At 72.5% G+C, this 112,308-nt stretch carries 101 protein-coding genes, 3 tRNA genes, 1 other RNA gene and 4 pseudogenes (2 of these 109 running past the window's edge); 57 read left to right on the forward strand and 52 right to left on the reverse strand.

Going from position 1 to position 112,308, the window contains the following annotated elements; translation table 11 throughout:
* From ACIBEC_RS12710 to ACIBEC_RS12735, 6 genes are all read left to right on the forward strand, one after another.
* Positions 1–950: the final stretch of a SulP family inorganic anion transporter gene (locus tag ACIBEC_RS12710; RefSeq protein WP_360496226.1), read on the forward strand. The gene continues 1,450 nt to the left of window position 1, outside the view; only the last 950 of its 2,400 coding nucleotides appear in the window; the start codon falls outside the window, past its left edge; the stop codon is at positions 948–950.
* 241 nt (positions 951–1,191) lie between these two features.
* Positions 1,192–3,150: an acetate--CoA ligase gene (acs, locus tag ACIBEC_RS12715; RefSeq protein WP_360496229.1), complete on the forward strand. Its 1,959-nt coding sequence runs from the start codon at positions 1,192–1,194 to the stop codon at positions 3,148–3,150.
* A gap of 279 nt (positions 3,151–3,429) precedes the next feature.
* Positions 3,430–4,872, forward strand: coding sequence for a Na+/H+ antiporter NhaA (gene nhaA / locus ACIBEC_RS12720; protein ID WP_360496232.1), 1,443 nt, complete (start codon positions 3,430–3,432; stop codon positions 4,870–4,872).
* A gap of 247 nt (positions 4,873–5,119) precedes the next feature.
* Entirely contained in the window at positions 5,120–5,596 is a 477-nt protein-coding gene (locus ACIBEC_RS12725; protein ID WP_360496235.1) for a phage holin family protein, read from the forward strand.
* Between the two features lie 175 nt (positions 5,597–5,771).
* Positions 5,772–6,824 (forward strand): alpha/beta hydrolase, encoded by a 1,053-nt coding sequence (locus ACIBEC_RS12730; RefSeq protein ID WP_360496238.1) that lies wholly within the window; start codon positions 5,772–5,774, stop codon positions 6,822–6,824.
* Positions 6,825–7,031: 207 nt separating this feature from the next.
* Complete coding sequence (locus ACIBEC_RS12735) at positions 7,032–7,241, forward strand: hypothetical protein (RefSeq protein WP_360496241.1); 210 nt, start codon at positions 7,032–7,034, stop codon at positions 7,239–7,241.
* Positions 7,242–7,374: 133 nt separating this feature from the next.
* Here the strand turns inward: ACIBEC_RS12735 and ACIBEC_RS12740 are convergent, their stop codons facing one another.
* From ACIBEC_RS12740 to nth, 4 genes are all read right to left on the reverse strand, one after another.
* Positions 7,375–8,073 (reverse strand): metal-dependent hydrolase, encoded by a 699-nt coding sequence (locus tag ACIBEC_RS12740; protein ID WP_360496244.1) that lies wholly within the window; start codon positions 8,071–8,073, stop codon positions 7,375–7,377.
* A 220-nt stretch (positions 8,074–8,293) separates the two neighbouring features.
* Positions 8,294–9,478: a MarP family serine protease gene (locus tag ACIBEC_RS12745; protein ID WP_360496247.1), complete on the reverse strand. Its 1,185-nt coding sequence runs from the start codon at positions 9,476–9,478 to the stop codon at positions 8,294–8,296.
* A gap of 46 nt (positions 9,479–9,524) precedes the next feature.
* Complete coding sequence (locus ACIBEC_RS12750) at positions 9,525–10,259, reverse strand: CoA pyrophosphatase (RefSeq protein ID WP_360496250.1); 735 nt, start codon at positions 10,257–10,259, stop codon at positions 9,525–9,527.
* On the reverse strand, positions 10,256–11,164 hold the full coding sequence (nth, locus tag ACIBEC_RS12755) for an endonuclease III (protein ID WP_360496253.1): 909 nt from the start codon (positions 11,162–11,164) through the stop codon (positions 10,256–10,258). The genes ACIBEC_RS12750 and nth overlap by 4 nt, the downstream gene beginning before the upstream one ends.
* A 196-nt stretch (positions 11,165–11,360) precedes the next feature.
* Between nth and ACIBEC_RS12760 the strand changes: the two genes are divergently transcribed.
* Positions 11,361–12,149 carry an alpha/beta fold hydrolase gene (locus ACIBEC_RS12760; RefSeq protein ID WP_360496256.1) on the forward strand — a complete coding sequence of 263 codons (789 nt, stop codon included), beginning with the start codon at positions 11,361–11,363 and terminating at the stop codon, positions 12,147–12,149.
* 123 nt (positions 12,150–12,272) lie between these two features.
* Entirely contained in the window at positions 12,273–12,890 is a 618-nt protein-coding gene (locus tag ACIBEC_RS12765) for an RraA family protein (protein ID WP_360496259.1), read from the forward strand.
* Positions 12,891–12,957: 67 nt separating this feature from the next.
* Here ACIBEC_RS12765 and ACIBEC_RS12770 read toward each other — a convergent pair whose 3' ends face one another.
* Positions 12,958–13,782: an isocitrate lyase/phosphoenolpyruvate mutase family protein gene (locus tag ACIBEC_RS12770; RefSeq protein WP_360496262.1), complete on the reverse strand. Its 825-nt coding sequence runs from the start codon at positions 13,780–13,782 to the stop codon at positions 12,958–12,960.
* Positions 13,783–13,893: 111 nt separating this feature from the next.
* On the opposite strand from ACIBEC_RS12770, the gene ACIBEC_RS12775 reads away from it, so the two are divergent.
* Together ACIBEC_RS12775 and ACIBEC_RS12780 are read left to right on the forward strand one after the other, a co-directional pair.
* Positions 13,894–14,901 (forward strand): helix-turn-helix domain-containing protein, encoded by a 1,008-nt coding sequence (locus ACIBEC_RS12775; protein WP_360496265.1) that lies wholly within the window; start codon positions 13,894–13,896, stop codon positions 14,899–14,901.
* A 192-nt stretch (positions 14,902–15,093) separates the two neighbouring features.
* Positions 15,094–15,768 carry a Crp/Fnr family transcriptional regulator gene (locus tag ACIBEC_RS12780; protein ID WP_030288117.1) on the forward strand — a complete coding sequence of 225 codons (675 nt, stop codon included), beginning with the start codon at positions 15,094–15,096 and terminating at the stop codon, positions 15,766–15,768.
* 111 nt (positions 15,769–15,879) lie between these two features.
* Here the strand turns inward: ACIBEC_RS12780 and ACIBEC_RS12785 are convergent, their stop codons facing one another.
* From ACIBEC_RS12785 to ACIBEC_RS12805, 5 genes are all read right to left on the reverse strand, one after another.
* A complete protein-coding gene (locus tag ACIBEC_RS12785; protein WP_360496268.1) occupies positions 15,880–16,713 on the reverse strand; it encodes an MBL fold metallo-hydrolase in 834 nt (277 codons plus the stop codon).
* Positions 16,714–16,863: 150 nt separating this feature from the next.
* Complete coding sequence (locus tag ACIBEC_RS12790; protein WP_360496271.1) at positions 16,864–17,037, reverse strand: hypothetical protein; 174 nt, start codon at positions 17,035–17,037, stop codon at positions 16,864–16,866.
* A 94-nt stretch (positions 17,038–17,131) separates the two neighbouring features.
* Entirely contained in the window at positions 17,132–17,998 is an 867-nt protein-coding gene (locus ACIBEC_RS12795; RefSeq protein ID WP_360496274.1) for an NUDIX hydrolase, read from the reverse strand.
* A 63-nt stretch (positions 17,999–18,061) separates the two neighbouring features.
* On the reverse strand, positions 18,062–18,529 hold the full coding sequence (locus ACIBEC_RS12800) for a RidA family protein (RefSeq protein WP_360496277.1): 468 nt from the start codon (positions 18,527–18,529) through the stop codon (positions 18,062–18,064).
* Positions 18,526–18,684, reverse strand: coding sequence for a DUF4177 domain-containing protein (locus ACIBEC_RS12805; RefSeq protein ID WP_360496280.1), 159 nt, complete (start codon positions 18,682–18,684; stop codon positions 18,526–18,528). The genes ACIBEC_RS12800 and ACIBEC_RS12805 overlap by 4 nt, the downstream gene beginning before the upstream one ends.
* A 213-nt stretch (positions 18,685–18,897) precedes the next feature.
* Between ACIBEC_RS12805 and ACIBEC_RS12810 the strand changes: the two genes are divergently transcribed.
* Both ACIBEC_RS12810 and ACIBEC_RS12815 read left to right on the forward strand, forming a co-directional pair.
* Positions 18,898–19,986: an ArsA-related P-loop ATPase gene (locus ACIBEC_RS12810; RefSeq protein ID WP_360496283.1), complete on the forward strand. Its 1,089-nt coding sequence runs from the start codon at positions 18,898–18,900 to the stop codon at positions 19,984–19,986.
* Positions 19,983–21,167, forward strand: coding sequence for an ArsA family ATPase (locus ACIBEC_RS12815; protein ID WP_360496286.1), 1,185 nt, complete (start codon positions 19,983–19,985; stop codon positions 21,165–21,167). Before ACIBEC_RS12810 ends, ACIBEC_RS12815 begins: the two co-directional genes overlap by 4 nt.
* A 144-nt stretch (positions 21,168–21,311) precedes the next feature.
* Here the strand turns inward: ACIBEC_RS12815 and ACIBEC_RS12820 are convergent, their stop codons facing one another.
* Complete coding sequence (locus ACIBEC_RS12820) at positions 21,312–21,635, reverse strand: WhiB family transcriptional regulator (protein WP_030240986.1); 324 nt, start codon at positions 21,633–21,635, stop codon at positions 21,312–21,314.
* A gap of 423 nt (positions 21,636–22,058) precedes the next feature.
* On the opposite strand from ACIBEC_RS12820, the gene ACIBEC_RS12825 reads away from it, so the two are divergent.
* A complete protein-coding gene (locus ACIBEC_RS12825) occupies positions 22,059–24,419 on the forward strand; it encodes a transglycosylase domain-containing protein (protein WP_396287913.1) in 2,361 nt (786 codons plus the stop codon).
* A 185-nt stretch (positions 24,420–24,604) separates the two neighbouring features.
* Here ACIBEC_RS12825 and ACIBEC_RS12830 read toward each other — a convergent pair whose 3' ends face one another.
* The gene (locus ACIBEC_RS12830) at positions 24,605–25,057 is read right to left on the reverse strand and encodes a GatB/YqeY domain-containing protein (RefSeq protein ID WP_360496292.1); all 453 of its coding nucleotides are present in this window, start codon (positions 25,055–25,057) and stop codon (positions 24,605–24,607) included.
* Positions 25,058–25,761: 704 nt separating this feature from the next.
* Here ACIBEC_RS12830 and ACIBEC_RS12835 point away from each other — a divergent pair.
* From ACIBEC_RS12835 to ACIBEC_RS12855, 5 genes and pseudogenes are all read left to right on the forward strand, one after another.
* Positions 25,762–26,061 (forward strand): hypothetical protein, encoded by a 300-nt coding sequence (locus ACIBEC_RS12835; RefSeq protein ID WP_360496295.1) that lies wholly within the window; start codon positions 25,762–25,764, stop codon positions 26,059–26,061.
* Positions 26,055–26,198 (forward strand): annotated as a pseudogene (locus ACIBEC_RS12840) (condensation domain-containing protein); the annotation flags it as partial. The gene ACIBEC_RS12835 and the pseudogene ACIBEC_RS12840, both read left to right, overlap by 7 nt.
* A 364-nt stretch (positions 26,199–26,562) precedes the next feature.
* Positions 26,563–27,300, forward strand: coding sequence for a CGNR zinc finger domain-containing protein (locus tag ACIBEC_RS12845; protein WP_360496298.1), 738 nt, complete (start codon positions 26,563–26,565; stop codon positions 27,298–27,300).
* Positions 27,300–28,244, forward strand: coding sequence for a metallophosphoesterase (locus ACIBEC_RS12850; RefSeq protein WP_360496301.1), 945 nt, complete (start codon positions 27,300–27,302; stop codon positions 28,242–28,244). The genes ACIBEC_RS12845 and ACIBEC_RS12850 overlap by 1 nt, the downstream gene beginning before the upstream one ends.
* 100 nt (positions 28,245–28,344) lie before the next feature.
* A tRNA-Pro gene (locus ACIBEC_RS12855) sits at positions 28,345–28,418 on the forward strand.
* A 314-nt stretch (positions 28,419–28,732) separates the two neighbouring features.
* Here ACIBEC_RS12855 and ACIBEC_RS12860 read toward each other — a convergent pair.
* Positions 28,733–31,525 (reverse strand): AAA family ATPase, encoded by a 2,793-nt coding sequence (locus tag ACIBEC_RS12860; RefSeq protein WP_360496304.1) that lies wholly within the window; start codon positions 31,523–31,525, stop codon positions 28,733–28,735.
* A gap of 195 nt (positions 31,526–31,720) precedes the next feature.
* Here ACIBEC_RS12860 and ACIBEC_RS12865 point away from each other — a divergent pair, with 195 nt between their 5' ends.
* From ACIBEC_RS12865 to ACIBEC_RS12880, 4 genes are all read left to right on the forward strand, one after another.
* Positions 31,721–32,098 (forward strand): nuclear transport factor 2 family protein, encoded by a 378-nt coding sequence (locus ACIBEC_RS12865; RefSeq protein WP_360496307.1) that lies wholly within the window; start codon positions 31,721–31,723, stop codon positions 32,096–32,098.
* Between the two features lie 158 nt (positions 32,099–32,256).
* Positions 32,257–33,750, forward strand: coding sequence for an MFS transporter (locus ACIBEC_RS12870; RefSeq protein ID WP_360496310.1), 1,494 nt, complete (start codon positions 32,257–32,259; stop codon positions 33,748–33,750).
* Between the two features lie 253 nt (positions 33,751–34,003).
* Entirely contained in the window at positions 34,004–35,917 is a 1,914-nt protein-coding gene (locus ACIBEC_RS12875) for a prolyl oligopeptidase family serine peptidase (protein ID WP_360496313.1), read from the forward strand.
* Positions 35,914–36,513 carry a hypothetical protein gene (locus ACIBEC_RS12880; protein ID WP_360496316.1) on the forward strand — a complete coding sequence of 200 codons (600 nt, stop codon included), beginning with the start codon at positions 35,914–35,916 and terminating at the stop codon, positions 36,511–36,513. The genes ACIBEC_RS12875 and ACIBEC_RS12880 overlap by 4 nt, the downstream gene beginning before the upstream one ends.
* A gap of 78 nt (positions 36,514–36,591) precedes the next feature.
* Here ACIBEC_RS12880 and ACIBEC_RS12885 read toward each other — a convergent pair whose 3' ends face one another.
* From ACIBEC_RS12885 to ffs, 10 genes are all read right to left on the reverse strand, one after another.
* The gene (locus ACIBEC_RS12885; RefSeq protein WP_360496319.1) at positions 36,592–37,392 is read right to left on the reverse strand and encodes an SURF1 family protein; all 801 of its coding nucleotides are present in this window, start codon (positions 37,390–37,392) and stop codon (positions 36,592–36,594) included.
* Between the two features lie 130 nt (positions 37,393–37,522).
* Positions 37,523–38,833, reverse strand: a complete 1,311-nt coding sequence (locus ACIBEC_RS12890) for a hypothetical protein (protein ID WP_360496322.1) — start codon at positions 38,831–38,833, stop codon at positions 37,523–37,525.
* Complete coding sequence (locus tag ACIBEC_RS12895; protein WP_360496325.1) at positions 38,826–39,371, reverse strand: SigE family RNA polymerase sigma factor; 546 nt, start codon at positions 39,369–39,371, stop codon at positions 38,826–38,828. Before ACIBEC_RS12895 ends, ACIBEC_RS12890 begins: the two co-directional genes overlap by 8 nt.
* A gap of 308 nt (positions 39,372–39,679) precedes the next feature.
* Positions 39,680–40,741 carry an aspartate-semialdehyde dehydrogenase gene (locus tag ACIBEC_RS12900; RefSeq protein WP_360496328.1) on the reverse strand — a complete coding sequence of 354 codons (1,062 nt, stop codon included), beginning with the start codon at positions 40,739–40,741 and terminating at the stop codon, positions 39,680–39,682.
* Positions 40,742–40,769: 28 nt separating this feature from the next.
* The gene (locus ACIBEC_RS12905) at positions 40,770–42,050 is read right to left on the reverse strand and encodes an aspartate kinase (protein ID WP_360496331.1); all 1,281 of its coding nucleotides are present in this window, start codon (positions 42,048–42,050) and stop codon (positions 40,770–40,772) included.
* Between the two features lie 382 nt (positions 42,051–42,432).
* Positions 42,433–43,089, reverse strand: coding sequence for a DUF5063 domain-containing protein (locus ACIBEC_RS12910; RefSeq protein WP_360496334.1), 657 nt, complete (start codon positions 43,087–43,089; stop codon positions 42,433–42,435).
* Positions 43,082–43,681 (reverse strand): recombination mediator RecR, encoded by a 600-nt coding sequence (gene recR, locus ACIBEC_RS12915; protein ID WP_360496337.1) that lies wholly within the window; start codon positions 43,679–43,681, stop codon positions 43,082–43,084. The genes ACIBEC_RS12910 and recR overlap by 8 nt, the downstream gene beginning before the upstream one ends.
* Before the next feature lie 187 nt (positions 43,682–43,868).
* The gene (locus ACIBEC_RS12920; protein ID WP_360496340.1) at positions 43,869–44,207 is read right to left on the reverse strand and encodes a YbaB/EbfC family nucleoid-associated protein; all 339 of its coding nucleotides are present in this window, start codon (positions 44,205–44,207) and stop codon (positions 43,869–43,871) included.
* A gap of 140 nt (positions 44,208–44,347) precedes the next feature.
* Complete coding sequence (locus tag ACIBEC_RS12925) at positions 44,348–46,537, reverse strand: DNA polymerase III subunit gamma and tau (protein ID WP_360496343.1); 2,190 nt, start codon at positions 46,535–46,537, stop codon at positions 44,348–44,350.
* Positions 46,538–46,619: 82 nt separating this feature from the next.
* Positions 46,620–46,710, reverse strand: an RNA gene (ffs, locus tag ACIBEC_RS12930) — signal recognition particle sRNA small type.
* A gap of 110 nt (positions 46,711–46,820) precedes the next feature.
* Between ffs and ACIBEC_RS12935 the strand changes: the two genes are divergently transcribed.
* Positions 46,821–46,905 (forward strand) — tRNA-Ser (locus ACIBEC_RS12935).
* Positions 46,906–47,042: 137 nt separating this feature from the next.
* On the opposite strand, the pseudogene ACIBEC_RS12940 reads toward ACIBEC_RS12935, so the two are convergent.
* The 4 genes and pseudogenes from ACIBEC_RS12940 to ACIBEC_RS12955 form a co-directional block, all read right to left on the reverse strand.
* Positions 47,043–48,493, reverse strand: a pseudogene (locus ACIBEC_RS12940) (MMPL family transporter).
* Between the two features lie 11 nt (positions 48,494–48,504).
* The gene (locus tag ACIBEC_RS12945) at positions 48,505–48,639 is read right to left on the reverse strand and encodes a hypothetical protein (protein ID WP_360496346.1); all 135 of its coding nucleotides are present in this window, start codon (positions 48,637–48,639) and stop codon (positions 48,505–48,507) included.
* Entirely contained in the window at positions 48,636–49,259 is a 624-nt protein-coding gene (locus ACIBEC_RS12950) for an MMPL family transporter (RefSeq protein WP_360496349.1), read from the reverse strand. Before ACIBEC_RS12950 ends, ACIBEC_RS12945 begins: the two co-directional genes overlap by 4 nt.
* Positions 49,252–49,671 carry a DUF6223 family protein gene (locus ACIBEC_RS12955; protein ID WP_360496352.1) on the reverse strand — a complete coding sequence of 140 codons (420 nt, stop codon included), beginning with the start codon at positions 49,669–49,671 and terminating at the stop codon, positions 49,252–49,254. The genes ACIBEC_RS12950 and ACIBEC_RS12955 overlap by 8 nt, the downstream gene beginning before the upstream one ends.
* 221 nt (positions 49,672–49,892) lie before the next feature.
* Between ACIBEC_RS12955 and ACIBEC_RS12960 the strand changes: the two genes are divergently transcribed.
* Together ACIBEC_RS12960 and ACIBEC_RS12965 are read left to right on the forward strand one after the other, a co-directional pair.
* Positions 49,893–51,020 carry a sensor histidine kinase gene (locus ACIBEC_RS12960; protein WP_360496355.1) on the forward strand — a complete coding sequence of 376 codons (1,128 nt, stop codon included), beginning with the start codon at positions 49,893–49,895 and terminating at the stop codon, positions 51,018–51,020.
* A complete protein-coding gene (locus ACIBEC_RS12965; RefSeq protein ID WP_360496358.1) occupies positions 51,017–51,679 on the forward strand; it encodes a response regulator transcription factor in 663 nt (220 codons plus the stop codon). Before ACIBEC_RS12960 ends, ACIBEC_RS12965 begins: the two co-directional genes overlap by 4 nt.
* Before the next feature lie 1,004 nt (positions 51,680–52,683).
* Here ACIBEC_RS12965 and ACIBEC_RS12970 read toward each other — a convergent pair.
* The gene (locus tag ACIBEC_RS12970; protein WP_360496361.1) at positions 52,684–54,216 is read right to left on the reverse strand and encodes a ricin-type beta-trefoil lectin domain protein; all 1,533 of its coding nucleotides are present in this window, start codon (positions 54,214–54,216) and stop codon (positions 52,684–52,686) included.
* 473 nt (positions 54,217–54,689) lie between these two features.
* Here ACIBEC_RS12970 and ACIBEC_RS12975 point away from each other — a divergent pair, with 473 nt between their 5' ends.
* A complete protein-coding gene (locus ACIBEC_RS12975) occupies positions 54,690–55,538 on the forward strand; it encodes a hypothetical protein (protein WP_360496364.1) in 849 nt (282 codons plus the stop codon).
* Positions 55,539–55,698: 160 nt separating this feature from the next.
* Here ACIBEC_RS12975 and ACIBEC_RS12980 read toward each other — a convergent pair whose 3' ends face one another.
* Complete coding sequence (locus tag ACIBEC_RS12980) at positions 55,699–56,808, reverse strand: helix-turn-helix domain-containing protein (protein ID WP_360496367.1); 1,110 nt, start codon at positions 56,806–56,808, stop codon at positions 55,699–55,701.
* Positions 56,809–56,928: 120 nt separating this feature from the next.
* Between ACIBEC_RS12980 and ACIBEC_RS12985 the strand changes: the two genes are divergently transcribed.
* A complete protein-coding gene (locus ACIBEC_RS12985; protein WP_360496370.1) occupies positions 56,929–57,858 on the forward strand; it encodes an NAD-dependent epimerase/dehydratase family protein in 930 nt (309 codons plus the stop codon).
* Between the two features lie 99 nt (positions 57,859–57,957).
* On the opposite strand, the gene ACIBEC_RS12990 is transcribed toward ACIBEC_RS12985, so the two are convergent.
* Positions 57,958–58,626, reverse strand: a complete 669-nt coding sequence (locus tag ACIBEC_RS12990; protein WP_360496373.1) for a hypothetical protein — start codon at positions 58,624–58,626, stop codon at positions 57,958–57,960.
* Between the two features lie 110 nt (positions 58,627–58,736).
* Here ACIBEC_RS12990 and ACIBEC_RS12995 point away from each other — a divergent pair, with 110 nt between their 5' ends.
* From ACIBEC_RS12995 to ACIBEC_RS13010, 4 genes are all read left to right on the forward strand, one after another.
* Complete coding sequence (locus ACIBEC_RS12995; RefSeq protein WP_360496376.1) at positions 58,737–59,363, forward strand: TetR/AcrR family transcriptional regulator; 627 nt, start codon at positions 58,737–58,739, stop codon at positions 59,361–59,363.
* A gap of 199 nt (positions 59,364–59,562) precedes the next feature.
* Positions 59,563–61,092 carry a serine hydrolase domain-containing protein gene (locus ACIBEC_RS13000; RefSeq protein WP_360496379.1) on the forward strand — a complete coding sequence of 510 codons (1,530 nt, stop codon included), beginning with the start codon at positions 59,563–59,565 and terminating at the stop codon, positions 61,090–61,092.
* Between the two features lie 363 nt (positions 61,093–61,455).
* Positions 61,456–63,774 (forward strand): helicase C-terminal domain-containing protein, encoded by a 2,319-nt coding sequence (locus ACIBEC_RS13005; RefSeq protein ID WP_360496382.1) that lies wholly within the window; start codon positions 61,456–61,458, stop codon positions 63,772–63,774.
* Between the two features lie 120 nt (positions 63,775–63,894).
* Positions 63,895–64,299 (forward strand): VOC family protein, encoded by a 405-nt coding sequence (locus tag ACIBEC_RS13010; protein ID WP_360496385.1) that lies wholly within the window; start codon positions 63,895–63,897, stop codon positions 64,297–64,299.
* Positions 64,300–64,388: 89 nt separating this feature from the next.
* Here the strand turns inward: ACIBEC_RS13010 and ACIBEC_RS13015 are convergent, their stop codons facing one another.
* Both ACIBEC_RS13015 and ACIBEC_RS13020 read right to left on the reverse strand, forming a co-directional pair.
* Positions 64,389–65,111 carry a helix-turn-helix transcriptional regulator gene (locus ACIBEC_RS13015; protein ID WP_360496388.1) on the reverse strand — a complete coding sequence of 241 codons (723 nt, stop codon included), beginning with the start codon at positions 65,109–65,111 and terminating at the stop codon, positions 64,389–64,391.
* A 153-nt stretch (positions 65,112–65,264) separates the two neighbouring features.
* Positions 65,265–66,830: an MFS transporter gene (locus tag ACIBEC_RS13020; protein WP_360496391.1), complete on the reverse strand. Its 1,566-nt coding sequence runs from the start codon at positions 66,828–66,830 to the stop codon at positions 65,265–65,267.
* A gap of 240 nt (positions 66,831–67,070) precedes the next feature.
* On the opposite strand from ACIBEC_RS13020, the gene ACIBEC_RS13025 reads away from it, so the two are divergent.
* Positions 67,071–67,847 (forward strand): TetR/AcrR family transcriptional regulator, encoded by a 777-nt coding sequence (locus ACIBEC_RS13025; protein ID WP_360496394.1) that lies wholly within the window; start codon positions 67,071–67,073, stop codon positions 67,845–67,847.
* 12 nt (positions 67,848–67,859) lie between these two features.
* Here ACIBEC_RS13025 and ACIBEC_RS13030 read toward each other — a convergent pair whose 3' ends face one another.
* Positions 67,860–68,744 (reverse strand): isocitrate lyase/phosphoenolpyruvate mutase family protein, encoded by an 885-nt coding sequence (locus tag ACIBEC_RS13030; protein ID WP_360496397.1) that lies wholly within the window; start codon positions 68,742–68,744, stop codon positions 67,860–67,862.
* A gap of 59 nt (positions 68,745–68,803) precedes the next feature.
* Positions 68,804–70,099 (reverse strand): isocitrate lyase/phosphoenolpyruvate mutase family protein, encoded by a 1,296-nt coding sequence (locus ACIBEC_RS13035; protein WP_360496400.1) that lies wholly within the window; start codon positions 70,097–70,099, stop codon positions 68,804–68,806.
* 116 nt (positions 70,100–70,215) lie between these two features.
* Here ACIBEC_RS13035 and ACIBEC_RS13040 point away from each other — a divergent pair, with 116 nt between their 5' ends.
* Positions 70,216–70,989 carry a winged helix-turn-helix domain-containing protein gene (locus ACIBEC_RS13040; protein WP_360496403.1) on the forward strand — a complete coding sequence of 258 codons (774 nt, stop codon included), beginning with the start codon at positions 70,216–70,218 and terminating at the stop codon, positions 70,987–70,989.
* 37 nt (positions 70,990–71,026) lie between these two features.
* On the opposite strand, the gene ACIBEC_RS13045 is transcribed toward ACIBEC_RS13040, so the two are convergent.
* The 8 genes from ACIBEC_RS13045 to ACIBEC_RS13080 all read right to left on the reverse strand — a co-directional run bounded on the left by ACIBEC_RS13045 (position 71,027) and on the right by ACIBEC_RS13080 (position 81,319).
* The gene (locus ACIBEC_RS13045; RefSeq protein ID WP_360496406.1) at positions 71,027–71,539 is read right to left on the reverse strand and encodes a DinB family protein; all 513 of its coding nucleotides are present in this window, start codon (positions 71,537–71,539) and stop codon (positions 71,027–71,029) included.
* Positions 71,540–71,642: 103 nt separating this feature from the next.
* Positions 71,643–72,440 (reverse strand): VOC family protein, encoded by a 798-nt coding sequence (locus ACIBEC_RS13050; protein WP_360496409.1) that lies wholly within the window; start codon positions 72,438–72,440, stop codon positions 71,643–71,645.
* A 142-nt stretch (positions 72,441–72,582) separates the two neighbouring features.
* A complete protein-coding gene (locus ACIBEC_RS13055; protein WP_360496412.1) occupies positions 72,583–75,078 on the reverse strand; it encodes a terpene synthase family protein in 2,496 nt (831 codons plus the stop codon).
* A gap of 330 nt (positions 75,079–75,408) precedes the next feature.
* The gene (locus tag ACIBEC_RS13060) at positions 75,409–76,575 is read right to left on the reverse strand and encodes a hypothetical protein (protein ID WP_360496415.1); all 1,167 of its coding nucleotides are present in this window, start codon (positions 76,573–76,575) and stop codon (positions 75,409–75,411) included.
* A gap of 14 nt (positions 76,576–76,589) precedes the next feature.
* Entirely contained in the window at positions 76,590–78,536 is a 1,947-nt protein-coding gene (locus ACIBEC_RS13065) for a hypothetical protein (protein ID WP_360496418.1), read from the reverse strand.
* The gene (locus tag ACIBEC_RS13070; RefSeq protein ID WP_360496421.1) at positions 78,533–79,315 is read right to left on the reverse strand and encodes a toll/interleukin-1 receptor domain-containing protein; all 783 of its coding nucleotides are present in this window, start codon (positions 79,313–79,315) and stop codon (positions 78,533–78,535) included. Before ACIBEC_RS13070 ends, ACIBEC_RS13065 begins: the two co-directional genes overlap by 4 nt.
* A 71-nt stretch (positions 79,316–79,386) precedes the next feature.
* Positions 79,387–80,688, reverse strand: coding sequence for a helix-turn-helix transcriptional regulator (locus tag ACIBEC_RS13075; protein ID WP_360496424.1), 1,302 nt, complete (start codon positions 80,686–80,688; stop codon positions 79,387–79,389).
* Between the two features lie 184 nt (positions 80,689–80,872).
* Positions 80,873–81,319, reverse strand: a complete 447-nt coding sequence (locus tag ACIBEC_RS13080; RefSeq protein WP_360496427.1) for a DoxX family protein — start codon at positions 81,317–81,319, stop codon at positions 80,873–80,875.
* A gap of 260 nt (positions 81,320–81,579) precedes the next feature.
* On the opposite strand from ACIBEC_RS13080, the gene ACIBEC_RS13085 reads away from it, so the two are divergent.
* Together ACIBEC_RS13085 and ACIBEC_RS13090 are read left to right on the forward strand one after the other, a co-directional pair.
* Positions 81,580–82,224, forward strand: coding sequence for an HhH-GPD-type base excision DNA repair protein (locus ACIBEC_RS13085; RefSeq protein WP_360496430.1), 645 nt, complete (start codon positions 81,580–81,582; stop codon positions 82,222–82,224).
* A gap of 43 nt (positions 82,225–82,267) precedes the next feature.
* Positions 82,268–82,551, forward strand: a pseudogene (locus ACIBEC_RS13090) (DUF2087 domain-containing protein).
* On the opposite strand, the gene ACIBEC_RS13095 reads toward ACIBEC_RS13090, so the two are convergent.
* The 3 genes from ACIBEC_RS13095 to ACIBEC_RS13105 form a co-directional block, all read right to left on the reverse strand.
* A complete protein-coding gene (locus tag ACIBEC_RS13095) occupies positions 82,524–82,745 on the reverse strand; it encodes a KTSC domain-containing protein (protein ID WP_360496433.1) in 222 nt (73 codons plus the stop codon). The pseudogene ACIBEC_RS13090 and the gene ACIBEC_RS13095 overlap by 28 nt on opposite strands.
* 75 nt (positions 82,746–82,820) lie before the next feature.
* Positions 82,821–84,296, reverse strand: coding sequence for an MFS transporter (locus tag ACIBEC_RS13100; RefSeq protein WP_360496436.1), 1,476 nt, complete (start codon positions 84,294–84,296; stop codon positions 82,821–82,823).
* Positions 84,297–84,325: 29 nt separating this feature from the next.
* Positions 84,326–84,448 carry a hypothetical protein gene (locus ACIBEC_RS13105; protein WP_396287916.1) on the reverse strand — a complete coding sequence of 41 codons (123 nt, stop codon included), beginning with the start codon at positions 84,446–84,448 and terminating at the stop codon, positions 84,326–84,328.
* On the opposite strand from ACIBEC_RS13105, the gene ACIBEC_RS13110 reads away from it, so the two are divergent.
* Complete coding sequence (locus tag ACIBEC_RS13110) at positions 84,447–85,415, forward strand: YafY family protein (protein WP_360496439.1); 969 nt, start codon at positions 84,447–84,449, stop codon at positions 85,413–85,415. The two genes, ACIBEC_RS13105 and ACIBEC_RS13110, sit on opposite strands and share 2 nt — an antisense overlap.
* 163 nt (positions 85,416–85,578) lie before the next feature.
* Here the strand turns inward: ACIBEC_RS13110 and ACIBEC_RS13115 are convergent, their stop codons facing one another.
* On the reverse strand, positions 85,579–86,097 hold the full coding sequence (locus tag ACIBEC_RS13115; protein WP_360496442.1) for a YbhB/YbcL family Raf kinase inhibitor-like protein: 519 nt from the start codon (positions 86,095–86,097) through the stop codon (positions 85,579–85,581).
* An 84-nt stretch (positions 86,098–86,181) separates the two neighbouring features.
* Between ACIBEC_RS13115 and ACIBEC_RS13120 the strand changes: the two genes are divergently transcribed.
* Positions 86,182–86,847, forward strand: a complete 666-nt coding sequence (locus tag ACIBEC_RS13120; protein ID WP_360496445.1) for a rhomboid family intramembrane serine protease — start codon at positions 86,182–86,184, stop codon at positions 86,845–86,847.
* 107 nt (positions 86,848–86,954) lie between these two features.
* A complete protein-coding gene (locus ACIBEC_RS13125) occupies positions 86,955–88,121 on the forward strand; it encodes a hypothetical protein (protein ID WP_360496448.1) in 1,167 nt (388 codons plus the stop codon).
* A gap of 80 nt (positions 88,122–88,201) precedes the next feature.
* Here the strand turns inward: ACIBEC_RS13125 and ACIBEC_RS13130 are convergent, their stop codons facing one another.
* Positions 88,202–89,788 (reverse strand): helicase HerA-like domain-containing protein, encoded by a 1,587-nt coding sequence (locus ACIBEC_RS13130; protein WP_360496451.1) that lies wholly within the window; start codon positions 89,786–89,788, stop codon positions 88,202–88,204.
* Positions 89,789–90,021: 233 nt separating this feature from the next.
* Here ACIBEC_RS13130 and ACIBEC_RS13135 point away from each other — a divergent pair, with 233 nt between their 5' ends.
* Together ACIBEC_RS13135 and ACIBEC_RS13140 are read left to right on the forward strand one after the other, a co-directional pair.
* Complete coding sequence (locus tag ACIBEC_RS13135; protein ID WP_030061387.1) at positions 90,022–90,318, forward strand: type II toxin-antitoxin system VapB family antitoxin; 297 nt, start codon at positions 90,022–90,024, stop codon at positions 90,316–90,318.
* A 266-nt stretch (positions 90,319–90,584) separates the two neighbouring features.
* Positions 90,585–91,274, forward strand: coding sequence for a LytR C-terminal domain-containing protein (locus tag ACIBEC_RS13140; protein WP_360496454.1), 690 nt, complete (start codon positions 90,585–90,587; stop codon positions 91,272–91,274).
* Between the two features lie 88 nt (positions 91,275–91,362).
* Here ACIBEC_RS13140 and upp read toward each other — a convergent pair whose 3' ends face one another.
* The gene (gene upp / locus ACIBEC_RS13145; RefSeq protein WP_360496457.1) at positions 91,363–91,998 is read right to left on the reverse strand and encodes a uracil phosphoribosyltransferase; all 636 of its coding nucleotides are present in this window, start codon (positions 91,996–91,998) and stop codon (positions 91,363–91,365) included.
* A 187-nt stretch (positions 91,999–92,185) separates the two neighbouring features.
* Between upp and ACIBEC_RS13150 the strand changes: the two genes are divergently transcribed.
* From ACIBEC_RS13150 to ACIBEC_RS13185, 8 genes are all read left to right on the forward strand, one after another.
* Positions 92,186–92,422, forward strand: coding sequence for a hypothetical protein (locus ACIBEC_RS13150; protein WP_360496460.1), 237 nt, complete (start codon positions 92,186–92,188; stop codon positions 92,420–92,422).
* A 307-nt stretch (positions 92,423–92,729) separates the two neighbouring features.
* Positions 92,730–93,287 carry a tRNA adenosine deaminase-associated protein gene (locus ACIBEC_RS13155; RefSeq protein WP_360496463.1) on the forward strand — a complete coding sequence of 186 codons (558 nt, stop codon included), beginning with the start codon at positions 92,730–92,732 and terminating at the stop codon, positions 93,285–93,287.
* Between the two features lie 26 nt (positions 93,288–93,313).
* Complete coding sequence (gene tadA, locus ACIBEC_RS13160; RefSeq protein WP_396287917.1) at positions 93,314–93,841, forward strand: tRNA adenosine(34) deaminase TadA; 528 nt, start codon at positions 93,314–93,316, stop codon at positions 93,839–93,841.
* 93 nt (positions 93,842–93,934) lie between these two features.
* Positions 93,935–94,024 (forward strand) — tRNA-Ser (locus ACIBEC_RS13165).
* Between the two features lie 480 nt (positions 94,025–94,504).
* Positions 94,505–94,669 carry a hypothetical protein gene (locus ACIBEC_RS13170; RefSeq protein ID WP_350519723.1) on the forward strand — a complete coding sequence of 55 codons (165 nt, stop codon included), beginning with the start codon at positions 94,505–94,507 and terminating at the stop codon, positions 94,667–94,669.
* Positions 94,670–94,857: 188 nt separating this feature from the next.
* Positions 94,858–95,151 (forward strand): Dabb family protein, encoded by a 294-nt coding sequence (locus ACIBEC_RS13175; protein WP_360496466.1) that lies wholly within the window; start codon positions 94,858–94,860, stop codon positions 95,149–95,151.
* Positions 95,152–95,535: 384 nt separating this feature from the next.
* Positions 95,536–96,336, forward strand: coding sequence for a SigB/SigF/SigG family RNA polymerase sigma factor (locus ACIBEC_RS13180; protein ID WP_360496682.1), 801 nt, complete (start codon positions 95,536–95,538; stop codon positions 96,334–96,336).
* A 144-nt stretch (positions 96,337–96,480) separates the two neighbouring features.
* Complete coding sequence (locus ACIBEC_RS13185; RefSeq protein ID WP_360496469.1) at positions 96,481–97,416, forward strand: RNA polymerase sigma factor SigF; 936 nt, start codon at positions 96,481–96,483, stop codon at positions 97,414–97,416.
* A gap of 59 nt (positions 97,417–97,475) precedes the next feature.
* On the opposite strand, the gene ACIBEC_RS13190 is transcribed toward ACIBEC_RS13185, so the two are convergent.
* Positions 97,476–98,357 carry a tyrosine-protein phosphatase gene (locus ACIBEC_RS13190; protein ID WP_360496472.1) on the reverse strand — a complete coding sequence of 294 codons (882 nt, stop codon included), beginning with the start codon at positions 98,355–98,357 and terminating at the stop codon, positions 97,476–97,478.
* Between the two features lie 416 nt (positions 98,358–98,773).
* Here ACIBEC_RS13190 and ACIBEC_RS13195 point away from each other — a divergent pair, with 416 nt between their 5' ends.
* The 8 genes and pseudogenes from ACIBEC_RS13195 to ACIBEC_RS13230 all read left to right on the forward strand — a co-directional run bounded on the left by ACIBEC_RS13195 (position 98,774) and on the right by ACIBEC_RS13230 (position 109,082).
* The gene (locus tag ACIBEC_RS13195; protein WP_360496475.1) at positions 98,774–101,146 is read left to right on the forward strand and encodes a hypothetical protein; all 2,373 of its coding nucleotides are present in this window, start codon (positions 98,774–98,776) and stop codon (positions 101,144–101,146) included.
* 112 nt (positions 101,147–101,258) lie between these two features.
* Complete coding sequence (pelF, locus tag ACIBEC_RS13200) at positions 101,259–102,773, forward strand: GT4 family glycosyltransferase PelF (RefSeq protein ID WP_360496478.1); 1,515 nt, start codon at positions 101,259–101,261, stop codon at positions 102,771–102,773.
* 73 nt (positions 102,774–102,846) lie between these two features.
* Positions 102,847–104,373, forward strand: a complete 1,527-nt coding sequence (locus ACIBEC_RS13205; RefSeq protein ID WP_360496481.1) for a hypothetical protein — start codon at positions 102,847–102,849, stop codon at positions 104,371–104,373.
* 176 nt (positions 104,374–104,549) lie between these two features.
* Positions 104,550–105,542, forward strand: a complete 993-nt coding sequence (locus tag ACIBEC_RS13210) for an SDR family NAD(P)-dependent oxidoreductase (RefSeq protein WP_360496484.1) — start codon at positions 104,550–104,552, stop codon at positions 105,540–105,542.
* Positions 105,543–105,615: 73 nt separating this feature from the next.
* Positions 105,616–106,317, forward strand: a pseudogene (locus ACIBEC_RS13215) (NDP-sugar synthase); the annotation flags it as partial.
* 125 nt (positions 106,318–106,442) lie between these two features.
* Complete coding sequence (locus ACIBEC_RS13220; RefSeq protein WP_360496487.1) at positions 106,443–107,360, forward strand: NAD(P)-dependent oxidoreductase; 918 nt, start codon at positions 106,443–106,445, stop codon at positions 107,358–107,360.
* On the forward strand, positions 107,357–108,052 hold the full coding sequence (locus ACIBEC_RS13225) for a spherulation-specific family 4 protein (protein WP_360496490.1): 696 nt from the start codon (positions 107,357–107,359) through the stop codon (positions 108,050–108,052). The genes ACIBEC_RS13220 and ACIBEC_RS13225 overlap by 4 nt, the downstream gene beginning before the upstream one ends.
* Before the next feature lie 22 nt (positions 108,053–108,074).
* Positions 108,075–109,082: an endo alpha-1,4 polygalactosaminidase gene (locus ACIBEC_RS13230; protein ID WP_360496493.1), complete on the forward strand. Its 1,008-nt coding sequence runs from the start codon at positions 108,075–108,077 to the stop codon at positions 109,080–109,082.
* Between the two features lie 54 nt (positions 109,083–109,136).
* On the opposite strand, the gene ACIBEC_RS13235 is transcribed toward ACIBEC_RS13230, so the two are convergent.
* Positions 109,137–109,343 carry a hypothetical protein gene (locus ACIBEC_RS13235; protein ID WP_360496496.1) on the reverse strand — a complete coding sequence of 69 codons (207 nt, stop codon included), beginning with the start codon at positions 109,341–109,343 and terminating at the stop codon, positions 109,137–109,139.
* Between the two features lie 154 nt (positions 109,344–109,497).
* On the opposite strand from ACIBEC_RS13235, the gene ACIBEC_RS13240 reads away from it, so the two are divergent.
* A complete protein-coding gene (locus tag ACIBEC_RS13240; RefSeq protein ID WP_360496499.1) occupies positions 109,498–110,454 on the forward strand; it encodes an aldo/keto reductase in 957 nt (318 codons plus the stop codon).
* A gap of 72 nt (positions 110,455–110,526) precedes the next feature.
* Here ACIBEC_RS13240 and ACIBEC_RS13245 read toward each other — a convergent pair whose 3' ends face one another.
* The gene (locus tag ACIBEC_RS13245) at positions 110,527–111,558 is read right to left on the reverse strand and encodes a C40 family peptidase (RefSeq protein ID WP_360496502.1); all 1,032 of its coding nucleotides are present in this window, start codon (positions 111,556–111,558) and stop codon (positions 110,527–110,529) included.
* Positions 111,555–112,308, reverse strand: partial view of an SPFH domain-containing protein gene (locus ACIBEC_RS13250; RefSeq protein ID WP_360496505.1) — the 3' portion only. Its footprint extends 524 nt past the window's final position; only the last 754 of its 1,278 coding nucleotides appear in the window; the start codon falls outside the window, past its right edge; the stop codon is at positions 111,555–111,557. Before ACIBEC_RS13250 ends, ACIBEC_RS13245 begins: the two co-directional genes overlap by 4 nt.

Below are 112,308 nucleotides of genomic sequence, written 5' to 3' on the forward strand. Positions count from 1 at the left end.
ACAGCTGGCGCGCCGGGCACCAGGACGCGGGCGGCCGGGTCTCGATGGTGACGAGGCGCCAGGACGACGAGGTGCTCGACCCCGACGGCGCGGTGCGCGCCGGCAGTTCACCGGGGCCGCACCGCTGCCGGGCCTGGACGCCCTGGGTCGGCCACCACTGCATCGAGCAGCAGGAGGACCCGCACGGCCGGCTGCTGGACGGGGTCCGGGTGTTCCAGCTGCACACCGCCCCACTGATCAGGCCCGAACTCGCCCGGCTGGCGCGGGAGGGGCAGACGCCCTCCCAGCTCTTCCTGACCTGCGCGGACTCTCGGATGGTCACCAGCATGATCACCAACAGCGGCCCGGGCGACCTCTTCACCGTCCGCAATGTGGGCAACCTGGTGCCGGCCCCGTTCGAGCCCGGCGCGGCCGACGACTCGGTGGCCGCCGCGGTGCAGTACGCCGTCGAGGTGCTGGAAGTGCGCTCGATCACGGTCTGCGGCCACTCCGGCTGCGGCGCGATGAAGGCCCTGCTGGACGGTGTGCACGAGCACCCCGGTCCGCCCACCCCCCTGGCCCGCTGGCTGCGCAACGGCCGCGGCTCGCTGGACCGGCTCCGGCGGGCGCCCGCCGAGTTCGCCACCCGGCCGGTGGTGGACCCGGTGGAGCAGCTCTGCCTCACCAACGTGGTCCAGCAGTTGGACCAGCTGATGGCGAACCCGGCGGTGGAGCGCCGGGTCGAGGAGGGCACCCTGCGGCTGGTCGGGATGTACTTCGACTTCGCGACCGCCCAGGCCTACGTCCTGGACCGCGCCGCCGGGACGTTCAGCGCGGTCGAGGCCCGTACCGCAGCCGACGCCGCGGCCCACGCCGGGGCTCGGCCCGGCGTGGCATCGGCCGAACGGGTGAATGAGGACGGCCGGGTGCCGTCCGGCGGCGGCGAGGAAGGCCCCCGGCTGGCCGCCTGAGAGCCGGGCCCGTGTCCCCGCCGGGCGGGCCGGGGCACGGGCCCACCAGCCCCGGCACGGTCCTCCGCTCCCGCGCGGCGGACCGTACCGGTCGTGGCCCGATATTCGGTCAAAGGTCTACACCAATTATCAGCAGCCTCTTGTCAACTGCCCCGTTCTCCTGGTGAGCTGTGCGCTGGGACACACGGGACAATCCCCACGCACGGGATCGTCTCTGATCATGACTCGATGAGGAGTGCGTGTGAGCAACGAGAGCCTGGCCAACCTGCTCAAGGAGGAGCGGCGCTTCGCTCCGCCCGCAGAGCTCGCCGCAGCCGCCAACGTCACCGCGGCCGCGTACGCGCAGGCCTCCGAGGACCGTCTGGGCTTCTGGGCCGAGCAGGCCCGTCGCCTCAGCTGGGCCGTCGAGCCGACCGAGACCCTCGACTGGTCCAACCCGCCGTTCGCCAAGTGGTTCGCCGACGGCAAGCTCAACGTCGCGTACAACTGCGTCGACCGCCACGTCGAGAACGGCCTGGGCGACCGGGTCGCCATCCACTTCGAGGGCGAGCCCGGCGACAGCCGCTCGATCACCTACGCCCAGCTCAAGGACGAGGTCTCGCAGGCCGCCAACGCGCTGCTGGAGCTCGGTGTCCGCAAGGGCGACCGGGTCGCGGTCTACCTGCCGATGATCGCCGAGGCGGTCGTCGCGATCCTCGCCTGCGCCCGGATCGGCGCCACCCACTCGGTGGTCTTCGGCGGCTTCTCCGCCGACGCCGTGGCCTCCCGCATCCAGGACGCCCAGGCCAAGCTCGTCATCACCGCCGACGGCGGCTACCGGCGCGGCAAGGCGTCCGCGCTCAAGCCGGCCATCGACGAGGCGCTCACCAAGGTCGACGGCGTCGAGCACGTCCTGGTGATCCGCCGCACCGAGCAGGACGTTGCCTGGACCGAGGGCCGCGACGTCTGGTGGCACGAGATCACCGCGCGCCAGTCCACCGAGCACATCCCCGAGGCGCACGACGCCGAGCACCCGCTCTTCATCCTCTACACCTCGGGCACCACCGGTAAGCCCAAGGGCATCCTGCACACCTCGGGCGGCTACCTCACCCAGGCCAGCTACACCCACCACGCGGTCTTCGACCTCAAGCCGGAGACCGACGTCTACTGGTGCACCGCCGACATCGGCTGGGTCACCGGCCACTCGTACATCGTCTACGGCCCGCTCTCCAACGGCGCCACCCAGGTCATCTACGAGGGCACCCCGGACACCCCGCACCAGGGCCGGTTCTGGGAGATCGTCCAGAAGTACGGCGTGACCATCCTCTACACCGCGCCGACCGCGATCCGCACCTTCATGAAGTGGGGCGACGACATCCCCGCGAAGTTCGACCTGTCCTCGCTGCGGGTGCTGGGCAGTGTCGGCGAGCCGATCAACCCCGAGGCGTGGATCTGGTACCGCGAGCACATCGGTGCCGGCAAGACCCCGATCGTGGACACCTGGTGGCAGACCGAGACCGGCGCCATGATGATCAGCCCGCTGCCGGGCGTCACCGAGACCAAGCCGGGCTCGGCCCAGCGCGCCCTGCCGGGCATCGCGGCCACCGTGGTGGACGACGAGGCCAACGAGGTGCCCAACGGCTCCGGCGGCTACCTGGTGCTCACCGAGCCGTGGCCGTCCATGCTCCGCACCATCTGGGGCGACGACCAGCGCTACATCGACACCTACTGGTCGCGCTTCCAGGGCCGCTACTTCGCCGGTGACGGCGCCAAGAAGGACGAGGACGGCGACATCTGGCTGCTCGGCCGGGTGGACGACGTCATGCTCGTCTCGGGCCACAACATCTCCACCACCGAGGTCGAGTCGGCCCTGGTCGGCCACCCGTCCGTCGCCGAGTCCGCGGTGGTCGGCGCCGCCGACGCCACCACCGGGCAGGCCATCGTCGCCTTCGTGATCCTGCGTGGCGGCGTGACCGAGAGCCCGGAGCTGGTCGACGAGCTGCGGGCGCACGTCGGCCGCACGCTGGGCCCCATCGCCAAGCCGAAGCAGATCAAGGTGGTCGGCGAGCTGCCGAAGACCCGCTCCGGCAAGATCATGCGCCGTCTGCTGCGCGACATCGCCGAGGGCCGCGAGGTCGGCGACACCACCACCCTCGCCGACAGCTCGGTGATGAGCCAGATCCAGGCCCAGCTGCCGCCCATGGGCAACGGCAACGGCTGAGCCGACTGAGACAGCGACTGTGCCCCGGGCGGTGGTCATCGCCCGGGGCACAGCCGTTCCTCCGGGCCGCCCCCGTTCCTCCGGGTGCGGAACCCATCCGTAGGGCTTAAGTCCTTGAATAGGACAATCCGGACGTCACCCGAACATCCCGTTAGACTGTTAACGACGCATCAAGATCCCCCCGGCGGGATCCGGGCGTCACAGGGCGCGCCGGGAAGTCTGGTCGGCAACTGCACCACCCGTGCATCCGTTGCCGCTCCCAGCCCCAGGAGGTCCCGCGTGACCGACCAGCCGCCCGTCCTCGAGCCGACGACCCGCCGCCGGCAGTTCCTCGGCCGGCTGTCACTGCCCGAGCGCACCTTCATCACCGACGCCCTGCGGACCGAGACGGTCGGCGGCATGTTGCTGCTGGGCGCCGCCGTCATCGCACTGATCTGGGCCAACGTCTGGCCGCAGGCGTACCAGAGCATGCTCGACTACACCGTCGGCCCCTCCGCCCCGCTGCACCTCGACCTCTCCCTGGCCACCTGGGCCAAGGACGGACTGCTGACGATCTTCTTCTTCGTCGCCGGAGTCGAGCTCAAGCGCGAGTTCGTCGCGGGCGAGCTGCGCACGCCCAGTGCCGCGGTGCTGCCCGTCATCGCCGCCGTCTGCGGCGTGGCGATGCCCGCGATCCTGTTCGCCCTGGTGAACTCCGGCAGTGGCGGACACCCCGGCGGCTGGGCGATCCCGACCGCCACCGACATCGCCTTCGCCCTCGGCGTTCTGGCCGTGGTCGGCAGCCACCTGCCCTCGGCGCTGCGAGCCTTCCTGCTCACCCTGGCCGTCGTCGACGACCTGATCGCGATCCTGATCATCGCGATCTTCTACAGCTCCGGCATCAAGTTCTGGGCGCTCGGACTGGCCCTCGCCGGGCTGGTGCTGTTCTGGTTCCTGCACCGGCGCGGGGTGCACGGCTGGTACCTGTTCGTGCCGCTGGCCCTGGTGACCTGGGCGCTGATGCACGAGAGCGGCATCCACGCCACGGTGGCGGGCGTCGCGATGGGCCTGATGCTGCGCTGCCACCGGGAGGGCGACGAGCAGCACTCCCCCGGCGAGCACATCGAGCACCTGGTCCGCCCCCTCTCGGCCGGTTTTGCCGTCCCGGTGTTCGCGCTGTTCTCGGCCGGGGTGACGATCTCCGGCCCGGCGCTGCGCGAGGTGTTCACCCAGGCCGTCCCGCTCGGCATCGTGGTCGGCCTGCTGGTCGGCAAGTCGGTGGGCATCTTCGGCGGCACCTGGCTTGCCGCCCGGTTCACCAGGGCCGAGCTGAACCCGCAGCTCAAGTGGGCCGACATGGTCGCCGTCTCGGTGCTCGCGGGCATCGGCTTCACCGTCTCGCTGCTCATCAGCGAGCTGGCCTTCCCGGACGACCCGGCGCTCGCCGCCCTGGCCAAGACGGCCGTCCTGGTCGGCTCGCTGCTCTGCGCGATGGTCGCCACCGTGCTGCTGAAGCTGCGCAACCGGCACTACCGCGCGCTGTGCGAGGAGGAGGACCGGGACACGGACGGGGACGGCATCCCGGACGTCTACCAGGAGGACGACCCGGCCTGGCGGGCCCGGGTCTCCGGGGGCTCCGCCGACTCCGGGAATGCCGGGAACGCCGACAACTCCGGGAACGCCGGCAACTCCGGCAACTCCGGCAACTCCGGCAACTCCGGGGCCGCTGGAACGGGCCGCTGACGGTCCCTCCGGGAGGCTCCGCGCACGGACCCCGGAGCCTCCCGGGAACCCCGTCCGGGAGCCCCTGGAGGCCGTCCGCAACGGAGACACGTCCCTCCGGCGGGGGCCCGGAGTGGTGTCCGACTGACCGGTAGGGGCATGATTCTGAGCTGTCGACAATCCACTGACGCCTCCGGACCCCCCAGCGGCCCCGGAACCGCAGACCCGCGGCGGCGTCACGCCGCACAGCCGCAGAGGAGAACCGCTGATGCCCGCAGGAGCCGCAGACCCGTCCAGCAACGGCCGGGCGCCCTACGAGGGCGAGCGTTCGGTGGGGCAGCTGTTCGCGGCGGCCACCGCCGACCTGTCCGCGCTGGTCCACGACGAGATCGCGCTCGCCAAGGCCGAGATCCGGGCGGACGTCAAGCGCGGCGTCTCCGGCGGCGTCTCGCTGACGGTTGCCGGCGTGGTGGCGCTGTTCTCGATCCCGATGCTGAGCGCCGCCGCGGCCTTCGGCATCCACGCGCTGGGCATTTCGCTGGGCTGGTCCTTCCTCATCGTGGCCGGCGCCTACCTGCTGCTCGCGTTGCTGCTCGGGGCGCTGGCGTACCGCTCGTTCAAGAAGATCGAGCCGCCGCGCCGCACCATCGAGGGCGCCCAGAAGACCGCCGACGTGCTGAAGAACGCCCGGCCGCGCCCGGCCACCAAGGAGGAGATCGACCGCGCCCTGGGCCGCATCCCGTAAAGCGGTCCTGTCGGGCGGTTCCGTCAACCGTCCCGTCAGACGGTCCCGTCACGTGGTGCCGTCACGTGGTGCCGTCAACCGTCCCGTCAACTGCCCCGCCGACGGTCCCTTGCCGGAGGGGCCGACAGTGAGTGCCGGGCACGTGTCCGACGCGCGGATGTGACACGCTCTCGGTATGCCGCTTGACCAGAAGCCCGTGCCCGCGCAGCCGTCCGCCGACTCCGGCCCCGGCCTCGTCCCCGAGGGCCCCGGCCCGGCCCCCGAACGGGAGCCCGTCGAGGCGGATGTCAAGGCGCCCGCCGGGGCCGCTGCGGCGGCGCAGGCCGAGGCGTGGAGCATCCGGCAGGCCGGCCCGTGGACGCACCGCGACCTCGCGGCCAACGGCGCCCGCTTCCACATCGCCGAGCTGGGCTCGGGCCCGCTCGTGCTGCTGGTGCACGGCTGGCCCGAGTACTGGTGGGCCTGGCGCCACCAGCTGACCGCGCTCGCCGAGGCCGGCTACCGGGCGGTGGCGCTCGACCTGCGGGGCGTCGGCGGCAGCGACCGCACCCCGCGCGGGTACGACCCCGGCAACCTCGCCCTGGACATCACCGGGGTGATCCGCTCGCTCGGCGAGCGCCGGGCGCACCTGGTCGGACATGCCTCCGGCGGCACCCTCGCCTGGGTGGCGGCCGTGATGCGCCCGTCCGTCATCCAGAGCCTGACCGTGGTCTCGGCCGCGCACCCGAGGGACCTGCGCCGGGCCCTGCTGACCGACCGCCGCCAGTTCGCCGCGTTCGAGCACGTGCTGGGCTTCCAGCGGCCGTGGATACCGGAACGCCGCCTGGTGGCCGACGACGCCGAGCTGGTCGGCCGCTACCTGACCTCCTGGACCGGCCCGAACGGCCTGGACGAGGCCGAGGTGCACGCGTACCGGCAGGCGATCCAGATCCCCAGCACCGCGCACTGCTCGATCGAGCCGTACCGCTGGCTGATGCGGTCGATGGCCCGGCCGGACGGCATCCAGTTCGCCCGGCGGATGAAGAAGCCGATCACCGCGCCGACCCTGCACGTCCAGGGCGCGGCGGACCCGGTGCTGCTGTCGCACACCGCGCTCGGCGGGGGCGAGTACGTGGCGGCGCCCTACCGCTGGCGGCTGCTGCCGGGGGTCGGGCACTTCCCGCACGAGGAGGCGCCGGAGGAGTTCACCGCCGAGCTGCTGGACTGGGTCGGGCGTCACAAGGAGTGACCCGCGCCGGAGACGGCCGGAGACGGTCGGGGAGGCCGGGGAGGCCGGGCGGCGAGGCGGCCAGGCGGCCAGGCGGCAGGGGAAGGCGCCTGGCCCAGTGACTCGAGTGCAACTCCCTTGATGCTGTGTTCATATGACAAGCACATAGGCCAATCTCGACACGACCCCGGCGGTTACCTCGACCGGCCCAGGGGCATCCATACCGGTATGAGTTGGATGCCCGATCGCGGCGCCGCCCCGCGCGGCCGACGCCAGAACAGCCCCCAGCGTTCCGCCCACCGCCCCGACCGGGCGGACGACCTCGGCTTCGACGGCCTCGACCCCCGTCAGCGCGCCGAACGGCGGCAACTCGGCATCCCACACATCCTCGGTCGGCGCGCCCGCTGGGTGGGCGCACGACTGCGGCGCGAGACCTGAGGCCTCGCGCCGCGTGAGTCCGACGGTGACGGACGGCCGGTGGTGACGGACGGCCCGTGGTGACGGACGGCCGGTGGTGACGGGCCGCCCGTGGTGACGGGCGGCCGGTCGACGGCCGCCCGGCGCGCACCGCTCAGTTCGTGATCGGCGACAGCGCGGTGAACCAGAGCAGGACGAAGGTCGCCACCGACATGATCGGCACCAGCACCTTGGTCTCGACGTCGTTGCCGCTGCGCTTGATCAGCACGATCTCGTAGCGCTCCTTGTGCGGCCAGAGCAGCGGCGCGCCCTTCTTGGTCAGGCAGTCGCCCAGCAGGTGCGCCAGCGTGCCCAGCGCCACCGCGTACGGCAGCCAGCCGGGCGCGTTGGGCATCCAGGTGTTCATCCCGAAGGTGCCCAGCGCGGACAGCCCGATGATGGTGATCCAGCTCTGCGGACCGTCACCCGGCGGGCAGAGCCGCAGCGCCCGGATCGCGAGCGCCAGCAGGAAGAACGTCAGCACGAGCGTGAAGTTGCGGCCCAGGAAGGTGACGCCGGCCCAGGTGCCGGCGCCCATCAGCCCGACGAACAGCAGCGAGTGGGTGGCGTGCCGGTGGCCGCCGGAGGCCCACGCCACGAAGCGGCAGAGCGCCTTGGAGATCGGACCGAGGAAGTTGGCGATCGAGCCGTCGTGGTGGTCGAGGTCCGGCAGCAGGGCCGCACCCGCGCACAGCACCGTGCCCATCAGTATGTCCGCCGGCTGCAGCGTGGTGTGCAGCAGCAGCGGGGGCAGGAAGGGGGCCGATGCCGCGTACAGCATCGCCCCGCTCACCGCGTGCGAATGACCCATCATCGGACTGCCACGACCTCCCGTCGGGCCCACTCCGGGACGACGCCAGATTGAGCCGAACGGGTGAGCGCGGCCGAGGCTACCAGGGCGGACTGACGGTGCGACGGATATCGGACGGCCCGGCCCCCGGCGTGCCCCGCCCACAAGAGGCCCGGACCGGGGCTTCCGGGCCACCCGGACCGGGGCTTCCGGGCCGCCCGGGCCCGGACCGGGGCGCCCGACGTCAGAGCGCGCAGCCCTGGGTCTCCACCCGGGCGGTCGCGGCACTGCCCTGCTGGACGTCCTCGCGGACCTCCGCCGCGGTCAGCACGTACCCGGTGTCGGCGCTGTCCAGGGACTTGGCGAACACCACGCCGTACACCTGGCCGTCCGGGGTGAGCAGCGGGCCGCCGCTGTTGCCCTGGCGGACCACCGAACGCACCGAGTAGACGTCGCGCACCACCTGGCCGCGGTGGTAGATGTCCGGGCCGTTGGCCTGGATCCGGCCGCGGATGCGGGCCGGCTGGACGTTGAAGGCGCCGTTCTCCGGGAAGCCGGCCACGATCGCGCTGTCGTTGGTCTTCGCCTCGCCCGCGAAGGTCAGCGCGGGCGCGTTCAGCTTCGGCACGTCCAGGACCGCGATGTCGCGCTGCCAGTCGTAGCGGACCACCGTCGCGTCGTACAGCTGGCCGAGGCCGCCGATCTGCACCGTCGGCTCGTTGACCCCGCCGACCACGTGGGCGTTGGTCATCACCCGGTGCGGGGCGAAGACGAAGCCGCTGCCCTCCAGGGTCTTGCCGCAGGAGGTCGCCGTGCCGACCACCTTGACCAGGCTCTGCTTGGCCCGCGCCACCGCCGGGCTGGCGGCCAACGCCGGGTCCGGGGTGTCGACCTGGGTGATCGGCTCGTGCTCGAAGGGGTTGAAGACCTGCGGGAAGCCGTTGCGGGCGAGCACCTTGGAGAAGTCCGAGAACCAGTTCGGCGCGTCGGAGGGCAGCGCGTTCTGCACCCCGCCGAGGATCGCCGAGGAACGGACCTGCTTGGAGACCGTCGGCAGCGAGGCCCCGGCCAGCGCCGAACCGATCAGCCAGGCCACCAGCAGCATCGAGACCACGTTCACCACCGCGCCACCGGCCGCGTCCAGGACCCGGGCCGGGCGGCGGCCGATGTGGCCGCGCAGCTTCCAGCCGAAGTGCGCGGTGACCGCCTGGCCGATCGCGGCGAAGACGATCACCACCACGACGGCCACCACCGAGGCCGTGGTGCCGGGGCTCAGGTGGTCCAGCAGCAGCGGCAGCAGCTCGACGGCCAGCAGACCGCCGCCGAGGAAACCGACCAGCGACAGGACACCGACCACGAAGCCCTGCCGGTAGCCCGACACGGCGAATCCCACGGCAGCGGCGATCAGCAGCACATCCAGGACGTTCACTCCGACACCCTCCCACGGTCCGCAGGCCGGACCGGCCGACAGCCGGTCACGATCCTCCGGCGTCGCCGCCCGGCAGCGCGCGGGAATGCTCGAGGTCACCCTGGACCAGGGCCAGCGCGTCGTCCGAGAGGTTGACGACCCGGGACGGATCCCAGGGCAGCTCCAGCCCGCTGTGGTGCAGCACCCGGTCGATCACCCCGGCGGTGAAGCCCCAGACCAGCCGTCCGGCGACCGCGAAGGCCGGACCGATGTGCCCCGAGGGGTGGCGCAGCCGCACCCGGTTCGCCGGATCGGCCAGGTCGGCGATCGACACCCGGAACACCGCGCCGGTCTCGCCCTGGTCCACCGGACGCACCGGCGACTCCTCGCGCCACCAGCCGAGTACCGGGGTCACCACGAAACGGCTCACCGGGATGTACAGCCGCGGCAGCGCCGCGAACACCTGCACCCCGTCCGGGTCCAGGCCGGTCTCCTCCCAGGCCTCCCGCAGCGCCGCGGCGATCGGCCCCGGGCCGTCCGGGTCGCCGTCCTCCGGGTCCAGCGCGCCGCCCGGGAAGGACGGCTGACCGGCGTGCGAACGCAGCGACCGGGCCCGCTCGATCAGCAGCAGGTCCGGCCCCTCCGGGCCCTCGCCGAACAGCATCAGCACGGCTGCCGCCCGGCCGCCCCCGACCGGCGGCAGGAAGCGGCTCAGCTGCTCCGGCAGCACCCGCTCGGCCGCCTCCCGGACCGGCTCCAGCCAGGTCGGCAGGTCCTCCCGCTCGATCCCCCGCGCGATCATGCGCCCACCGCCAGGTCCGCGACCTGCCCCTGGTGGGCGGCGGCGTCCGCACGGGCGGCCGCCTCACCGGGGAAGTCCGCCGGGGGCCTCAGCCGCTGCCCGGGTTGGCCGCCCATCTCGTACTTCAGCAACTTCCGTGCCTTCTCCGGGTCGGTCACGCCCTCGCCGTACGCGGGGCAGAGCGGCGCGATCGGGCAGGCGCCGCAGGCGGGCTTCTGGGAGTGGCAGATCCGGCGGCCGTGGAAGACCACCCGGTGCGAGAGCATCGTCCACTCCGACTTCGGGAAGATCTCGGCGACGGCCGCCTCGACCTTCACCGGGTCCTCCTCGGACGTCCAGCCGAACCGCCGGGCCAGGCGGCCGAAATGGGTGTCGACGGTGATCCCCGGCACTCCGAAAGCATTGCCCAACACGACGTTCGCGGTCTTGCGGCCGACACCCGGCAGAGTCACCAGGTCGGCCAGGCGCCCCGGGACCTCACCGCCGAACTCGTCGCGCAGCGCGATCGAAAGACCGATCAGCGACTTCGCCTTGTTCCGGAAGAACCCGGTCGGGCGGATGATCTCCTCCAGCTCCTCGGGGTTCGCCGCCGCCATGTCCTCCGGCGTCGGGTACTTCGCGAACAGTGCCGGAGTGGTCTGGTTCACCCGCAGGTCGGTGGTCTGCGCCGACAGCACGGTGGCCACCAGCAGTTGGAAGGGGTTCTCGAAGTCCAGCTCCGGATGCGCGTACGGGTAGAGCTCCGCCAACTCACGGTTGATCTTCCGGGCCCGCCGCACCATCGCCAGATGCGACTCGGGCTTCCTCGGCTTCACGGCGGGCCTCTTCGCCGCCTTCGCCACCGCCGACTTCACCGCCGGCTCGGCCTTCGGCGCCGCCACGTTCCGGACCTTGCTCTCTGCCATGCACGAAGGCTACGCCGACCGAACCACCGCTTGTGGGCGATCAAGCACGGAAGCCGGGCCCGGCCAGGGCGTGTTGTCCGACTCCTCGGCACGAAGTCGGACCACCCGGAAAAATCTTCGGTGGGAGCGATGAGTTCCGGGACGTGCTCCGGTCTATCTCCGTGACCGGCTCGTACGACGACAGAAGGAACAGCTCATGAGCACCGTGATCTCCGCTGATGGCACCACCATCGCCTGCACCGTCACCGGCTCCGGCCCGGCGGTCGTCCTGGTGGACGGGGCGACCACCCACCGGGCGTTCGATCCGGGTGCCGCGGTTGCCGAGCAACTCTCGGCGCACCACACCGTGTGGGTGTACGACCGGCGTGGCCGTGGCGGGAGCGGGGACACCGCGCCGTTCGCGGTGGAGCGTGAGATCGAGGACCTGGCCGCCGTGATCGCGGCGGCCGGCGGCTCGGCCGGTGTCTTCGGTATCTCCTCGGGCGCCGCGCTCGCGCTGCGGGCCGCCGCCGCCGGCGTCGGCATGTCCCGGCTCGCGGTCTACGAGCCGCCGTTCAGCACCGAGCAGGGGCAGAGCGCCCGCTTCGTCGGGTACGTCGACGAGTTGGAGGCGGCGCTCGCCGAGGGGCGGCGCGGGGACGCCGTCGCGGCCTTCATGACCTTCGTCGGGATGCCCGCGGAGATGGTGGACGGGATGCGCGCCGCCCCCGTGTGGCCGCTGTTCGAGGCGATCGCGCCGACCCTGGCGTACGACGCGGCGGCGCTCGGCGCGCGGACCGGCGCGACCGTCCCGGTCGACGTCCTGGCCCGGATCACCGTGCCGACCCTGGTGCTGGACGGCGGCGCCAGCCCGGAGCTGCTGCGGGCCCCGTCTGCGGCGGTGGCCGCGGCCGTGCCCGGCGCCGAGTACCGGACGCTGGCCGAGCAGACGCACGACGTGGCGGCCGAGGTGCTGGTGCCGGAGCTGGTGAAGTACTTCGCCTGAGCCCGGGATGGACCCCGGAGTCCGTGAGCACCCGTCCACGTCCGCGTCCTAGTCTTCCGGTGGCCTGACGGCCGGAGGAACGCAGAGCCGACGCAACGCAGCGGAAGCAGAGGAAGAGGAAGCATGGACGCGGATTTCAAGGACATCCCCACCACGACCCTGGCCGACGTCCTGGGCCGCGCCCGGGTCATGGACATCGGCCTGCGCCCGCTCTGGGACGGGATGCCCCGGGTGGCGGGCCCGGCGTTCACCGTGCGGTGCCCGCCCGGGGACAACCTGATGCTGCACGCCGCGATCCACCGGGCCGAGCCCGGCTCGGTGATCGTGGTCGAGTCGGGGGACCTGGACTACGCGCTGGCGGGCGGCAACGTGTGTGCCGTGGCGCAGCGGCGGGGCGTGGTGGCCTTCGTGGCCGACGGGCTGATCCGGGACCTCGGTGAGGTGCGGGAGCTCGGCTTCCCGGTGTTCGCCCGCGGGGTGATCCCGATCCCCGGGGCGAAGAAGGCGCTGGGTGCGCACGGCACGCCGGTGCGCTGCGGCGGCGTGCTGGTGGCGGCCGGCGACATCGTGGTGGCCGACGAGGAGGGTGTCGTGGTGGTGCCCGCCACCGAGCGGAACCGGGTCCTGGACGCGGCCCGGGCGAAGCTGGCCAAGGAGGCCGCCGAGACCCTGGACGAGTGGGCGGCGGAGCACCGCGACCGGATCGAGCGGGCCCTCGCCGGGCTGGGTTTCCAGGGCTGAGCCCGGCCGCGGCAGTCAGCCCCGCAAGCCGAGCCCGGCTGCGGCAATCCTGGAAACCCGGCCCGGATCAGCCCTGGTACAGCCCGTTCAGTTCCCCGAAGCCGAGCGCCCCGTCGAGCTGCGTCAGTGTCCCGGCGCCGAGCAGTTCGACGGCGGCGCGGCGGGCCGCGGTGTACGCGAGCTGGGCGAGGCCGGTACCGAGGCTGATTCGCCGCACCCCGGTAGCGGCGAGTTCGGCGACGGCCGGCCCGCCGGGGACGGCCATCGCGTTCACCGGCAGCGGCGCGCGCTTGACCAGCTCGGTGAGGGCGTCGAGGTCGAGCAGCCCGGGGACGAACAGGCCGTCGGCGCCCGCCTCCGCGTAGGCCTCGGCCCGGACCAGCACGTCGTCGAGCCCGCCGAGCCCGAACAGGAAGACGTCGGTACGGGCGTTGACCACCAGCTCGGGCAGCCCGGCCGCGGCCGCCGCCGTACGGGCCGCGCGCAGCCGCTCGGCCTGCTCGGCCACCGGGAAGAGCGGGCCGCCGACGGCCGTCGAGTCCTCCAGGTTGACGCCGACCGCGCCCACGTCGACCAGGGCGGTCACGGTCTCGGCGACATCGGCGGGCAGCGGCCCGTACCCGCCCTCGGCGTCGATGGTGACCGGCAGGTCCACCGCCGCGACGATCCGACGGGCCGCCTCGACCGCCGCCGCCCGGTCGAGCCGCTCGCCGTCGCCGTGCCCGAGCGACCAGGAGACGCCGCCGCTGGTGGTGGCGATGGCCTGGGCGCCAGCCGAGGCGATCACGGCGGCGCTGCCCGCGTCCCAGGCGTTGGGCAGGACGAGCACGCCGTCGGCGACCAGTCCGCGCAGTCGCAGCGCCCGCTCACGGGACTCGGGGGTGGTGGACATGGGTGTCACCGGCTTTCGTACGGATCGGTGGGGACGCAGGCATCCTGCGCCCGGCTCCCCGGCCGGTACCAGTGATTAAGCTGGGACTGAATCTTCGCGGAGGGGGCCCGCATGCGTACCGAACTGCACTTCTCCGCGCAGGACCTGGCGCTGACCCGGTTCGCCGTCTCGCCGATGCAGGAGGTGGTGACCAGCCTGCGCGCCCTCGCCCACTCCCCCGTTCCGGCGCTGCACCGGCGCTGGGCCGGGGAGGTCCGCGAGCGGCTGGCCGCCGCCGGGCCGGCCCTGGAACGGCTGGCCGCCCTGGTGCCGCCCACCGGCCACCTGCCGGACTTCCTCAACCCCGCCCCGGTGGGCTTCTCCCCCACGCTCGCCGAGGAACTGGCCGCGATCACCGCCACCGGCGCCGAGCAGGTCCGGGCCGACCTGGACATCCTGGCCGCCGAGGCCGACGGCCGGCTGCCGGCCGTCCTGGCGCCGCTGCACCGCGACCCGGCCGGGCAGCTGCCCCGGCTGGCCGCCGACCTCGCGGCGTACTGGGAGCTGGCGCTCGCCCCGTACTGGGCCCGGATCCGGGCCCTGCTCGCGGCGGACGTCTTCCACCGCTCCCGGCAGGCCGCCGAGCACGGCACCGCGCGGATGCTGGGCGAACTGCACGACACGGTCCGCTGGGACGGCTCGGCGCTGCTGCTGGAGCGGCGGCACTGCGCGGTCACCCGGCTGACCGCCGGGTCCGGGCTGCTGCTCCTGCCCTCGGCCTTCGCCTGGCCGCGGGTGCTCACCCGGGTGCTGCCGCCCGACCCGCCGCAGCTGGTCTACCCGGCGCGCGGCACGGCCACCCTGTGGGAGCGCCACCCGGGCCCGGCGGCCCGCACCGACGCGCTGGCCGGCGTCCTCGGCCGCTCCCGCGCCCGGCTGCTGGCCGAGCTGGACTCCCCGGCCTCGACCAGCGAGCTGGCGCGCCGCACCGAACTCTCCGCGGCCGGCGTCTCGCAGCACCTCACCGCGCTGCGCACGGCGGGCCTGACCAGCGCCCACCGCGCGGGCCACGCCGTCCTGCACGCCCGTACGGCGGTCGGCGATTCCCTGTTCGATCAGGACGGACAGGCATTCGATTAGGGCCGGTCCGGGAACTGCCCCCGTCCGTCCCGCCCGATGACCCGCCGGTACGAATGGCCCCGCACGGCACACCTCGGCAGACCCCCTCCTCATATGATCGGAGCGACATGCGCCATGCTTGGTGATGCAGAACACTGAACGGAACTTGCGCCGGACGGCCCACCCGCCGCCCGGCCGAGAAGGAGGAAGCACGTGGACGACGTTCTGCGGCGCGCCGCACTCTTCGCGGCACTCGACGACGAACAGGCCGGCGAGCTGCGCGCTTCCATGACCGAGGTCACCCTCGCCCGTGGGGAGTCGCTGTTCCACGAGGGCGACCCGGGCGACCGGCTGTACGTCGTCGCGGAGGGCAAGGTCAAGCTGCACCGCGCCTCGCCGGACGGCCGCGAGAACATGCTCGCCGTCCTCGGCCCCAGCGAGATGATCGGCGAGCTGTCGCTGTTCGACCCGGGCCCGCGCACCGCGACCGCCAGCGCGCTGACCGAGGTCAAGCTGCTCGGCCTGGGCCACGGCGACCTGCAGCCCTGGCTGCACGCCCGCCCCGAGGTCTCCATCGCGCTGCTGCGGGCCATCGCCCGCCGACTGCGCCGGACCAACGACGTGATGTCCGACCTGGTCTTCTCCGACGTGCCCGGCCGCGTCGCCAAGGCCCTGCTGGACCTCTCCCGCCGCTTCGGCGTGCAGTCCGAGGAGGGCATCCACGTCGCCCACGACCTCACTCAGGAGGAGCTGGCCCAGCTGGTCGGCGCCTCCCGCGAGACGGTCAACAAGGCGCTCGCCGACTTCGCCGGCCGCGGCTGGCTGAAGCTGGAGGCCCGCGCGGTGGTCCTGCTGGACGTCGAGCGGCTGTCCCGCCGCTCGCGCTGACGCTCCGCGCGCCCGCACCGCACCCGCACCACGCCGAAGGGCCCGTCCGCACGGACGGGCCCTTCGGCGTTCGCGGTCGGCCCCGGTCGGCCGGTCGGCCCCGGTCGCGGGTCAGTCGAGGTCCGCGATCAGCCCGTGCTCCTCCAGGTAGTCCAGCTGGGCCCGGACGGACAGCTCCGCGGCCGGCCACAGCGCCCGGTCCACGTCGGCGTAGACCCGCGACACCACCTCGGGAGCGGTCCGGCAGCCCGCCTCGACCGCGGTCTCCACCTGCGCGAGCCGGTTGGCCCGGTGGGCCAGGTAGTAGTCGACGGCGCCCAGCGCGTCCGCGAGCACCGGGCCGTGGCCGGGCAGCACGGTCCGCACGCCGTGATGGGAGGCCATCGTGTGCAGCCGGCGCAGCGAGTCCAGGTAGTCCCCGAGCCGGCCGTCGGGGTGGGCGACCATCGTGGTGCCGCGGCCGAGCACGGTGTCCCCGGTGAGGATCGCGCCGTCGTCCGGCAGGTGGAAGGTCAGCGAGTCCGAGGTGTGGCCGGGGGTGCCCACCACCCGCAGGTCCAGGCCGCCGATGTCCAGGCGCTGGCCGCCCACCAGGCCCTCGGAGCCCAGCCGGTGCGCCGGGTCCAGGGCCCGCACCTCGGTGCCGGTGAGCTCGGCGAAGCGGGCCGCGCCCTCGGAGTGGTCGGCGTGGCCGTGGGTGAGCAGGGTCAACGCGATCCGCTTGCCCCGCTCCTCGGCGAGGGCGACCACCCGGCGCAGGTGCTCCTCGTGCAGCGGGCCGGGGTCGATCACCACGGCGAGGTCCGAGCCGGGCTCGGAGAGCAGCCAGGTGTTGGTGCCGTCCAGCGTCATCGGCGACGGGTTCGGCGCCAGCACGCACAGCGCCCGGGGGGTGGCCTCGCCGCCGACGACGGCGGCGGGGTCACCCGGCAGGAGTCCGCTCATGCGCCCACCTCGCTGCGCTCGGCAGGCGCTTCGCGCAACGCACACCTCTCGACGATTCGCTCACTTCGCTCGCTCATGCGCCCACCTCGCTGCGCTCGGCAGGCGCTTCGCGCAACGCACACCTCTCGACAGTTCGCTCACTTCGCTCCCTCACCGGCCACCCTCGCCGTCGCGATGGAGGGCCCGCAGCGGCAGCGCCCGGACGAGGGCGCGCTGCGCCACCTCGACGAACGGGACCGGGCTCTCACAGGCCGGGGTACGGGGGATCAGGCGGCGGGCGGGCATCTCGGGTGCCGTCCGGGGAGCCACGTCGTTGTGGGTCATCGGGCGTCGGTCCTTTCTCTGCGGTGTGACTGCGGTGTGACTGCGGGGTGGGTGATCGATCGGTCGGTACGGATGATCCGGCGGTGCGGGTGGGTCAGGAGTCCTCGGGGAAATCCCCGTCGATGGTCAGTTCGTCGTACCCGGGCCAGCGGACCGTCATGCGGTCCCCGCGGACCTCGGCCCGGCCCAGGACCGGCTCCAGCGGACGGTCGGCGGCCGCGGCCAGCGCCTCGGCGGCGGTGCGGACCGGCGACAGCTCGCGCAGCACCGTCACGGTCGGCGGCAGCATGCCGAACCGGCCCTCCTGGTAGCCCCGGACCGCCTCGGCGGGGCTCAGCCACGCGACCCGGTCGGCCTCGCCGACCTCCAGGGCGGCGCGCTGGCCGGCCGGCAGGGCCGCCACGAAGAACCAGGTGTCGTAGCGGCGCTCCTCGAACTCCGGGGTGATCCAGCGGGCCCAGCCGCCCAGCAGGTCGCTGCGCAGCACCAGGCCGTGGTCGCGGAGGAACTCGGCGAAGGACAGCTCGTGCGCCTCCAGCGCGGCGCGCTCGGCGGACCAGTCGCGCGGCGCGGCGACGCTGTGCGCGTCCGGGCCGGCCAGCAGGACGCCGGCTTCCTCGAAGGTCTCGCGGACAGCCGCGCAGACCACCGCCCGGGCCGTCCGGGCGTCCACTCCGAGCCGGCCCGCCCACTCCTCGGGCGAAGGACCGGCCCAGCCCGGTTCGACCTCGGCGTCCCGCGGGTCCACCCCGCCGCCCGGGTAGGCGTACATCCCGGCCGCGAAGGCCATCGAGGTGCGACGGCGCAGCAGGTAGGCCTCCGGCCCGGCGGCGGCGTCGCGCAGCAGCACGACGGTGGCGGCGGGCCTGGGCACCGGCGGGGTCAGCACGCCGGATTCGACCGCCCGGATCCGGGCAGGCCAGCCGGGCGGCATCGGGAGCGTCGTTGCTCGATGGTCCATGCCCGGATGCTAAGCGCACGAAGGCGGGGTTGGACAGGCCCGACCCCGCCTTCGCGATCACACTCAGGCCTGCTTGACGCGCACCTGCAGCTCGATCTCGACCGGGGCGTCCAGCGGCAGCACCGCGACACCGACGGCGCTGCGGGCGTGCACGCCCGCGACACCGAGCACCTTGGAGAGCAGCTCACTGCAGCCGTTGATGACGCCCGGCTGGCCGGTGAAGTCGGGGGCGGAGGCGACGAAGCCGACGACCTTGACGACCCGCTCGATCCGGTCGAGGTCGCCGATCACGGATTTCACGGCGGCCAGGGCGTTCAGCGCGCAGGTCTGCGCGAGCTCCTTGGCCTCCTCCGGGGACACCTCGGCGCCGACCTTGCCGGTGCTCGGCAGCTTGCCGCCGACGACCGGGAGCTGGCCGGAGGTGAACACGAACTCGCCGGACTGCAGGGCCGGCACGTACGCGGCGACCGGGGCGGCCACCGGCGGCAGGGTCAGGCCCAGCTCGGCGAGCTTCGACTCGACGACGCTCATGCGTTCTTCTCCCGCTTGAAGTAGGCCACCAGGTTCTCCGGGTTCAGGCCGGGCACGACCTGGACGAGCTCCCAGCCGTCCTCGCCGAAGTTGTCCAGGATCTGCTTGGTGGCGTGCACGAGCAGGGGCGCCGTCATGTATTCCCACTTGGTCATGGCCAGACTCTAGACGAGCCGCCGCGGCGATCGGCGCCGCGCGGCGGGCGACGTGTGAGGTGGGCCACAAAGAGGGCATGATCAGGCCTGGCAACCCCGGGTGCTCCGGGCATCCGGCGCGGTCCCTGGTTACCCTCGCGAGAGGGCACCCTGGTGAGGGCCACCCTCGTCAGGAGGGGACGCCCGCAGGACGGAGACGGACGGAGACGGAGCGTGGCACGCACCCCCGGCCAGGCGGACCGGCGCGACCCCGACTGGGAGGGCGTCCGGCTGCACGTGGTCAGCGGCAAGGGCGGCACCGGGAAGACCACGCTGGCCGCCGCACTGGCCCTGGCGCTCGCCGCCGACGGCGGCCGGGTCCTGCTGATCGAGGTCGAGGGCCGGCAGGGCATCGCCGAGCTGTTCGGGATCGCCGCACTGCCGTACGAGGAGCGCCGGATCGCCTCGGTCTCCCGCCGGCAGCTGGGGCTCCCGGCCGGGGAGGCGCCCGCGGGCGGCACACCGGCCGGCGAGGTCTTCGCACTGGCGATCGACACCGAGCAGGCGCTGCTCGAGTACCTGGAGATGTTCTACAAGCTCGGCCGGGCCGGCAAGGCTCTGCAGAAGGTCGGCTTCGTGGACTTCGCCACCACCATCGCGCCCGGTGTCCGGGACGTCCTGCTGACCGGCAAGGCCTGCGAGGCGACCCGGCGCAAGGACCCGGACGGCCGGCGCCGCTACGACGCGGTGGTGATGGACGCCCCGCCGACCGGGCGGCTGACCCGGTTCCTCAACGTCAACGCCGAGGTCGCCGGGCTGGCCCGGATCGGCCCGATACACACCCAGGCACAGGCCGTGATGCGGGTGCTGAAGTCACCGGAGACCGCGGTGCACCTGGTCACCCTGCTGGAGGAGATGCCGGTGCAGGAGACGGTCGACGGCATCGCGGAGCTGCGCGAGGCGAAGCTCCCGGTGGGCGGCGTGATGGTCAACATGGTCCGGCCACCGGTGCTGGACGCGGCGGCGGTGGCCGCAGTCGACGGGAACCACCGCGAGGAGGTCGCCCTGGCGCTCGGGGAGGCCGGGCTCGGGGGCCGCTCACGCAAGCCGGAGACGGTCCGGGCGGCGGTGGAGCCGCTGATCGACCCGCTGCTGGAGCAGGCCAGGGAGCACGCCGAGCGGGTCGAGCTGGAGCGCGAGCAGCGCGCCGACCTGCAGCAGCTGCGGCTCCCGACGTACGAACTTCCGCTGCTGGGCGAGGGCGTGGACCTCGGCGGGCTGTACCGGCTGGCGGGCGACCTGAAGCGGCAGGGGGCGGCATGACCTCGAACGGGGTGCGGAGCACCGGGAAGCGGCTCGCGGTGGACGAGCTGATCGACGACCCGAAGACCAGGATCATCGTCTGCTGCGGGTCCGGCGGCGTCGGCAAGACCACCACCGCCGCGGCGATCGGCCTGCGGGCCGCCGAACGCGGCCGCAAGGTGGTGGTGCTGACCATCGACCCGGCCCGCCGGCTCGCCCAGTCGATGGGCCTGACCGAGCTCGACAACACCCCCCGGGTGGTCAAGGGGGTCACCGGGACCGGGGAGCTCCAGGCCATGATGCTGGACATGAAGCGGACCTTCGACGAGGTCGTGCTGGCCCACGCGGACCCCGAACGGGCCCGGGCGATCCTGGAGAACCCGTTCTACCAGTCCCTGTCGGCCGGCTTCGCGGGCACGCAGGAGTACATGGCGATGGAGAAGCTCGGGCAGCTGCGCGCCGCCGAGGAGTGGGACCTGATCGTCGTGGACACCCCGCCGTCCCGCTCGGCGCTGGACTTCCTGGACGCGCCGAACCGGCTCGGGTCCTTCCTGGACGGCCGGGTGATCCGGATCCTGACCGCCCCGGCCAAGGTCGGCGGGCGCAGCGCGATGCGGTTCCTGAACGCCGGGATGGGCCTGCTCACCGGCACCCTCGGCAAGATCTTCGGCGCCCAGCTGCTCACCGACGTGCAGACCTTCGTCAGCGCGACGGACTCGATGTTCGGCGGCTTCCGCGAGCGCGCCGACCGCACGTACCAGCTGCTCAAGGCGCCGGGCACGGCGTTCCTGGTGGTGGCCGCGCCGGAGCGGGACGCGCTGCGCGAGGCGGCGTACTTCGTGGATCGGCTCGCCGCGGACCGGATGCCGCTGGCCGGACTGGTGCTCAACCGGGTGCACGGCACGGGCGCACCGCAGCTCACCGCGGAGCGGGCGCGGGCGGCGGCGGAGGCGCTGGAGGAAAACGGCTCGGAGCACACCTCGCCGGAGGCGGAGCTGCTCGCGGCCGGGCTGCTGCGGCTGCACGCCGAGCGGATGCAGATCATGGGACGGGAGCGCCGCACCCGCGACCGCTTCGTCTCGGTCTACCCGGACGTGCCGATCGTGGAGGTCCCGGCGCTGCCGGGCGACGTGCACGACCTGGAGGGTCTGCGGGCCATCGGGGACCGGCTCAGCGGCACGGCGTCGGACGGCCCGGCGTAGGGCTGCGCGGCACAGGGCTGCGCAGCATCGGACTTCGCGACGTCGGACGGCTCGGGGCGGTGCGGCGTGGGCGCCCGCCCTGGGCCGACCGGCCCGGACCCCCCGGTACGGCCGGTGCGGCCTGTGCGGCCTGTGCGGTCGGACTCAGCCCGCCTGGGCGTAGTCCGTCAATATCACACCGGTCGCGAGGGACTCCTCGTACTCGGTGCGGGCCGTCTCCAGCAGCCTGCGCCACGAGATGACCGTCGGGCGGCGGCGCAGCAGCGCCCGGCGCTCGCGCTCCGTCATCCCGCCCCAGACCCCGAACTCCACCCGGTTGTCCAGGGCGTCCGCGAGGCACTCCGTCCGCACGGGGCAGCCGCTGCACACCGCCTTGGCGCGGTTCTGCGCCGCCCCCTGGACGAACAGTTCGTCCGGATCACTCGTGCGGCAGGCGGCCTGCGCACTCCAGTCGTCAACCCAGCCCATCCCGGCGCCGTCCTCTCCCGTATCGAGGCTCCCCCACGGCGGCAACGGCATATTCACCGTTGCCAGTTGAGGACGTTACGGAAGAACGACAGCTTGCAACAGCCCCTTCGGGCTCAATCTCGCATGACCCGATTGGACTATGGGTACCGGTCAGCTCACTCGTTGGAGTGATCGCAGGTCACATGCCTTGCCAATGCAAAGTCCCCCACTCTCGCCACAGGAGCCATCACGGAGAGCGACCGTTCACGCGAATGCCACAGCCCCCAGCCGCCACAGAACCCGGTCATCCACGGGCAATTCGGGCAACTCTCGCCACCCACACGAGTGAATGATGTTGACGCACCGAAGCTGTACCAAGCTTGTGACAAGCCTAGGCGAACACCTGCCCCGATGTACGGGAATCCGCGACGTAGGGTTCTCCCCATGGCACCGAAGCGCCCCCAGGCATCCCAGCCCCCAGGCAACACCGGAGCTCCGCGCGGCAGGTCCGGCGGATCACCGTTGGAGCACGTCGGCAACGGCGTGAAGTTCCTGGGCGTCAGCGTGCTCTCCGGAGTCCTGCTGGCAGGCCTCGCCCTGCCCGCCGTCGGCGCCATGGGGCTGACCGCCAAGGACACGGCGGAGAGCTTCGACAACATCCCCGACGACTTCAAGACGCCGCCGCTCACCCAGGCAACCCAGATCTTCGACGCCAAGGGCGGCCTGATCGCCAAGGTCTACGAGCGCGACCGCACCGTCCTCACGGTCGACCAGATGTCGCCGTTCATGCGGCAGGCCCAGGTGGACATCGAGGACGCCCGCTTCTACGAGCACGGCGCCATCGACCTCAAGGGCATCCTCCGCGCGGCCAGCAAGAACGCCGAGAGCGGCACCGCCTCCCAGGGTGCGTCGACGCTGACCCAGCAGTACGTGAAGAACGTCAACGTGGAGAAGGCCGGCGACGACCAGGCGGCCGTCCTGGAGGCCCAGCGCAAGACCCTGGGCCGCAAGATCCAGGAGCTCAAGGTCGCGATCAAGCTGGAGGAGGACCTGACCAAGGATCAGATCCTCACCAACTACCTCAACATCACCTTCTACGGCCACCAGGCCTACGGCGTCGAGGCGGCCTCCCAGCGCTACTTCAGCAAGAGCAACAAGGACCTGACCGTCGCCGAGGCCGCCACCCTGGCCGGCATGGTGCAGAACCCGTCGTCCTACGACCCGGTGCGCTACCCCGAGAACACGGTCAAGCGCCGCAACGTCGTGATCGACAAGATGCTCGAGAACAAGCACATCACCGCGGACCAGGCGAAGGAGGCGAAGGCCGCCCCGCTGGGTCTGAAGTACAAGGACCCGCAGAACGGCTGCATCACCGCCCAGGCCGGGATGGGCTTCTTCTGCGACTTCGTCCGCCACGTGGTCAAGCAGGACCCCGCGTTCGGCAAGAGCGCCGACGAGCGCAAGAAGCTCTGGGACACCGGCGGCCTGAACATCTACACCACGCTGGACCCGGACAAGCAGGCCGCGGCCCAGAACGCCGTCACCAAGCTGGTGTACGTCACCGACCCGGTGTCGGCCGCCGCGACCATGATGGAGCCGGGCACCGGCAAGATCCTGGCGATGGCCCAGACCCGCCCGTACGGCCTGGACGCCAACAAGAACCAGACCGTCGTCAACCTCAACGTCGACGCGGCGATGGGCGGCGGCAACGGCTTCCAGCCGGGGTCGACCTTCAAGCCGATCGTGGCCGCCGCCGCCCTCGAGTCCGGCATCCAGCCCACCCAGCAGTACAAGTCGGAGAACCGCATCGAGTGGCCGACGATGAAGACCTGCGAGGGCACCTGGAAGAACACGGAGAAGGGCAAGGCCCGGACCGTGCCCAACGAGTCCGAGAGCGAGAAGGGCCCCTACGACCTCAAGACGGCCATGGCCATGTCGGTCAACACCTACTTCGTCGAGATGGAGGCCGACATGGGCCTCTGCCCGGTGAAGCAGATGGCCAACAAGCTCGGCATCACCACCAAGGCGAGCGGCAAGCCCCTCGAGGAGGTCCCCTCGATGGGCCTCGGCGTGCAGGAGATGTCCCCGCTGACCATGGCGAACGTCTACGCGACCTTCGCCGCGCACGGCAAGTACTGCACCCCGATCGCCATCAACAAGATCACCACGGTGGACGGCAAGGACATGGCGGTCCCGCAGTCGGCGTGCAGCCAGGCCTTCTCGGAGTCCACGGCCGATGCCATGAACACCGTGCTGAGCGGCGTGACCGAGAAGGGCACCGGTAAGGACCTCGGTCTCGACGACGGCCGCCCGATCGCCGGCAAGACCGGCACCTCGGACGAGAAGCGCGCCGCCTGGTTCAGCGGCTACACCCCGCAGCTGGCCACCTCGGTCTGGCTCGGCGGCCCGGCCGGCGGCGTCCCGATGAAGAACATCAAGATCGGCCCGACCCCCTTCACCGAGGTGTTCGGTGCCACCGGCCCCGGCCCGATCTGGCGCATGGCGATGAACCAGGCCCTGAAGGGCGCCCCGGTGGAGCAGCTGCCCACCGCGAACATCCCGGACATGCCCAAGCCGGACCCGGCGGCCGGGGCCACCCCGCCGGCCGACCCGAACACCCCGCCGGCCGGCGCCAACCCCCCGCCGCAGCAGGGCGGCGGCACCCCCGGCGGCGGGAACAACGGCGGCGGGAACAACGGCGGCGGCACCCCCGGCGGAATGATCGGCGGCGGGTTCACCTTCCCGCCGGGCATGATCGGCGGCGGCGGGAACAACGGCGGCAAGCACGGCGGCGGCAACGGCTGACCGAGCCGCCCGGGCCGAGCCCGCGGAACAGTAGCGAAGGGGCGTCCTCCGGTTCGGAGGACGCCCCTTCGGCGTGTTGCCGGGGTGACGGGCCGTCGGGCCCTGGAGAGCCCCTTACGGGCCCTCCAGGGCCGCTCGATTCCGGCCAGAGCCGGCTTGACCCGACGACCCCGGGCCGCCCGCGGTCAGGACAGCGCGGCCTTCACGGCGGCGGCGACCCGGCCACCCTCGGCCAGGCCCTCCACCTGAGGCTTCACCAGCTTCATCACGGCGCCCATCGCCTGCGGGCCGCTAGCCCCGGTCTCGGCCACGGCGGCCGCCACGATCGCGGCGAGCTCCTCGTCGGAGAGCTGCTTGGGCAGGTAGGTCGCCAGCACCTCGCCCTCGGCCCGTTCCCGGGCGGCCTGGTCGGTGCGACCGGCGCCGTCGAAGGCCTCGGCGGCCTCCCTGCGCTTCTTCGCCTCGCGGCCGATCACCTTCAGCACGTCGGCGTCGGACAGCTCGCGCTTCTGCTTTCCCGCCACCTCTTCGCTGGTGACGGCGGACAGCGTGAGCCGGATGGTGGACGCGCGCAGCTCGTCCCGGACCCTGATGGCAGCCGTGAGGTCCTCCTGCAGCTGCTCCTTGAGCGTTGTCATTTCCTCTTCTTATCCTTCGGCTGTGGGTGGTCTCAACCGGTTTCCACCGGGTATCCCCTGCGGATTGTGCAGGTGAACGAGTATGCCGTGCCGAGGCCGGCCGGGGTCATGTGACGACGCGTCGGACCGGTGTCCGATCGCGACCGGGAAGGGGCAGTGGATTCCAGTCGACATGGCCGAGCATTCCGATGTCAGCGTGCGGACCATTCGCAATCTGGAAACCGGCGCCATCAAGAATCCGCGGCGCAGTTCCGTGGACCTCCCGGTCGGCGCCCTGCTGTCCGCGGCGACCAGCCAGGACACCCTGATATCCCACGTTGCCAATGCGGGCAATCCGACCGGGATGCTGTCCTCCCGGCTGGAACCCGGCCTGCTGACCATGGACCTCACCCGGACGGTCGGCTGGCTCACCACCCTGCACCCCGTCCTGCTCACCCCGAGCACCCCTGCACTGGACGACGGCGCAGTTGCCCGCGCCCTCAAGCTCGTCAAGGAGCAGCTGCGCGGCGTGCCCGACCACGGCCTCGGCTACGGCTACGGCCTGCTGCGCTGCCTGGACGAGCAGGGCCGCGCCGCCCTCGGCGCCCTCCCCCACCCGCAGCTCGCCTTCAACTACCTCGGCCGGTTCACCGCCGGCGGCCCCGAAGCGGACTGGCGCCCGGCCGGCGAGAGCGCCGCCCCGCCCGTCCACCCCGACCAGCCCGATGGCCCACCCGCTGGAGGTCAACGCGGTGGCCGAGGACGGCGGCAACGGCCTGCGGCTGACCGCCACCTGGACCTGGGCCCCCGGCCTGCTCGCCGAGCACGAGGTCCGGGCCCTCGCCGAGGAGTGGACGGCCGCGCTGCGCGCCCTGGCGCGAACTCGACCTGCGCCGCGCCGACGAGGCCCGGCAGCGCGAGGCGCTCGCCGACGAACGGCGCGAACCGTTCGACGCGGCCCGCTCCCCGCTGGTCCGCGGCCTGCTGGTGCGCCCTCGGCGAGCGCCGCCACCTGCTGGTGCTGACGCTGCACCACATCCTGGTCGACGGCCGGTCCAGCGCGATCCTGCTCCGCGACCTGGCCCACCTGTACCGCCACCGCGGCGACGACGCGGGCCTGCCCGACACCGTCCCGTACCGCCGGCACTTCGACTGGCTGCAACGGCAGGACGGCGACGCCTCCCGCGCCGCCTGGCAGAAGGCCCTGTCCGGGGCCGAACCCGACCCTGCTGGCACCCGACGGCGACACCGCGCGGGTCCACGCCCAGCCGCCGCGGCGCACCGCCGAACTGCCCGAGGAGACCACCGAGGCGCTCCGCCGGGCCAACCGCGACCACGGCGTCACCCTCAACACCCTCGTCCAGGCGGCCTGGGCGCTCACCCTGCACCGACTCACCGGGGCCCGCCGGCCCCCCGGTGCCCGCCGCCTTGTGCGCGGCGGGCACCCCCCGTTCGCCCCTCCAGGGCTCCTTCAAGACCCCTTTCGGGCCGTAACCCCTCAACCCGGTTACACCTATCCTGGCCCCATGAACGACGGGAACGACGGGAACGACCGGAACCCCACCCCACCCGGGCTGGTCCTCACCACCCCCACAGGCAGCCGCTTCCGCTTCGACCCCGGCGCGCTCTGCCTCGAACTCCTCACCACCGGCGGCCCCGGCCCGTACGCCCGCTACGAGGTCCTGCACCAGCCGGCCGACCTCGCCGCCTGGCTCCCCCAGTCCCGCCTGCGGCTGCCCGCCGACGCCGTCCGGATCACCGCCCCCGAGCTCGCCGGCGCCCGCACCCTGCGCGACGCGCTCTGGCGCCTCACCGCCGCCCGCGCCCACGACGAGCCGGGCCCGGCCGCGGACTACGCCGCGCTCAACCGGGCTGCCGAGCACCCCCCGCTGGTCCCCCGGATAGCCCCCGACGGCACCGCCGCCGCCCCACTGCCCGCCGACGGCGCCCAGCTGGTCTCCACCCTCGCCCGGGACGCCATCACCCTGCTCACCGGCCCGCACGCGGACCGGATCCGCGAGTGCGGCGCGCACAACTGCCGACTGATCTTCGTCGACACCTCACGGCCCGGCCGGCGCCGCTGGTGCTCGATGGAACGCTGCGGCAACCGCCACAAGGTCCGCGCCCTGCGCGCCCGCCGCGATACTGGGGCACCGCCCCCGCAGTTCCCCGCCCCGTCCCCCGCCTTGGCCGCCGCCTCCTCCTTCCCCTCCCCCGCCGCCGGGCGTTCACCAGCTGATCGACCGTCTGAGAGCATGGGCTGATGCGACCGCTGTACTCCGTCCCCCTCGGCTTCGCCGCCGCCGGCGCCGCCTGCCTCGCCTACTCCGCCGGCTACGAGGTCCGGGCCTTCCGCCTCCGCCGGGTCGAGGTCCCCGTCCTCCCCCGCGGTGCCCGGCCCATCCGGATCCTCCAGGTGTCCGACATCCACATGGTGAGCGGCCAGGGCAAGAAGCAGCGCTGGCTGCAGAGCCTGGCCGGCCTGCGCCCCGACCTCGTGGTCAACACCGGCGACAACCTCTCCGACCCGCTCGGCGTCCCCGCCGCCCTCGACGCGCTCGGGCCGCTCATGGAGTTCCCCGGCGTCTACGTCTTCGGCTCCAACGACTACTACGGCCCGGCCCGCAAGAACCCGGCGCGCTACCTCCAGGCCATGCGCAGCGGCGTCCACGGCATGAACAACCCGGACGGCACCGCCAGCCGCGGTATCAGCGGCGCCGTCCACAACCCGTGGGAGAAGCTCCGCGACGGCTTCGACGCGGCCGGCTGGCTCAACCTCACCAACACCCGCGGCCGCCTCGCCGTGAACGGCCTCGACATCGAGTTCACCGGCCTCGACGACCCGCACATCCGCCGCGACCGCTACAGCGAGGTGACCGGCGGCCCCTCCGCCGACGCCGACCTCTCCCTCGCCGTCGTCCACGCGCCCTACCTGCGCGTCCTCGACGCCTTCACCGCCGACCGCTACCCGCTGATCCTGGCCGGCCACACCCACGGCGGCCAGCTCTGCATCCCCTTCTACGGCGCCCTCGTCACCAACTGCGACATCGACACCCGCCGCGTGAAGGGCCTCTCCACCCACACCGCCGGCGGCCACCGCTCCCACCTCCACGTCTCCGCCGGCTGCGGCACCAACCGCTACACCCCCGTCCGCTTCGCCTGCCCCCCCGAAGCCACCCTCCTCACCCTCACCCCGACCCCCCGCTGACCCCCACCGGACGCCCGCCCGAAACCGGATTTCGTGTCTCGGCGAGCGTCCGGTAGAGTTCTACTCGTTGCGACGGAGACAGAGCAACAAACCGCAGGACCGGGGTGTGGCGCAGCTTGGTAGCGCGCTTCGTTCGGGACGAAGAGGCCGTGGGTTCAAATCCCGCCACCCCGACCCAGTGCAGAGGGCTCATCGGAGAAATCCGATGGGCCCTCTGACGTTGTGTACGCCGCCTTCCCGACGGGCGAGCCGTCAGGCCTCCAGGCCGGGCGCCCGATGCCGCCTCCCGGATTTCGCGCCTGCTCCACCGCGCGGCGAGCGGCCACCCCGCATCACCCCGCCTTCCGTCCGGCGGTGCGCGCACCCGCCGGCACTGCAGGTCTCTCCTCGTGACGGCCGTGACCGGGCCCACCCTGCACGCCGAGCCCTCGGCCGAGGCCGGGGCCGGGGCGGGGCCGGGGCCGGGGCGGGCCGGGGCGGGGCCGGCCTCAGAGGGCTGTGGGGAGTTCGGTGCGGGAGGTGATGTTGAGCTTCGGGTAGGCCTTGTAGAGGTGGTGGGCGACGGTGCGGGGGCTGAGGAAGAGCTGGGCGGCGATATCGCGGTTGGTGAGGCCTTGGGCGGCGAGGCGGGCGATCTGGAGTTCCTGGGGGGTGAGGGGGGACTGCGGGGTGCCTGAGGGGGTGGGGGCGGGGGTGCCGGTGGCGGAGAGTTCGGTGCGGGCTCGGGCGGCCCAGGGGTGGGCGGCGAGGCGGTCGAAGGTTTCCAGGGCGGTGCGCAGGTGGGGGCGGGCGTCGGTGCGGCGGCGGGTGCGGCGCAGCCACTCGCCGTAGAGGAGGGCGGTGCGGGCCTGTTCGAACGGGCGGTGGCCGGGTTCGTGGAGGTCGAGGGCGGCGCGGTAGGCGGATTCGGCGAGTTCGTCGGGGCCGAGGAGGGCTTGGCAGCGTAGCCGCAGGGCGTGGGCCCACGGGCGGTCGGCGGTGGTGGCCCAGCGGGCGAAGCGCTCGTACGGTGCGGCGGCGCGTTCGGGGGTGCCGAGGCGGACGGCGGCTTCGACCAGGTCGGGGACGGCCCGGGTGGCGCTGACGTGGTGCCGGTGGGGGCCGGTGGTGAGGGTGTGCAGGCGGTCGGCGGCGTCGCCGGCGCGGCCTTGGCCGAGGTCGAGGAGGGCGAGCGCCCACTGGGCCCAGGGGAGGCCGGCCGCGGGGGCTGCGGTCTGCGGGCCGGTGGTGGCGAGGGCGGTGGCGGCGAGTTCGGTGCAGTGGTCGGTGCGGCCGTCGAGTGCGGCCAGGTAGGCGAGCAGCGCGGTGAGTTGGCTGACCCACTGGTGTTGGCCGGTGTCGCGGGCGAGGCCGAGGGCCTCGGTGGCGGTGAGTTCGGCGTCGCGGTGGCGGCCGTGGAAGAGTTCGGCTTCGGCGAGGAAGAACTGCAGGGTGGGCATCACGCCGATGGTGCCCTTGGCGCGGGCTTCGGCGATGAGTTCGCCGCCGAGTTCGGCGGTCTCCTCGTCGCGGCCGAGGATCAGGGTGGCGCCGCACAGCTGGACGAGGTCGACGGGGCTTTCGGCGCCGGCCCGGCGGGCGGCTTCGGCGGCTTCCCGGACGGGCGGCGGCGGTGTGGCGGGCCGGCCGAGGGCGGGGAGGACGGCGGCGGGCAGGTGGCGGGCGAGCGGGGCGAGGGGGTCGCCGTCGGCCAGGGGGAGGGCGGCGAGCCGGTCGAGGACGGCGATCACCGGTTCCTCGCCCGCGTACCAGGCGGTGTGGAAGGCCTGGAAGAGCATCCGGGCGGCGTACGACGGGTCGATGCGGGTGCCGGCGGCGTCGAGGAGCAGCCGGTAGGCGGTCGGGTACGAGCCGCGCCAGAAGTGCGCGGTGGCCCGGACCTGGTCGAGCAGGGCGTGCGCCAGGACGCTGTCGGTCCGGGCGGCGGCCTCGTCGGCGAGCGCCTCGGCCCGGACCAACTCGCCTTCTTCGGTGGCTGCTTCGGCGGCCAGGACGAGTCGGCGGGTGGCGGCGTCGCGGTCCGGGGTGAGCCGGGCGGCGCGCTCGTACGCGGCGGCTCCGCCGTGGCCGCCGCGGCGTTCGGCGCGGACGGCGGCGCGTTCCAGGGCGTCGGCAAGGTCGGCGTCGGGGGCGGTGGCAGCCAGGGCGAGGTGCCAGGTGCGGCGGTCGCCGTCCGGCAGCGCGTCGGCAATGGCCCGGTGGATCGTCAACTTCTGGTGGTGTGGCGCGCGTTGGAGGATGGCTGAGCGCAGCAGCGGGTGCCTGAAGGCGATCCGGCGGTCGGCAGTGACCGTCACCAGGCCGGATTCCTCGGCGGGGGTGAGGTGTTCGGCGGTGACGCCGAGCGGGGCTGCGGCGGCCAGGACGACGTCGAGTTCGCCGCGTTCCTCGGTGGCGGCGGCCAGGAGCAGCGTCTGGGTGACCGCGGGCAGGCCGGTGACCTGGCCGTGGAAGGCGATCAGGAGCCTGCTGGTGAGCGGCAGGCCGCCCGGTGCGTGCGCCTGCGGCCCGGCGGCGACGGGGAGTTCGGTGAGGGCGAGCGGGTTGCCGGCGGCTTCGGCGAGCAGCCGGTCGCGGACGCCGGCGGGCAGGTCGGGGCCGGCCCGTCGGGTCAGTAGCCGGGTGGCGTCGGTCTCGGCCAGGGCGGTCACTTCCAGCTCGGGGAGGCCGAGTCGGTGTTCCGCTGAAACACCGCTGCCGGTGAGGCTGCCGGCGCCGGTGAGGCTGCCGGCGCCGGCGCTGGTTCCGGTGCCGCCGGCGGTGCGGGAGGCGAGCAGCAGGGCCACTCCCTCGGCCTGGAACCGCCGGGCGGCCAGCAGCAGTGCGTCCAGCGAGGCCCGGTCCAGCCACTGCGCGTCGTCCAGGACGCACAACAGCGGCTGTTCGGCGGCTAGTTCGGCGAGCAGTGCGAGCGTGGCGAGCCCGACCAGCAGCCGGTCGGTCGGCCTGTCAGCCGGCCGATCGGGGGAATCCCCGTCGTCGGCGAGCCCGAACGCCGCCTCCAGGGCCCGCCGCTGCGGCCCGGGCAGGGCGTCCAGCCGGTCGAGGCCGGGTGCGAGCAGCAGGCTCAGCCCGGCGTACGGCAGCTCGGCCTCGTACTCGACGCCCGCCGCCCGGATCACCCGGAACGCCGCCCCCGCCCGCGCGACGGCGTCGTCCAGCAGGGCGGTCTTGCCGATGCCGGCCTCGCCGCGAAGCAGCAGGACGCCGCTGCGGCCGGCCCGTGCCGCGTCCAACAGTCCGTCCACGGCGGCCTGTTCGTTTTCCCTCCCGTACAACATGCCCCCGACCCTACCCATCCGGCCTGCGCCGCCCCAGCGCAGAAGCCCGACGGCCGGGGCCCGTCGGTACCCCCCGCACGAACCTACGTACCCCCCTACCTATACGTGACGGATTCGCCGTCGCCCGCCCGTCCCTACCTTTGTGAGCACCGGGAACGACCCGGCCAACCGCCCACCGGAACACGGGAGATGACGATGACCGACATCACCACCGCCGCCCTCCAGCAGCTCGCCGAGCGCTACCTCGCGGTGTGGAACGAGACCGACCCGGCGGCCCGCCGCAAGCTGGTCGACGAGGTGTGGGCCGAGGACGGCCGCTACACCGACCCGCTGGCCGCGGTCGCCGGCCGGGACGCGATCGACGCGCTGATCAGCGCGGCCCAGGCCCAGTTCCCGGGGCTGGAGTTCACCCTCGGCCCGGTGGACGCGCACCACGACATCGCCCGCTTCACCTGGAACCTCGGCCCGGCCGGCGCGGAGCCGGTGGTGATCGGCTTCGACGTGCTGGCGGCCACCCCGGACGGCCGGATCGGCGCGGTGTACGGATTCCTCGACCGCGTGCCGGGCGCCTGAGGCCACCGGGCCGCAGCCGTCACCTTCCCGCAGGAGGGGCGGGCCGCTTCCCCTGGCCCGCCCCTTCCTTCGCCGCGCCGAACCGCCGAACCGCCGGATCCCTGGACCGCCGAACCACCGGACCCCCGTACCGCCAACCCCCTTGAGGAGACCCCGAGATGAGCACCGCCCTGCACACCCGGCGGCCCGCCCCGGCGCCGCCTGCCACAACGATGGCGGCACCGGCCCCCAAGGGCCTGCTGCCGGTCGTCCTGACGGCCACCTTCATGACCGCCCTCGACATCTTCGTCGTCAACGTCGCCCTCCCCTCCCTCCAGGCCGACCTCGGCGCCGGCCCGGCCGCCGTCCAGTGGGTGATGGCGGGCTTCAGCCTGGCCCTCGCGGCCGGCCTGGTCACCGCCGGCCGTCTCGGCGACCGCTTCGGTCGCCGCCGGGTGTTCGGCCTCGGTCTGGCCCTGTTCGTCCTCGCCTCGGCAGGCTGCGGCCTCGCCCCCACGGCCGCCACCCTGGTCGGCGCCCGGGTGGTGCAGGGCCTGGCGGCGGCACTGATGGGCCCGCAGGTGCTGGCGATCCTGCGGACCGCGTTCAGCGGCGCGGCGCAGGCTCGGGCCTTCGCCCGGTACGGGCTGACCATGGGTGTCGGCGCGGTGTTCGGCCAGCTGATCGGCGGCTTGCTGATCCGGGCGGACCTCTTCGGTCTCGGCTGGCGCAGTTGCTTCCTGATCAACCTGCCGATCGGCCTGGTCGCCCTGGTGATGGTCCGGCGCTGCCTGCCGGAGTCCCGCGCCCCGCAGCGGCCCGGCCTGGACCCGGTCGGTGTGCTGCTGGTCACCACGGCGCTGACCGCCCTGGTGCTGCCGCTGATCCAGGGCCCCCAGCTGGGCTGGCCGCTGTGGACGGTGCTCTGCCTGGTCGCCTCGCTCGCCCTGCTCGCCGCCTTCGCCGTGCATCAGCACCGCACCACCCCGAGCGACACGACCTCGCGCGACACCACCGCGACCGCCACTGCCACCGCCACGGCGAGTGACACCACTGCCACCGCCACCCCGCTGGTCGACACCCGTCTCTTCCGCAGCCGCACCTTCAGCGCCGGTGTGCTCGCCCAACTCGCCTTCTGGCTCGGCCAGGGCTCCTTCTTCCTGGTGCTCGCCCTGCACCTGCAGTTCGGCCGCGGCCTGGACGCGCTCGGTGCCGGGCTGGTCTTCACCGCGATCGGCCTCGGCTACCTGATCACCTCCACCACCACCCACCGGTTCACCGCCCGTCTCGGCGGCCCCCGCACGATCTCCGTCGGCGGGCTGCTGATGGCCGCCGGGCTGGGCCTGCTCGCCCTCGCCGTGTACGACTTCGCGGACGGCAGCGTCTGGTGGCTGGCACCCGGCCTGTTCGTGGACGGCCTCGGCATGGGCCTGGTGATCGCCCCGGTCACCGCCGTCGTCCTGGAGGGCGTCGAGCCGCGGCTGGCCGGCTCCGCCGCCGGGGTGGTGGCCACCGTGCAGCAGGTCGGCGGGGCGGTCGGGATCGCGCTGATCGGCCTCGTCTACTACGGCGCCGGGGACGCGACCGCCGCCTTCGGCCACAGCGTCCTGGCGCTGGCGGTGCTGGAGCTGGTGCTCGTGGGCCTGGTCCGCCTGCTGCCGCGCGAGAGCTGACCGGCCTACGCAAGGCCTGGCCCGCCCACGAGCTGACCGGCCCGCGCAAGGCCCGGCCCGCCGACGCAAAGGCCGCCCCGCCGCACCAGCGCCGAGCGGGCACCGCGGCCGGGCCGAGCGGGCGCCGCACCAGCGCCGAGCGGGCACGAACCGGCGCGACCCCCCTTCGTGAACACCCCCGAACCACCGGGCGGGTGGCCTCAGGCCCACCCGCCCGTTCCATTCCCTCCCCCTGATCGGGTTGGATGGTCGGATGAGCGAGGAGAAGAGCGCCGTACCGGCGTGGGAGCAGCGGTTCAGGGCGGCCCGGGTGTCGCTGCCCGACTGGGCCGAGGACGCCCCGGACCGGGCGCTGTACGTGTCCAACGCGACCGGCACCTACGAGGTCTACGCCTGGGACCGCGCCACCGGCGCCCACCGCCAGGTCACCGACCGCCCGAACGGCACCACCGACGCCGAGCTGTCCCCGGACGGCGCCTGGGTCTGGTGGTTCGACGACCGGGACGGCGACGAGTTCGGCGTCTGGCGCCGCCAGCCGTTCGCGGGCGGCCCGGACGAGGAGGCCGTGCCCGGCCTCGCCCCCTCCTACTCGGCCGGCCTGGCCCTCGGCCGCGACGGCACCGTCGTCGTCGGCCGCTCCACCGACGAGGACGGCACCACCCTGCACCTGCGCCGCCCCGGCGACGCCGAGCCGGTCGAGATCTACCGGCACGCCGAGTACGGCGGCGTCGGCGACCTCAGCCACGACGGCACCCTGCTCGCCATCGACCACACCGAGCACGGCGACGCGATGCACTCCGCGATCCGGGTCGTCCGCATCACCGGAACCGGCACCGTCAAGACCGGCACCGGCACCCGCGCCGTCGAGACCTCCGTCGAAACCGCCATCGAGACCGTCGCCGAACTGGACGAGGTCACCGGCCGGGACGAGCCGCGCGGCGTCGCCTGCCTCGGCTTCGCCCCGGTCGAGGGCGACACCCGCCTGCTGGTCGCCCACCAGCGCACCGGCCGCTGGGAGCCGATGATCTGGGACGTCGCCACCGGCGCCGAGACCGCGCTGCCGCTGCGCGACGAGCAGGGCCGCGAACTGCCCGGCGACGTCTCCGCGCAGTGGCGCCCCGGCGCCGAGGAACTGCTGGTGGAGCACGAGTACGAGGCGCGCAGCGAGCTGTTCTCGTACGCGCTCGCCGACGGCCGGCTCACCCGTCTCGACACCCCGCGCGGCACCGTCGGCGGTGCCACGGCCCGTCCGGACGGCACCGTCGAGTACCTGTGGTCCTCCGCCGCCGAGCCCTCCGCCGTCCGTTCCACCGCCGGGACGGTCGTGCTGCGGGCGCCCGGTACGGTGCCGCCGGGCTCGGTCCCGGTCGAGGACGTCTGGGTGGACGGGCCCGGCGGGCGGGTGCACGCCCTCGTGCAGCGGCCGGCCGGGACGACCCCCGAGGACGGCCCCCTGCCGACCGTGTTCGAGATCCACGGCGGCCCGACCCACCACGACAGCGACTCCTTCGCCGCCGGCCCGGCCGCCTGGCTGGACCACGGTTTCGCGGTGGTCCGGGTCAACTACCGCGGCTCGACCGGATACGGCCAGGCCTGGACCGACGCCCTGCACGAGCGGGTCGGCCTGATCGAGCTGGAGGACATCGCGGCGGTCCGGGAGTGGGCGGTCGACAGCGGCCTCGCCGACCCGCGCAGGCTGGTGCTCACCGGCGGCAGCTGGGGCGGCTACCTGACCCTGCTCGGCCTCGGTGTCCAGCCCGACGCCTGGGCCCTCGGCGTCGCCGCCGTGCCGGTCGCGGACTACCACGCCGCGTACGCCGACGAGATGGAGGCGCTCAAGTCGCTGGACCGCACGCTCTTCGGCGGCACCCCGGAGGAGGTGCCGGACCGCTTCACCGCCTCCTCACCGCTGACCTACGTCGAACAGGTGCGGGTCCCGGTGTACATCAGCGCAGGGGTCAACGACCCGCGCTGCCCGATCCGGCAGATCGAGAACTACGTCGAGCGGCTGGAACAGCTCGGCAGGACGCACGAGGTGTACCGGTACGACGCCGGGCACGGGTCGCTGGTCGTGGAGGAGCGGATCAAGCAGCTGCGGCTGGAGATCGACTTCGTCCGGCGGCACCTGGGCGCGGCCGAGCGCGACGGCGACGGGGAGTCGGTGTGAGACGGGCGCTGATCCTCGCGGGGGCGGTGGCGGCCGGGGCCCTGGTGCTCACCGGCTGCTCCGGATCGCACAGCGACGACGCCTCCTGCCCGCCCCCGGCCGTGCCGGCCATGCCCACCACCGCACCCGCCGCACCCGCTGTCCCGGCCGTCCCCGCCACGCCGCTCGCCACGGCCACCCGGGCGAGCGCGGTCGGGGCGGGGGCCCCGGTCGTGCCAGCGGCCTACGCCGCGTACGAGCCGGCCGACGGGGACGGCACGGTCCAGCTCGCCAAGGGCTCGAAGGGGTCAAGCGGTTCCAAGGGCTCATCGGGCTCGTCGGGCTCGTCGGGCTCGTCGGGCTCGTCGGGCTCGAAGGGGTCGAGCGGCTCCAAGGGCTCGAAGACCGGGCGCACCGTGCACCACCACATCGACCACTACGACTCGAACGACACCACCGGCAGCGTCCACAACCACTGCTTCGGCAACCCGACGCCGGTGCCCGTCGGCTCGACCACACCGGCCCAGCCGCTGATCCCGGCACCGACCCCGACGCTGGCCCCGACGCTGCCGCCGGTCAAGCCGCCGGCGGTACCGCCGGCACCGACCAAGCGCTGAGGCCGACCAAGCGCTGAGGCCAACCAAGCGCCGACCGAGCGCTGAGGCCGAGGACCGGCCAGGCGGTCGGTCCCTCGGTCAGTCCAGGACCGGGTCCAGTCCCAGGGCCCGGTCCTGCTCCGCCTCCGCCTCGCGGCGCACCAGGCGGAACCACATGAAAACGACGAAGCCCGCGAAGACGAACCACTCCAGCGTGTAGCCGAGGTTCTGGAACGCGCGCAGGGTGAGCCCGTCCCCGCCCTCCGGCTGCACGGTCGGTACGGAGGTCAGGCCGGCGGGCGCCTCGTCGGCGGCCACCCAGCCGTCGTACCAGCCGTCGTACTCGAGCACGTTCAGCAGCGCGGCCCGGTTGATCATGCCGAGCTGCCCGGCCGGCAGACCGCCGGCCACCGCACCGTTGCTGCCGACGGCCTCGTTGGCCTGCAGCCGCCCGGTCACCGTCACCGACCCGCCCGGCGGCAGCGCGGCGGCCGATCCCGCGGTCGTCCCCGCGGCCGGCGCCCCGGGCGCCCACCCGCGCACCACGGCCACGGCGTGCCCGTCGGCGGTGCGCAGCGGGGTGAGTACGTAGTAGCCCTGTTTGCCGTCCACCACCCGGTTGGGGACGAGGAGCTGGTGCTCGGTGTCGTAGCTGCCGGTCACCGTGACGGGCTTGCCGACGGTCTCCGTGGTCACCTGCGGGGTCGCCTGGTTGAGCAGCGCGTCGATCGGCCCGGCGTCACTCGAAGCGGTGATCGCCTGCTTGGTCTCGTTGTGCGTGGACACCCGGTCCTCGAACCGGCCGAGCTGCCAGGAGCCCAGCCACACGCACACCGCCACGGCCGCCACGGCCAAAGCGGTGCCGCCCAGCCATCGCGGAGTCAGGAGGAACCGGTACACACCCCCCACGGTAACCACTCCTCACACCCACCCCGCCCCCAGGGCCCGGTCCTGGCCCTCCTCACCCCGCCGGTCTCATCACCCCGCCGACGGCCTCACCCTCATCGACGTCCTCACCCGACCGACGTCCTCACCCGACCGAGGGCGAACCCGTCGGCTGCGGCGCCGAACCGCCCACCGACTGCACTCCGCCCCGGTACAGCGTCCCGCTGCAGGCCAGGGGCAGGGTCGCGGTGGCGGCGGTGGGGCTGCCCGGGGCCGGGGTGTGGGCGATGGTGGCGGTGGGGGCCGGGGTGGTGGGGTCGGTGGTCGGGGTGGCGGTGGGGCTGGAGGCCGTGGTGGGGCCCGCCGAGGGGGAGGTGGTGGCCCGGGGGTTGGCGCTGGGGGCGCTGGTGGCGCCGACGGCCGGGACGCCCGAGGCTGCCGCAGGGGCCTGGGAGGTCAGGGATGCCTGGTTGGTGCCGGTCGGGGCGCTGGTGGCGACGCCGGGGCCGGTGGTGCAGGTCTGGTCGGGGATCCAGGCGAACGGCACCCGGTATCCGCTCTGCGGGGCGAGTACCGGCGGTTCCGTGTCCATGGCGGTCAGGCCGCCGGCCGGGTCGCCCGGGGAGTGGTCGGCGGTGCGGATGCGGTTGCGGTCGCCGCCGCTGACGCCGGTGACGGCGACCGCGCCGGGCCCGCCGAGGCGGCAGCTGTGCCCGGAGACGTTGTAGACGGTGAACGAGCCGTAGATCCGTCCCGTCGCGTCGGCCGAGCCGACCTGTGCGGCGCCGTCGCCGAGGTCGGTGCGGGTGCAGAGCGGGATGATGTCGCTGTCGCCGGTCCCGGCGGTTCCGGTGGGTGAGACGGGGCCGTCGATGTGCGTGGCCCCGGTGCCGGGGGTGTGGGAGGTGGCGGGCGTGCCGGCGGCCGGCGGGGTGGCTCCGGTGCCGCTCGGGCCTGGGGGCGGGGCGCCGCCGGTGCCGCTGGTGCCGATGGCGGTGCCGCTGGGGGCGGTGGCGGCGAGGCTGTTGGCGTCGGCGGTGCCGGGGCCGCCGGAGAGCCCGAGGTGTTCTCCTTCGTGCAGGACCGGGAGGGCGATCGCGACGGCGAAGGCGAGGGCGGCGGCTCCGGTCCAGGCTCCGCGCCGGGCGGCTCGCCGGCGGGGTACGGCTCGCCGGATCCGGGGTAGTCCGCCGGCGGAGGGCTGGATCCCGGCGACGGCGTGGTGCAGGAGTTCCCGTACGGCTCGTTCGTCGGACGACAGCCCGGACACCCCGGAGAGCTCCGAAACACCCGCAACACCCGCAACACCCGCAACACCCGAGGACCCCGGGGGCACCGGCGACCCCGAGGGTTCGGCGGCCACCCCGTCCACCCCGTCCACCCCGTCGACGCCGTCCACCGCCCGCCGCCCGGTGCCGTCCGCCCCAGCCCCGGCCGCAGCCCCAGCCTCAGCCATGACCGGCCTCCATCTGCGTGCGCAGGGCGGCGATTCCGCGCGATCCGTAGGCCTTCACCGAGCCGAGCGAGATGCCCAGGGTGTCGGCGACCTGCGCCTCCGTCATGTCCACGAAGTAACGCAGCACCAGAACCTCCCGCTGACGGCGTTGCAGACCACGCAGCGCGGCCTTCAACTGGTCGCGCTCCAGGGCATCGTAGGCACCTTCTTCTGCACTGGCCATGTCAGGCATGGGCTTCTGCAGGAGTCTCAGGCCGAGGATCCGGCGCCGCAGCGTGGAGCGGGACAGGTTGACGACCGTCTGTCGCAGGTAGGCCAGGGTCTTCTCGGGCTCGCGGACCCGGCGCCGGGCGGCGTGCACCCGGATGAACGCCTCCTGGACGACGTCCTCGCAGGTCGAGAGGTCGTCGAGGAGCAGCGCGGCGAGCCGCAGCAGCGAGCGGTAGTGCGCCTGGTAGGTCTCGGTGAGCAGGTCCTCGCTGGTACCCGCGTCGGTACCGGCGCCGGAGTCCGCCGCACCCCGTGCGGCCGCCGTCATCAGGTCGTCTTCCGGCCTACTCGCAGGCCACGGGGCGCGCGAGGGGAACGACACCGCGGCTCTCGCCGGAATGCCCGCCCTTGCCCCCACCATCACGTTCGCCACGCCCGTTGGACACTCGATCCCCTGTCATGGTTGCCCAGCCCGGGGCCCATTCTTCCGCATGGGCGGAAGCAGCCTCCAGGGGATTCCCTCGGGATTCCGGACAGATTGTGTCGAGGAGCGGACACAGGTATGGACACAGGTGTGGACACAATCGGGCACATCGGAACGAATGTCAGGCCTCACGGACCCGGTCCACCGCCGGCTCAGCCTTGGTCCACCGTCAGCTCGCCGGCCACCAGTTCGGCGATCTGGAGCAGGTTGAGCGCCGCCCCCTTGCGCAGGTTGTCCCCGCACAGGAACAGGTCCAGTGCCTCCGGCTCGTCCAGGGCCCGGCGTACTCGCCCGACCCAGACCGGGTCGGTTCCGACCACGTCGTTCGGCGTCGGGAACTCGCCGGCCGCCGGGTCGTCGTAGAGGACCACGCCGGGTGCGTCGCGCAGGATGTCCTGCGCGTGTTCCTGGGTGACTTCCCGTTCGAACCGGGCGTGTACGGCCAGCGCGTGGGTGCGGACGACCGGGATGTGGACGCAGGTCGCGGAGACCTTCAGGGCGGGCAGGCCGAGGATCTTGCGGGACTCGTCGCGGATGCCCAGCTCCTCGGCGGCCCAGCCGCCCTCGCGCAGTCCGCCGGTCCAGGGCACGGCGTTGTACGCGAGGGGGGCGGCGAACGGCCCGTGGTCGGCGATGACCGCGCGCAGGTCGCCGGTCTGCCGGCCGACCTCGGTGCCCGCCACGAGCGCGGTCTGCTCGCGCAGGGCCGCCTCGCCGTCGCGGCCCTCGCCGCCGGCGGCCTGGTAGGAGGCGACGACGAGTTGGGTCAGCCCGTATTCGGCGTGCAGCGCACCGACCGCCGCGATCATCGCAAGGGTGGTGCTGGCCGGGCTGGCGACGATGCCGCGCGGGCGGATCCGCAGCGCGGCCGCGTTGATCTCGGGGACGACCAGCGGCACGTCCCCGGTGGTGCGGAAGGCGGCGGAGTCGTCGACCACCACGACGCCCTTGGCCGCCGCGACCGGCGCCCACTGGGCGGAGACCTCGTCGGGGACGGCGAACACGGCGATGTCGATCCCGGCGAAGGCCTCCTCGGCCAGCGGGACGACTTCGACGGCCTCGCCGCGCACGACCGGCTTGCGGCCGGCCGAGCGCGGGGAGGCGACGAGTCGGACCTCGCCCCACACATCCTGACGGAGTGAGAGCAGGCCGAGCAGCACCTCGCCGACCGCGCCGGTGGCGCCGACGACGGCGAGGTTCGGCCGCCGGGTCATCGCCCGCTGCCTCCGCTGCGCTCCCGGGTCATCGCCCGGTGCCTCCGTAGACGACGGCCTCGTCCGTCTCGCTGTCCAGGCCGAAGGCGCTGTGCACGGCGCGGACGGCCTCCGGCACGTCCTCGGCGCGGGTGACGACCGAGATGCGGATCTCCGAGGTGGAGATCAGCTCGATGTTGACGCCCGCGGCGGACAGCGCCTCGAAGAAGGTCGCGGTGACGCCCGGGTTGGAGCGCATTCCTGCGCCGACGAGCGAGATCTTGCCGATCGCGTCGTCGTAGCGCAGCGACTCGTAGCCGATGCCTTCCTTGACCCGGCCGAGCGCGTCGATGGCCTTCTGGCCCTCGGTCTTGGGCAGGGTGAAGGAGATGTCGGTCAGGCCGGTCGACGCGGCGGAGACGTTCTGCACCACCATGTCGATGTTGACCTCGGCGTCGGCGATGGCACGGAAGATACGGGCCGCCTCGCCCGGCTTGTCGGGCACGCCGACGACCGTGACCTTGGCCTCGGAGGTGTCGTGGGCGACTCCGGAGATGATGGCCTGCTCCATCTCGCCCCCTTCGGGCTTGTTCGGGTTGTCGTTGCTGACGATCGTCCCGGGGAGACCCGAGAAGGACGAGCGTACGTGAATCGGGATGTTGTAGCGCCGGGCGTACTCCACACAGCGGTCGAGCAGCACCTTGGAGCCGGAGGACGCCAGCTCGAGCATGTCCTCGTAGGCGATCCAGTCGATCTTGCGGGCCTTCTTCACCACGCGCGGGTCGGCGGTGAACACGCCGTCCACGTCGGTGTAGATCTCGCAGACCTCCGCCTTGAGGGCGGCGGCGAGGGCGACGGCGGTGGTGTCCGAGCCGCCCCGGCCCAGCGTGGTGATGTCCTTGCCGGTCTGGGACACGCCCTGGAAGCCGGCCACGATCGCGATGTTGCCCTCGTCCAGGGCGGTGCGGATGCGACCCGGCGTCACGTCGATGATGCGCGCCCGGTTGTGGACGGAGTCGGTGATGACACCGGCCTGGCTGCCCGTGAAGGACTGGGCCTCGTGACCCAGGGATTTGATCGCCATGGCCAGCAGCGCCATGGAGATGCGCTCTCCAGCGGTCAGCAGCATGTCGAACTCACGGCCGGCAGGCAGCGGTGACACCTGCTCGGCGAGTTCGATGAGCTCGTCCGTCGTGTCGCCCATCGCGGACACCACGACGACGACCTCATGGCCGGCCTTCTTGGCGTCAACGATTCGGCGGGCTACGCGCTTGATGCCCTCGGCATCCGCAACGGATGAGCCGCCGTACTTCTGCACGACAAGGCCCACGTGCGCTCCTCGACTTGTGTCGTTTTCCGGGGGCACCAGGCCCCCGTACCCCCCGGGGGGAGGGGGGTGTGCGGTCCGCGCCAGTCTACCGAGCAGGGGTGCCCCGACCGGCGCTTTCCATATGATGAGACGCCTGTTTCAGCAGGTGATCGGCGAAACGGGTGGCTCCACCGGCAGGTCTGCGGGCGATTCGGTGCGACCCCGAAGAATCGGCGGGTCCACGGACGGCGACCCGGCCGGATTTCCTCTCCGGGCGGATCGCTGAGGCATCTGTCACAGTCGACATCCGTCACCCTCGGCGCCGCGACCGCGATCCCCGCTTCACCGGTTACCACTTGCCGCTTACCACTCACCGCTTACCGCTGCGGCCCTGGCCTTACCGCTACATCCCCAGCTCGGCTGCCATCAGGTCGCCCGCCTGCTGCTCCAGCTGCTCGTCGGTGAGCCCGTCGTCGTCGGTGTCCGCCCCGTCCGGCGCCGCGCCGATCGGGCTGTCCAGCCGGACGTGCGCGATCAGCGACTGCAGGGCCCGCAGCACCGCGGTGCAGGTCGTACCCCAGTTGGAGAGGTAGGAGAACTGCCACCACCACAGCGCCTCGCTGACCCGGCCCTCGCGGTAGTGCGTCAGGCCGTGCTGGAGCTCGCTGACCACGCCGGCCAGGTCGTCCGAGATCCGGAAGGCGTTGGGCTTCTCCGCCGGGCCGTACGGGTCGAAGACCTCGTGGTAGACGTCGATCGGCGCGAGCAGCTCGGCCAGCCGCTCGCGCAGTTGCTCGCCGTCCGGCTCCGGACCGGTGTCGGGCTCGAAGCGGTCCTCCGGGACGACGTCCTCGATGGCACCCAGCCGGCCACCGGCCAGCAGCAGCTGCGAGACCTCCAGGAGCAGCAGGGACACCGCGCTGCCCGGCTCGTCGCCCTTGGCGACCTCGGTGACGGCGAGTACGAAGCTCTCCACCGAGTCGGCGATCTGCACGGCGAAGTCGTCCGGCTCCGAGCCGTGCGCGTGGGTGTGCTGCTGGTTGATCGTCCGGTCAGACATCGAGCAGTCGTCTCCCTTCGAAGGCGCGGCCGAGGGTGACCTCGTCCGCGTACTCCAGATCCCCGCCGACGGGCAGGCCGCTCGCCAGACGGGTCACCTTCAGGCCCATCGGCTTGCAGAGCCGGGCCAGGTAGGTGGCGGTCGCCTCCCCCTCCAGGTTGGGGTCGGTGGCCAGGATCAGCTCGGTGACCGTGCCGTCCGCGAGGCGCGACAGCAGCTCGCGGATACGCAGGTCGTCCGGGCCGACGCCCTCGATGGGGCTGATCGCGCCGCCCAGCACGTGGTAGCGGCCGCGGAACTCACGGGTGCGCTCGATGGCGACGACGTCCTTGGACTCCTCGACCACGCAGATGACGGCGAGGTCGCGGCGGGGGTCCAGGCAGACCCGGCACTGCTCGGCCTCCGCGACGTTGCCGCAGACCACGCAGAAGCGGACCTTGTCCTTGACCTCCAGCAGTGTGTGCGCGAGCCGACGCACGTCGATCGGGTCGGCTTGCAGCACGTGGAAGGCGATCCGCTGGGCGCTCTTGGGCCCGACGCCGGGCAGCCTGCCCAGTTCGTCGATCAGGTCCTGAACCACGCCCTCGTACAACGTCGCGCCTTCCTTCGGATGGTCGGTGGTGCTCCGGTGCCATCATCCAACGAATCGGGCGTCGGACACAGCGCCCGACGCCCGACTCCCACATAAATCACATGGGTCTGTCGTCTGAACTTCAGATCCGTTCGGCCTACTCGGCTCGGAACGGCAGGCTCAGGACGGCAGGCTCAGATCAGCCGGGTCAGAACGGCAGGCCGGGGATGCCGCCGCCCAGGCCCTGGGTCAGCGGGCCCATCCGCTCGGCCTGCATCTTCTGCGCGGTCTGGTTCGCGTCGCGGACCGCCGCCAGGATCAGGTCGCCCAGGGTCTCGGAGTCCTCCGGGTCGACCGCGGCCGGGGCGATGGTCAGCGCCACCAGCTCACCGGCGCCGGTCACCGTCGCCTCGACCAGGCCGCCGCCCGCCGTACCGGTCACCTTCGCCTCGGCCAGCTCCTGCTGGGCCTTCGCGAGATCCTGCTGCATCTTCTGCGCCTGCTTCATCAGCTGCTGCATGTTGGGCTGGCCACCACCGGGGAACACGGCTCTCTCCTTGCTGTCAGGCTGTCTGCGGTGAGTCGTTCGTCACCGCCGAGCCTACGTGCTGCGTCCTGCTCAGGGGCCCCGGTAACTCAGCTGCCCCGGCGGCTCGGATGCCCGGGCGGCCCAGCTGCCCTCGTGGCTCAGCTGCCCCGGTGGTGGATCTCCTCCAGCACCGTCGCACCCAGCTCGCGGATGATCAGCTCCTGACCGGAGAACGCGTCCTCCTTGAGGTCCGGGTCGTCCTCCTCCGGGATGTCGTCCTCCGGCGCCACCGACTGCACCGGACGGGCCTGCGGCGCGGCGGCGGGCGGCGGGGCCTGCACCGGCGCGGACTGCACGGGCGGGGCCTGCAGCGGCGGAGGTGCCACCACGGGCGCGGGCGCCGGAGCGGACGCGGGCGCCATGGTCGGCGGGGCGGCCGGACGGGCCGGGGCTCCCCAGCCCCCACCGCCCTGGGCGCCACCGCCCTGAGCGCCACCGGGAGCACCGCTCGGGGCGGCGCCGACACCGCCGGACGGATCGACGATGCACTCGATCCGCCAGTCCACGCCCAGCGCGTCGGTCAGCGCGGCACGCAGCACGTCGTCGCTGTTGCTGCCGACGAAGCTGTCCCGGGCGCCGGCATTGATGAACGACACCTGGAGCACACTGCCGTCGAACCCGGCCACCTGGCCGTTCTGGCTGAGCAGGATCCAGGTGAAGCGGCGGCGGTTCTTCACCGCCTCCAGGATCTGCGGCCACAGCTGCCGGACCTGCGCGGCACCCTGCTGCGCGGCCGCCGACGGCTGCCCGCCGGGAACGGCCGATGCGGGGGCCGCGGCGGGAGCCGGAGCAGGCGCGGGCACCGGGGCGGCCGCCGGGGCCGGAGCGGCCTGCGGCTGCGGCGCGGCAGGCGCCGCGGCGGCCGGGGCGGGGGCGCCCCCACCGGCGGGCGGGAAGCTGCGCGGGATCGGCCAGGCACCCGGCGCGGGCCCGGCGGGCGCGGCCGGAGGCGGCGGAGCCTGCACGGGCGCGGGCGGCGCCATGGGCGCGGGCGGCACGGGAGCCGCAGCCGGCACCTCCATCGCGGGCACGGCAGCGGGCTCGGCCACCGGCGCAGCCGCCGGTACGCCCAGCGGAGCCGCTCCCGGAGCCGCTCCCGGCACCGCCATCGGCGCGGCGAACCCACCCGCCGCCGCCCGCCGCTCCAGCTTGTCCAGGCGCGCCTGCAGCGACAGCTCGTCGCTGTACGCGCCGGGCAGCATCACCCGCGCGCAGATCAGCTCCAGCTGCAGCCGGGGCGCCGCGTTGCCGCGCATCTCGGTCAGTCCGGTGTTGACGATGTCCGCGGCCCGGCTCAGCTCGGCCGAGCCGAACGCGTCGGCCTGCGCCTGCATCACCGCGACCCGGTCCGCCGGGGCGTCGATCAGCCCCTTCTCCCCGGCGTCCGGCACCGTGGCCAGGATCACCAGGTCGCGCAGCCGCTCCAGCAGGTCGGTGACGAAGCGGCGCGGGTCGTGCCCGCCCTCGACCACCCGGTCGATCACCTGGAACACCGTCGCCCCGTCGTGCGCGGCGAAGGCGTCCACCACCTCGTCCAGCAGCGCGGAGTCGGTGTACCCGAGCAGCGAGGTCGCCATCTGGTACGTGACGCCGCCCTCGGCGGCGCCGGCCAGCAGCTGGTCCATGACGGACATCGAGTCACGCACCGAGCCCGCCCCGGCCCGGACCACCAGCGGGAACACCGTGTCCTCGACCTGGATGCCCTCGCGGCCGCAGACGTCCGTCAGGTAGTCGCGCAGGGTGCCGGGCGGGACCAGCCGGAACGGGTAGTGGTGCGTCCGGGACCGGATCGTCCCGATCACCTTCTCCGGCTCGGTGGTCGCGAAGATGAACTTGAGGTGCTCCGGCGGCTCCTCGACCACCTTGAGCAGCGCGTTGAAGCCGGCCGAGGTCACCATGTGCGCCTCGTCGAGGATGAAGATCTTGTACCGGCTGTGCACCGGTGCGAAGAACGCCCGCTCGCGCAGCTCGCGCGCGTCGTCCACACCACCGTGCGAGGCGGCGTCGATCTCGATCACGTCGATCGAGCCGGGCCCGCCGGTCGCGAGGTCCTGGCAGGACTGGCACTCCCCGCAGGGCGTGGGCGTCGGCCCCTGCTCACAGTTCAGACAGCGGGCCAGGATGCGCGCACTCGTCGTCTTTCCACAGCCGCGCGGCCCGCTGAACAGGTACGCGTGATTGACCCGGTTGTTACGCAGGGCCTGCTGGAGCGGAGCGGTCACGTGCTCCTGCCCGATGACCTCCGCGAAGGTCTCGGGGCGGTAGCGGCGGTACAGGGCTAGGGACACACCCCCGACGATATCGGGACGGACCGACAAACGCGTCGCCCCTCACTGCCCGGCCCCCGCAACCCCGGCTCCCCGGGAACGCAAAGACCCCTCGTGCACCCGCCAGAGCCCTCCTACCCTTGCTGCCTTCCGGCCCTGGGGGGGTTCAGAGAGATAACGCCACACGAGGGGCTGACCCCCACACTACCGGATCCCGGCCCCGACGATCCACAGGCCACCCCCACCCCCGGCCTGCGGGATAGGTGGTCGCGACCACCCCGAAACATGTACTAAGCTCTCCCACGGAGGATTCGCCTAGAGGCCTAGGGCGCACGCTTGGAAAGCGTGTTGGGAGCAATCCCTCACGAGTTCGAATCTCGTATCCTCCGCTGGCAGAAGGCCCGGACCGTGTCACACGGTCCGGGCCTTCGTCGTCAGGCCCGCGTGCGGGCCGCTCCGCGTGCCCCGGACGGCCCCTCGCCAGCGAAGCCGCCGGAGTTCCGCACACTGCCGACCCGAGGAGGGGTCAGACTTCGACTCCTTCCCGGACTCGGGCCGGTGCGGTCGAGGTCGTCTTCGGCGCCCGGCGTCCGGGCATCCACCAGTTGGCCTTGCCGCACAGTTCCATCACCGCGGGGACGAAGACCATCCGGACGACGGTGGCGTCGACGAGCACGGCGACGGCCATGCCCAGGCCTCCCTGCTTGACCGCGACATCGGTGTCGAGCAGGGAGGTGGTGAAGACGGCGATCATGATGGCGGCCGCGGCCGTGATCACCTTGGCGGTTCGCGCCAGCCCGGTGGCGACGGCCTGCGGGTGTCGCCAGTGCGCTCGTACTCCTCACGGACCCGCGAGATCAGGAACACCTGGTAGTCCATCGACAGGCCGAACAAGGTCGGGAACATCATCATCGGCACCCAGGTCGACACCGGCATGGCGCCAGGGAACCCAAGGGCCGGGCCGAGCCATCCCCACTGCACGACCGCCACCAGCACACCGTAGGAGGCGCCGATCGACAGCAGGTTCATCACGGCGGCCTGCAGGGCGATGGTGACCGAACGGACCAGCGTGATCAGCAGCACCATCGACATCGCGACGACGGCCCCGATCATCAGCGGCAGGCGCGCACCGGACTCCTCGGCGGTGTCGATGGTGGCGGCGTTGGGTCCGCCGACGAGGACCGTTCCGCCGCCGGCGGTCCGGGGCAGCACGTGGTCGCGGAGCTGGTGCACCAGGTTCGCGGTCGCCTCGTCCTGGTATCCGGTGGTGGGGAAGGCGACGAAGGTGACGGCCTGCCCGTCCGCACTGACCCGGAGCGGCGTGGCGGAGGCGATGCCCTCGGTCCTGCCGACCGCCTCGACGACGGGACGCAGATCGGCACCCCGGGAGTCGACCCCGGCGACGAAGACCAAGGGTGCTCCGTAGCCCGGACCGAAGCCCTCGGCGAGGATCTCGTACGAGCGGTAGCTGCTACGGTCGTGGGGCTGGACGATGGCGTCGGGCTGGCCCAGCCGCATCGACAGCGTCGGGGCGGCCAGCACCAGCAGGATCCCGCCGGACAGCAGGGCGGCGACCAGCGGCCTGCGCTGCACCACGGCGGCCCAACGCTCGACGAGCGTACGACGCTTCTGGTCCCGGCCGGGCGAACTGCTGGGCGAACGGCTGGGCGCGCGCAGCGAGTTGATCCGGTGTCCGGTGAAGCCGAGGAGCGCGGGCAGCAGGGTCACCGCGGCGATCATCGTGACCAGCACCGTGATGGACGTGGTGACGGCCAAGCCGGTCATCAGCCGCTGTCCCATGACGAGCAGGCCCATCAGGGCGATCACTACGGTCGTGTCGGCGAACAGCACCGCATGGCACGCGGTGCTGGTGGCCTTGACCGTGGCGCTCTCGGGGGCGTCGCCGTCCCGAAGGCTGTCCTTGTAGCGGGTCACGATGAACAGTGCGTAGTCGATGCCGACGCCGAGCCCGATCATCGCGCCGAAGGTCAGAGCGAAATTCGGCGCGGGACCAGGTGCCCGACCAGCTTCATCAGGGCGAGGCCGGCCACGATCGCCAGGAGGGCGGTCAGCATCGGCAGGCCCATGGCCACCAGTGATCCGAAGGCGATGAACAGGATCACTGCTGCGGCCAGGAGGCCCACGCTTTCGGCCGGACCCTGCGGGGCGTCTCGGCCTTCTCGGCCATGTATCCGCCCAGCGCAAACGTGAGGGTGCCGTCAGAGGCGTTCTTGACCGCGTCCACCATGGGCTTGACCTCGCTCTTCACCACATCCTTGTCGCTCAGCGGGACGGTCACCCGGGCGATCCGACGATCCTGGGTCACCAGGTTCTTGTCCTGGTACGGCGAGGTCACCGGTCCGGTGACGGGTGAGTCCGCGAGCTCGGCGATGACCTGCTCGATCCGCTTCTTCACGGCAGGATCGTCGATCCCCTTGTCGGCCTTGATCGCGAGGGTCAGCCGGTCGCCTTGCTCCGCAGGGAGGTGCTTTTCCATCAGCTGCTGCGCCTTGGCCGACTGCGAGTCTCCGCCGGAGAAGTCATTGTCGAGAGCGGCACCATAGCCGAAGCCGACGAACGCCACGGCGATCACACCGACGATCCAGCTCAGCGGGACCAGGCGGCGGCGCCGGAAACAGAAGCGGCCCAGTCCCGCCAGCGTGCCGCCCGTGGGGGCGGTTTCGGTTGCCGTCTTCGTCTCCTCAAGTCCCTTTCCTTCTAGATCACTTGGCCGCTCATACATGGCCCCGGCCGCCGTCGGCCGGTCCTCCGGTGCGGCGGGAACGGGAACGGGCCAGCGCCAGTCGGCCGAGGACCGCGCCGATCAGCCCCAGCACCAGTCCCACCGCACCGCCGAGCACTCCGTTGCCGGTGCCGGGACCGCCGTCGGCGACCGCCAGGGTGAACCCGCCGACGGCCATGCCGAGCAGGCCCGCCACCTGGGCCACAACGGCTCCCCGCGTGCCGCTGCCGGTGCCGATTCGGCCTGCGGCACGGGCCAGGGCCAGGGCGCCGACCGCCACGCCGACCAGCGACACCACTGCGGCCGTGGCGCCCACGAGCCGCCCGGCGGTCAGGTCATGGGCGCCGGTGGCGAAAGGCTGGACCGAGGCGTACGCGGCCGCCGGTGCGGCCAGCACATAACGGACGGACATGAGGTGCTCCTCCTCTGACGACTTCTGCTGGATGTCGCCGATCCTGTCCGCCGGACCCACCACCGGTCGTCCCACAGCCGGACGCACTTTGCGCTGCCACCGGTGGCGCACGCGGCTACCGCGGACGCGGCAGGAGTCGGGCCCGTACCGCAGGCGCGGTAGCCGGTCCGTCATCCACCGGCCGGACTCGCCCACCAGCGGCATCGAGCTAGGGTGCGCGCATGAGCAGACGACGGTTCGGTGTCCCGGCCGGCGCCGGGAACTTGGCGATCGCCGCGGGCGTGACGGCACTCATGCTGGGCACCGGGTGGTCCGGGAGGCACACCGGTCCGTGGCCCGACCGGGCCGGCTACGCGCTGCTGGCGGCCGGCGGCCTGGCGCTGGCCGCGCGCCGCAGGGCGCCGGTGATCGTGCTGGCCGTCACCGGGCTGTGCGCGGTGGGCTACCAGGCGGCCGGGTTCGACGTGCTCACCGTCGCGTACCTGGTCGCGGTGTACGGCGTGGTGCGGGCCGGCCACCGTACCCTCGCGGTGACGGCGTCCGTGGCCCTGCTGATGGCTCTTCAACTCACCGCGCTGGCCGTCCGTGACGGGCCCGTCGGCGAAGTGCTGGTGCAGGCGCGTGGCACCCTGGAGCTCGCCTGGCTCGTCGCCGCCTTCGCCGCGGGGGAGGCGGTGCGGCAGGCCGAGCGTCGGGCGGACGAGGCCGAGCGCACCCGCGAGGAGACCGCGCGGCGCCGCGCTGACGAGGAACGGCTGCACATCGCCCGGGAGTTGCACGACTCGCTCACCCACCAGATCTCCATCATCAAGCTGCAGTCCGAGGTCGCCGTCCATGTGGTCCGCAGACGCGGCGAGCAGGTGCCGGAGGCCCTGCTGGCGATCCAGGAGGCCGGACGTGAGGCGAGCCGGGAACTGCGCGCGACCCTGGAGGCACTGCGCGACGACGACACCACTCCGCCGCGAGGGCTCGGCCAGATCCCGGAGCTGGTGCAGCGGGCCGAAAGTGCCGGTCTGGCAGCGACGTTGACGATCGAGGGGCAGCGATCCGACGTGTCGGCGGCGGTGGGCCGGACCGCCTACCGGATCGTCCAGGAGTCGCTGACCAACATCGTCCGGCACGCCGCCGCGACGACGGCCTCGGTCCGGATCGACTACCGGCCCGACGCCCTCGGGCTGCGCATCGACGACGACGGGAAGGCCACTCCGGACACCGCCCCGGTGCCCGGGGTCGGGCTGCTCGGCATGCGCGAGCGCGTCACCGCCCTCGGCGGTCTGCTGCGTGCCGAACCGCGCGACGGGGGCGGTTTCACCGTCCAGGCCGAACTCCCCGTGGACCGGACCTCGTGATCCGCGTCCTGCTGGTCGACGACCAGCCCCTCATCCGCAGCGGATTCCGCGCGCTCCTCGACCTCGAGGAGGACATCGAGGTGGTGGCCGAGGCCGCCGACGGCCAGCAGGCCCTGGAGCTCTCCAGGCAACACCGGCCCGACATCGCGCTCGTCGACATCCAGATGCCCGTCGTCGACGGCATCGAGACGACCCGGCGGATCGCCGCCGACCCGGAACTCGCCGCGGTGCACGTCGTCATCCTGACCAACTACGGCCTGGACGAGTACGTCTTCGAGGCGCTGCGCGCCGGCGCCGCCGGGTTCCTGGTCAAGGACATCGTCCCGGACGACTTCCTGCACGCCGTTCGGGTGGCCGCGCGCGGCGACGCGCTGCTCGCGCCCTCGATCACCCGCAAGCTGATCGACCGGTACGTCTCCCAGCCGCTCAACACCGGTGCCGCGACAGGGCTGGAGGAGCTGACCAGCCGCGAACGCGAGGCCGTCGCCCTCGTCGCGCAGGGCCTGTCCAACGACCAGATCGCCGCCCGCATGGTGATCAGTCCGATGACCGCGAAAACCCACATCAACCGGGCAATGACCAAGCTCCACGCCCGCGACCGGGCCCAGCTCGTTTGCTTGGCCTACGAATCCGGACTGGTCACCCCACGCAACTCCTGACACCTGATGAGGATCCGCGATCGAAGGCCCTGACCGCTCAGCGGTCGGGACCGTCGCCGTCCCCCTGGTTACGGCGGAATCCGAGCGGGCACCAACTCCAGCCGTTTCCGAGAGTGGTACAGGAGCAGGGGAGGGTGCGATCAGGCGCCCTGTCCCAGCAGCAGGACGCCGAGTGCTGTGTGCCGGTGTCGAACGGCCTCCCCCGGCACGGGTGTTCCCGATCACCCTCCCCAGCGTCCGCGGGCCGGCGGAGCCGTCGGACCGCGACAGGAGGAGGCCAGGACCGGCCGAACAGGCGACCACGACCGGACGGCCAGGGAGATCGGATAGCACCGGCCCACCGGACAGTGGAAGGTCGGGAGGAAAAGGAGTCCGCGCCCGCCGAGGTGGACGTCTCTCGGCACGCCCGGGAGTTCCCGGACACTGCCGTGCAGGCAGGCACCGGGCACTGCCCAGCTTCAAGCGGCAGATTGCTGACGGCACAGAGGCGGAATGCGCTGATCGGAACCGTCGACCCGACCGTCGCGATCCCAAGGATCCGCCGCATCGTCCGCGGGTTCTTGCACGGCACCTGGCCGTCCGCTGATCGGGAAGGAGCCACCGCAGACGCCTCGCCTCGGCACCCCGAAGACACCGACAGCCAACCAAAGCCCAGAACCGTCGGTCGCCCGAGCGCCGGGCCGTCGGTCTCAGTTCTGGTCTCATTCACCCCCGTCCGGCCGAGTTCAGTCGCCGCCACGCGGCCCGCTCCATCGCAGGTCAGGACGGTTGTGAACCCCGGCGGACGGCGATCGTGAGAATTGGAAAGCGTGTTGGGAGCAATCCCTCACGAGTTCGAATCTCGTATCCTCCGCCTCTGCCCATCAGGGCAAACGAGGGCCCCGACCGCTCAGCGGTCGGGGCCTTCCTCGTTCACAGTCACATCCGCCTTTCCAGGGGCTCCGGCCGTGCACTGCGCCCGCCCTGACAATGGCCCCGTGCGGACGCACGGGGCCATTACTCGGTCAGGCCGGCAGGTACCACGTCTGGCTGGGGCTGGTGGTGCAGCCCGCGAGTTGGAGTTGTACGCCTTCGGCTACGGAGCTCTGGGGATCGTCCAGGCAGAGGCCGTCGGACGGGTGGCTCAGGTAGCCGCTCGGGTGGACGACCCAGTGCTGGCCTGCGCTGCCGTCGCAGGTCGCCAGGGTGGCTGCTGTGCCGGTGGCCGGCTGCAGGCAGAGGCCGAGGGCACGGAGGCTGCCGTCGTTGCCGAGTGTCCAGATCTGCGAGCCGCTGTAGGTGCAGGACGAGAGCACCGCAGGCGCACCGGCCGAACCGTCGGTGAGGCACTTCTGGGCGGCCGCGTTGGTGAGTCCACCGGAGATCTGCACGCCGTTGTAGGGCAGCCGCCACTGCTGGGCGGGGGTGCCGTTGCAGGTGTAGAGCTGCAGCTGCACTCCCCAGGTGGTGGAGGCGCCGGGGTCGTCCAGGCAGAGACCGGTTCCGATGTTCACCAGCGAGTGCGAGGCCCCGGGGCGCCACTTCGCGGCGGCGTCGGTACAGGAGCCGAGCACGATCAGGCTCCCGGACGTTGTGCCGGTCGGCTCCAGGCACTTGCCCAGCACCTGCAGGGTCCCGTCATTGGCGAAGGTCCAGCTCTGCGCATTGGTGCCGTTGCAGCCCCAAAGAACGACCGGGTTGCCGTCGGTCGTCGCAGCGCGGAAGTCGTCCAGGCAGCGGCCCGGGATGCCCGAGGAGACTGTACCGGTGGGCAGGCCTGCCACGGGCTCGAAGGAGAAGGACTTGGTGGCCAGGCCGGTGCCGTTCTCCCAGATTTCGAAGCCGGCGGAGACTCCGCACAGGTACTGCGCCTGGGGCAGGTAGCCCCGGCTGATCGCGTCGATGGCGAACAGCCGGAGGTCGAGGTGGTCGACTGCGCTCGTCGCGGTCGGCAGCTGATAGTTGATCAGGTGATGGGTCGGCGAGATGGTCGCCGCGTTCACCTGGTAGCCCGTACCGCCGATGTCGACCGCGCCGACGGTGGTCGGCCCGTAGGGCTTGGCCTGCGGCCCTTGTCCGTTGAGCCAGATCATCAGCTCGTCGCTGGTGGTCGGGTCACAGCTGGTCGCGTTACTGCTGAACCAGAGGTCGTACGCGGCATCGTAGGTACCCGCGGCGCCCTGGGTCGTGTGCCAGGTGCTCGTCGCGTCACCGAGCGAGGCGACCGGGATCGGCAGGCCCTGGGTGGGCTTGATGTACGCGTAGGCCCCCGGCCCCTGGTTGGGGTTGGTGATGCTGCCGGCCGTCAACTGGCTGGTGGAGAGCGTGAAATCCGCGCCGCCGTCGGTGGTGACGCACTGGCTCACCGTCGTCGGGTCGGCGTTCCACTCACCGGGGCCGAGCTCGTAACTACCTGACACGGTGAGCGTGTTCTGCCCGCACACCGTGCCGGCCGCCGCGACCGCCTCCCCGCTCAACGGGCCGAATCCGCTGGCCGCGCACAGAAGTGCGGCGCCCGACAGTGCCACTCGGCGTCGCGCCGAGTCGAAGCCTCGCATGAGGCCCCCCCTAGTCATCGTGTCGATGATCTTAGAGTCGCCCGCGCCGACAACGGCGCTGCCCCAACCGGCGAGGACGCAGTCGATTCGATGCCGGCGAGAAAGGAGGTTCGGAGCCCACCTCGCTACCTGCGCGCCGCCGCCTGAGCCCCCTCCTGGTCTCAGTTCTGGTCTCGTTCACCCCCGTCCGGCCGGGTTCAGCCGCTGTCCGGTCAGACACTCCGGCGCGGAGAGCATCTTCAACTCGGCCTGCTCAGCCTGCCGTCCGGTCCGACGCAGTGAAGCGCGCGGCTCCGCCGGATCGGCCGGCCTGGCCGGCGCCGCCCACGACCGGCACCGGCGTTCCCAGCCAGGCCGAACGGCGGGCAGTCTGCGATCCCGGGCACCGCCCGTCGGCCTTTCCGCTCCCGCGTCAGCCGAATGGCGCTCCGTTTCTCTCCGACAACGTGCGACCCGATCGTTACGCTCGGCTCGTGCGAAGGGCTGAGCAGCACGTGGAAGGCGCCGGACCGTTCGTTACCCGGCGCACCTGGGTTCTCCCTGAGGGGGGCACGACGGTGTGGGAGTCCAGGTTGGCACGCAGATGCGGTGTGATCACCGTACGTGCCGGGCAAGGGCCGGCAAGCACGACGACGAGCGCCGGCGTCGATGCTGCCGGCCTCGGCCGGTTGCGCAGAGTCAACATCATCGCCTCGGTCGCCTTCATCATCGGTGGCGCCCTGTTCGCTGCCGGGGCCGCTGTCGCCCAGTTCGGATCCGGAGATCCGACGGTGAGCGCCTGTATCTACTTCGCGGGGGGCCTCTTCTTCAACACGGGCGGCTACGCCGCGTTGCTGCAGGTCGTCAACGCCCCCCGCCGCTCAGGGCCAACAGATCCAGTGAGCACACCCCGCTGGAGATGGTGGAGTTACGAGCCGATGGACGTCGGCTGGCTCAGCACAGCGGTGCTCTTCGCAGGAACGCTGGTGTTCGCGGTCAATCTGCTGGACTCATTCCTTCAAGGGCTCACCGTTCAGCAGGTCAACCGGCTGATCTGGGCGCCCGATGTCGTCGGCTGCATGCTGTTCCTGGTGTCCGGGCATCTCGCCTTCGTCGAGATCTGTCATCGCTCGCGCCCCTGCGTCCGATCACGGAGCCTCGGCTGGTGGATCATCGCGGTGAACCAGCTCGGTTCCGTACTCTTCATGGTCTCGGCACTGGCCGCCTTCACCCGCCCGAGCACCGGAAGCCTGATCAACGCCACGATCGCCAACTGGGGAACCTTCACCGGCGCGCTGTGCTTCTCCGTCGGCGGAGCGCTCCAGGTCTTTGAACGCCCCTGAGGAGGGTGATCCACCACGGTTGCCGAGGGAGCCTCTGCGGGCGGCCGAGGGCGGAGACAGTCCATTGCTCAGGCATGACCCGGCATGGTTGCAGTTCTGGTTGCATTCACCCCCGTCCAGCGCCGTTCGGAGCCCGGCCGACAGGTCATTCCGCCGCAGGTCAGGACCCCTGCGAACATGCCCGGACAGCCGGACGAACATTTGGAAAGCGTGTTGGGAGCAATCCCTCACGAGTTCGAATCTCGTAGCCTTCGGCGTTGTCCGGCCCCGTTGTCGGCCGCGGTTGGGATCGGGGCTCAGCCCGGGGGCGCGGGGCACCTCCTCGGCCGGGGCGGTGGGTGAAGGCGATTCGGTAGGCGGTGGGGGTCAGGCCGGTGCGTCGGGACAGGTGGTGACGCAGGGAGTCGGGGGTGGCGAGGCCGCTGAGCCGGGCGACCTGGTCCATCGGCAGGTCGGTCGTCTCCAGGAGCTCCTGGGCCTGGATCACGCGCTGGTGGAGGAGCCACTGCAGCGGGCTCAGTCCGGTCTCCTCGTGGAACCTGCGGGTCAGGGTCCGGACGCTGGTTGCCGCGTGGGCGGCGAGGTCGGTGCGGGTGAGCGGTTCGTGCAGGCGGTCGAGCGCCCAGGCCCGCGTCGGGGCCAGGGAGGTGCCCGTCTCGGGTGGCAGCGGTGTCGCGATGAACTGTGTCTGCCCGCCGGGCCGGACCGGCGCCGCTACCACCAGCCTGGCGACCGCGTTGGCCGTCGCGGCGCCGTAGTCGGTACGCACCAGGTGCAGGCACAGGTCGATGCCGGCGGACAGCCCGGCGGAGGTCAGCACGTTGCCGTCCTCGACGTACAGGACGTCGGGCCGCAGCCGGACCGATGGGAAGCGCGCGGAGAACTCCTCGGACTTGGCCCAGTAGGTGGTGGCGCTGCGCCCGTCGAGCAGTCCGGCCTGCGCGAGGACGAATGCTCCGGTGCAGATGGAGGCGACGCGTTTGCCCGCGGCCGACGCGCGGCGCAGTGCTGCGAGGACGTGCGGTTCGACGTCCTCGCGGGCCCCGGTCCCGGTCACGATGACGGTGTCGGCGGCGTCGACGGCCTCCAGCCCGTGGGGAACGGTGACCTCCAGACTGCCGCTGGTGGCGACGAAACCGGGGCGTGCGGCGCAGACGCGGACCTGGTAGCCGGGGCGGCCGTCGACGACCGTCTCGCCGAGGACCAACTCGGGGATGGACAGGTCGAAAGTGGTGGCCGGGGGGACGGCGACGACGGCAACGCGGTGCATGGCCCGAACCTCCGGATGTTTGGCATTCGGGCCACTACTTTACGAATCGCCCGCGGCGGAGGGTGGAGCGGTCGGGGCGGCCTGCCCCTTCTCGTAGACCATCGACCAGGGAGTGCGAGCGTGTCCTTGTACGTCATCGTGGGAGCCGGAGCCACCGGAGCGGCCGTAGCGCGGCTGTTGGCGGACGCCGGTGAGCGGGTCCGGCTCGTCACCCGTCGGGGCGGCGGCCCGCTGCACGAGCGGATCGAGCGAGTGGCCGCGGATGCCACCGACACCGGCCGGCTGGTCGAGCTGACCCGCGGGGCGGCGGTCCTGTTCAACTGCGCCATGCCGTCCTACGACCGCTGGCCGTCCGAATTCCCGCCGCTGGCCGCCTCGTTGCTGGCGGCCGCGGAACGCAGCGGGTCGGACTACGTGATGCTCGGCAACACCTACGGCTACGGGCCGGTCGACGGACCCGTCACGGAGGACCTTCCGATGGCGCCCAGCAGCGTCAAGGGCCGCGTCCGGGCGCAGATGTGGCACGACGCGCTCGCCGCGTACGAGGCCGGCCGGGTGCGGGTGACCGAGGTCCGGGCAAGCGACTACCTCGGTGCGGGCGCCTACTCGCCGTTCACGCTCATGGTGGCGGCGCAGGTGTTGAGCGGCGCGCCCGTCGCCTACCCGGGGGATCTCGATGCCCCGCACAGCTGGACCTACACCGGTGACGCCGCGCGCACGCTGATCGCGGCGGCCCGAAGCGAGGAGTCGTGGGGCCGGGCCTGGCACACGCCGTCCACCTCTCAGGCCCCGGTCCGTGAGCTGGCCGCATCCCTGGCACTGGCGGCCGGTGTGCCCGCTCCCGATCTGACCCACATGACCGGGGCCGAACTGGAGGAGATCGGCCGGACTGATTCCGTCATGGCCGAGTTCCCGGAGATGCTGTACCTGTACGACCGCCCCAACCTTCTCGACGCAGCGGACACGTCGGCGGTCCTGAACCTGACTCCCGCACCGATCCGCGCGGTCCTGGACGAGATGGCCGCGGAGCACCTACGCACTGCCTGCTGAGGGCCAGAGCCCACCGCCTCTGGCAGCCATGGCAGCACGAAGGCCCGGACCGCGTGGTGCGGTCCGGGCCTGGAGGCCGTGGGTGAGGCCGTCGAGCCGTCAGGCCGTCTGGCTGGATGCCGGGCGGACCAGTCGGCTGCGGACCGCCCACACGGCCGCCGCGAGGACGAACCCGTAGACGGACACCAGTCCGTGGCCGTTGTCCTGGGCGAACCACATCGCGAGGCCGAGGACCGGAACGCCGGCGGCCAGGGCGATCTCCTTGGGGAGGCGGGTGCGGGTGAGGAAGGCGAGGGCGAGGGTGGCGCCGAGGAAGTAGGTGGCGCCGGAGCTGCCGGCGAAGTTGCGGGGGTCGGTGCTGGGTCCGTCGCCGAAGCCGAGCAGGCTGTCGATGCGGCCGGGCAGCACGATGCCGGCGAAGAAGAAGACGAGGGTGAGCGTGCCGCCCCAGTACCACTGGGCGAGGGCGGCGACGGCGGCGAGGGTGACGAGGTTCCACAGGCCGCCGAAGAGGCCGCCGTTCTGCATGAACACCGAGGTGAACTCGCGCCACCAGCCGGACTTCGACGGGTCTCCGTCGAGCGCGTCCATGGCGCCGGACCACGCCAGCTGGAGCAGGACGCCGCCGACGGCGAGCACGGTCAGGGCGATCGCCGCCCAGGGGAGCGGCCGTCCGCGCAGGGTGTCGCGACCGACCACGCCGAGCCCGCTGTTGACCATCATGACCATCAGTGCGGCCGTGGTCACGTTGAAGACGATCGCCTCCATTGCCTGCCCCTCCCCCGGTTTCGGCGCTTCCCAACGCCGTTCGAAAACCTGATGGCGCAAAGCTAGCACAGTTTTCGAACAGTGTTGGAAAACGTTGTACGGTGGGATGCATGAAGCTCACCAAGGAGCGCATCGTCAACGCGGGCATGGCCGTCTTCGCCGAGGTCGGCTACCAGAACCTGTCCATGCGCCAGGTCGCCGACCGTTTGGACGCCCACGCCGGCAGTCTCTACTACCACGTGCGCGGCAAGGACGAGTTGCTCGCCCTCATGGCCGACCGGGTCTGCCGCCAGGCGTACGACGCCGGCACCGCAACCCTGGCCGCCCTCCCGCCCGCCGCCACCTGGCAGGACCGCATCGAGGCCCAGGCCACCACCCTGCGCCTGAGCATCAAACAGCACCCCGGCGGCGCCCAACTCCTCGCCGAGAGCCCCGGCATCCTCAGCCCGGGCTCCCTCTCCCTGATGGAACGTCTGCTGCGCACCCTCCTCGACGCCGGCCTGCCCGCCGACCACTGCGGCATCGCCGCCGACACCCTGCTCAGCCACGTCACCGGCTTCGTCCTCCAGGAGCAGAACCAGCCGACGACGGCACCGGCCGTCACCGGCGAGCGCTACGCCGAACTGTGCGAGCAGTTCCCCCTGCTCATGGGGCCGCTGATCCCACGCCTGAGCCAGGACGAGAAGTTCACGCGGAGCATCCGCCTGCTCTGTGCGGGCTTCGCGGCGCTCTCCTGACCACCGACAGCCGCCGACACAACCACCGACAGCCGCCGACAGCCGCCGACAGCCACCGTCGCCTCGCCGACCGGTGTCCGCTTCGGAACGCGCTTGACTCCCCGAGCACCGGGAACCAGGATCGCATCGAGATCGTTTCAAACGATGTTCGAAAGAGGTGGAGCGCCCTCGCGCCACCTGTCACCCGGGGAGGGAAACCGTGTCGAAGGACATGTACAAGGAGTTCTCGGACAACGTCGACCGCGAGGTCGCCAAGCTCGTGGACCGGACCAACCGGGAGGCTGCCCAGGCCGTCGACCGGGCACTGGGCCGGGCGGGCACCGCAGGGGCGTTCGACACCGCCCACTGGCAGCGCCGGCTCGACGAACTGCTCACCGCCCACCACATCCCCGGCGCCGTACTGGCCGTCCTCGCCGACGGGGAGATCCACGAACTGGCGAGCGGCATCCTGCACACCGGCACCGGTGTCGAGACCACCACCGACTCGGTGTTCCAGATCGGCTCGGTCAGCAAGGGCTACACCGCCGCCCTCGTGCTGAGCCTCGCCGACGCCGGCAAGCTCGACCTGGACCAGCCGGTCGTGACGATCCTGCCGGACTTCGCCCTCGCCGACGCCGAGGCCGCCCGCACCATCACGCCGCGTCAACTCCTCAACCACACCAGTGGGATCGAGGGCGACTACGTGAACGACACCGGCCGCGGCGACGACTGCCTGGCCCGCTACATCGACGGCACCCGCACCGTCGGCCTCACCAACCCGCCCGGCGCCACCATGTCCTACTCCAGCACCGCCTACAACGTCCTCGGCCGGATCGTCGAGGTGGTCACCGGCCTGACCTGGGACGAGGCGCTCAAGGAACTGATCTGCGACCCGCTCGGACTTGAGCACACCATGACGCTGCCCGAGGAGGTCCTGCGCTTCCGCGCCGCCATGGGACACATGGGCGAGCCCGGCGAGGATCCGACGCCCACCCCGCTGTGGAACATGCTGCCCCGCTCCGCCGGACCGTACGGCGGCATCAGCGCCACCGCGGCCGACGTGGTCCGCTTCGCCCGCCTGTTCATCGACGGCGGCACCGCCCCCGACGGCACCCGGGTGCTCTCCACCGCCGCCGTGGAGGCGATGCTCACCCGCGAGGTCGAGATGCCCGACCAGTGGTTCCTCGGCGCCCACTGGGGCCTCGGCTGGGGCCTGTTCGAATGGGACGGCGCTCGCGGCTTCGGCCACGACGGCAGCACTTTCGGCCAACTCGCCTACCTGCGGGCCATTCCGGAGAAGGGGCTCGCCATCGCCCTGCTCACCAACGGCGGCGGCGCCGCGCCGAAGGTCCACGAGGCCCTCTGCCGCGAACTGAGCGCCGAACTCGCCGGAGTCACCATGCCTACGTTCGGGCCGGCCGAGAACCCCCCGGCCGTCGACACGGCGCCCTTCACCGGCAGTTACAAGCGCGAGGGCTTCCTCATGACCATCACCGCCCGCACCGAGGGCGACGGCGCCGTCACGGGCGAGGGCGTGCTGGACCTGCGCTACGAGGGCGTCGAAGGCCTCGCCGGCACCTTCGACCCGCTCGTCTGGCACCTCACCCCGATCTCCGACACCCCCACCAAGACCGTCTTCGCCGGCCGCCGCAACGACAAGGACGCCTGGATCCCCGTCGTCTTCTACGCCCTCCCCGACGGCACCCGCTACGTCCACTTCGGCGTCCGCGCCACCGCCAAGTCCGCCTGACCCCGCCCGCCGAGACCGCCTGACCCCGCCGGGCCCCCCGGCGCCGCCGAGACCGCCTGACTCGCCAAGTCGCCCTGGCCCTGCCCCGCTTGCCGCCGCCCACCCCACCGGCGACGGCAAGCCGGCCCGGCGGCCCCGTGACCGCGTTGGCGCGGGCGCGCACCCTTCCGCCGTGTGACGGGCGCACCACTGCCCCGGTACGCCATTCTTGAACCTCCGGCCGTTCGGCCCGGGACACAGTCCGTCCTCTGTGGTGAGGTGTTTCCCATCGGTAAGGCAAGTGGATCGGCTCTGGCCGCGTGGCTGCGCGGTGTCGACGGGCCGCGGTTGGTACGAGTCCTGACGGCACGGCCGGACGCCGCGGTGGCTCCGGAGCCGCAGTCGGTCGGCGAACTGGCGGACCGGCTTCAACGCCCGGCGTCGGTGGCGCTGACCCTGCCCCGGCTCACGTTGCCCGAGCTTCAGGTGGCGGAGGCCGTCGCCGCACTGTCGCCCGCCACCCCGGAGGTCCTGGCGGATGTCCTGGACGCGACGGACGGGGACCGCGCCCGCCGGTTGGACGCGGTGCTGGAAGCGCTGGCCGATCGCGCCCTGGTGTGGCCGGGGGACGACGGGCAGCTGCACATGGCGGCGCCGCTGCGGCGGGCGTGGGACTCGCCCCTGGGGCTGGACGCGCGACTGGCACAACTGCTCGCGGACACGACCTCCGACGATCTGGGCCGCATGCTGACGGCCCTGCGCATCAAGCCGACGGGACGGAAACAGCAGCGGCTGGCGGCACTGATCGACCATCACAGCGATCCGGAGCGGGTCACCGCCCTGGTGGCCAAGGCCCCCGCCGACACCCGGAAACTCCTTGAGCAGCGGGCGAGTCGGGCCCCGGAGCGCCCGGACTTCATCGTGTTCGGGGCCCCGTCCGACTCCGCGCCGGGCGAGCGGTGGGCGCTGGAGCGCGGACTGCTGATCCGGGACCGACACCGGTACGGGCCCGCCCGCATGCCCGCCGAGGTGGCGCTCGCCCTGCGCGGCACCGGCTGGCACGCTCCGTTCACCCCCGCCCCGCCCGTCGTGCGGTCGGCGCCCGTCACCGGGTCGGAGATCGACCGGGAAGCCGCGGCCGCCGCCATGGCGTTCGCCGCCCACGCCTCCTCCGTCCTCACGGCGTGCGCCGCCGCTCCACCGGCCCGACTCAAGGCCGGCGGGATCGGCGCCCGCGAGCTGTCCCGACTCGGCAAGACCGCCCACTGCGAGGAGATCGTGGTGCGCGTCGTGCTGGAGGCGGCCGACGCGGCAGGACTGCTGGCCCGGGACGGCGACCGGGTCGCGGCGACCGAGGCCTACGACAGCTGGGCGGAGGAGGAACCGGCCCACCGGCTCGCCGTACTCCTCCGGGCCTGGTGGACACTGCCGCGAACCCCCGGCGGGAGCCGGGACGAGGACGGGAAGTCTCTGCCCGCCCTCGCCGGAACACCGCCCTGCGAAGGCTGTGTGCAGGGCCGGCACGGGCTGCTCGCGGCCGCGGCGAAGCTCCCGGCGGGCGAGGGCGCGACGGACCCGGCAGACCTGGGGGCGCTGATCGTGTGGCAGCGTCCACTCGTCGACGAACTCGCCCAGGACACCACCCCGTTCGCCACCCTGATCCGCGAATCGGAGCTGCTCGGAGTGCTCGCCCTCGGGGCCCTGTCCCCGATCGGGGCGGCCCTGCTCGCCGATGACGCGGACGCAGTGGCCGCCGCCTGTCGGCAACTGCTGCCCGCGTCCACGGGCACCGCCCGCTTCGGCAGTGATCTCACCGCCGTCGTCGCCGGCACGCCCTCGGCGTCCCTCGTCATGCTGCTGGACTCCGTCGCCGACCGGGAGACCTCCGGTGCGGCGTCCGTGTGGCGGTTCAGCCCCGGAAGCGTCCGCCGCGCACTCGACGCGGGCCGTACCCCCGAGGCGCTGACGGCCGACCTGGCCGCTGTCGCCGTCGCGCCGCTCCCCCAGCCGCTCTCGTACCTGATCCAGGACACCGCGCGCGGCCACGGCCGGGTGCGCGTCCTCTCCGCGGCCTGCGTGATCCACGGCGCGGAGCCCGCGCTACTCGCCGAGTTGGCCGCCCACCGCAAGCTCGCCCCGCTCGGCCTGCGGCTCCTGGCACCGACGGTGCTGGTGAGCCGGACACCGGCGGACAAGACGCTCGCGGCACTGCGGTCGGCGGGCTACGCCCCCGTCGCCGAGAAATCCGACGGGTCCGTCCACATCGAGCGGGCCCAGCAGCACCGAGCGGCGGGCCCGGTCCCGGCCCCGCGCAGGGCCGGCAAGGAACAGCCCACGTTCGCCCGCGTCACGAGCGCTCGGCCGGCCGCCGACCTGAGCGCCCTCGCCACCCGGCTGCAGGCGGCCCCGCAGGAAGTCCCGGAGCCCGACCCCTGGGACGGGCGCCCCTACGGCAGCGACACCGAGGAGATCATCGCGGGGGCCGCACGCAACCTGTCCTTCACCGACGTCCGCCAGCTGGCCCACGCCGTCAACGAGGGTCAGACGATCACGATCGAGTACATCGCCGCCTCGGGCAGTGCGACCGTCCGCACCCTCAGCCGCCTCGAACTGGATGAGCCCTACCTCCACGCCTGGTGCCACCTGCGCGACGACGAGCGGATGTTCACCCTCTCCCGCATCCACGGGGTGATGCCCGCGTAGCCGGGGACGCCGCAAGGAGGAGACGCCGCACGGAGCCGGGGGCCCGCACCCCAGCTGTCCGCAGGGTGGGTGTCCGATTCGTTCAAGACCCGGCGGCCGGGAGCTGCCTAGCGTGGCGGCATGACCAGCACACCCGCACCGCAGTTCGCCTTCATCGGGCTCGCCGTATCCGACATGGGCGCCTCGGTCGCCTTCTACCGGCGGCTCGGCATCGAGTTCCCCGAGGGCGTCGAGCAGGCGCCGCACGTCGAGGCCGAGTTGCCCGGCGGGCTGCTCCTGGTGCTCGACGCCGAGTCCACCATCCGCTCGTTCCACCCGGCATGGCAACCGCCGGCCGGCGGTGGGCGCACCTCGCTGGCGTTCCGCTGCCAGGGCCCCCCGCACGTGGACGCGTTGTACGAGGAACTGACCGGCGCCGGGTACCACGGGGAGTTGAAGCCGTGGGACGCCTTCTGGGGCCAGCGATACGCCGTGGTGCACGACCCGGACGGCAACGGGGTGGACCTGCTCGCGCCGCTGCCCTGACCGCCCGCTGACCGGCCGCCGAGCGAGCGGCGAACGACCGCTGCACGATCGTCGAGCCATCGCTGAGCCATCGCTGAGCGAGCGCCGAGCTATCGCTGGGAGGACAGCAGGGCGGTCACCGTCATGCCCGCCAACTCGCGTACGTCGCGGGCCAGATGAGCCTGGTCCGCGTAGCCCGTCCGAGCCGCCGTCTCGGCGAGCGGGACGCCGGAGCGGGCCAGCGCGAGGGCGCGCTGCATGCGCAGGATCCGGGCGAGCGTCTTGGGACCGTAGCCGAAGGCGGCGAGCGAGCGGCGGTGCAGCCGACGCGCGCCGAGGCCGACCGCCTCGGCCGTCGCCGCGACGGACCGGCCGGCCGCGAGCGCGGCGACCACCGACCGGACCTGCGGGTCCTCGGGCTGCGCCGCGGCCGCCAGACGCAGGGCCAGGGACTCCAACTCGGCGGCCGGGTCGGGTGCCGCGTCGATCCGTTCGGTGAGGCGCCGCACCTCGGCACCGGACCGCAGGTCGGCCAGGTCGACCCGGCGGTCCCGCAGCTCGTGCGCGGGGACACCGAGCAGCCCGGGGGCGGTGCCGGGACGGAAGCGCACGCCCACCCACGGGCCCGACAGCCCTGGTCCGGGACGGAATGCCCGGGTGTCCGGTCCGGCGACGAGCAGCTGCCCCTCCGTCCACAGCAGGTCCATGCAGCCGTCGGGCAGCACGGGCAGCTCGGTCCCGGCCCCACCGCCGCCCGTACGCCCGACGGCCCGCTTCGTCCACACGACCGCACCGGGCAGCCGGGACGCGCGCTCCACGTACTCGGAGGACATGGGGCGAAGGCTACGCGCCCGCGCCGGAGAGTGCCCCGGATGGCCGAGGCCGAACGCTGACGGCCGTCCGCCCCGGCCGCACGAGGCAGCCGAGGCCGGGGGCCGTCGGGCAGGGCCGTCAGAGCCATCGGGGCCGTCGGGCAGAGCAGCGGTTCAGCGGACCGTCTCGGCCGCCGGTGCCGACGCTTCCGCCGACTCGGCCGGTGCCGACGCTTCCGCCGGTTCCGCCGTCTCGGCCGGCAACTCGTTGTCGACGGCCTTCGCGTCGCCCCCGCGCATCAGCACCAGGGTGAGCGCCGCGGCCGCCACGACCGCGATGCCGCCCACCGTGAAGGTGGTGGAGGTGGCGGTGTTGAACGCCTCGCGGGCGGCCGCGACCAGCCCGCCGTCCCCGGTGGGGCCCGCGACGGCGAGCGCCCCGGTGATGTCGTGGCGCGCGGCGGCGGGGGCGCTGTCGGGCATCGCGCCGGTGTAGGTGCCGGAGAGCACGGTGCCGAGGATGGCCACGCCTAGCGCGGCGCCCGACTGCTGGATGGTGTCGTTGAGCGCGGAGCCGACGCCCGCGTGCTCGCCGGGGATCGCGCCCATCAGGGCGTTGGCGGCGGCCGGCATGCCGAGGCCGGAGCCGACGCCCAGCACCAGCATGGCCAGGGCGACCTTGGTGAAGCCGTCGCCGACCGAGAGGGTGGCCAGCAGGCCGAAGCCGCCCGCGATGACCAGCATGCCGAGGGCGGTCAGCACCCGCGCCGGGACCTTCTTGCCGAGCGCGGCGCCCACCCCGTTGAACACCAGCGAGGCGACGGCGAGCGGAATGAAGGCCAGGCCGGTGTCGGTGGGCGAGAACTCCAGGACGAACTGCAGGTACTGGGTGAGCACGAGCATCAGTCCGCCGGTGGCAAAGGTCAGCAGGACGAGCGAGAAGCTGGCGCCGGTGAACACCCGGTTGCGGAACAGCGTGAGCGGGACCATCGGCGAGTCGGTGCGGACCTGCCGGACGGCGAACCCGGTCAGCGCGGCCACGGCGACGGCGAGCGCACCGAGCGTTCCCGCGCTGGTGAAGCCGTCGCGGGGCAGCACGATGATCGACCAGAGCAGCGCCGTCATGCCGACCATCGACAGCACCATGCCCGTCAGGTCGGGCCGACGCCACGGCCCCTTGGACTCCGGCATCAGCAGCACCGCCGCGAGGATCGCGACGGCCGCGATCGGCACGTTGAGCAGGAAGACCGCGCCCCACCAGAAGTACGCGATCAGCGCGCCGCCGAGCACCGGCCCGCCGACCAGGCCGACCATGGCCACCGCGGTCCAGGCGGCGATCGCCTTCGGCCGCTCGTCGTCGTCGAAGACGGTGATCAGGATGGAGAGCGTGCTCGGCATGACCAGCGCGCCGCCGACGCCCATCAGGACGCGTCCGGCGATCAGCTGGCCGGGGCTGTCGGCGACGGCCGCGACCAGTGAGGCGGCGCCGAACAACGCCAGTCCGACGATCATCACCTTCCGGCGCCCGAAGCGGTCGGAGAGGCTGCCCGAGGTGAGCAGCAGGCCGGCGAAGACCAGGATGTACGAGTCGATGATCCACTGGATGTCCTGCGCCCCGGCCTTGAGGTCCTCCGCGATCGGCGGGATGGACACCGTGAGCACCATGTTGTCGATCACCAGCACCAGGCTGCTGAGGCACAGCACGACCAGGATGAACCAGCGCCGCGGATTCCGTTCCATCGCGCTCCCCCTTCGAACCTCTCGGGCCGCACGGGCCGCTGTGGCTTCTCGAAACCCGAGATCGGTAGTTGGCGCGGGCACACCGTCCGCCGTCCCCACGGATACGGCGTGCGCCGCTCCGAACACTGTACGGATGCCGCACACTGTTCGCAACGCCGTACACCGTTCGGAGCGGCTTATGCTGAACCCGACCGAGCCCGACGGGCGGCGGCGGTGATCACGAGTGACGAGGAGGGCCGGATGGCGGCCAAGCCGGAGGACGGTAGTTCGGGCATCCCGACGCTGTGGACCCGACCGCAGCGACCCCGCCGGGAGCAACCGGCCCTCAGCCGCGAGCAGATCGTGACCGAGGCCGTCGCCCTCCTGGACAGCGACGGCATCGAGGCGCTGAGCATGCGCAAGCTCGGCGCCCGCCTCAACGCCGGCGCCACCTCGCTGTACACCCACGTCACCAACAAGGACGAGCTGGTCGCACTCGCCGTCGACCACGTCTTCGCCGAACTCCCGCTGCCGGAGACGACCGGCCCCGAGGGCGGCGCGAAGGTCTGGCGCGCGGCCATCGAGGAGTGCGCCGAGGGCGTGCGCGCGGTCATCCTGCGCCACCCCTGGATGGTCTCGGTGCTCGGCGACGTCGGGATGGTCTACTTCGGTCCCAGCTGGATGCGGCTCTCCGAGGCCTTCCTGACACTGCTGGAGACGTCCGGGCTCGAACTCGTCGACGCCAACGAGGCGATGGGCGTCGTCATCGGCTACACCATCGGGTCCGCCACCGTGGAGGCCGCCTGGCTGAGCGCGCTGGCCAAGCGCGGCCGGAAGGAGCAGGAGTGGATGGACCAGCTCCTGCCTGCCGTCATCGAGGCCACCAAGGACCACCCCCGGCTGAACCGGCTGTACACCACGCATGCGTACGAGGAGGTCGAGGGCGGCCGGGACTCCGCCTTCCTCAGCGGCGTCCGGCTGATCCTGGACGGGATCGAGGCCTCGTGGGCGGCCCGGTCCACCGACCGCCAGGGCTGAACACTCCTCCTTCTAGAGCTCGTTGAGAGCCTGCACCTCCGCGTACCCCGGCACCTGCCCCACCGGCTCGCCCGAGCGCACGGCGGCCGCCGTGGCCACCGCCGCCGCCAGCGCGGAGCGGTACAGCAGCGAGCCGAGGCTGACCCGGGCCACCCCGAGCGCGGCCAGCTCGGCGAGGCCCGGGCCGGTCGGCGTCCAGAGGATGTTCAGCGGGACGGCGAGGGCGCCGACCACCCGGGCGATCGCCGCCGGTTCGGCCAGCCCGGGGACGAACACGCCGTCCGCGCCCGCCCGCTGGTAGGCCTCCAGCCGCCGGAGGGTCTCCTGCGCGGGGTCATCCTGCGCGGGGGCGGCCTGGGCGGGATCGGCCGGCGCGGGATCGTCCTGCACGGGGGCGTCCAGTGCGGGGGCGTCCTGCACGGGGGCAGACGGCGCGCACCAGTAGGTGTCGGTGCGGGCGTTCACGAACAGCTCCGGCACGGCCGCCTTCACCGCCGCGACCTTCGCCGCGTGGACGTCGACGGGCGCCAGCGTGCCGTCCGCCCGCCCGTCCTCCAGGTTGATGCCGACCGCCCCCGCCGTCGCCAACTCGACGGCCAGTTCGGCGACTTCGTCCGGGTCGTCGCTGAAGCCGGACTCCGCATCGACACTGAGCAGGAAGCCGCCGCGCCCCAGCCGCCGCGCCAGCCGTACGGTCTCCGCGCGGGTCGCGGCCGCGCCGTCGGGCAGCCCGGCGGCGGCCGCCACGCCCAGGCTGGTGGTGCCGACCGCGGGGTGGCCGGCGGCGGCGAGGGCGACTGCCGAGGCGTGGTCCCAGGCATTGGGGAGCAGCAGCGGGCGGCCGGGGCGGTGGTGCAGGGCGGCGAACGGGGTCATGGCGCGGTCTCCGTGGTCCATGGGCTTTCCAGAGTTCTTCTGCTTCAACTGCCCGGACGGGCTTGGATGTTCTGCCGGGCTCATGCGTCCTCCCGTGCCGCCGCCACCGCTTCCGGCCGCCGGAGGTCGCCCACCGAGTCCGCGTAGTACCCGGACCCCGCGACGTGGCGAACGATCCGCCGGAAGCTCCAGCCGGTACCCGGCGAGTCGTCCAGGGACGCGTCCGGCAGCGCGGCCACCCGGCGGGCCCAGATCCCGGCCAGCCGGGTGAGACGGCTGCGGGCCTCGTCCAGGTCGGCGGCGGTGAACGGGGCGAGGTCGGCCGGGGTGGTGACGTTGGAGGCGTGCCAGTGGTCGGGTTCGGTCGGCTCGTCGGCCAGCCGGGCGTCCAACTCGGCGAGGTGGTCGAGGAGATGGTCGGTGACGCGGCGAACCGCCTTGTGCGGCGTGTAGGTTCGGCCGTCGGCGTTGACGATCGGACGTCCGTCCCAGGCCGTCCAGGTGGCGGCCAGGGCGAGCACGTGGTCGACCATCTCCGGTACCAGTCCGGCAAGTTCGGCCTTGCCAACGCCACTCCGAGCCGCCGTTTCGGAGTCTACCGACGCCAGGTCGGCAGGATCGGAGGCCCCGGACAGGATGCCCTCCGCGATGACCAGCGCGTGCGAGCGCCCCGGGCAGATCCGGGGCGGCGCACCGAAGGTGAGTGCCACGCCGTCCGGCGCCTCCGGCTGCGCGGCCGCGATGTCCAGCACCACATGGGTCCCGGCCGGTACGGCGTGCCCGCCGACCTCGGTCGCCCGGGCGGCGAGGCGGCGCATCACCCGCACCGGCGGGTCCTCGCGCAGCGCGCCGGCCAGTCCGTCCGCATGCCGTCGGGCGCGCTCGACCAGCTCGGCGGTGGCGTCGCAGGCCTGGACGAGCAGGCCGATCCGGTTCGCGGCCGTCTCCTCGTCCGGGTCGCCCATCGCGGGCAGCAGCCGGGCCACCGCCGCGTCCGCCGCCGGGTCGTCCGGCGTGTCCGCGAAGTACGACCGGGCGACCGTCGCGATGTCCCGCGCCACGGCCTCCGGGTCGGCCAGGCCGAGCGCCGCCGCCAGTACCCGGACCACCCGCAGCCGCACGTCGGGTTCGAAGCCGCCCGCGGCGGCCACCCGCAGCGCGACCGGGTCCAGCCGCTCCAGGTCGGCCAGCACCAGCGCCCGGCGCCGGGCGTGCGGTTCGCCCGAGCTGAACCGGGCGACGGCGGCCCGCAGCCGGGCCACCCCGGCGGGCCCGCCCGGGACGACGGGCGCAGCGGGCAGCGGGACCAGCGCCGGGTCGGCCAGGGCCGCCGTGACGTCGTGGTACCGGGAGAAGGTCATGCTTGCGGATGCCATGGTTGCGGATGCCATGGTTGCGGAGCCGGAGATCACCGTCGGTTCGCTCATGCCCGCCATCGTGGCCCCGGGTCGTTTCGGCCCCCGCCGAACTGTGCCGGAGCGACCATGGAGGCATGCCCCCGACTCCGTCGACTCACCCGACGCGCCCGACTCTCCAGCCCCGGCCGCCCCGGCATTCCGACCACGGCGGCACGGCCCTCGCCGCCCTCGCCGCCCTGCTCGCCGACCCCACCCGCGCGGCCTTCTGCTCCGCCCTGCTCGACGGCCGCGCCTGGACGGCCGGCGAGCTGGCCCGGCACGCGCGCGTCGCACCGTCCACGGCCAGCGAGCACCTGTCACGGCTGATCGCGGGCGGGCTGCTGGCCGAGGAACGCCAGGGCCGACACCGCTACGTCCGGCTGGCCTCGCCCGCCGTCGCCACGCTGCTCGAGGACCTCACGTCCTTCGCCGAGTCCGGCGGCAGCGGCACGTCCACACCCCGCAGCCTGGGCGAGGCCACCCGGCTGAGCGCCGAGGCCCGCGCCCGCACCTGCTACGACCACCTGGCCGGCCGCCTCGGCGTGGCCGTCGCCGACGCGCTGCTCGCCCGCGGCCTGGTCGCCGACGAGGCCGGGCTCGCCGTCACCGAACGCGGCCGGGAGTGGCTGGCCGCACAGGCGATCGAGCTGCCGCCGCGCTCGGGCCGGCGCGGCGCTCGCCCGGTGGTGCGCAGTTGCCTGGACTGGACGGAGCGCCGCAGCCACCTCGGCGGGGCGCTGGGCGCGGCGCTCTTCCGGACCGCCCTGGACCGCGCCTGGGTGGAGCGGATCGGCTCGGGCCGGGCCCTGCGGGTCACCCCGGACGGCGGCCGGGCGCTGCGCGAACTCCTCGGCGTGGAAGCGCCCTGACGACGCCCGTTCCGCCCCCACGTGTGCCGTTCCGCCCTCAGCCCATCGACTTCGCCCCGTCCAGCGACTCCCGGATGATGTCCGCGTGCCCGGCGTGCTGCGAGGTTTCGGCGATCAGGTGCAGCAGCACCCGCCGGGCCGACCAGGTCGCGCCCGGTTCGAACCACGGCGCCGGCGGCAGCGGGTGGGCGAGGTCGAGGTCGGGCAGGGTCCGGACCAGCTCGTCCGTCGCGCGCGCCACCCGCTCGTACGCGTCGAGCAGCCCGGCCAGCGTCTCGCCGTCCGCCATCCGGAACTGGGCGGCCCATGCCCCGGCGCCGCCGTCCCCGCCCGGATTGGCGTCCCCGCTCCGCATCGCCTCCGCGCCGCCGGTGATGAACCGCCCCCAGCGGGCCTCGACCGCCGCGACGTGCTTGATCAGGCCGCCGAGGCAGAGTTCGCTGACCGTGGTCCGCTCGGCCGCCTGCGCGTCGGTGAGGTCGCGGACGGTGCGCAGCAGCAGGCCGCGGTGCTTGTCGAGCGTCTCGACGAGTTCCTCGCGCTCGCTCATCGGACGCGCCCCGGCAGGCACGCGCCCGACCACCGCTCCCCCGACCACCGCTCGCCCGACCACCGCTCGCCCGAGAACCCCTCCCCCGGCAGCCACGCCCCCATCAGACGTCCACCGTGTTCGGCTGCTCGCCGACCGTCCGTCCGAGGTCGATGATCCCGAAGGCCGCGCCCTGCGGGTCGCCGACCGCCGCGAACCGCCCGAACGGGGTGTCCATCGGCCCGAAGTACACCTTGCCGCCGCGCGCCGTCAGCCGTTCGATCGCGGCGTCGGTGTCGTCCACGGCGAAGTAGACGCTGATGTACGAGGGTGCCTCGGGCGGCAGGAAGTCGCCCTCCGCCCCCATCCGGCCCAGCACCGGCCGGTCGCCGATCTGGAACATCCGGTAGTCGAACTCCTCGGAGTCCATCTTCTTCACGTCGTACGGGAAGACCGCCGGGAAGAAGGCGTCCGCCTTCGCCGGCTCGCGGGTCACCAGTTCGGCCCAGCTGTACGCACCGGGCTCGCCCTGCTTCTCGAAGCCCTCGTGGCGCCCGGCCTGCCAGACGCCGAACACGACGCCGCCCGGGTCCTTGGCGATCACCATCGTGCCGAAGTCGCCGACCTGCATCGGCCCCATGACCACCTCGCCGCCGTTGGCGCGGATCCGCGCGGCGGTGGCGCCGGCGTCCGGCGAGGCGAGGTACAGGCACCAGGCGGACTGCGCCTGCTGGCCGGGCATCGGTGGGACGACGGCGGCGACCGCCTTGCCGTCCGAGTACGCCTGCGTGTAGTTGCCGAACTCCGACGAACTCTCGCCGAAGGTCCAGCCCAGTACGTCGCCGTAGAAGTCCTTCGCGGCCTCCACGTCGGTGAACATCGCGTCGGCCCAACAGGGTGTGCCCTCAGGTAGCGCAGCCATCTCTCTGCCCTCGTGTGCGGCGAAGTGCGCACGCCGGAAGGCGCACGCCGGCCCCCGACTCGCCAGCCTAACCACGACGCGGCGCACCCGCGCGGGATGGCCCGCACGGGTGCGCCGGGTGGTCACCTGTCGCGACGACCGCTCAGCCCTTCGACGCCGCCCCGCTCAGCGGCACCACCCCGCTCGGCACCCCACTCGGCACCGCCCCGCTCAGCGGCGGCCGCAGCGAGGTCGTACCCAGTCCGGTCGGACCGAGCGGCACCACGCCGGTCACCCGAGGAGGATCCACGGCGGCCGAGCGCTCGGGGGCGTGCCCGGCCCCCGCCGAAGCGGCCCGGCGGGCGTCCGCCGCCATCGCCAGGTCCCGCTCGACCCCGAAGTGCCGCTGCAGGTCCGCTTCGCGGTACCGGCGGCAGTCCTCGTGCCAGCTCAGGATGCCGGCGAGCCAGTTCTCCAGCTCCTTCACGTACCCGTCGAGGGTCTCCCGTGCCGTCGGCTCCAGCCCGAAGTCCTCGTACATGACCGGGAGTTCCTTCTGCGCTACATGCTGGAACTGGCTCAGCCGGGAGTGCATCAGGTCGTCGACGATCCGGACTGCCGACGGGTAGTCGCAGTTGAAGAAGTTCTGCACCACCAGGACGACGTTGTGCAGCTCGCCCTCGTACTCGACCTCCTTCTGGTACGAGAAGAGGTCGTTCATCATGGCCGCGTAGTCCATGGCGGAGTGCTCCAGCGCGCGCATCGAACCGTGCCGGTAGACCTCCGGCGGCACCGTCTGCCCGTGGCCGAGGCGGCAGAGGCTCGCGGTGAGGTCGGAGCCGAAGGTGGCGCGGCGCATCTCCAGGTAGTCGACCGGGTCCGGGATCCGGTGCTGGATCTGGTTGCCGAGCTCCCAGACCCAGCTCGCCGTCATGTCCTCGACGGTCTTGCGGAACCGTCCCCTGGCCTCGACGGTCATCGGACCGGCGGTGCGCTCCCAGATGTCGGCGAGGCCGCGCTCCAGCGCGTTGGCCGGTTCGGGCGCGGGGCTGCCGTCCACCGGCATGAACAGCGCCAGCCGCTCGTTGGCGCGCTTGGCGCCGGCGAGGTCACGGGTGCGGCCGAAGACCACCGGGTAGTAGTCGTCCGCCCAGGTGCCCCAGGCCAACCAGGCCGAGTCGATGTCGAGTTGCTCGGCGGTGGCGTCCGGGTGGATGCCGGCCGCGCAGAGCGGGAGGTCGTAGTCGCGCATCGACTCGGCGTCCCAGATGCCGGATCCGGGGACGGCCGGGTCGGCTTCCAGGAGTCCCATCCGCTCGGCCCACTCGAGGACCCGCTCCCGGGCGCCGTCCAGGTGCGGGCTCAGCGACAGCGCGAACGGCAGCCTGAACTCCGGCAGCCGGGACGGACCGACGGCCTGGAACGGCACGTGCCCGTGCGAACGCGCCCGCCGCTCGGCCGGACCGGCCCCGCCCGTGACCGCGGCCTTCACCGCCTGCTCGGCCTCGCCTGCGGTCGCCCGCGCGGCGCCGCTGCGCAGGATGTCCAGCGCCGAGGTGCCGATGCCGCCGATCGCGTACTGGTCCCACCAGCTACCGGTGCCCGGCAGCCCCGGCAGCGCGCCGCCCGCCCCGGGCGCCACCTCGCCGCCCGAATCCGCCGACTCCCCAGCGCCGTTCATGTACCGGCTGGAACGCATGTGCCACTCGTGCCCGCCGGACTGCCAGTCCTGCAGACCCTTGACGTACGCCATGACCTTCGCTCGGCCCTCCGGGCCGATCCCGGTCTCCGCGAACAGCACCGGCAGTTCGGTGAACACGGTGTTCTCGAACTGCTGGAGCCGCGAGGTGAGCAGGTCGTTGACCGCCTCGGCGGCCTCCTGGGTGGTGCATTCCAGGAAGCGTTCCAGCACCAGGATGCCGTTGCTCAGCTCGCCCTCGTCCTCCACCTCCCGCTGGTACGAGAAGATGTCGTTGCGCAGGTGCACGCCGTCGGAGAAGGCGTCCATCAGCACCCGCAGCGCGCGCGAGCCCGACACCTCTTCCGGCACCTCGGCGGCAGCGGCGTACTCGACCAGCTGGGCGGACCACGGCGCACCGCCGACCTTGCGGCGCATCTCGATGTACTCGACCGGGTTGGCCACCCGGCCCGCGTTGATGTTGGCGAGCTCCCAGAGCGACTCGTTCAGCAGGTTGCGGGTGCTCTCGGCGAACCGGATCCGCCAGTCCTCGCCCATCACCGGAACGGTGCGCCGCCAGAGGTCGGCCAGACCCGCCTCGACCGGGTTCTCCGGCTCGGGTGTGGGGGTGGCCGGGTCGGCCGGCATGAACAGCGGCAGCCGGTCCAGGTGCGCCTTGCCCGCCTCCCGGTCGTTGGTGCGCTTGAACATGTCGAGGAAGTGGTCGTCGAAGAAGAAGACCCAGACGTACCAGTCGGTGACCAGCGACAGCGCCTCGGCGGAGGCGTCGGGGTGGGTGTAGGCGCAGAGCAGGCCGTAGTCGTGGGCCTCCAGGTCGGCCTGTTCCCAGACGCCGGAACCCTCCAACATGCCCATCTCCCGGGCCCAGTCGGTGGAATGGGCCCGCGCCTCGTCCAGGTGGGGATTGAGGCGTGCCGGGTGCGGCACGTAGAAGGACGGCAGTTCGAACGGCTGGGTCACGGCGGGCGAGCCTTTCTGGACGCGTCGATTGGACCAAGAATGACCCGCGACCCGGACTCCACACCGGCACAACAGGAACAGTCATATGAGATGACCAAGCTGCTCGAACTCCCGCTCGGACGACCGCCCGAGCAAGCGACCAGCCCTGGATCGTACGTACGGCCCCGCCCCACCACCCCTCCCACCCCACCAGAACCACCCATCCGGCCGAGCGCACCCCCACCCCCACGCGCACCCCAGCCCCCGCGCACCACCCGCTCCATCTCCAAAATCCGCATCCCGCGAAGGGGCGGACCCGCTGGTCCGCCCCCGCGTTCCGAACGTTCCGCCCTACTCCTCGCCTTCGTGGTCACGTCCCGATGAAGTCCCGTACGCAGCAGAGCTGTTCGCGGCAGCGCCGTTCACCGGGCCATTCAACTTCGTGAAGCGCACGCCCAGGCCGTCATCGCTCTCCTCCGCCGGCCCCGCCTGGCCGGGCACGACCCCGCCCTCGTCATCGCCCCCGTCCTCGCCCAACAACTTCTCCCGGATCAACCTGGCGTACTCCGGCCGGTCGGCCGCCTCGGTGCAGGACGCCACCCGGCGTGTGTAGACCTTTCGCTCGTCGGAACCCTCTGCCAACTCGACGTCGTCCAGCAGCTGATTCAGCGGTCCGATCACCAACGGCCCCTTCATCGGCCCGTGCGGCCCGGTCGGCTCAGTGGGTCCGAACGGCCCCGCAGCATGCCCGTCATCATCCTCGTCGTCCAGGAACGAACCCGCCCCCGGCACCAGGTGCTCGTACAGTTCGCTCACGGCCTCGTCGTTGGCCACCGCCGAAAGCTGCGCGAGCGGGCCGATCATGTCGACGGCCTCCCTGACCTGCTCGTCGTGGCGGGCCAGCCACCACACCACCGCGCTGCCGGGCGACTTCAGGACGTCGTCGCCGAGGTACGCCCGTTTGCTCTGCTCGTAGCGCCGCTCGTGCTCCCAGACCTCCTCGGTCTTGCGCACATCGGACAGCTTCCCCAGCCGGCTCCGGTCGTCCTCCGACAGCCTGAGCTCAACCCTCCCGCCCATGGCCTCCACCAGCCCCGACCGGTCCTGGCTCTGCGTGCCGAGCACGCCGTTCAACCGGTGCTGCACCAGATCGAGCCGCCCCGGAACCTCACGCTCGGTCACCGTCCGGGCGCGTTCCAGCACCGTCTCGACCGCCAGACCGGCCGGGTCCGCGTGCACCAGCCCGGTCGCGTTCCGGACCGGGCGCCACCACACCGTCGCCGAGAAGTGGAAGTCGTAGTCCGGCACCAGGCTCGGCAGTGCCACACCGGCCACCCGGGTTTTCTCCCACGGCGGCTCGTCCGACGCCGACTTCGGTGCCTTGGCCGACGCCAGCAGTCCGGCCAGCAGCACGGCCATCGCCGTCGGCACCGCCCACAGCCAGACCGGCCACCCGGCAGATACCCCGAGCGCCACCGTCACCAGCCCCGCAGCCAGGGCCAACCCGACCAGCGGCACCTTCCCCGAGCCCTTCACAGCCTTCTCCCCCCGGTCGCCCCGACGAGCGGTTCAATCCCCTGCGCACGGTCGATCTCCTGGCAGAAGCGCGCCACCACCACCGCCCGGCTTACCGGCCCCGGCGAGTCATCGGGCCCCGTCCCCCACTCGTGTGCGAGCACGTAGTACCGGCTGAGCACCGCAACCCGGCCGTCGGCGGCGTCGGTGAGGATCCTCATCAGCTGCCTGCCCCCCTCCGATGTCCGCCGCGCGGCCGACAGCCAGCTCTTGACCCCTGGTTCCCACGCTTTCGGCGACGAAGCCGCGGCCAGCACCCCTCGCCAACCCTGGACCCCCTCCGTATGTGGCACCCAGCCCGGCAACGAGCCGACCAGCTCCAGGAAGATGTCGGCGTCCGATCGCACCGGTGTCCTCCTCTCCAGGCCTTCGCACAGCCGGTCGAGCAGTCTCAGGTACAGCCGCCTGTCCCTACTGGCCAGTTCGAGCAACGCGTCCCGGGCATACCGCGCCCCCTCTTCGGGCGCCCGCCGGGCGAGGTGGTGCAGGCGAACCAGCGCCTGATGGGGGTAGTGCGGAGCGATGGCATCGACACAGACCCGAGCCAGAACCTGAACCAGGTTGGGCTCCAGCTTCGGCCCCACCGACCAGTAGTAGATCCTCCGCCGAAATTCCGAACCCCAGGTCTCACTCGTGAGTCCCTCTCCCAGCACCTGTGTGGCCTCGGGCAGCAGCCTGGTCTCCTCCGTCCATGACTCCGCCAACCCGGCCAGCACATGAACATCCCCGACCCGTAGAGCCTGCTCGGTGAATCTGCCGACCAGTAACCGGCGGTCGGCCGGGGCCAGCCATGCCTCCGTCCTGACCACATCTCGGACCCAGTCTCCGAAGGTCGCCCGCAGGTCCGGGTAGTACAACCAGAAGTGGGTTCGGACTGCCGCCCCGTACGCCAAGGCATCGAAACGAATCCGCTCGTCCCTCACCTGCACCTGCAGGCTGCGCAGGCGTTGAGTCAGATCCTCACGGTCGAGGCGCGGACGCTCGTCCTCCGGGTGCCCGATCCTCGCCAGCAGCCGATCGGAGAGCCGGAAGACCGTCGCCGCCGGAGCCTCCTCAAGCATCGCTGCCGTGAACAGCAGTGCCCGCTGGCGTCCGTCGGCGAGATCGCTGATCTGCTGGGCCACCTGCCCCCCGCGATCTCGCACGGCTTCGACGGCCCGTAGGGCCCAATTGCTGAAGTCTCCGCCCTGTGAGCTCGCCTGAACCACAAGCTCAGACAGCCGCTGCAACTCCCGCATGGGGGAACGCCCAAGGAACTTTCCGAGAGCTGATCGCCGCAGTTCCGGAAGCGGCACTTCGATGCCGGCCATACGCAAGTGCCGCTTCAGCACCTGATCGCCATCGGGGCGGCCGATCGGCACTATCAACTGACGGAAGTCCGAGTGCAAAAGGTGCTCGCCCTCCCGAGGAAGGACCACCGCCAGACGGGCCTCGGACCGTTCCACCTTGTCCCGGTAGATCCTCAACAGCCTCTGTGCCTCGACGAACTCTCGTTCAGAGGCCCCCGATAGATCGAAGAGGACGCGCTCACCCGTTGCCACCTCGGACGGCTCGTCCGGTGAGCCGTCCAGCGAGACCTCGCGGAACAACGCACGGTCCCCGCCGGCTCGGTGCAGCAGCACGACAGCCGCAGTACGGCGGCCAGAACCGGAGTCCCCGGATAGCAGCACAGTGGTACCCGGCTTCTTGACCTTGGCAGCTGCGTCTTCGAAGCCAGGCGGCATGACAAAACGCCGGCTCAGCCAAACACGGTGTTCAAGGGCCACTCGAAGCGGATCGCCGCCATTACGAGTCAGCCTGTCCGAAGCGCCGAAGTAGTAATGGAAGTTGTTCTGGGTTCCATTACCCGTGTGCGTCTGCCCCTGAGCGTTGCCGATCCACGTGGCGTCCCCGTGGTCGCTCACCGCCGCCGGCCCTCGCCGTCACTGCGACTGCCGAAGCCGTTGTTGACGGTGCCCCGTGCGACGTAGTTGCTGCCGTCGCCGTGGAACTCGACGCCGCCATTGCGGATGGTGTTGTTCTGTGTGCCCCTCCCGGTGTGGACCGGTCCGCTCGCGTTGTTGATGAACGATCCCACGTCGCCGCCTACGTTGCCGATTCCTCCGCTCTGGTCGTGCCGATAGTCCCGGGCCTGTACCACGCTGCCGTTCACCCTGCCGGCCTCGTTGTGGGTCTCGCTCACTCCCTTCTCCTTGGCGATCCGCAGCTCCGCTTCGGCGAGTCGAGGGATCGCCTCGGCCAGGTCGTCGCCAAGGCGCTGGAGGCCGGACTCGGCATCGCGGTTGTCGAAGCGGCGGTACTGGCAGTCCGCCAGCTCCCCGATCTCTGGCGGGAGGTCGTGCCGGTCGAGCCGCGTCATGCGGCCGACGAGGACCGGGACGACCAGGGCTCCGCTTTCGAAGGCCTCGGCGATCTCCCTGCGGGTCCAGTCCTCCGGGTCGTCCAGCGCACGGCGCCCGTCCGCTGTTCGGGCGTCGGCCCACCGCGGACCGATCACCGCAATCAGCACACTGCTGCGCCGGACCGCGGTCAGCAGCTCCTGGGGAAAGGGCCGACCGATCGGGATGGACTTGCTGGCACGGAACACCCGCTCGGTGCCGAAGCGCCGGGAGAGCTCCCGCTCGATCAGGGTGGCGGTCGTGTCCTCGTCGCTGGTGCGGTAGTTGACGAAGATGTCAGGCATGACGAAATCACCTCTCCGGTGAGTGAGGGGGAGCGATCCGCGGCCGAGGAGGGACCGGGATCTCGGACGGTCTACGGGTGCAGCGCCCGGGCGAGCAGAGGTTGGAGGACCGGCACTGACCTGTCAGCCCGGAACCGTTGCAGCTCGCGGTCGAGCCGCCGGACATCGGAGCGGATGGTGGCCGACCGAAGGGCCGGAACCAGCGGCAGGAGCTCCGCGGCAAGCTCGCACGCCCGCTCCGGCTCGCCCACAGCCGCGTGTGCGAGGGCCCGCCGGAGCCCGTACCGGGCACGGCTGCGGACTGCCTGCGCCGGGATTCGCAGGCACTCCCGGTCGAGCACCTCGGCGGCCTGGCCAGGGCGGCCGAGGTCGTACAGACACCAACCGGTGACCACGGCCGCCGGGTCGGTCAGATTGGTGGTGCCGAGGACGGGGGCGCCACCGTCGGTCTCGGCATCGGCCCTGGCCAGCAGCTCGCGGGCGCGGTCCAGGCTACGTAGGCAAGCGGTGTGGTCTCCGGCGAGAGCGTGACCCTGCGCTTCCCGCTGTGCCGCGAGGCCCCGGATCCTTGGCGGCAGCGAACCGTCCTGGGCCGGTTCGACCAGTTGTACGGTTTGGGTCGCGTCGCCCGCGTAGAAAGCAACCAGGGCCCGCCTGACCAGCGCGTACGACGCCAGGTCGTGGTCGCCGCCCGCCTGTGCGAGCTCGACGGCACGGGCCGTCCATGAGAGGGCCAAGGGGGTGTCGTCGGCTTCCTGAGCCATCCAGCCCGCGTACTCCGCATACCGGGCCGCCAGCACGAGCAGCCGGTCACGGTTCACCGCGTCGGTTTGGACGGCGAGTTCGCACAGAGTGTGGGTCTGGACCGTGAGCAGCGGGAGCAGCGTGCCGGGGTCACCGGTCTGGCCGAGCTGCCGCATCTGGTCGAACTGGACCCGGAAGATTTCGACGGGGGTGGACTCCGCGATGACGGCCGTCGGGGCGGCCGGGGGCAGAGCGGCGGCGAGACCGCCGCCAAGCAGGGAGGTGGCCCCCGCGGCAAGCAGCTGTCTCCGGCCCATGGCCCCGGACCAGCGGACTCCCTCGCGGTCGACCCGGAGCAACGGTTCTCCGTCGCCGCCGGTATCGCTCTCCGCCGGGGCCACCGCCCTGCTCGGCAGGAGCCGCTCCAGCTCGCCGTCGGCGCCGAGCCGGGCGTCGCAGCGACGGGCGAGCTCGGGTGGGGGCGGCTTGTGCCCTCGTTCGATCTTGCTCAGGTGTCCTTTGCTGTAGCTGAGCAGTTCGGCGAGCCGGGTGAGGGTGAGCCCGGCGGCGATGCGCCGTCTGCGAAGCTCCGGACCGAACTCGCTCGACGACACTTCAGGCATGACCATGCCAACCCCCGTCTTGATCCGACCACCCAAGCGCCTGCCACATCGTGGGCCAGAAGCGGTCACCCCTCGCTTCCGCCTGGAATCTTGGCATGCGATCGAGCTGGCCAAACGGGCTTCAGCCGGGTTTCCCGTTTCCTCTTTCCCGCTCGAATGGCCATGCGAACAAAACGAGTTGGCGACATGTCTACGCATTGGGACGATGCGCACGCACGAACAGACCGCAGGGGCGGACCTCGATCGGTCCACCCCTGCAGAGTGCCGGCGAGCGCCCGATGCCGGCCGGGCCGCGCAGCTGCTCCCTACCCCTCAGGCCGCCAGCCGCAGGACCAGCGCCGCCACGACCGGGGCGACGTAGATAGGCCCGGGCGCGGACGACGGTGACGACGGCGCCGAGGAAGTAGAGGATCACGCCGACCGCGGCCGCGTAGCCGATGGCCGGGACGGCGAGGCCGACCAGGAGGCCGAGGGCGCCGGCCGCCTTGGCGACGCCGAGCCAGGTCCACCAGGCGCGCGGGACGCCGTAGTCGGCGAGGGGCTTGACGACGTACTCGGAGCCGGCGAAGACCGAGTAGGCCGAGAAGCCGACCATGAGGGCGCCGAGGACGGTGACGATGGTGTAGGCGACGGACATTGAAGTGCTCCCCACTCGGTGGCGATTCGGTTCGACACCCCTCTGACCCGGCGCCCCCGGCGGACGTGACAGGCGCGGGCAAAAAATATTCCGCGCCCCCTCCGGCAACCCCAAAAACCGCTCCGCCAACGAACAATGCAGGCATGGCAAGGCTTGGAACACCAAGACTTCCCCTGGTACGGGCGTGTTGACCGCCTCGGTCAACCCGCGTCCACCAGACTGGGCGCCGACCCGACGTCAACTCCGAGGAGGGCAAGCCCATGAACGCCACCGTTCGGCTCGCACAGCAGCCCGAGGCCGACGAACTGCTCGGGCGGAGTGCGCTCGCCGCGCTCGTCGGCATGCTGCTCGACCAACAGGTGCCGATGGAGTGGGCGTTCACCGGCCCGCTGACCATCGCCCAGCGCCTTGGCCGGGACGACCTGGACGCCCACGAGATCGCCACCTACAACCCGGAGGAGTTCGTCGCGCTCCTCTCCGCGAAACCGGCCGTCCACCGCTACCCCGCCGCGATGGCCAAACGGGTGCAGCAGCTCTGCCAGTTCCTCGTCGCGCAGTACGACGGCGACGCCGCCGCGCTGTGGAAGAACGTCCGCACCGGCAAGGAGCTGCTGAGCCGCCTCAACGCCCTGCCCGGCTTCGGCAAGCAGAAGTCGCAGATCTTCCTCGCCCTGCTCGGCAAGCAGTACGGCGTACGGCCCGAGGGCTGGCGCGAGGCGGCCGGCGCGTACGGCGAGGAGGGTGCGCACCGCTCGGTCGCCGACATCACCGGCCCCGAATCCCTCACCCTGGTACGGGAGTTCAAGCAGGAGGTGAAGCGAGCCGCGAAGGAGGCCAAGGCCGCCGCCAAACCGCGCACCACCACCCGGACGACGGCCGCGCCGACCCCGACCGGCGCGCACTGAAAACCGGTTGCCCCGCCCCGCCCCAGCGGGCGACGCTCCCGGCATGACCGCAACCGCCCCGACGCCGCCGAGTGTGTCCGCCCTGTTCGCCCCCGACGGGCGCCTGATCACCGTCCCCCGCAAGGCAGCCCGCCGGGAGCAGCTCCTGGCCCACCTCGCCGACACCCTGCTCGAAGCCGGCCGGGGCTACACCGAGGCCGAGGTCAACGCCGTGCTGCACACCGTGCACGACGACGCCCCCGCCCTGCGCCGCGCCCTGGTCGAGGCCGGCCACCTCGCCCGCCCCGGGACGGCAGCAGCTACCGGCTGGTTTCGGAGCGCCGGTAGGCGTACCGCCCCCGGATCCGCCGGACGAAGTACCGCCCGTGGCTGTCGGCGGCCAGCAGCTCGCGGTGCGCCCGGGCCGGTACGCCCGCGTACACGTACACCCGCCCGCCGGTGAACTCGAGCTCCAGCAGCCGCGCCGCCGGGTCGTACCCGACCGAGCGCAGCACCGAGGAGTCCACCGCCGTACGGTCCATCGCCCTCCCAGTGTGCGACGAGGGCCCCGGTCGCGCAGGGCGGTTTCTAGGGGCCCTCACAACGGGTGCGTCCCGTCAGACCAGAGCGGCCTCCCGCTCCACCACGTCCTCGGCTGCCGCGCCGACGGCCTTGCGTCGCCGCGGCAGCGCGAACATCAGCAGGAACACCACCAGCAGCACCCCCGCGACCCACCACAGCGCGTGCACGAAGGCCCCGCCGAACGCCGTCCCGACCGCCTCCGGCGCGACCACGTCGTCCATCGCCCCGAAGAAGGCCACCGAGATCAGGCCGAGCCCGAGCGCGTTCCCCACCTGCTGCACGGTGTTGATCAGTCCGGAGGCCGAACCGGCGTGCTCGCGCGGCACCTCCGCCAGCACCGCGTCCGTGATCGGCGCGACGATCAGCCCCATGCCCAGGCCCATCACCACCAGTGGCAGCGCCATCTGCCAGGGCGAGATCGCCGTCCCGTACCGGTCGGCCTCCCAGATGTACGTGAGCACACCCGCCGCCATCACCAGCGCGCCCGCCTGCAGCACCTTCCGTCCGAACCGCGGCACCAGCTTCTGCACCGACAGCCCGGCCGCTGTGGAGACCGCGATCGAGAACGGGATGCCGGTCGCGCCGGCCTTGAGCGGGCTCCAGCCCAGGCCGACCTGCATGTAGAGCGTCCAGACCAGGAAGAAGATGCCCAGTGCCACGCCGAAGGCCAGCTGCACGCAGATCCCGGCCGCGAAGGACTTCACCCGGAACAGCGTGAGCTCCACGAGCGGCGAGCCGTCCCGCCGCGTCTTGACCTTCTCGTACGCCACGAACAGCGCGAACACCGGCAGGCTCCCGGCCATCGACAGGTATCCCCAGAGCGGCCAGCCGGCCTCCCGCCCGTGGGTCAGCGGGTAGATCAGCATCAGCAGGCCCAGGCTGGCCAGCACCACGCCCACCAGGTCGAGCTTCAGGGCCTGGTCGGCCTTCGACTCGTCGATGAAGCGGCGGCCGAGCAGCAGTCCGACGATGCCGACCGGCAGGTTGATCAGGAAGATCGGCCGCCAGGCCAGGCCGAACAGGTCCCCCTCCGTCAGCAGCGCACCGATCATCGGACCGGAGACGGCGCCCAGTCCGACCACCGCGCCGAACATGCCGAACACCTTGCCGCGCTCCTCCGCCGGGAAGGTCGCGTGGATGATCGACAGCACCTGCGGCACCATCAGGGCCGCCGTCCCGCCCTGCAGCAGCCGGGTCGCGATCAGCATCTCCGGCCCGGCGGCCAGCCCGCAGAGCGCGGACGCCAGGGTGAAGCCGCCGATCCCGATCAGGAACACCCGCTTGCGGCCGTGAATGTCACCCAGCCGCCCGCCGGTGATCAGCCCGATCGCGAAGGCCAGCGCGTACCCGCCGGTGACCCACTGCACGGCGCTGAAGGAGGCGCCGGTGTCCGCCTGGATGCTGGGGATGGCGATGTTGACGATGGTGACGTCCACCAGGTCCATGAAGGAGGCCACCATCACGATCGCCAGCGCGATCCACCTCCGCCGGTCGGCTCCCGCCACGCTCATTCCGTACTCCTCGACTTCTCGCACGTCCCCTACGCCCCGCACTTCTCGTACGTCCCGTACGTCCCGTACTTCTCGCTCATCTCGACCTCCACGACAGTACGGGCCATGTAGGTCAGATCCTGTCCCAGTTCATCCGGCATGCTGGAGGGCATGAGCGACACCCCGGCCCGGCTCCTGAACCTGCTGTCCCTGCTCCAGACCCCGCGCGAGTGGCCCGGCAGCGAGCTCGCCGAGCGGCTCGACGTCAGCCCCCGGACGATCCGGCGCGACATCGACCGGCTGCGCGACCTCGGCTACCCGGTGCAGGCCACCATGGGCGCGGTCGGCGGCTACCGGCTGGTCGCGGGCACGGCGATGCCGCCGCTGCTACTCGACGACGAGGAGGCGGTGGCCATCGCGGTCGGGCTGCGGGCGGCCGCCGGGCACGCGGTCGTCGGCATCGAGGAGGCCTCGGTCCGGGCGCTCGGCAAACTGCTCCAGGTGCTGCCGAGCCGGCTGCGGCACCGGGTCGGCACGCTCAACACCGCAACCGTGCCGCTGCTCACCGGGGACGGCCCGACCGTCGACCCGGAGGACCTCACCGTGCTCGCCGGCGCCGTCACCAACCACGAACGCCTGCGCTTCGCCTACCGTGCCCGCGACGGCGCCGAGACCCGCCGCCACGTCGAGCCCGAGCGCCTGGTCTCCACCGGGCGCCGCTGGTACCTGGTCGGCTTCGACCTGGACCGCGACGACTGGCGGCTGTTCCGCGTCGACCGGCTGAGCGGCCCCCTCGCCACCGGCGCCCGCTTCACCCCGCGCCCGTTGCCCGCCGAGAACGCCGCGGTGTTCGTGGCGAGCAAGCTGCGCCGCCGGACGCACGCCCACACCATGGTCGCCACCGTGCACCGCCCGGCCGCCGAGGTCGACAACTGGATGCCCTGGACCGGCGACTACGAGGTCGAGCCGATCGACGACCACAGCTGCCGCCTGACCTCCCGGGCGGAGTCCCTCAAGTGGCTGGCAAGCGGACTGCTGCTGCTCGACTGCGACTTCGAGGTGCACGAGCCCCCGGAGCTGCGCGACCACCTGCGCACGGTCGCCACCCGCGCCGGCCGGGCCGCGGGAGGGGCGGGCTAGGCCGGGGCCGGACCGTTGCGCGCCCATCCGTCCGTCAGCTCCTCGGCTCGACGGCCGGCTCCCCGTCCGGGTCGACCGGGCAGGTCAGGGCCCGGCGGCCGGCCCGCCACTCCTCCTCGGGCAGCCGCCGGACCTCGACCGGACGATCGGCCGGCGGCCATGCTCAGACCCCGTACTCACCGGTCAGCAGCGCCCGGCCGAGGGTGTGGAAGGTGATGTGGAAGCCGACCTGCGCCGGCGGGGTGTCGGCGGCGACGTCCAGCTTCTCCACGTCCAGGGCGTGTACGGCGAAGACGTAGCGGTGCGGGGCGCCGGGCGGCGGGGCGGCACCGTCGTACTTGTTGCCCGGGAAGTCGTTGCGGCCGTGGAAGGAGGCCGCGCCGGGCAGGCTGCCGTCCGAGGCGCCGGCGCCGCGCGGCAGTTCGGCGGTGTCGGCGGGCAGGTTGAGGGCGAGCCAGTGCCACCAGCCGGAGCCGGTGGGCGCGTCGGGGTCGTAGCAGGTGACGGCGATGCTCCTGGTGCCCGCCGGCAGGCCCGACCAGGCCAGCTGCGGCGAGAGGTTGCCGCCGGCGTGGATGAACTCCCGGGCCAGCGTGCCGCCTTCGGTGAAGTCCTGACTGGTCAGTTCGAAGGACGGTACCTGCGGCAGGAACTCGTACGGCAGCGGCGGGCGCTTGCTCATGGGGTGGTCACCTCTCACGATCGGAATGACACGAGTCACTGTAATGGGGTGCACGTCCGATCCGGCCGCCCCTAGAGTCGACGTATGGCCGCCAAAATCGCCCAGTTGTTCTCGGACTCTCGCCGCGCGCTGTTCACGATGCTCGGACTCCAGGTCGTCATCTGGTCGGTACAGGTGGTGAACTGGCTGGACGACTACGGGCTGTCGAGGGACTACGGCCTGCGCACCGGGCAGTTGGGCGATCTGCCCGAGATGTTCACCATGCCGTTCCTGCACGGCAGCTGGGATCACATCGAGGCCAACTCCTGGCCGCTGTTCGTGCTCGGCTTCCTGGCCGCCTACCGCGGCCTGCGGACGTTCCTGTTGGCCAGCCTCGTGATCGCGGTGTCCGGCGGGCTGACGATCTGGCTGCTGGAGCGCCCGAACACCGTGACGGTCGGCGCGAGCGGCATGGTCTACGGCTACCTCGGCTACGTGGTGCTGCGCGGGGTCCTCGACCGCAAGGTGCTGGACGCGGTGGTCGGCATCGTGGTCGCCGTCCTCTATTCGAGCCTGCTGCTCGGCGTGCTGCCGCTCGACGAGCACATCAGCTGGCTGGGCCACCTGGGCGGGCTGATCGGCGGACTGGCCGCCGCCGTCCTGCTCCGCAACCGGGCGGCGCAGCCGAAGCCCGCGCCCGCCGCGAAGCCCGGCGCCCCGGCCGACTCCAGGTCCGCCCTGCTCAAGGAGCTGGACGACCTCGGCCTCTGAGGCCCCCTCCGCGACTCCCCTGGCCAGGTCTAGACCAACCCCACCCCTGCGGCTAGCGTGAACAGCGGCGTGAACAGCGCACCTGCCCCCAGCCCCGGAGCCGCACCGTGGAGTCGTCCGTCCTCGCCTTCGCCACCGACCTGCTCGACGAGGGCGCCGACACCTTCTTCGGCAACCTCACCGACCGCGCCGGGGTCGGCGGCGTCACCCTCGCTTCGGTCTACCACGGGGCCCGCGACGTCTTCCCGCACAACCCCCACCGGGTGGTCCGCTACCTGGAGCCGGGCGCGGCGTACTTCCGTCCCGACCCGGCCGCCTGGCGGGGCAGCCGCCTGGCGCCCACGCTCTCCACCGCCATCGGCGGGCGCGACCCCTTCGCCGAGGCCGCCGACGAGGCCCGCCGCCGGGAGCTGAAGCTGCACGCCTGGACGGTGTTCTGCCACAACGACCGACTCGGCTTCGCCCACCCCGACTGCGCCCCGGCCAACGCCTTCGGCGACCGCCACCTCACCGAGCTCTGCCCGGCCCACCCGGAGGTCCGCGCGTACGCGCTGACCCTGGTCGCCGAGCTGGCCCGGTACGGCGTGGACGCGATCCGCGCCGAGTCGCTGCACTTCCACGGACTGCGCCACGGCTACCACCACGAGCGCTACTTCGAGGAGCTGGGCCCGACCGCCGAGGCCCTGCTCGGGGTCTGCTTCTGCCCGCACTGCCGCGCCGCCGCCACCGCCGCCGGCGTCCCGGCCGAGGAGGCGGCCGGGGCCGTCCGCGCCGAAGTGCGTCGCCGGCTGGCCGACGAGTCCGCCGCCGCCGAGCCCGCCGACCTGAGCGCCCTCGCCGACGGCGCCTTCGCCGCGTACGTGGACGCCTCCGCCGCCACCGTCACCTCGCTGGCCGCCGACCTGTCCGAGCAGGCCCGGCGCCACGGCATGCGGCTGAGCTTCATGGACGGCGGCGGCCCCGGAAAGGGCTGGCTCTCCGGGATCGACCTGCCCGCCCTCGCCAGGGCCGCCGACCAGATCGAGACGCTCGGCTACGCCAGGACGCCGGAGGCCGTCCGGGAGAAGATCGCCGCCTTCGCTCTGCACGGTGTCCGCCCACGGGACATGGCGGTGATCCTGCGCCCGATGTCCTCCGACTGCGACGGCCCGGAGAACCTCGCCGCCAAGATCGCCACCCTGCGCGTACTCGGCGTCCCCGAGGTCGAGTTCTACCACTACGGCCTGATGCGCCTGTCCTCCCTGGACCGGATCGGCGCCGCGCTATCCGGCTGAACCACCACCACCGCCGTCACCGCCGTCACCGCCATCACCGCCACCGCCGCCACCACCAGCCGTCCACTCCGGCCGGGGCGTCACCGCCGCCGCTTGGACGTCCCGAACAGGCTGCGCGAGATCTCCTGCCCGAGCTGCCGTCCGGCCGAGCGCGCGAAGGACTTCACCGTCGGATTGCTCAGCAGCGACCCGAGCAGCCCGCCCACCCCTTCCTTCTGCGCCTCCCGGGACTCCCGCCGCTCCGAAGCCGGCTCCGGGGCCCCCTCCGTCGGCACCGGAGTCGGCACCGGAGTCGGCGCCGCCTCCGGCCGGGGTGCCCGCGCCGCGAGCTTCTCGTACGCCGACTCCCGGTCGATCGCGTCCCGGTAGCGCGCCGTCAGCGGCGAGGCGTCCACGGCCGTCCGCAGCGCCTCCGCCTCGACCGGCCCCATCAGCGACTGCGGCGCCCGCAGCCTGGTCGCCGCGACGGGTGTCGGCGCGCCCTTCTCGGACAGGACGGTCACCACCGCCTCGCCGGTGCCGAGCGAGGTCAGCACCTCGCCGAGGTCGTACGAGGAGTGCGGGAAGGTCGAGACGGTGGCCTTGAGCGCCTTGGCGTCGTCCGGGGTGAAGGCGCGCAGCGCGTGCTGCACCCGGTTGCCCAACTGCGCCAGCACGTCGGACGGGACGTCCCGTGGCGTCTGGGTCACGAAGAAGATGCCGATGCCCTTGGACCTGATCAACCGCACGGTCTGGGTGATCGCCTCCAGGAAGGCCTTGGAGGCGCCCTTGAACAGCAGGTGCGCCTCGTCGAAGAAGAACACCAGTTTGGGCTTGTCGAGGTCGCCGACCTCGGGCAGCTCCTGGTAGAGGTCGGCGAGCATCCACATCAGGAAGGTGGAGAACAGCCGCGGCCGGTCCTGCACGGCGGGCAGTTCCAGCACCGAGACCACGCCCCGGCCGTCCGACGCGGTCCGCAGCAGTTCGGCGGTGTCGAACTCGGGCTCGCCGAAGAACGCCCCGGCGCCCTCGTTCTCCAGCACGGTGAGCGCACGCAGGATCACCCCGGCGGTGGCCGCCGAGAGGCCGCCGATGGTCTTCAGCTCCTCCTTGCCCTCGGGCGAGGCGAGGAAGGCGATCACCGCGGTCAGGTCCTTGAGGTCGTAGAGTTCCAGGCCCTTGCTGTCGGCGTAGTGGAACACCAGGGAGAGCGAGGACTCCTGGGTCTCGTTCAGGTCGAGCACCTTGGACAGCAGCAGCGGTCCGAAGCTGGTGACGGTGGCCCGGATCGGGATGCCCGCGCCCTGCCCGCCGAGCGAGTAGAACTCGGCCGGGCAGCCCTGCGCGGCCCACTGCTGGCCGACCTCGGCGGCCCGGGCGCTGGTGCGCTCGCTCGGCGTGCCGGGCGCGGCGACGCCGGAGACGTCCCCCTTGATGTCGGCCAGGAACACCGGCACGCCCTGTCCGGAGAGTTGCTCGGCGATCAGCTGCAGGGTCTTGGTCTTGCCGGTGCCGGTGGCCCCGGCGACCAGTCCGTGCCGGTTGAGCACGCCCAGCGGGATGCGCACCTGGGCGTCCGCGTAGGCGGTGCCGTCCAGCAGCACCGCACCGAGGTCGAGGGCGGGCCCGGTGAAGGCGTACCCGTCGGCGATCTCCCGGACGGCCTGGGGGGTGGGGGCGGAGGACATCGGTGCACACTCCTGGGCGGATCGGAACGCGTCGGAACGCGTCGGAACGCGTCGGAACGCATCAAAACGCGTCGGAACGCTTCGGCGCCGGAACCGGACCCGATCGGTACCGGGCCGATGTTCGCGACATTTCCCATCAAACAGCCGCATTCATCCACCCGCAGTTCACACCGGCGCGCGTGGCGCCGTCGCGGCTGCTGCGCCATTCGCCGCCCAAACGGTAGGCTTTCCGTGTGATCTTCAAGCGCATCGGCAATGGGCGGCCGTACCCGGATCACGGCCGGACGAGCACCCGACAGTGGGCTGACGTCGCCCCGCGTCCGGTGCGGCTCGACCAGCTGGTGACCACCAAGGGCCAACTCGACCTCGAAACCCTGCTGGCCGAGGACTCGACCTTCTACGGGGACCTCTTCGCCCACGTGGTGAAGTGGCACGGCGACCTCTACCTGGAGGACGGGCTGCACCGGGCCGTACGGGCCGCGCTGCAGCAGCGCCAGGTGCTGCACGCCCGCGTCCTCGAAATGGAGTGACGGGCCGCCGGCACCGGGCTCGTCGCATCCACCGCAGGCTTCCCGACCGCCCCCTCGCCGCCCCGGCGGAGGGCGGTCCACGTGTGCCCGGTACCCCCTTTCGGGTACCGGGGTACTCCAGATGATGATCGTTTAGTACCTTCGCAGCTGTACGGCACTACGCTGCTGACTACGGCCGCGACCAGGGAATCCGCCCGCACCGGGAGATGCCCCTACCCGGCCGACCGTCATCCCGACCCCGCCCCGGTACAAGGGGGAGACAAACCATGAGCATGTTGACTCCCCAAGGCCTCAAGGGGAAGCAGTACCGCATCACCGGCAACTCCTACCCGCGGCTTGGCCGGCCCCCGAAGAAGAGCCGCAAGGTGATCGCCGCACTCGCCGGTCTGCTCGCCCTGGCCCTGATCGCCCTCGGCGGCCTGCAGCTGTACGACATCTTCACGGGCAGGAACAAGAACTCCTCCGCCCAGGCCTGCGCGACCGCGTCCGGCAAACCGCTGGCCGCCCCCACGCCGGGCGCCACCCCGGGCGCCCCCGCCGCCTCCGGCGCGCCCGCCGCCGCCCAGGGCGACCCGCACGCCGTCCCGCAGCCCGCCACGGTCACCGTGAACATCTACAACGCCACCACCAAGGCCGGTCTGGCCGGGCGGACCGCCGAGGAGTTCAAGAAGCGCGGCTTCACCATCGGCAAGGTCGGCAACGCCCCGGCCGAGCTGGACAAGAAGGTGCCCGGCACCGCCCAGGTGATCGCCGGCCCGACCGGCGCCGGAGCCGGCACCCTGGTCGGCTCGCAGATCGCCGGAGCCACCGTCACCGCCGACGCCCGCACCGACACCAGCGTGGACTTCGTGATCGGCGACAGCTACAACGCCCTGCTGGACGAGACCCAGGCGGCCGCCGCCCTCGCCCTGGCCACCAAGCCCTCCCCCACCCCGACCGCGAACGGCAGTTGCTGACACCCGGTACGAACGGCACGAACGCGAGGGCCCTCCGGCAGCACGCCGGAGGGCCCTCGTCGTTCTGTTCCTGCTGTTCCTGAGGGGCTCAGCCCGCGGTGCCGTACAGCCGGTCGCCCGCGTCGCCGAGGCCGGGAACGATGTAGCCGTTCTCGTTGAGTCGCTCGTCCAGGGCGGCGGTGACCACGGTGACCGGCAGGTCCGCCAGCTCCCGCTGCATCAGCTCGACGCCCTCGGGGGCGGCCAGCAGCACCACGGCGGTGACGTCGGTGGCGCCGCGCTCGATCAGCATCTTGATCGCGGCGACCAGGGTGCCGCCGGTGGCCAGCATCGGGTCGAGCACGTAGACCTGGCGGCCGGAGAGGTCGTCCGGCATCCGGGTGGCGTAGGTGGAGGCCTCCAGGGTCTCCTCGTTACGCACCATGCCGAGGAAGCCCACCTCGGCGGTCGGCAGCAGGCGGGTCATCCCGTCCAGCATGCCCAGACCGGCCCGCAGGATCGGCACCACCAGCGGGCGCGGGTAGCTGAGCCGGGTGCCGTGGGTGACCGCCACGGGCGTGGTGATCTCCACCTCGTCGGTGCGGACGTCCCGGGTGGCCTCGTAGGCGAGGAGGGTCACCAGCTCGTCGGTCAGGCGACGGAAGGTCGGCGAGTCGGTGCGCTCGTCGCGCAGGGTGGAGAGCTTGTGGGCGACCAGGGGGTGGTCGACGACGTGGAGACGCATGTACCGAGGTTAGCCCGGGTCTGGACGCCTGTACGACACGCCGTGCCCGGCCGGGGCATCGGACCTGGTGACGAGCCGGCTGACGGACCGGGTCACCCCGCCGTGACACGCCGTGACGCAGGGCGAATGTCCGGACGGATGCGTCTGCTGTGGTATCAACCGGGCCGTTCTGGGAATGTCACGTCTTATGACGAGCAACCCGAAGGCCGGGGACGGCTCGGCGGGCGAGCCCGTCGGCGGGGCGGGTCCGAGCCCGGGCCCGCCGCACGACCCTCCGGAGACCGAGGCGGAGCGCCGCAAGCGGCGGGCCGTCTTCCTGCGCGAGCTCACCGAGGCGCGCGAACTGCGGGAGCGGGTCCAGCCCCGGCGGACCAAGGAACGGCGGATGCGCGAGGCCATGCGGATGCGAACTTTCCGAATCTGACGGGCCTCCGGGCGGGGTCCGCAGCGAGGTCCACGGCGCGCTCCACGGCTGGCCCCACGGCAGGCCGCGATCGGCCCCGGCGGGCGTTCGGAGCAAATTTCGACCGGCTTCGGACCGCCCCGGCGCGACTCCGCCCTCCGCGGCCCGGCCCTTCCGACACGACCTGCAAAGACGCGCTGCCGAACACCCCCCGCAAGGGCGGGCTTTCTGTCACGATTCCGAGGGGACGGTCCGAACAAGCGGGCCGCCTCTGGCGCGGGGGCGGCCAGTTTTCCGCGTTGCCCGAGCGCGCCGACAGCCGAGACCAATGATCTTGGGAGTGTCCCTGGTGGCGTACTTCGCTGCAGTGCTTGCTCGCTCCGAGGACGGGTGGGATGTGAGCGAGACCGAGCTCGACACCGTCGAATCCCTGGCCGATCTGGCCGACCTGGCCCGCGACTCCACGCAGGACGACGACAGCGTCCTGATCTTCATCGAACAGGAGGACTCCTGGTTCGCCATCGTCCGCGTGGACGGTGAGGACGACCCGCGGATCTTCGTGTCGGACGGCGCCGCCGCCGCCCGCAGCTCCTACGGCTCCGTCCTCACCGACGAACTGGTCGACCAGGCCGGCGAGAGCGAGTTCGGCGACCTGGACCACCTGCTGGACGAGGACGAGGAGACCCAGGACCTGGACGACGAGGACGCCGAGCCGCACGGCGGCGTCCCGGTCGGCCCGCTGGGCGACGCCCACCTGCTCACCGAGTTCGGCCTGGCCTCCGACGAGCTGCTCTCCCTCAGCGGCGAGGGCGCGGTGCCGGGCGACGCACTGGAGCAGATCGCCGAGGCCCTGGGCTGCGGTGAGGTCCTGGAGGCCGTCCGGTAGCGGCCGGATACCCGACACTGGATGCCATGCAGCCCGCATCCACCGCGCAGCCCGTCCCGTACGTCCCCCCGTTGCCCGCCCCCGTCCGCCCCGACCCGGTCCGCGACCGCTGGTCGGCGCCGATGCGCCTCGCCATGGCCGAGGCCGCCCTGGCGCCGGCCACCGGGGACGTCCCGGTCGGGGCGCTCGTCCTGGGCCCGGACGGCGAGGTGATCGGACGCGGCCACAACGAGCGCGAGGCGGTCGGCGACCCGACGGCGCACGCCGAGGTGGTCGCGATCCGGCAGGCGGCCGCCAAGATCGGAGAATGGCGGCTCTCCGGCTGCACCCTGGTCGTCACCCTGGAGCCGTGCACGATGTGCGCCGGCGCCATTGTGCTCTCGCGGATCGACCGGGTGGTCTACGGCGCCCTCGACGAGAAGGCCGGCGCGGCCGGCTCGCTCTTCGACGTGATGCGCGACCGCCGGCTCAACCACCGCCCCGAGGTGATCTGGGGCGTCCTCGCCGAGGAGTGCGGCGAGCAGCTGCGGGCGTTCTTCGACACCCACCGCTGAGCCCCCTCCCGGCCGAACACCCTCCCGGCGCCCGCCGACAGCCCTCCGAGAAGGATTTCGTCCCCGAGCCACCCGTCCGGTAGAGTTCCCCTCGGTAGCGTGTCCGAGCGGCCAAAGGAGCACGCCTCGAAAGCGTGTGTGGGGGCAACTCCACCGTGGGTTCGAATCCCACCGCTACCGCCAGAAAGCCCGAGGGCCCGTCCGATCCGGACGGGCCCTCGGCGTTTCCGGGTGCCCTCGGACGGACGCACCCTCGGACGTGTCCGCCCTCTGACATGGAAATGGCTCCGCACACCGGGCCGACGACCACCGACGCCCGGCTCGTACGGAGCCTGGAGGGGGAGCGGCTCGGGGGGACTGACCGCTCCCCCGGCGGAGTCCCACAACCGGCACCGCGTCGGGGGGAAGCCGCGGCGGCCGGTCCCACAGCGGGGAGCTCCGGATCCACGTACCGGGGATTCCTGCCAGATCCTCGGTACGTCATCCATCCTGCCGCCCGGGTCGCGGCCGGGCACCCGGAGAAAGGCCCCACTCGCGGGGACCTTCGTCCCGCCGGCCGAACGCGTCACACACTTGATAGCCCGTCCGGGTGGATAAGCTGCCCCATGCAGGCCGCTCGGGGACCGAATGACGGCGGCCCACAGCTGGGAGGAAGGTCACCCGATGGCGCAGGCGAAGAAGATCGGCATGGTCCTCCTGCTCGTCTTCGTTCTCTACTCGATCATCACGTCGCCGGCCCGCTCCGCCGAACTCGTCCAGCTGGGGTTCGAGGGCATCTCGAACGCGGCCAAAGCGGTCGGCACCTTCATGACCGGGCTGATCAAGTAGACCGGGTGACCGGGTAACCGGGTAACCAGGCTGACCAGGTAGATCGGGCCGACCGAGCGGACCGCCGCTCGAGTGGACCGGCCCGGGCAGGTGGCCCGCGCCCGGGTGGCGGACGGCCGTCCACCGACCTCCGCACACCGGCTACGGTGGGCGGGACCCTCACCCCCCGTCCGCGAGGAGCGGCAATCGTGATCCGGCACCTGGTTCTGTTCAAGCTCAACGAAGGCGTCAGCAAGGACGACGAGCGCGCGCTCGCCGGCGCCAAGGCGTTCTCCGAACTCGGCGCGGTCATCCCCGAGCTGCGCGAGTGGGATTGCGGCTGGAACACCACCGAGCGGGACATCGCGTACGACTATGCGATCAACAGCCTGGTCGAGGACCGCACCGCCCTGCAGGCCTACCTGACCCACCCGGCCCACCAGGCCGCGGCGGGCCAGTGGCGCGAGTTCGCGACCTGGGTGATCGCCGACATCGAGGTCTGAGCCCCCGTCCGACCCGATCCCGGCCCGATCGCGAACCGATCCCGGCCCGATCCCGCCCGGAGTCCGTCCCCGTCCTTCCCTCGGACGGCCCGCAGCGCCCCGTCCGACCTCCGGACGGGGCGCCGTGCTCTGTCCCGGAACGACCCTTGCGGCGCTTCACCACTGGCCCCGGTAAAGGTTGAACACCCGACCAACACACCTCCACCGGGTGCTTGCCCGACCTGTGCCCACCTTGTGATGCTATGACCGGTTTTGCCGGACATGGCGAGGTGGTGAACCAGCCGCGACACCCGATCCGCAGGGCCCGCCGCCGTTGTCGACTATGGGAGGGGTGACGTGTCCGTGGACGAGGTTCTGGCTGCGATCATCAGCCCGGCCGGCGAGCTGCGCCCGGACGGCCTGCGCGGCGGCCCCGGCGGCCGGCCCGCCGTGGACGTCCGGACGCTGACCCGGGTGCTGTTCGAGCGGCTCACCGAGCTGCCCCCGGACGCCCCCGAGCGGGAGCGGGTCCGGGCCGCGCTGATCGAGGTGAACATCCCGCTGGTGCGCTACGCGGCCACCCGCTTCCGCAGCCGCAGCGAGCCGATGGAGGACGTCGTCCAGGTCGGCACCATCGGCCTGATCAACGCGATCGACCGCTTCGACCCCGAGCGCGGCGTCCAGTTCCCCACCTACGCGCTGCCCACCATCCTGGGCGAGATCAAGCGCTACTTCCGGGACAACGTCCGCACCATGCACGTCCCGCGCCGGCTCCAGGAGCTGTGGGTCCAGGTCAGCGGCGCGATGGAGGAACTGACGGTGCTGCACGGGCGGGTGCCCAAGGTGCCGGAGATCGCCGCCAGCCTGCGGATCCCCGAGGAGGACGTCCGGGCCTGCCTGGACGCCGGGCGGGCCTACAACGCGGCTTCCCTGGAGGCCGCCCAGGAGCACGAGGGCGGGCTCGCCCTGCTCGACCGGCTCGGCTACGAGGACTCCGCGCTGGCCGAGGTCGAGCACCGCGACATGGTCCGCCACCTGCTGGTCCAACTCCCCGAGCGGGAGCGCCGGATCGTGATGCTGCGGTTCTTCGCCAACCTCACCCAGTCCCAGATCAGCACCGAGCTGGGGATGTCCCAAATGCACGTCTCGCGGCTGCTCTCGCGGATCCTCACCCGGCTTCGGACCGGCAACTCCTGGGAAGAATGAGATCGCAGCGCGTTACCCCCGTGTGACATCTTGCGACGTTCGGGTTTGCCGTGCACCGTGTTCCGGTATGGAGGGGGGAGGGCCCCGCCGGGAACCTCCGCGCGAGGGCCCCCGTTCAAGTGACAGTCACGAGGGGGTGGGTGCATGTCCGGAGAGCTGGGCACTGCGGAGATCCACGCTGGTCAGGCCAACGGCACTGCCGTCGCCGAGGCCCTGGTCCCGCGGCAGCGGGTCGAGTCCGTCGAGCCGCCCGGCCCCGACGCCGCACCAAAGACGCCGCTCGGCGCCGACCCGGCACCCGAGGCACCGCCCGGCGCAGGGCTGGACACCCGGACGCTCTCCCGCTCGCTGTTCCTGCGGCTGGCCGCACTGGAGCCCGGCAGCGAGGAGCACACCTACGTCCGCGACACCCTGATCGAGCTCAACCTGCCGCTGGTCCGGTACGCCTCCGCGCGTTTCCGCAGCCGCAACGAGCCGATGGAGGACATCGTCCAGGTCGGCACCATCGGCCTGATCAAGGCGATCGACCGCTTCGACCCGGAGCGCGGGGTGGAGTTCCCCACCTTCGCGATGCCCACCGTGGTCGGCGAGATCAAGCGCTTCTTCCGGGACACCAGCTGGTCGGTCCGGGTGCCGCGGCGGCTCCAGGAGCTGCGGCTGGCGCTCACCAAGGCCGGCGACGAGCTGTCCCAGCGGCTGGACCGCTCCCCCACCGTCGCCGAGCTGGCCGTCTGCCTGGGCGTCAGCGAGGAGGACGTGGTCGAGGGCCTCGCGGTCGGCAACGCGTACACCGCCAGCTCGCTCGACTCCGGCTCCGGCGAGGACGACGGCGACGGGCCGCTGGCCGACCGGCTGGGCTACGAGGACCTCGCGCTGGAGGGCGTGGAGTACCGGGAGTCGCTGAAGCCGCTGCTGGCCAAGCTGCCGCCGCGCGAGCGGCGGATCATCATGCTGCGGTTCTTCGGCAACCTCACCCAGTCGCAGATCGGCGAGGAGATCGGCATCTCGCAGATGCACGTCTCCCGGCTGCTCACCCGGACGCTCACCCAGCTCCGCGAGGGTCTGATCAGCGAGGGCTGATCAGCGGGAGCTGAGCCCGTCCCTCGACTTCGAGCAAGGGCCGAGCCACTCCCTCGACTTCAGCTGCCGTCCAGCAGGTTGACGCGCAGTCCGGCCAGCACGTCGTCGTCCAGCCCGAGCCCCTCCCGCCAGAACGGGTCGAAGCCGCCCCAGCCGGCCTCGACCTCCGCGAAGGCCGCGTCCAGGTAGGCGCGGTCGGCCCGGAAGACCGGCAGGAGGAGTTCGGGTTCGCGCATCAGGCCGCGGGCGGCGAAGTCGTCCAGCACCCGGTCGACGACCGCGGCGGAGCGCTCGTTGGTGAGCAGGTAGTCGGCGACGACGGTCTCGCGGTCCACCCCGAGGGCGGTCAGCAGGAGCGCTGCCGCCCATCCCGTACGGTCCTTGCCGGCCGAGCAGTGGAACAGCAGCGGCGGCCCGTCCGGGGCGGCCAGGAGGCGCAGCAGGGCGGCGAAGCGCTCGCGTGCCACCGGGTTCGTGACGAACCAGCGGTAGAGGCCGGCCATCGTCGCGCTCGCCCGGCCCTCGCCGAGCAGTGCGCGCTGCCGCTGCGGGCTGGGGTCGGCCAGGGCTCCCCTGATCATCAGATAGATGTCGAAGTCCTTTGCCAGCAACGGCAGTTGATGCAGCATGACGCCGCCGGGGAGGCGATCCTGGCCGGCGTCACGGATCTCGTCCATGCTGCGCAAGTCCACCACCCGGCGCAGGCCCAACGCACCGAGCGGGCCCAGGTCTTCGGCGGTGACGTGGTTCAGGCCATCGCTGCGCAGGGCCACCCCGCACCGCAGCGTCCGCCCGTCGGCGGTCCGGTACCCGCCCAGATCACGCGCGTTGACCGCGCCACGCAGCCCGAGACTGCGGCCGACCAGCTCGGTTCCGGCCGGTTCCGACGCCGATATCCGTGCGCCCCCGATTCTCCCGGACTCGGTCTGCTGATCGGCCATACGGGCGCCCCCATTGCATATTCGGACTGTCACATGGCACAGCGGTGCCCGATATTGCATGAACCTGCCCAATGGATCGGCAAGATGTGCAAGAGTGTCATGCGCAACGACGACAGTGTAGGTGTCGCGCCCGCACCGACGAGCCGCACCGTCGGTAACCACGTGTAGCGCTCAGCTTCCGGTTTTTCATTTTCAATTCATTATTTGCGCCACCGGTACAGTTCCGGTCACAATCAGCGCCTTCATGGCATCGCCATGAACGTTGGTAACAGGTTCGCTGCACTCTCGCCCTTTTGGTCCCTCGCACGGCCGACCCTCGACCAGGATGGGCCCCGGGCAGCCTGCTGCCCGCGAACAGCTACACGGGCAGGCGAGCGCCGAGCAGCGCGACGCCTGGCCCAAGGGGAGGATCAACCATGGGTCGAGCGACCCGAAGAGTCGCCGCGTGCGCGGCGGCAGTTCTGCTGGCCAGCGGCCTGCAGACCACCCTGGCCTTTGGCGACACCACGCCGCCCAGGATCGACCTCACCATCCTGGTCGTCGACGACGGCGGCCCCTCGGTCGCGGCCATCACCGCCGAGCTGAAGAGCCAGGGCACGCCGTACAAGGTCATCAGCCTCAATGACCCCAACCGTCCCGTCATCAACTCCGCTTTCCTGAGTGACACGGTGAACGGTCAGCCCCGGGGGAAGTTCCAGGGCATCGTGCTGCCCAACGAAAACCCCTTCCCCAACAGTGTCGCCGAGATGACGGCCATCGCGAGCTACGAAGCCGCTTTCAACATCCGCCAGATCGACGCGTACACGTGGGCCAGTCCGGCGGTGGGGCTGAACTACGCTCAGAATCCCGGTTTCGTCGGTACTCTCGACGGATTCCAGGGCGCCACCACCTCGGCCGGAACTTCGGGATCGTTCGGGTACCTCAAGGGCAGTGTCCCGTTCGAGGACAACGACCCGAGCGTCAGTGAGAGCTACGGCTACCTGGCGACCCCGCTCGCCAACCTCCCGGCCGGCGCCTCCTTCGTCCCGCTGGTCGACGCCCCGATCCCCAGCACCACCTCGCGCGGGTCCCTGGTCGGCGAGTACACCCACGACGGCCGCAAGGAGCTGGTCGTCACCTTCGTCTACAACCAGTACCAGCAGCAGTACCGCCTGCTGGCCCGCGGCATGGTCGACTGGATCACCCAGGGCGTCCACCTCGGCTACGACCGCAACTACTTCGCGGCCCACGTGGACGACGTCTTCCTGGCCGACGACCGCTGGGACACCGTGCTGAAGTGCACCCCCGGCGACGTCACCTGCCCGCCCGGCACCCCGGACACGGCCAACCCGATCCGGATGACCCAGGCTGACGCGCAGTACCTCAAGCAGTGGCAGACCGCCAACAACTTCACCCTCGACATGGTGTTCAACGGTGGCGGCAGCGAGGACTGGAAGGCCGACCACGCGACCACCGTGGACCCGACGGCGAACCAGATGATCGCCGACCAGAACAGCTACCGCTGGGTCAACCACACGTACACCCACCCGTACCTGGGCTGCGTCCAGGACGTCTCGGTGGTGCCGTGGGTCTGCACCAAGAACGCCTCGGGCGGCACGGTCTGGGTCGACCAGAACACCATCTCCACCCAGATCAAGAACAACTTCGACTGGGCCACGGCGAACGGTCTGAAGCCCGACCCGCAGGCCCTGGTCACCGGCGAGCACTCCGGCCTGCTGACCGCCCCGCAGGAGACCAGCGACAACCCGTACCTGGCTCCGGCGCTGGCCGCGAACGGCATCAAGTTCACCGGCAGCGACGCCTCGCGCGAGCCCGCCCAGCGGGCCGTCGGCTCCTCCACGCTGACCGTGCCCCGGTACCCGATGAACGTCTTCTACAACGCCGGCACGGCGAAGGAGGAGGCCGACGAGTACAACTGGATCTACACCAGCAAGGCCAACGGCGGCAGCGGCGTCTGCGAGAACAACGCCAACTCGACCTGCCTGTCGGCGCCGCTGGACGTCAACACCGGCTACCAGTCGTACATCGTGCCGCTGGAGGCCCGGATCGACCTCGGCCACGTGCTGAACAACGACCCGCGGCCGCACTTCATCCACCAGTCGAACCTGTCCGAGGACAAGATCCTCTACCCGGTGCTGGAGAAGATCCTCGGGACCTACCGGTCGCTGTACGCCGCCAACACCCCGATCGTGAACGTCGGCGAGCGCGAGATCGGCCAGGAGTTCCAGAAGCGCGCGGCCTGGAACACGGCCCTCGCCGCCGGTCAGGTCACCGCCTACCGGGTCGGCAACACCGTCACGGTCAACGCGCCGGCCGGCGTTCAGGTCCAGGCCACCATGCCGACCGGAACCGCTCAGAAGCTGGCCATCGGATCGACCGCCTTCGGTTCGTCCTATGCCGGTACGCTCTCCGGCTGGGTGTCCCCGGGCGCCCTGCAGAGCAACATCACCCTGCAGCTTCCGTCCGCCCCGGCCGCCCCGGCGCCCGTCGCGCCGAGCGTCGCCGCCAAGTCCGTCCCGGCCCCGGCGCCGGCGGACAAGACGGTCGTCCCGCAGGGCGTCGCCACCCCGGTCCCGGTGGGCCCGAGCGACACCACCCGCAAGCCGGCCCCGTCCCTGGTGCCGGGCAGCGGGGCCCCGGTGCCCGGCAAGGGCGTGACCGCTGATAACAACGGTCACGGCGACAAGGGCCAGAACGGCCGCGGCGACAAGACCGCGGCGAAGAACGGCAAGGCCTCTGGGGGGACGGCCACGCCGATCAGCACCACCGGACGCTCCGGCAACCGGTAACCCGTACCAGCCGCTGACGGGGCCGGACCGGACAACCGGCCCGACCCCGCCACGGCGCCCGTTCCGGCCACCCAGGCCGGAACCGACGCAAGAACAGGAGGGGGGACAGGAGATGCGCGTCACCCTGCTCACCGAGGGGACGTATCCGCACCAGCACGGCGGCGTGAGTGTCTGGTGCGACCAGCTCGTTCAGGGCATGCCGGACGTCGACTTCGACGTCATCGCCGTCACCGGGACCGGCCACGAAGCACTGGCCTGGGAATTGCCCGCCAACGTCAAGTCGGTCACGACCGCTCCACTGTGGGGCCCGGCCTCCGAGGCCAGGCCGCCCCGCGGCAAGGAGATGCGGCGCTTCCTCAACGCGTACGAGCGCTTCCTGCACTCCATCCTCGATCCCGTCTACACCACGCACTTCGGCACCGAGCTGTACGGCTTCGCCGACCTCGCCCGGCGCGGGCTGCTCAGCCCGGCGCTGCGCAGCGAGCGTGCGCTCCGTACCCTCCAGCACGTGTGGACCCGGGACTACCTGCCCACCGCCGTCTCCCGGCCCACCCTGCACGACGCCCTGAACGCGACCGACCTGCTGGAGCACGCCCTGCGGCCGCTCTCGGTCGAGCCGCCGAAGGACGGCGTCGCGCACGCGGCCAGCGGCGGCCTCGCCACCCTGCCCGGGCTGATCGCCGCCCAGCAGTACGGCGTACCGTTTCTGCTCACCGAGCACGGCATCTACCTGCGCGAGCGCTACCTCGGCTACCGCACCGGCCCGTACCGCTGGCCGGTCAAGGCGCTGCTGCTCGGCTTCTACCGGATGCTCGCCGAGGAGAGCTACCGGGTGGCCGCGCTGGTCACCCCGGGCAACCGGTACAACCGTCGCTGGGAGGAGCGCGGCGGCACGCCGTCCGCGCACATCCGCACCGTCTACAACGGGGTGGACCCGGCGGCCTTCCCGCCCGCCGGCCCCGAGCCCGAGACCCCGACCCTCAGCTGGGCCGGCCGGGTCGACCCGATCAAGGACCTGGAGACGCTGATCCGGGCCTTCGCCATCGTCCACCGCGAGATCCCCGAGGCGCGGCTGCGGCTCTTCGGGGGCACGCCCAAGGGCGGCGAGGCCTACCGGGACGGCTGCATAACCCTGGCCGCCGAACTCGGCATAGCCGACTCGGTGGCCTTCGAAGGCCGCGTCGCCGACATCACCGACGCCTACGCGGCGGGCAACGTGGTCATGCTCTCCAGCATCAGCGAGGGCTTCCCGTTCACCCTGATCGAAGCGATGTCCTGCGGCCGCGCGACCGTCTCCACCGACGTCGGCGGCGTCCGCGAGGCCGTCGGCGACACCGGCCTGGTCGTCCCGCCGCGCGAGCCCGAGCCGATGGCGGCCGCCGCGATCGAGCTGCTGCGCGACGCCGAACGGCGCGCCCGGCTCGGCGAAGGAGCCCGGCTGCGGGTGATCGAACAGTTCACGCTGCGCCAGAACATCGACGGCTTCCGCGGCATCTACACCGAGCTCCTGGGCACCGCCCGCTGGATGCCCGGCGGCATGGTGGCCGTCACCGACCAGGCCCCCAGCCCCGACTGGGACGAGCATCTGGCCACCGCCCGGCCCGAACCGAGCGAGGTGGGCGCGTGAGCGAGCGGAGCGAGCGAACCATCAAGAGGTGCGCGTCCCGCGAAGCGGCCGCCGAGCGCAGCGAGGTGGGCGCATGAGCGGTCCTTTGCGTCTCGTTCCGGACGAGGGCGGTTCCGAGCGGACGATGCAGCTGCGCACGCTGCCGCTCAAGCTCCGCCGTCCCGCCCCGACCGAGCCCGAGCCCGGGCCCGAGGAGCAGCTCGGCCTCTCCGCGGACCCGCTGGACGAACTCGCCGAGCGTCTGCGGGACATCTGCGCCGACGCCGTCCACCCGTACGAGATCGCGGCCATCCTGGAGTCCGACGGCCTCTCGGACGAGCAGGCGGCCCTGCTGTACGGCCGCCCCGACGCGTTCACCGTCGCCGAGGAGCTGTTCGAGAAGGTCCCGCGCCGCTACCCCGGTCAGAGCTCCGAGTTCGCCAATCCCTGGCGGGCCGACCCCTGGCGCTGCGTCGTACGCGGCCTGGTGTTCGCCCTGCCCGGCCTCGGCTACCTGCTCGGCGCCAACCTGTTCGCGACCGCCCGGATGCGTTTCGGCCTGCCCTCGGGCATGCTCGCGCTGTCGATCGCCACGCTGGTCAGCTGGGGCTTCAACCAGGCCCTGGCGCACCGCGCGTACCGCTGGCTGGGCCGGCTGCGCCGTCGGGAGGCCGCGGTCTGCCTGACCGTCGGCGCACCGCTCGGCGCGCTGATCGCGGCCGCCGCCGCGTACGTGGTGGGCGGGCCGCTCGGGGCGCTGTGCTTCGCCGCCGGGCAGTCCTGCTACCTGGGCGCGGCCACCGTGCTGCTGGTGCTCGGCCGGGAGAAGTTCCTGCTGCTGGCGCTGGCGCCGGCTTCGGTCGGCGCGGGCGTGGTGCTGGCGGCGGACGTCCCACAGGTGGTCCGTACGGTCGTGCTGCTCGCCTCGGTGGTGCTGGCCACCGGGCTGGCCGTCCGGGAGCTGCTGGTCTGTGTCCGCGGCGGTGAACGCGAGTCCGTGTCGCTGAAGCTGCCGCTCCGCCAGGAGGTCCCGCACCTGCTGTTCGGCCTGGCCTGCGGCGCGCTCACGTTGATCGCCGGCCTGGGCACGACCATTCACCAGGCCGTGCAGACCGGCGGCCACGCCACGCAGGCGACGTCGACCACCCCGACCGGCCCGGCCATGATCGCGCTGACGCTCAGTCTCGGTCTCGCCGAGTGGCTGCTCTTCCGCTACCGGGCGATGGCGGTGGCCGCGTTGCGCATCAGCCACACGAGCGGCCAGTTCACCCGCCGCACCGGCGGGATCCTGCTCGGCTGCCTGTTCATCTACCTCACCACCGTGGCCGCGCTGGACGCCGCCGCGACCGTGCTGTGGCCCGGCGCTCCCGCGCTCGGCGTGCCGCAGCTCGGCGCGATGCTGCTCCTCGGCGGCTCGCTCTGGCTGGCGCTGCTGCTGAACGCCTTCGGGTTCAGCTGGAGCACCGCCCTCATCTGTCTGGCCGCCGCGGGTGCCGAGAGCGCCGGGTTGCTGACCGGTGTGGATCCAATCGTCCTGCAGCTGACCGGCTGCGGGGCGGCCGCCGTCCTCCTCACCGCCATCGCCGGGCCCGCGCTCGGCCGCACCACCCAGCACCGCTGAATCACCCGCACGACCCGCACCACATCCGAACCAGTTCTGATCCACATCGAATATCCCGCACGCCTCCTTCGCGTGCACCGCTGTACCCGCTTCACCTGAGACACCCACCGGGCCACCGGCGGCCGACCACCACAGAGCGTCCGGCCGCCCCGGCAGATCGAGAAAGCGAACCCCGCATGAGCAGCGTCGCGGTTACCGGAGCCGAGGGCTTCATCGGCTCCCACCTCGTCGAGACCCTGGTCGCCGACGGGCACCACGTCCGCGCGATGGTCCAGTACAACTCCTTCTCCTCCTTCGGGTGGCTGGAGACCCTGTCCGAGGAGGTGCTGGACTCGGTCGAGATCATCCTCGGCGACGTCCGGGACCCGGGCTCGGTCAACGGCCTGGTCAAGGGCACCGAGGCGGTCTACCACCTGGCCGCCCTGATCGCGATCCCGTACTCCTACCGCGCTCCCCACTCGTACGTGGACACCAACGTCACCGGCACCCTGAACGTGCTGGAGGCGGTGCGCCACCTGGAGATCCCGCGCCTGGTGCACACCTCCACGAGCGAGACCTACGGCACCGCGCAGACCGTGCCGATCACCGAGGACCACCCGATCAACACCCAGTCCCCGTACGCCGCCTCCAAGGCCGGCGGGGACCGGCTGGCGGACAGCTACCACGCCAGCTTCGAGACCCCGGTCGTCACCCTGCGCCCGTTCAACACCTTCGGCCCGCGCCAGTCGATGCGCGCCGTCATCCCGACCGTGATCGCGCAGGTCGCGGCCGGCCAGACCGAGATCACCCTGGGCGACCTGCGCCCGACCCGCGACTTCACGTTCGTCAAGGACACCGCCAACGCCTTCCGCACGGTGGGCACCGCGCCCGCCGAGACGGTGGTCGGCCGCACCTTCAACGCCGGCACCGGCGGCGAGATCTCGGTCGGCGACCTGGTCACCCTGGTCGGCAAGCTGATGGGCGTCGACCTGGTGGTGAAGGAGGACGAGCAGCGCATCCGTCCGACCAACTCCGAGGTCATGCGCCTGGTCGCGGACGCGACCCGGCTGCGCAAGGCCACCGGCTGGGCCCCGCACTTCAGCCTGGAGCAGGGCTTGGAGCAGACCATCGAGTTCTTCCGCGACCCGGCCAACCTGGCTCGCTACAAGACCGACATCTACAACGTCTGACCGCCTTCACGATCATGTTCGTCCTGGTAACCAAGGTTCGTGGCCTGCACATCCTTTCCGTGGGGGAAAAACCATGCACGCAGTGATCCTGGCCGGCGGCAAGGGCGTCCGCCTCCGCCCGTACACCACCGCGCTTCCCAAGCCGCTCGTTCCGATCGGCGACCAGCACGCGATCCTGGAGATCGTGATGCGCCAGCTCGCCGCCGCGGGCTTCAAGACCGTCACCCTGGCCATCGGCCACCTCGGCCACATCATCCGCGCCTACGTCGGCAACGGCTCCCAGTGGGGCCTGCGGGTCGGCTACGCCGTCGAGGACAGCCCGCTCGGCACCATGGGCCCGCTGCTCACCATGCAGGACCGCCTGCCCGAGCACTTCCTGGTGATGAACGGCGACATCCTCACCGACCTGGACTTCGCCGGGGTGCTCAAGCACCACGAGACGTCCGGTGCACCGCTGACCATCGCCACCTACGCCCGCCAGGTCAAGATCGACTTTGGCGTGCTGACCACCGACTCCGGCACCATCACCGGCTTCCAGGAGAAGCCCAGCATCGACTACCGCGTCTCGATGGGCGTGTACGGCGTCTCGCGCTCGGCGCTCGCCAAGTACACCCCCGGCCTGCCGCTGGGCTTCGACGAGCTGGTGCTGGACCTGCTGGCCGCCAAGACCCCGCCGGCCGCGTACGACTTCGGCGGCTACTGGCTCGACATCGGCCGCCCGGACGACTACGACCGGGCCAACGCCGAGTTCTCGACCATCCGCCCGGTCCTGATGCCCTTCGAGTCGGCCGGCGTCGTGCCGGGCGTTGCGGAGCTGCCGCTCCCGGCCGCCCGCACCGCCCCGGACGACACGTCCGACGAGCCCGCCGCCGCGGGCGCCGAGAGCGACGGACGGGCCGCGTGAGAATCCTGCTCCTCGGCGGCGACGGCTTCCTGGGCCGTCACGCCACCACCGTCCTGCGGTCGCTGCCCGGTGCCACCGTGCTGACCGCGGGCCGGCGGTCCACTCACGACCTTCGGCTGGACCTGGCCACCGCCCAGGCCGGCCCGCTCGGCGAGGAACTGGCCGCGCTGGCCCCCGACGCGGTGGTCAACTTCGCCGGCGCGGTGGCCGGCAGCGCGGTCAAGCTCGCCGAGGTGAACGCCCGCGGCCCGGCGGTGCTCTGCGAGGCGCTGCAGTTCGGCGTCCCGAAGGCCCGCCTGGTGCACATCGGTTCGGCCGGCGAGTACGGCGTCTGCGCGCAGGGCAGCTCGCTGCCCGAGGACGCCGACGCCCGCCCGGTCGGCGTGTACGGCGCGACCAAGCTGGCCGGCTCCCTCGCGGTGGCCGGCTCGCCGCTGGACGCCGTCGTGCTGCGGGTGTTCAACCCGGTCGGCCCCGGCGCACCGGCGGGCTCGCTGCCCGGCCGGCTGGCCGCCGAGCTGCGCCGGGTGGCGCCCGAGGGCACCGACGGCGTGGTCACGGTCGGCGACCTCTCCGCCTACCGCGACTTCGTCGACGCCCGGGACGTCGCCGAGGCGGTCGGCCTGGCGGTCGCGGCCGACCGTCCGCTCCCCCGGGTGCTCAACCTCGCCTCCGGGCAGGCCAAGCAGGTCCGGGCGATCGCCGACGGCCTGGTCGCCGCGGCCGGTTTCACCGGCCGGATCGACGAGAGCGGGGCCGGCTCCGAGCGTTCGGCCGCGGTCTCCTGGCAGCAGGCCGACGTCTCGGCCGCCGCCCGGGAGCTCGGCTGGCACCCGGAGACGGACCTCGCCGACACCCTGCGCGACCTGTGGCTCAGCACCGCCGAGCCCACGCCGACCCCGGTGGTCGCATGACCACCGGGCACCACCCCGACGGCCGCCTGCTGGTGCCGCTGTACGTCCACCCCGCGGTGGACCCGGCGGCCTGGCAGGCGGTCGCCGCCGCCGACCCCGACCGGATCGCCGCCGTCGTGCTCAACCTCGCCGACGGCCCGGGCGAGGTCCCGGACAACGTCTTCGCCGAGGCTGCCGAAGAACTCCGCGCGGCGGGGCTGCCGTTGGTCGGGTACACCGACACCGACTACGGCCACAGGTCCCACGCGGCCGTGGTCGCGGACATCCTGACGTACCGTCAGCGACATGGCATCACCGGCGTCTACCTCGACCAGGTGACCACCCACCCGGGCGCGTTGGCGCACTACCGGCGGCTGGCCACGGCGGCCCGCGCGGCCGGCTGCGGCACCGTGATCTTCGGCCACGGCGAGCACCCCGACCCGGGCTACGCCGAGGTCGGCCTGGCCGACCTGCTGGTCACCTTCGAGGGGGACTGGGACACCTACCGCGCGATGACGCAACCGCTGTGGACCGGCCGGCACGCGGCCTCCCGCTTCTGCCACCTGGTCTACGACGTCCCGTCCGAGCACGCCCAGGACGCCACCGCCCTGATCGCCGCCCGCCGGGCCGGTGTCGGCTGCGCCGTCCCCGGCGCCGGGGAGAACCCCTGGCGCACTCTGCCGTACGGTCTGACCGCTGCTGAACTGACCTGACTCGATCCGGAGTTCGACTACCGTGAACCGCCGCACCCGGCTCCTGCCGGCCGCCCTGGCCCTCGCCACCGCCACCGCCCTGCTGGCCACCTCGTGCAGCAGCTCCGGCTCGGAGGACGACGGCGACTCGGCCGACGGCTCCCCGAGCACCCCGCCCGCGGCCACCGCCCCGAGCACCCCCGGCACCACCGACCCGGGCACCCCCGACGGCACGCCCACCCCCGGCACGCCCAGCGACCCCGCCACGAGCGCGGCCCCGGGCACGCCGAGCGGCAGCACTCCCCCGGGCACCACGCCGCCCGGCACCACCGCCCCGCCGCCGACCGGCGCCCGCTGGCAGCCCACCCCGGGCCTGGCCTGGCAGTGGCAGCTCGGCGGCGGCACCGTGGACCAGTCGGTGGACGTCCCGGTCTACGACATCGACGGCTTCGAGAACGACGCCTCGGTGGTGGCCGCGCTGCACGCCAAGGGCCGCAAGGTGATCTGCTACCTCAACGCCGGCTCCTGGGAGAACTTCCGCCCGGACGCCACCGCCTTCGCCAAGGCCCTCCAGGGCTCGGACACCGGCTGGAAGGGCGAGAAGTGGTTCGACATCCGCAAGCTCGACCAGCTGAAGCCGCTGATGGCCGCCCGCTTCGACATGTGCAAGAGCAAGGGCTTCGACGCCATCGAGCCGGACACCATCGAGGCCTACAACCAGAACAGCGGCTTCCCGCTGACGCCCGACGACCAGCTCAAGTACAACCGGATGCTGGCCCGGCTCGCGCACGAACGCGGCCTGGCCATCGGCCTGAAGAACGACCTGGACCAGATCCCCGCGCTGCTGCCGGACTTCGACTTCGCGGTCAACGAGGAGTGCTCGCAGTTCGACGAGTGCGACCGCGTCGCACCCTTCGTCAAGGCGGGCAAGGCGGTCTTCCATGTCGAGTACAAGCTCGACACGGACCAGTTCTGCGCCAAGGCCAAGTCGCTGGGCTTCAGTTCGATGCAGAAGAAGCTCGAGCTGAACGCCTGGCGCAAGCCCTGCTGAGGTGTTCCACTCCCGTCGCGCGGGTGACCCGGACGAGGGTCACCCGCGCGAGGGTCACTTGACCGCCAGCCAGATGACGGTGCCCAGCACGGCCAGCACGACGACGGCGACCAGCGCGATCACGCCGGTACGGTTGCCGCCGCCGCTGGTGCTGCGGCCGTAGGTGGAAACGTTGCCCGGCTCCTGGCGTGCCGGGGTCTCGTCGACGAACGCCCGGAACATCTGGGTGCTGCCGGCGGGGTCGTAGTCGTTGTCAGCCATGGCAGGGACTCTAACGAATCGGCCCACCTCAGGCACAGCCCGGACCCCCTTCCCGGCCGGCGCACCACCCCGGCGTGCGACGGTGGTACGACAGGCTCGTGAACACCACCCGGCGCATGGAATGCCCCACTGCGGAATCGGGTTGACTGCGATCATGACCGGAAACCACAGCCGGGTGAGCCTCGGCACCTCCGACCTGTCCGTCTTCCCGCTCTCCCTCGGCGGGAACGTCTTCGGCTGGACGGCCGACGAGCAGCAGTCCTTCGCGGTCCTGGACGCCTACGCGGCCGCCGGCGGCAACTTCGTCGACACCGCCGACGTCTACTCGGCCTGGGCCCCGGGCAACACCGGCGGCGAGTCCGAGACCGTCCTCGGCAACTGGCTGCGCAGCCGCGGCAACCGCGACGGCGTGGTGATCGCCACCAAGGTCGGCATGCACCCCGAGGCGCGCGGCCTCGGCGCCGCCAACATCAAGGCCTCGGCCGAGGCGTCGCTGCGCCGCCTGGGCGTCGAGCGGATCGACCTGTACTACACCCACCGGGACGACGACACCCCGGTCGAGGAGTTCGTCGCCGCCCTGGACGAGCTGGTCCGCGAGGGCAAGGTCCGCGCGGTCGCCGCCTCCAACATCGGCGCCGAGCGGCTGTCCGAGGCGCTGGCCTTCGCCGAGCGCGAGGGACTGGCGAAGTACGTCGCCGTCCAGCCGCACTACAACCTGGTCTCGCGCGACACCTTCGAGGGCCCGCTGGCCGACGTGGTCGCCGAGCACGGTCTGGCCACCGTCCCGTACTACGCGCTCGCCTCGGGCTTCCTGACCGGCAAGTACCGCCCGGGCGGCGCGGGCGTGGACAGCGCCCGCGCCGAGGGCGCCGCCCGCTACCTCGACGAGCCGCGCGGACCCAAGGTGCTGGAGGCGCTGGACACCGTCGCCGCCGAGCAAGAGGTCGAGCTCGCAGCCGTCGCCCTGGCCTGGCTCACCGCCCGTCCGACGGTCGCCGCCCCGATCGCCAGCGCCCGCACCGTCGAGCAGCTCCCGCCGCTGCTGGCCGGCGCCACGCTGAAGCTCACCCCGGAGCAGACCGCCCTGCTGGACGCCGCCTCCCTCGCCTGAGCACCGACCCGCGCACGCCACCGGGCCCCCGACAGCATCGCGCTGTCGGGGGCCCGGTGGCGTCTCCCGGCGCTACGGCCGCCCGAAGTGGGTCGGGTAGTAGCCCGAGTTGAGGGTCGAGACCCGGACGGTCCTGCCCGGCCGGGGCGCCTCGACGAACGTGCCGCCGCCCAGGTATATCCCCACGTGGTGGATCCCCGAGGCGCGGCCGCTGTCCGACCAGAACACCAGGTCGCCGCGGCGCAGCTGCCCCGCGCTGATCGGCGTGGTCGCCGCGTACTGGTCGTCGGCCACCCGCGGCAGGCTTATCCCCGCCCGCCGGTAGGCCTGCTGCACCAGTCCCGAGCAGTCGTAGCCGGACGGGCCGTTGCCGCCCCAGACGTACGGCTTGCCCAGCTGGGCGAGCGCGTAGTCGACGGCGGTCTCCTCGCTCTCGGAGGCCGGCGCGGTGTCCGCGGACGGACGGCTCACGGGCGGGGCGGGCGCCGGGGCCGAACCGCCGCCGGACTGACCGGTGCGGTTCAGGTAGACGTCGTAGTGGCTGGTCCAGCGCCACTCGCCGCTGCCGTTCTTGAACCAGTACTTCGACCCGTCCCAGCCCTGGCGCAGGCCGTAGGAGGAGGCCGAACCGTTGGAGACGGCCTTGGCGCCCGAGGCGGTGGACCCGCCGGACCCACCGGACCCACCGGAGCCGCTCGAGCCGGTGGACCGGCCGGTGCGGCTCGCGTAGACGTCGTAGTGTCCGGTCCACCGCCACTCGCCCGCACTGTTCTTGAACCAGTACTTCGACCCGTCCCAGCCCTGCTTCCCGGCCGCGGCGTGCGCGGACCCGGCACCGGCCGTCAGGCCGACCACGCCGGCGCCCGCCAGCACGGTGGTGGCCAGACAGGTGCTCCGCACGGCGCGGTGTATTCGGCTGCCGCCGGCCGCCGCGGCGCCGTGGGCGGTGCGCGGCCGGGGGGCGCAGTTCGGGCAGCCGCAGCCGGCGATCGCGGGGATGCTGCCGAGACGCTCCTCGAAGCCGATCAGGCCGGGATCCTCGTCGAGGCCGACCGAGCCGACCGTGACGGCGGGTTCGGCGTACGCGCCGGTGGCTATCCTCATGCGGGTCGTCCTTCCTTCCGCCCGGCACGGGCGGCCGGGGACGGTACCGAGGCGGCCACTCCGGCCGGGGCGACGAAGGCGACCAGCAGCTGCTCCATCAGCGCGCTGCGGGCGGCCTCGTCCAGTTCGTGCGCGGTGACGCGCTCCAGGCGCCGGACGGCGAGCGCCGCCGCCTCCACCGCGTCGTCCACCAGCACCGTCCGCAGGCCCGCGTCCAGGTCGGCCAGCCGGCGGCGGCGCATCGACTCGGCGACCTCCGGCGCGTATTCCAGCGCCAGCGGCTGCACCGAGTACACCTCCAGGCCCGCGGGGGCGGCCTCGGCGGCCAGCGACCTGGTCAGCTCGTCGGCGAACCACTGCCCGTCGCGCAGCGCGGGCCCGGGCGCCGCGTTGCTGTCACAGGGCAGCATGGACGCGGTACGGGTGAGCACCGCCTGGATCTGCTCGCGCAGGTAGCCCTCGTGGTCCTCGATCGCCAGCAGCGCCCGCGCGGTGTCCTTGACCCGCCAGACGATCAGCAGCCGGACCACGATCGGCGTGCCGGTCCGGTCGACCGCCTTCACCGGCTCACTGCGCCAGTGCCGCAGCCTCACGTCCATCCGACGGCGGCGCAGCAGCGGGTTGACCCACACCAGACCGGTCCGGCGGACGGTGCCCCGGTAGCGGCCCCAGCGGGTCAGTACCCGGGTCTCGCCGCCCGCGTTGGCCAGCAGCCCGGCGAGCGCGACCACCACCAGCAGGCCGACCGCG

Origin of the sequence: Kitasatospora sp. NPDC051164 (assembly GCF_044455625.1) — a bacterium.
In the GTDB taxonomy this organism is placed as follows: Bacteria; Actinomycetota; Actinomycetes; order Streptomycetales; family Streptomycetaceae; genus Kitasatospora.

Bases quoted from the DNA above. Each gene is read 5' to 3' on its own strand.
- ACIBEC_RS13130 (WP_360496451.1), bottom strand. From the start codon at position 89,788: ATGTCCTCCGCCCCCACCCCCCAGGCCGTCCGGGAGATCGCCGACGGG.
- ACIBEC_RS12800 (WP_360496277.1), bottom strand. From the start codon at position 18,529: ATGAGCGTCGTCGAGTCGAAGCTCGCCGAGCTGGGCCTGACCCTGCCG.
- ACIBEC_RS12725 (WP_360496235.1), top strand. From the start codon at position 5,120: ATGCCCGCAGGAGCCGCAGACCCGTCCAGCAACGGCCGGGCGCCCTAC.
- ACIBEC_RS13205 (WP_360496481.1), top strand. From the start codon at position 102,847: ATGAGCGGTCCTTTGCGTCTCGTTCCGGACGAGGGCGGTTCCGAGCGG.
- tadA (WP_396287917.1), top strand. From the start codon at position 93,314: ATGCAGCCCGCATCCACCGCGCAGCCCGTCCCGTACGTCCCCCCGTTG.
- ACIBEC_RS13095 (WP_360496433.1), bottom strand. From the start codon at position 82,745: ATGGACCGTACGGCGGTGGACTCCTCGGTGCTGCGCTCGGTCGGGTAC.
- ACIBEC_RS13050 (WP_360496409.1), bottom strand. From the start codon at position 72,440: ATGGCTGCGCTACCTGAGGGCACACCCTGTTGGGCCGACGCGATGTTC.
- nth (WP_360496253.1), bottom strand. From the start codon at position 11,164: ATGGCAGAGAGCAAGGTCCGGAACGTGGCGGCGCCGAAGGCCGAGCCG.
- ACIBEC_RS12820 (WP_030240986.1), bottom strand. From the start codon at position 21,635: ATGGGCTGGGTTGACGACTGGAGTGCGCAGGCCGCCTGCCGCACGAGT.
- ACIBEC_RS12805 (WP_360496280.1), bottom strand. From the start codon at position 18,684: ATGACCAAGTGGGAATACATGACGGCGCCCCTGCTCGTGCACGCCACC.
- ACIBEC_RS12890 (WP_360496322.1), bottom strand. From the start codon at position 38,833: ATGGCTGAGGCTGGGGCTGCGGCCGGGGCTGGGGCGGACGGCACCGGG.
- ACIBEC_RS13040 (WP_360496403.1), top strand. From the start codon at position 70,216: ATGCCCCCGACTCCGTCGACTCACCCGACGCGCCCGACTCTCCAGCCC.
- ACIBEC_RS12730 (WP_360496238.1), top strand. From the start codon at position 5,772: ATGCCGCTTGACCAGAAGCCCGTGCCCGCGCAGCCGTCCGCCGACTCC.
- ACIBEC_RS12995 (WP_360496376.1), top strand. From the start codon at position 58,737: ATGAAGCTCACCAAGGAGCGCATCGTCAACGCGGGCATGGCCGTCTTC.
- ACIBEC_RS12910 (WP_360496334.1), bottom strand. From the start codon at position 43,089: ATGTCTGACCGGACGATCAACCAGCAGCACACCCACGCGCACGGCTCG.
- ACIBEC_RS13075 (WP_360496424.1), bottom strand. From the start codon at position 80,688: ATGGTCATGCCTGAAGTGTCGTCGAGCGAGTTCGGTCCGGAGCTTCGC.
- ACIBEC_RS12775 (WP_360496265.1), top strand. From the start codon at position 13,894: ATGCGTACCGAACTGCACTTCTCCGCGCAGGACCTGGCGCTGACCCGG.
- ACIBEC_RS12970 (WP_360496361.1), bottom strand. From the start codon at position 54,216: ATGCGAGGCTTCGACTCGGCGCGACGCCGAGTGGCACTGTCGGGCGCC.
- ACIBEC_RS13150 (WP_360496460.1), top strand. From the start codon at position 92,186: ATGACGAGCAACCCGAAGGCCGGGGACGGCTCGGCGGGCGAGCCCGTC.
- ACIBEC_RS12765 (WP_360496259.1), top strand. From the start codon at position 12,273: ATGGACGCGGATTTCAAGGACATCCCCACCACGACCCTGGCCGACGTC.
- ACIBEC_RS13080 (WP_360496427.1), bottom strand. From the start codon at position 81,319: ATGTCCGTCGCCTACACCATCGTCACCGTCCTCGGCGCCCTCATGGTC.
- ACIBEC_RS12750 (WP_360496250.1), bottom strand. From the start codon at position 10,259: ATGATCGCGCGGGGGATCGAGCGGGAGGACCTGCCGACCTGGCTGGAG.
- ACIBEC_RS13105 (WP_396287916.1), bottom strand. From the start codon at position 84,448: ATGCCCTCCAGCATGCCGGATGAACTGGGACAGGATCTGACCTACATG.
- ACIBEC_RS12845 (WP_360496298.1), top strand. From the start codon at position 26,563: ATGAACGACGGGAACGACGGGAACGACCGGAACCCCACCCCACCCGGG.
- ACIBEC_RS12875 (WP_360496313.1), top strand. From the start codon at position 34,004: ATGAGCGAGGAGAAGAGCGCCGTACCGGCGTGGGAGCAGCGGTTCAGG.
- ACIBEC_RS12895 (WP_360496325.1), bottom strand. From the start codon at position 39,371: ATGACGGCGGCCGCACGGGGTGCGGCGGACTCCGGCGCCGGTACCGAC.
- ACIBEC_RS12830 (WP_360496292.1), bottom strand. From the start codon at position 25,057: ATGACAACGCTCAAGGAGCAGCTGCAGGAGGACCTCACGGCTGCCATC.
- ACIBEC_RS13170 (WP_350519723.1), top strand. From the start codon at position 94,505: ATGGCGCAGGCGAAGAAGATCGGCATGGTCCTCCTGCTCGTCTTCGTT.
- ACIBEC_RS13190 (WP_360496472.1), bottom strand. From the start codon at position 98,357: ATGGCCGATCAGCAGACCGAGTCCGGGAGAATCGGGGGCGCACGGATA.
- ACIBEC_RS12770 (WP_360496262.1), bottom strand. From the start codon at position 13,782: ATGTCCACCACCCCCGAGTCCCGTGAGCGGGCGCTGCGACTGCGCGGA.
- ACIBEC_RS12990 (WP_360496373.1), bottom strand. From the start codon at position 58,626: ATGGAGGCGATCGTCTTCAACGTGACCACGGCCGCACTGATGGTCATG.
- ACIBEC_RS12740 (WP_360496244.1), bottom strand. From the start codon at position 8,073: ATGATGGGTCATTCGCACGCGGTGAGCGGGGCGATGCTGTACGCGGCA.
- ACIBEC_RS12950 (WP_360496349.1), bottom strand. From the start codon at position 49,259: ATGTATGAGCGGCCAAGTGATCTAGAAGGAAAGGGACTTGAGGAGACG.
- ACIBEC_RS12865 (WP_360496307.1), top strand. From the start codon at position 31,721: ATGACCGACATCACCACCGCCGCCCTCCAGCAGCTCGCCGAGCGCTAC.
- ACIBEC_RS12785 (WP_360496268.1), bottom strand. From the start codon at position 16,713: ATGAGCGGACTCCTGCCGGGTGACCCCGCCGCCGTCGTCGGCGGCGAG.
- upp (WP_360496457.1), bottom strand. From the start codon at position 91,998: ATGCGTCTCCACGTCGTCGACCACCCCCTGGTCGCCCACAAGCTCTCC.
- pelF (WP_360496478.1), top strand. From the start codon at position 101,259: ATGCGCGTCACCCTGCTCACCGAGGGGACGTATCCGCACCAGCACGGC.
- ACIBEC_RS13015 (WP_360496388.1), bottom strand. From the start codon at position 65,111: ATGTCCTCCGAGTACGTGGAGCGCGCGTCCCGGCTGCCCGGTGCGGTC.
- ACIBEC_RS13020 (WP_360496391.1), bottom strand. From the start codon at position 66,830: ATGGAACGGAATCCGCGGCGCTGGTTCATCCTGGTCGTGCTGTGCCTC.
- ACIBEC_RS13210 (WP_360496484.1), top strand. From the start codon at position 104,550: ATGAGCAGCGTCGCGGTTACCGGAGCCGAGGGCTTCATCGGCTCCCAC.
- ACIBEC_RS13010 (WP_360496385.1), top strand. From the start codon at position 63,895: ATGACCAGCACACCCGCACCGCAGTTCGCCTTCATCGGGCTCGCCGTA.
- ACIBEC_RS13025 (WP_360496394.1), top strand. From the start codon at position 67,071: ATGGCGGCCAAGCCGGAGGACGGTAGTTCGGGCATCCCGACGCTGTGG.
- ACIBEC_RS13195 (WP_360496475.1), top strand. From the start codon at position 98,774: ATGGGTCGAGCGACCCGAAGAGTCGCCGCGTGCGCGGCGGCAGTTCTG.
- ACIBEC_RS12795 (WP_360496274.1), bottom strand. From the start codon at position 17,998: ATGGACCATCGAGCAACGACGCTCCCGATGCCGCCCGGCTGGCCTGCC.
- ACIBEC_RS13120 (WP_360496445.1), top strand. From the start codon at position 86,182: ATGGCCGCCAAAATCGCCCAGTTGTTCTCGGACTCTCGCCGCGCGCTG.
- ACIBEC_RS12870 (WP_360496310.1), top strand. From the start codon at position 32,257: ATGAGCACCGCCCTGCACACCCGGCGGCCCGCCCCGGCGCCGCCTGCC.
- ACIBEC_RS12860 (WP_360496304.1), bottom strand. From the start codon at position 31,525: ATGTTGTACGGGAGGGAAAACGAACAGGCCGCCGTGGACGGACTGTTG.
- ACIBEC_RS13035 (WP_360496400.1), bottom strand. From the start codon at position 70,099: ATGGCATCCGCAAGCATGACCTTCTCCCGGTACCACGACGTCACGGCG.
- ACIBEC_RS13070 (WP_360496421.1), bottom strand. From the start codon at position 79,315: ATGCCTGACATCTTCGTCAACTACCGCACCAGCGACGAGGACACGACC.
- ACIBEC_RS13245 (WP_360496502.1), bottom strand. From the start codon at position 111,558: ATGAGGATAGCCACCGGCGCGTACGCCGAACCCGCCGTCACGGTCGGC.
- ACIBEC_RS12955 (WP_360496352.1), bottom strand. From the start codon at position 49,671: ATGTCCGTCCGTTATGTGCTGGCCGCACCGGCGGCCGCGTACGCCTCG.
- ACIBEC_RS13225 (WP_360496490.1), top strand. From the start codon at position 107,357: ATGACCACCGGGCACCACCCCGACGGCCGCCTGCTGGTGCCGCTGTAC.
- ACIBEC_RS12825 (WP_396287913.1), top strand. From the start codon at position 22,059: ATGGCACCGAAGCGCCCCCAGGCATCCCAGCCCCCAGGCAACACCGGA.
- ACIBEC_RS12980 (WP_360496367.1), bottom strand. From the start codon at position 56,808: ATGCACCGCGTTGCCGTCGTCGCCGTCCCCCCGGCCACCACTTTCGAC.
- ACIBEC_RS12760 (WP_360496256.1), top strand. From the start codon at position 11,361: ATGAGCACCGTGATCTCCGCTGATGGCACCACCATCGCCTGCACCGTC.
- ACIBEC_RS12815 (WP_360496286.1), top strand. From the start codon at position 19,983: ATGACCTCGAACGGGGTGCGGAGCACCGGGAAGCGGCTCGCGGTGGAC.
- ACIBEC_RS12735 (WP_360496241.1), top strand. From the start codon at position 7,032: ATGAGTTGGATGCCCGATCGCGGCGCCGCCCCGCGCGGCCGACGCCAG.
- ACIBEC_RS13185 (WP_360496469.1), top strand. From the start codon at position 96,481: ATGTCCGGAGAGCTGGGCACTGCGGAGATCCACGCTGGTCAGGCCAAC.
- ACIBEC_RS13085 (WP_360496430.1), top strand. From the start codon at position 81,580: ATGAACGCCACCGTTCGGCTCGCACAGCAGCCCGAGGCCGACGAACTG.
- ACIBEC_RS13115 (WP_360496442.1), bottom strand. From the start codon at position 86,097: ATGAGCAAGCGCCCGCCGCTGCCGTACGAGTTCCTGCCGCAGGTACCG.
- ACIBEC_RS12960 (WP_360496355.1), top strand. From the start codon at position 49,893: ATGAGCAGACGACGGTTCGGTGTCCCGGCCGGCGCCGGGAACTTGGCG.
- ACIBEC_RS13100 (WP_360496436.1), bottom strand. From the start codon at position 84,296: ATGAGCGTGGCGGGAGCCGACCGGCGGAGGTGGATCGCGCTGGCGATC.
- ACIBEC_RS13110 (WP_360496439.1), top strand. From the start codon at position 84,447: ATGAGCGACACCCCGGCCCGGCTCCTGAACCTGCTGTCCCTGCTCCAG.
- ACIBEC_RS13155 (WP_360496463.1), top strand. From the start codon at position 92,730: ATGATCTTGGGAGTGTCCCTGGTGGCGTACTTCGCTGCAGTGCTTGCT.
- ACIBEC_RS13140 (WP_360496454.1), top strand. From the start codon at position 90,585: ATGAGCATGTTGACTCCCCAAGGCCTCAAGGGGAAGCAGTACCGCATC.
- ACIBEC_RS12835 (WP_360496295.1), top strand. From the start codon at position 25,762: ATGGCCCACCCGCTGGAGGTCAACGCGGTGGCCGAGGACGGCGGCAAC.
- ACIBEC_RS12790 (WP_360496271.1), bottom strand. From the start codon at position 17,037: ATGACCCACAACGACGTGGCTCCCCGGACGGCACCCGAGATGCCCGCC.
- ACIBEC_RS13240 (WP_360496499.1), top strand. From the start codon at position 109,498: ATGACCGGAAACCACAGCCGGGTGAGCCTCGGCACCTCCGACCTGTCC.
- ACIBEC_RS12900 (WP_360496328.1), bottom strand. From the start codon at position 40,741: ATGACCCGGCGGCCGAACCTCGCCGTCGTCGGCGCCACCGGCGCGGTC.
- ACIBEC_RS13235 (WP_360496496.1), bottom strand. From the start codon at position 109,343: ATGGCTGACAACGACTACGACCCCGCCGGCAGCACCCAGATGTTCCGG.
- ACIBEC_RS12850 (WP_360496301.1), top strand. From the start codon at position 27,300: ATGCGACCGCTGTACTCCGTCCCCCTCGGCTTCGCCGCCGCCGGCGCC.
- ACIBEC_RS13030 (WP_360496397.1), bottom strand. From the start codon at position 68,744: ATGGACCACGGAGACCGCGCCATGACCCCGTTCGCCGCCCTGCACCAC.
- ACIBEC_RS13045 (WP_360496406.1), bottom strand. From the start codon at position 71,539: ATGAGCGAGCGCGAGGAACTCGTCGAGACGCTCGACAAGCACCGCGGC.